Origin of the sequence: Pantoea sp. KPR_PJ (assembly GCF_041386365.1) — a bacterium.
GTDB lineage: Bacteria > Pseudomonadota > Gammaproteobacteria > Enterobacterales > Enterobacteriaceae > Pantoea.
In genome coordinates, this window is record NZ_JABMIK010000004.1 from 1 (window position 1) to 115,343 (window position 115,343).

The 115,343-nt window shown below is 56.7% G+C and carries 100 protein-coding genes and 1 riboswitch (1 of these 101 running past the window's edge); of the genes, 61 read left to right on the top strand and 39 right to left on the bottom strand.

The window, feature by feature from the left end; all coding sequences use genetic code 11:
* Window positions 1-275: 275 nt before the first annotated feature.
* From metA to aceK, 4 genes are all read left to right on the top strand, one after another.
* The gene (metA, locus tag HP564_RS10550) at window positions 276-1,205 is read left to right on the top strand and encodes a homoserine O-succinyltransferase (protein ID WP_371242763.1); all 930 of its coding nucleotides are present in this window, start codon (window positions 276-278) and stop codon (window positions 1,203-1,205) included.
* Between the two features lie 264 nt (window positions 1,206-1,469).
* A complete protein-coding gene (aceB, locus tag HP564_RS10555) occupies window positions 1,470-3,041 on the top strand; it encodes a malate synthase A (RefSeq protein ID WP_371242765.1) in 1,572 nt (523 codons plus the stop codon).
* Between the two features lie 16 nt (window positions 3,042-3,057).
* Window positions 3,058-4,359: an isocitrate lyase gene (gene aceA, locus HP564_RS10560; protein ID WP_371242767.1), complete on the top strand. Its 1,302-nt coding sequence runs from the start codon at window positions 3,058-3,060 to the stop codon at window positions 4,357-4,359.
* Window positions 4,360-4,414: 55 nt separating this feature from the next.
* Window positions 4,415-6,133, top strand: a complete 1,719-nt coding sequence (gene aceK, locus HP564_RS10565; protein WP_371242769.1) for a bifunctional isocitrate dehydrogenase kinase/phosphatase — start codon at window positions 4,415-4,417, stop codon at window positions 6,131-6,133.
* On the opposite strand, the gene iclR is transcribed toward aceK, so the two are convergent.
* Complete coding sequence (iclR, locus tag HP564_RS10570; RefSeq protein WP_371242771.1) at window positions 6,130-6,957, bottom strand: glyoxylate bypass operon transcriptional repressor IclR; 828 nt, start codon at window positions 6,955-6,957, stop codon at window positions 6,130-6,132. The two genes, aceK and iclR, sit on opposite strands and share 4 nt — an antisense overlap.
* Window positions 6,958-7,103: 146 nt before the next feature.
* Between iclR and metH the strand changes: the two genes are divergently transcribed.
* On the top strand, window positions 7,104-10,835 hold the full coding sequence (gene metH / locus HP564_RS10575; RefSeq protein ID WP_371242773.1) for a methionine synthase: 3,732 nt from the start codon (window positions 7,104-7,106) through the stop codon (window positions 10,833-10,835).
* Window positions 10,836-10,982: 147 nt separating this feature from the next.
* Here the strand turns inward: metH and HP564_RS10580 are convergent, their stop codons facing one another.
* From HP564_RS10580 to pgi, 5 genes are all read right to left on the bottom strand, one after another.
* Window positions 10,983-13,073 (bottom strand): YjbH domain-containing protein, encoded by a 2,091-nt coding sequence (locus HP564_RS10580; RefSeq protein WP_371242775.1) that lies wholly within the window; start codon window positions 13,071-13,073, stop codon window positions 10,983-10,985.
* Complete coding sequence (locus HP564_RS10585) at window positions 13,073-13,810, bottom strand: capsule biosynthesis GfcC family protein (RefSeq protein ID WP_371242777.1); 738 nt, start codon at window positions 13,808-13,810, stop codon at window positions 13,073-13,075. The genes HP564_RS10580 and HP564_RS10585 overlap by 1 nt, the downstream gene beginning before the upstream one ends.
* Window positions 13,807-14,454, bottom strand: a complete 648-nt coding sequence (locus tag HP564_RS10590) for a YjbF family lipoprotein (protein WP_371242779.1) — start codon at window positions 14,452-14,454, stop codon at window positions 13,807-13,809. The genes HP564_RS10585 and HP564_RS10590 overlap by 4 nt, the downstream gene beginning before the upstream one ends.
* A gap of 73 nt (window positions 14,455-14,527) precedes the next feature.
* Complete coding sequence (gene yjbE / locus HP564_RS10595) at window positions 14,528-14,776, bottom strand: exopolysaccharide production protein YjbE (protein WP_371242782.1); 249 nt, start codon at window positions 14,774-14,776, stop codon at window positions 14,528-14,530.
* 515 nt (window positions 14,777-15,291) lie between these two features.
* Complete coding sequence (gene pgi / locus HP564_RS10600) at window positions 15,292-16,938, bottom strand: glucose-6-phosphate isomerase (RefSeq protein ID WP_371242784.1); 1,647 nt, start codon at window positions 16,936-16,938, stop codon at window positions 15,292-15,294.
* 344 nt (window positions 16,939-17,282) lie between these two features.
* A riboswitch (Lysine riboswitch) is annotated at window positions 17,283-17,475 on the top strand.
* 110 nt (window positions 17,476-17,585) lie between these two features.
* Between pgi and lysC the strand changes: the two genes are divergently transcribed.
* Complete coding sequence (gene lysC / locus HP564_RS10605) at window positions 17,586-18,938, top strand: lysine-sensitive aspartokinase 3 (protein ID WP_371242786.1); 1,353 nt, start codon at window positions 17,586-17,588, stop codon at window positions 18,936-18,938.
* A gap of 240 nt (window positions 18,939-19,178) precedes the next feature.
* Entirely contained in the window at window positions 19,179-20,096 is a 918-nt protein-coding gene (gene panS / locus HP564_RS10610; RefSeq protein WP_371242788.1) for a ketopantoate/pantoate/pantothenate transporter PanS, read from the top strand.
* A 25-nt stretch (window positions 20,097-20,121) separates the two neighbouring features.
* Here panS and HP564_RS10615 read toward each other — a convergent pair whose 3' ends face one another.
* Window positions 20,122-21,747 carry a Na/Pi cotransporter family protein gene (locus tag HP564_RS10615; RefSeq protein WP_371243342.1) on the bottom strand — a complete coding sequence of 542 codons (1,626 nt, stop codon included), beginning with the start codon at window positions 21,745-21,747 and terminating at the stop codon, window positions 20,122-20,124.
* A gap of 296 nt (window positions 21,748-22,043) precedes the next feature.
* Between HP564_RS10615 and psiE the strand changes: the two genes are divergently transcribed.
* The 3 genes from psiE (at window position 22,044) to ubiA (ending at window position 23,933) form a co-directional block, all read left to right on the top strand.
* A complete protein-coding gene (gene psiE / locus HP564_RS10620) occupies window positions 22,044-22,454 on the top strand; it encodes a phosphate-starvation-inducible protein PsiE (RefSeq protein WP_371242790.1) in 411 nt (136 codons plus the stop codon).
* Window positions 22,455-22,523: 69 nt separating this feature from the next.
* The gene (gene ubiC, locus HP564_RS10625; protein WP_371242793.1) at window positions 22,524-23,036 is read left to right on the top strand and encodes a chorismate lyase; all 513 of its coding nucleotides are present in this window, start codon (window positions 22,524-22,526) and stop codon (window positions 23,034-23,036) included.
* A 30-nt stretch (window positions 23,037-23,066) separates the two neighbouring features.
* A complete protein-coding gene (ubiA, locus tag HP564_RS10630) occupies window positions 23,067-23,933 on the top strand; it encodes a 4-hydroxybenzoate octaprenyltransferase (protein ID WP_371242794.1) in 867 nt (288 codons plus the stop codon).
* A 52-nt stretch (window positions 23,934-23,985) separates the two neighbouring features.
* Here the strand turns inward: ubiA and plsB are convergent, their stop codons facing one another.
* Window positions 23,986-26,409, bottom strand: a complete 2,424-nt coding sequence (plsB, locus tag HP564_RS10635; protein WP_371243344.1) for a glycerol-3-phosphate 1-O-acyltransferase PlsB — start codon at window positions 26,407-26,409, stop codon at window positions 23,986-23,988.
* A gap of 128 nt (window positions 26,410-26,537) precedes the next feature.
* Between plsB and HP564_RS10640 the strand changes: the two genes are divergently transcribed.
* The 4 genes from HP564_RS10640 to HP564_RS10655 all read left to right on the top strand — a co-directional run bounded on the left by HP564_RS10640 (window position 26,538) and on the right by HP564_RS10655 (window position 29,482).
* Window positions 26,538-26,906, top strand: a complete 369-nt coding sequence (locus HP564_RS10640) for a diacylglycerol kinase (protein WP_371242796.1) — start codon at window positions 26,538-26,540, stop codon at window positions 26,904-26,906.
* 106 nt (window positions 26,907-27,012) lie between these two features.
* Window positions 27,013-27,627 carry a transcriptional repressor LexA gene (lexA, locus tag HP564_RS10645; RefSeq protein WP_371242798.1) on the top strand — a complete coding sequence of 205 codons (615 nt, stop codon included), beginning with the start codon at window positions 27,013-27,015 and terminating at the stop codon, window positions 27,625-27,627.
* Between the two features lie 129 nt (window positions 27,628-27,756).
* Window positions 27,757-29,079 carry an MATE family efflux transporter DinF gene (gene dinF / locus HP564_RS10650; RefSeq protein ID WP_371242800.1) on the top strand — a complete coding sequence of 441 codons (1,323 nt, stop codon included), beginning with the start codon at window positions 27,757-27,759 and terminating at the stop codon, window positions 29,077-29,079.
* 190 nt (window positions 29,080-29,269) lie between these two features.
* Entirely contained in the window at window positions 29,270-29,482 is a 213-nt protein-coding gene (locus HP564_RS10655; protein WP_033749146.1) for a CsbD family protein, read from the top strand.
* Window positions 29,483-29,529: 47 nt separating this feature from the next.
* Here HP564_RS10655 and zur read toward each other — a convergent pair whose 3' ends face one another.
* Window positions 29,530-30,051, bottom strand: coding sequence for a zinc uptake transcriptional repressor Zur (gene zur, locus HP564_RS10660; protein WP_371242802.1), 522 nt, complete (start codon window positions 30,049-30,051; stop codon window positions 29,530-29,532).
* 445 nt (window positions 30,052-30,496) lie between these two features.
* On the opposite strand from zur, the gene HP564_RS10665 reads away from it, so the two are divergent.
* From HP564_RS10665 to pspG, 3 genes are all read left to right on the top strand, one after another.
* A complete protein-coding gene (locus HP564_RS10665) occupies window positions 30,497-31,747 on the top strand; it encodes a conjugal transfer protein TraF (protein WP_371242804.1) in 1,251 nt (416 codons plus the stop codon).
* A gap of 108 nt (window positions 31,748-31,855) precedes the next feature.
* The gene (gene dusA / locus HP564_RS10670) at window positions 31,856-32,851 is read left to right on the top strand and encodes a tRNA dihydrouridine(20/20a) synthase DusA (RefSeq protein ID WP_371242807.1); all 996 of its coding nucleotides are present in this window, start codon (window positions 31,856-31,858) and stop codon (window positions 32,849-32,851) included.
* Window positions 32,852-33,025: 174 nt separating this feature from the next.
* Window positions 33,026-33,292, top strand: a complete 267-nt coding sequence (gene pspG, locus HP564_RS10675) for an envelope stress response protein PspG (protein ID WP_371242809.1) — start codon at window positions 33,026-33,028, stop codon at window positions 33,290-33,292.
* 189 nt (window positions 33,293-33,481) lie between these two features.
* On the opposite strand, the gene HP564_RS10680 is transcribed toward pspG, so the two are convergent.
* A complete protein-coding gene (locus HP564_RS10680) occupies window positions 33,482-34,465 on the bottom strand; it encodes a quinone oxidoreductase (protein ID WP_371242811.1) in 984 nt (327 codons plus the stop codon).
* A gap of 95 nt (window positions 34,466-34,560) precedes the next feature.
* Between HP564_RS10680 and dnaB the strand changes: the two genes are divergently transcribed.
* From dnaB to HP564_RS10710, 6 genes are all read left to right on the top strand, one after another.
* Complete coding sequence (dnaB, locus tag HP564_RS10685; RefSeq protein WP_371242813.1) at window positions 34,561-35,967, top strand: replicative DNA helicase; 1,407 nt, start codon at window positions 34,561-34,563, stop codon at window positions 35,965-35,967.
* 122 nt (window positions 35,968-36,089) lie between these two features.
* Complete coding sequence (locus HP564_RS10690) at window positions 36,090-36,581, top strand: Lrp/AsnC family transcriptional regulator (protein ID WP_371242815.1); 492 nt, start codon at window positions 36,090-36,092, stop codon at window positions 36,579-36,581.
* A gap of 242 nt (window positions 36,582-36,823) precedes the next feature.
* Window positions 36,824-37,438, top strand: a complete 615-nt coding sequence (locus HP564_RS10695) for a YitT family protein (RefSeq protein ID WP_371242817.1) — start codon at window positions 36,824-36,826, stop codon at window positions 37,436-37,438.
* A gap of 48 nt (window positions 37,439-37,486) precedes the next feature.
* Entirely contained in the window at window positions 37,487-38,680 is a 1,194-nt protein-coding gene (locus HP564_RS10700; RefSeq protein ID WP_371242819.1) for an amino acid aminotransferase, read from the top strand.
* Between the two features lie 159 nt (window positions 38,681-38,839).
* Window positions 38,840-39,262 carry a secondary thiamine-phosphate synthase enzyme YjbQ gene (locus HP564_RS10705; RefSeq protein WP_371242821.1) on the top strand — a complete coding sequence of 141 codons (423 nt, stop codon included), beginning with the start codon at window positions 38,840-38,842 and terminating at the stop codon, window positions 39,260-39,262.
* A complete protein-coding gene (locus HP564_RS10710; protein WP_371242823.1) occupies window positions 39,259-39,594 on the top strand; it encodes an MmcQ/YjbR family DNA-binding protein in 336 nt (111 codons plus the stop codon). Before HP564_RS10705 ends, HP564_RS10710 begins: the two co-directional genes overlap by 4 nt.
* Window positions 39,595-39,631: 37 nt before the next feature.
* On the opposite strand, the gene HP564_RS10715 is transcribed toward HP564_RS10710, so the two are convergent.
* Together HP564_RS10715 and uvrA are read right to left on the bottom strand one after the other, a co-directional pair.
* Window positions 39,632-40,696 carry an NAD(P)-dependent alcohol dehydrogenase gene (locus tag HP564_RS10715; RefSeq protein WP_371242825.1) on the bottom strand — a complete coding sequence of 355 codons (1,065 nt, stop codon included), beginning with the start codon at window positions 40,694-40,696 and terminating at the stop codon, window positions 39,632-39,634.
* Between the two features lie 271 nt (window positions 40,697-40,967).
* Window positions 40,968-43,796, bottom strand: coding sequence for an excinuclease ABC subunit UvrA (gene uvrA / locus HP564_RS10720; protein WP_371242827.1), 2,829 nt, complete (start codon window positions 43,794-43,796; stop codon window positions 40,968-40,970).
* 227 nt (window positions 43,797-44,023) lie between these two features.
* Here uvrA and ssb1 point away from each other — a divergent pair, with 227 nt between their 5' ends.
* The gene (gene ssb1 / locus HP564_RS10725) at window positions 44,024-44,572 is read left to right on the top strand and encodes a single-stranded DNA-binding protein SSB1 (RefSeq protein WP_371242829.1); all 549 of its coding nucleotides are present in this window, start codon (window positions 44,024-44,026) and stop codon (window positions 44,570-44,572) included.
* 64 nt (window positions 44,573-44,636) lie between these two features.
* On the opposite strand, the gene HP564_RS10730 is transcribed toward ssb1, so the two are convergent.
* Both HP564_RS10730 and HP564_RS10735 read right to left on the bottom strand, forming a co-directional pair.
* Entirely contained in the window at window positions 44,637-45,683 is a 1,047-nt protein-coding gene (locus tag HP564_RS10730) for a hypothetical protein (protein ID WP_371242831.1), read from the bottom strand.
* A gap of 54 nt (window positions 45,684-45,737) precedes the next feature.
* Window positions 45,738-46,280: an isochorismatase family protein gene (locus tag HP564_RS10735; RefSeq protein WP_371242834.1), complete on the bottom strand. Its 543-nt coding sequence runs from the start codon at window positions 46,278-46,280 to the stop codon at window positions 45,738-45,740.
* 126 nt (window positions 46,281-46,406) lie between these two features.
* On the opposite strand from HP564_RS10735, the gene HP564_RS10740 reads away from it, so the two are divergent.
* Window positions 46,407-47,234 carry an AraC family ligand binding domain-containing protein gene (locus HP564_RS10740; protein WP_371242836.1) on the top strand — a complete coding sequence of 276 codons (828 nt, stop codon included), beginning with the start codon at window positions 46,407-46,409 and terminating at the stop codon, window positions 47,232-47,234.
* Window positions 47,235-47,314: 80 nt separating this feature from the next.
* Window positions 47,315-48,274, top strand: a complete 960-nt coding sequence (locus HP564_RS10745; RefSeq protein WP_371242838.1) for a DMT family transporter — start codon at window positions 47,315-47,317, stop codon at window positions 48,272-48,274.
* Between the two features lie 924 nt (window positions 48,275-49,198).
* On the opposite strand, the gene HP564_RS10750 is transcribed toward HP564_RS10745, so the two are convergent.
* Entirely contained in the window at window positions 49,199-49,594 is a 396-nt protein-coding gene (locus HP564_RS10750; protein WP_048781395.1) for a transposase, read from the bottom strand.
* A gap of 525 nt (window positions 49,595-50,119) precedes the next feature.
* On the opposite strand from HP564_RS10750, the gene HP564_RS10755 reads away from it, so the two are divergent.
* Window positions 50,120-51,376, top strand: a complete 1,257-nt coding sequence (locus HP564_RS10755; protein WP_371242840.1) for a polysaccharide biosynthesis C-terminal domain-containing protein — start codon at window positions 50,120-50,122, stop codon at window positions 51,374-51,376.
* Window positions 51,377-51,384: 8 nt separating this feature from the next.
* Window positions 51,385-52,335, top strand: a complete 951-nt coding sequence (locus HP564_RS10760; protein ID WP_371242842.1) for an ATP-grasp fold amidoligase family protein — start codon at window positions 51,385-51,387, stop codon at window positions 52,333-52,335.
* A gap of 114 nt (window positions 52,336-52,449) precedes the next feature.
* On the opposite strand, the gene HP564_RS10765 is transcribed toward HP564_RS10760, so the two are convergent.
* Both HP564_RS10765 and soxS read right to left on the bottom strand, forming a co-directional pair.
* Complete coding sequence (locus tag HP564_RS10765) at window positions 52,450-52,731, bottom strand: YjcB family protein (protein ID WP_371242844.1); 282 nt, start codon at window positions 52,729-52,731, stop codon at window positions 52,450-52,452.
* 265 nt (window positions 52,732-52,996) lie between these two features.
* Window positions 52,997-53,422, bottom strand: a complete 426-nt coding sequence (soxS, locus tag HP564_RS10770) for a superoxide response transcriptional regulator SoxS (RefSeq protein ID WP_371242846.1) — start codon at window positions 53,420-53,422, stop codon at window positions 52,997-52,999.
* 83 nt (window positions 53,423-53,505) lie between these two features.
* On the opposite strand from soxS, the gene soxR reads away from it, so the two are divergent.
* From soxR to HP564_RS10790, 4 genes are all read left to right on the top strand, one after another.
* Window positions 53,506-53,991 (top strand): redox-sensitive transcriptional activator SoxR, encoded by a 486-nt coding sequence (gene soxR / locus HP564_RS10775; protein WP_371242848.1) that lies wholly within the window; start codon window positions 53,506-53,508, stop codon window positions 53,989-53,991.
* A 47-nt stretch (window positions 53,992-54,038) separates the two neighbouring features.
* Window positions 54,039-54,704, top strand: coding sequence for a glutathione S-transferase family protein (locus tag HP564_RS10780; protein WP_371242850.1), 666 nt, complete (start codon window positions 54,039-54,041; stop codon window positions 54,702-54,704).
* 308 nt (window positions 54,705-55,012) lie between these two features.
* Complete coding sequence (locus tag HP564_RS10785) at window positions 55,013-56,362, top strand: NCS2 family permease (protein WP_371242852.1); 1,350 nt, start codon at window positions 55,013-55,015, stop codon at window positions 56,360-56,362.
* A gap of 146 nt (window positions 56,363-56,508) precedes the next feature.
* The gene (locus HP564_RS10790; protein ID WP_371242854.1) at window positions 56,509-58,158 is read left to right on the top strand and encodes a Na+/H+ antiporter; all 1,650 of its coding nucleotides are present in this window, start codon (window positions 56,509-56,511) and stop codon (window positions 58,156-58,158) included.
* 14 nt (window positions 58,159-58,172) lie between these two features.
* Here the strand turns inward: HP564_RS10790 and HP564_RS10795 are convergent, their stop codons facing one another.
* Window positions 58,173-59,075 (bottom strand): LysR family transcriptional regulator, encoded by a 903-nt coding sequence (locus tag HP564_RS10795; RefSeq protein WP_371242855.1) that lies wholly within the window; start codon window positions 59,073-59,075, stop codon window positions 58,173-58,175.
* 102 nt (window positions 59,076-59,177) lie between these two features.
* Here HP564_RS10795 and HP564_RS10800 point away from each other — a divergent pair, with 102 nt between their 5' ends.
* The 8 genes from HP564_RS10800 to HP564_RS10835 all read left to right on the top strand — a co-directional run bounded on the left by HP564_RS10800 (window position 59,178) and on the right by HP564_RS10835 (window position 65,654).
* Complete coding sequence (locus HP564_RS10800) at window positions 59,178-59,603, top strand: CidA/LrgA family protein (RefSeq protein ID WP_371242856.1); 426 nt, start codon at window positions 59,178-59,180, stop codon at window positions 59,601-59,603.
* On the top strand, window positions 59,596-60,291 hold the full coding sequence (locus tag HP564_RS10805; protein WP_371242858.1) for an LrgB family protein: 696 nt from the start codon (window positions 59,596-59,598) through the stop codon (window positions 60,289-60,291). The genes HP564_RS10800 and HP564_RS10805 overlap by 8 nt, the downstream gene beginning before the upstream one ends.
* A 106-nt stretch (window positions 60,292-60,397) precedes the next feature.
* A complete protein-coding gene (locus tag HP564_RS10810; protein WP_371242860.1) occupies window positions 60,398-60,943 on the top strand; it encodes a YfaZ family outer membrane protein in 546 nt (181 codons plus the stop codon).
* A gap of 205 nt (window positions 60,944-61,148) precedes the next feature.
* Window positions 61,149-61,901 carry a hypothetical protein gene (locus HP564_RS10815; RefSeq protein WP_371242862.1) on the top strand — a complete coding sequence of 251 codons (753 nt, stop codon included), beginning with the start codon at window positions 61,149-61,151 and terminating at the stop codon, window positions 61,899-61,901.
* Between the two features lie 29 nt (window positions 61,902-61,930).
* The gene (locus HP564_RS10820; RefSeq protein WP_371242864.1) at window positions 61,931-62,671 is read left to right on the top strand and encodes a class I SAM-dependent methyltransferase; all 741 of its coding nucleotides are present in this window, start codon (window positions 61,931-61,933) and stop codon (window positions 62,669-62,671) included.
* Window positions 62,668-63,927, top strand: a complete 1,260-nt coding sequence (locus HP564_RS10825; protein WP_371242865.1) for an ATP-grasp domain-containing protein — start codon at window positions 62,668-62,670, stop codon at window positions 63,925-63,927. Before HP564_RS10820 ends, HP564_RS10825 begins: the two co-directional genes overlap by 4 nt.
* Before the next feature lie 7 nt (window positions 63,928-63,934).
* Window positions 63,935-64,900, top strand: coding sequence for a DMT family transporter (locus HP564_RS10830; protein ID WP_371242867.1), 966 nt, complete (start codon window positions 63,935-63,937; stop codon window positions 64,898-64,900).
* Window positions 64,863-65,654 carry an AraC family transcriptional regulator gene (locus HP564_RS10835; protein ID WP_371242869.1) on the top strand — a complete coding sequence of 264 codons (792 nt, stop codon included), beginning with the start codon at window positions 64,863-64,865 and terminating at the stop codon, window positions 65,652-65,654. Before HP564_RS10830 ends, HP564_RS10835 begins: the two co-directional genes overlap by 38 nt.
* Window positions 65,655-65,703: 49 nt before the next feature.
* Here HP564_RS10835 and HP564_RS10840 read toward each other — a convergent pair whose 3' ends face one another.
* From HP564_RS10840 to acs, 3 genes are all read right to left on the bottom strand, one after another.
* A complete protein-coding gene (locus HP564_RS10840) occupies window positions 65,704-67,353 on the bottom strand; it encodes a cation acetate symporter (RefSeq protein WP_371242871.1) in 1,650 nt (549 codons plus the stop codon).
* Window positions 67,350-67,679, bottom strand: a complete 330-nt coding sequence (locus HP564_RS10845) for a DUF485 domain-containing protein (protein WP_371242873.1) — start codon at window positions 67,677-67,679, stop codon at window positions 67,350-67,352. The genes HP564_RS10840 and HP564_RS10845 overlap by 4 nt, the downstream gene beginning before the upstream one ends.
* Window positions 67,680-67,822: 143 nt before the next feature.
* On the bottom strand, window positions 67,823-69,778 hold the full coding sequence (gene acs / locus HP564_RS10850; protein WP_371242875.1) for an acetate--CoA ligase: 1,956 nt from the start codon (window positions 69,776-69,778) through the stop codon (window positions 67,823-67,825).
* A 538-nt stretch (window positions 69,779-70,316) separates the two neighbouring features.
* Here acs and gltP point away from each other — a divergent pair.
* The 3 genes from gltP (at window position 70,317) to HP564_RS10865 (ending at window position 74,372) form a co-directional block, all read left to right on the top strand.
* Window positions 70,317-71,618 carry a glutamate/aspartate:proton symporter GltP gene (gltP, locus tag HP564_RS10855; RefSeq protein ID WP_371242877.1) on the top strand — a complete coding sequence of 434 codons (1,302 nt, stop codon included), beginning with the start codon at window positions 70,317-70,319 and terminating at the stop codon, window positions 71,616-71,618.
* Between the two features lie 128 nt (window positions 71,619-71,746).
* A complete protein-coding gene (gene murQ, locus HP564_RS10860; RefSeq protein WP_371242879.1) occupies window positions 71,747-72,646 on the top strand; it encodes an N-acetylmuramic acid 6-phosphate etherase in 900 nt (299 codons plus the stop codon).
* A gap of 181 nt (window positions 72,647-72,827) precedes the next feature.
* Complete coding sequence (locus HP564_RS10865; protein ID WP_371242881.1) at window positions 72,828-74,372, top strand: methyl-accepting chemotaxis protein; 1,545 nt, start codon at window positions 72,828-72,830, stop codon at window positions 74,370-74,372.
* On the opposite strand, the gene HP564_RS10870 is transcribed toward HP564_RS10865, so the two are convergent.
* Window positions 74,369-75,331: a cupin domain-containing protein gene (locus HP564_RS10870; protein WP_371242883.1), complete on the bottom strand. Its 963-nt coding sequence runs from the start codon at window positions 75,329-75,331 to the stop codon at window positions 74,369-74,371. The genes HP564_RS10865 and HP564_RS10870 overlap by 4 nt on opposite strands.
* Before the next feature lie 105 nt (window positions 75,332-75,436).
* Here HP564_RS10870 and HP564_RS10875 point away from each other — a divergent pair, with 105 nt between their 5' ends.
* The 4 genes from HP564_RS10875 (at window position 75,437) to HP564_RS10890 (ending at window position 80,039) form a co-directional block, all read left to right on the top strand.
* Window positions 75,437-76,624, top strand: a complete 1,188-nt coding sequence (locus HP564_RS10875) for an MFS transporter (protein WP_371242885.1) — start codon at window positions 75,437-75,439, stop codon at window positions 76,622-76,624.
* Window positions 76,625-76,839: 215 nt separating this feature from the next.
* Complete coding sequence (locus HP564_RS10880) at window positions 76,840-77,049, top strand: DUF1471 domain-containing protein (RefSeq protein ID WP_371242887.1); 210 nt, start codon at window positions 76,840-76,842, stop codon at window positions 77,047-77,049.
* 203 nt (window positions 77,050-77,252) lie between these two features.
* Window positions 77,253-78,293, top strand: a complete 1,041-nt coding sequence (locus HP564_RS10885) for a YncE family protein (RefSeq protein ID WP_371242889.1) — start codon at window positions 77,253-77,255, stop codon at window positions 78,291-78,293.
* 108 nt (window positions 78,294-78,401) lie between these two features.
* Entirely contained in the window at window positions 78,402-80,039 is a 1,638-nt protein-coding gene (locus HP564_RS10890) for a dihydroxyacetone kinase subunit DhaK (protein ID WP_371242890.1), read from the top strand.
* 41 nt (window positions 80,040-80,080) lie between these two features.
* Here HP564_RS10890 and sbmA read toward each other — a convergent pair whose 3' ends face one another.
* The gene (gene sbmA, locus HP564_RS10895) at window positions 80,081-81,322 is read right to left on the bottom strand and encodes a peptide antibiotic transporter SbmA (RefSeq protein ID WP_371242892.1); all 1,242 of its coding nucleotides are present in this window, start codon (window positions 81,320-81,322) and stop codon (window positions 80,081-80,083) included.
* A 294-nt stretch (window positions 81,323-81,616) separates the two neighbouring features.
* Between sbmA and HP564_RS10900 the strand changes: the two genes are divergently transcribed.
* Genes HP564_RS10900 through HP564_RS10910 form a run of 3 tightly spaced genes read left to right on the top strand, consistent with a single transcriptional unit; the run spans window position 81,617 to window position 85,462 of the window.
* Window positions 81,617-82,348: a gluconate 2-dehydrogenase subunit 3 family protein gene (locus tag HP564_RS10900; protein WP_371242894.1), complete on the top strand. Its 732-nt coding sequence runs from the start codon at window positions 81,617-81,619 to the stop codon at window positions 82,346-82,348.
* A 2-nt stretch (window positions 82,349-82,350) separates the two neighbouring features.
* Window positions 82,351-84,135: a GMC family oxidoreductase gene (locus HP564_RS10905; protein ID WP_371242896.1), complete on the top strand. Its 1,785-nt coding sequence runs from the start codon at window positions 82,351-82,353 to the stop codon at window positions 84,133-84,135.
* Between the two features lie 10 nt (window positions 84,136-84,145).
* Complete coding sequence (locus tag HP564_RS10910; protein ID WP_371242898.1) at window positions 84,146-85,462, top strand: cytochrome c; 1,317 nt, start codon at window positions 84,146-84,148, stop codon at window positions 85,460-85,462.
* Between the two features lie 46 nt (window positions 85,463-85,508).
* On the opposite strand, the gene HP564_RS10915 is transcribed toward HP564_RS10910, so the two are convergent.
* From HP564_RS10915 to HP564_RS10930, 4 genes are all read right to left on the bottom strand, one after another.
* A complete protein-coding gene (locus HP564_RS10915) occupies window positions 85,509-86,921 on the bottom strand; it encodes an MFS transporter (protein ID WP_371242899.1) in 1,413 nt (470 codons plus the stop codon).
* A 186-nt stretch (window positions 86,922-87,107) separates the two neighbouring features.
* Window positions 87,108-88,628, bottom strand: a complete 1,521-nt coding sequence (gene abgT, locus HP564_RS10920; protein WP_371242901.1) for a p-aminobenzoyl-glutamate transporter — start codon at window positions 88,626-88,628, stop codon at window positions 87,108-87,110.
* Between the two features lie 76 nt (window positions 88,629-88,704).
* Window positions 88,705-90,147: a M20 family metallopeptidase gene (locus HP564_RS10925; RefSeq protein WP_371242903.1), complete on the bottom strand. Its 1,443-nt coding sequence runs from the start codon at window positions 90,145-90,147 to the stop codon at window positions 88,705-88,707.
* On the bottom strand, window positions 90,144-91,457 hold the full coding sequence (locus HP564_RS10930; protein ID WP_371242904.1) for an amidohydrolase: 1,314 nt from the start codon (window positions 91,455-91,457) through the stop codon (window positions 90,144-90,146). The genes HP564_RS10925 and HP564_RS10930 overlap by 4 nt, the downstream gene beginning before the upstream one ends.
* A 104-nt stretch (window positions 91,458-91,561) precedes the next feature.
* On the opposite strand from HP564_RS10930, the gene HP564_RS10935 reads away from it, so the two are divergent.
* A complete protein-coding gene (locus tag HP564_RS10935; RefSeq protein WP_371243346.1) occupies window positions 91,562-92,458 on the top strand; it encodes a LysR family transcriptional regulator in 897 nt (298 codons plus the stop codon).
* Between the two features lie 73 nt (window positions 92,459-92,531).
* On the top strand, window positions 92,532-92,969 hold the full coding sequence (gene yjdN / locus HP564_RS10940) for a VOC family metalloprotein YjdN (RefSeq protein WP_371242906.1): 438 nt from the start codon (window positions 92,532-92,534) through the stop codon (window positions 92,967-92,969).
* 200 nt (window positions 92,970-93,169) lie between these two features.
* On the opposite strand, the gene HP564_RS10945 is transcribed toward yjdN, so the two are convergent.
* The 3 genes from HP564_RS10945 to HP564_RS10955 form a co-directional block, all read right to left on the bottom strand.
* A complete protein-coding gene (locus HP564_RS10945; RefSeq protein WP_371242908.1) occupies window positions 93,170-94,036 on the bottom strand; it encodes a nucleoside-specific channel-forming protein Tsx in 867 nt (288 codons plus the stop codon).
* A gap of 273 nt (window positions 94,037-94,309) precedes the next feature.
* On the bottom strand, window positions 94,310-95,665 hold the full coding sequence (locus HP564_RS10950) for a sensor histidine kinase (protein ID WP_371242910.1): 1,356 nt from the start codon (window positions 95,663-95,665) through the stop codon (window positions 94,310-94,312).
* On the bottom strand, window positions 95,662-96,321 hold the full coding sequence (locus HP564_RS10955; protein WP_371242911.1) for a response regulator: 660 nt from the start codon (window positions 96,319-96,321) through the stop codon (window positions 95,662-95,664). Before HP564_RS10955 ends, HP564_RS10950 begins: the two co-directional genes overlap by 4 nt.
* A gap of 185 nt (window positions 96,322-96,506) precedes the next feature.
* Between HP564_RS10955 and HP564_RS10960 the strand changes: the two genes are divergently transcribed.
* From HP564_RS10960 to HP564_RS10970, 3 genes are all read left to right on the top strand, one after another.
* Window positions 96,507-96,875 carry a helix-turn-helix domain-containing protein gene (locus HP564_RS10960; RefSeq protein WP_371242913.1) on the top strand — a complete coding sequence of 123 codons (369 nt, stop codon included), beginning with the start codon at window positions 96,507-96,509 and terminating at the stop codon, window positions 96,873-96,875.
* A gap of 68 nt (window positions 96,876-96,943) precedes the next feature.
* The gene (locus HP564_RS10965) at window positions 96,944-97,834 is read left to right on the top strand and encodes a LysR family transcriptional regulator (RefSeq protein WP_371242914.1); all 891 of its coding nucleotides are present in this window, start codon (window positions 96,944-96,946) and stop codon (window positions 97,832-97,834) included.
* Between the two features lie 108 nt (window positions 97,835-97,942).
* The gene (locus HP564_RS10970) at window positions 97,943-99,142 is read left to right on the top strand and encodes an MFS transporter (protein WP_371242915.1); all 1,200 of its coding nucleotides are present in this window, start codon (window positions 97,943-97,945) and stop codon (window positions 99,140-99,142) included.
* A 50-nt stretch (window positions 99,143-99,192) separates the two neighbouring features.
* Here HP564_RS10970 and HP564_RS10975 read toward each other — a convergent pair whose 3' ends face one another.
* Both HP564_RS10975 and HP564_RS10980 read right to left on the bottom strand, forming a co-directional pair.
* The gene (locus tag HP564_RS10975; protein ID WP_371243348.1) at window positions 99,193-101,583 is read right to left on the bottom strand and encodes a glucose/quinate/shikimate family membrane-bound PQQ-dependent dehydrogenase; all 2,391 of its coding nucleotides are present in this window, start codon (window positions 101,581-101,583) and stop codon (window positions 99,193-99,195) included.
* A gap of 280 nt (window positions 101,584-101,863) precedes the next feature.
* The gene (locus HP564_RS10980) at window positions 101,864-102,451 is read right to left on the bottom strand and encodes a hypothetical protein (RefSeq protein ID WP_371242916.1); all 588 of its coding nucleotides are present in this window, start codon (window positions 102,449-102,451) and stop codon (window positions 101,864-101,866) included.
* Between the two features lie 383 nt (window positions 102,452-102,834).
* On the opposite strand from HP564_RS10980, the gene HP564_RS10985 reads away from it, so the two are divergent.
* Both HP564_RS10985 and HP564_RS10990 read left to right on the top strand, forming a co-directional pair.
* Window positions 102,835-104,073 (top strand): MFS transporter, encoded by a 1,239-nt coding sequence (locus HP564_RS10985; protein WP_371242918.1) that lies wholly within the window; start codon window positions 102,835-102,837, stop codon window positions 104,071-104,073.
* Window positions 104,070-104,921 (top strand): BadF/BadG/BcrA/BcrD ATPase family protein, encoded by an 852-nt coding sequence (locus tag HP564_RS10990; protein WP_371242919.1) that lies wholly within the window; start codon window positions 104,070-104,072, stop codon window positions 104,919-104,921. The genes HP564_RS10985 and HP564_RS10990 overlap by 4 nt, the downstream gene beginning before the upstream one ends.
* A 9-nt stretch (window positions 104,922-104,930) precedes the next feature.
* Here HP564_RS10990 and HP564_RS10995 read toward each other — a convergent pair whose 3' ends face one another.
* Window positions 104,931-106,007, bottom strand: a complete 1,077-nt coding sequence (locus tag HP564_RS10995) for a tartrate dehydrogenase (protein ID WP_371242921.1) — start codon at window positions 106,005-106,007, stop codon at window positions 104,931-104,933.
* An 86-nt stretch (window positions 106,008-106,093) separates the two neighbouring features.
* Between HP564_RS10995 and HP564_RS11000 the strand changes: the two genes are divergently transcribed.
* The 4 genes from HP564_RS11000 (at window position 106,094) to HP564_RS11015 (ending at window position 109,127) form a co-directional block, all read left to right on the top strand.
* Complete coding sequence (locus HP564_RS11000; RefSeq protein WP_371242923.1) at window positions 106,094-107,011, top strand: LysR family transcriptional regulator; 918 nt, start codon at window positions 106,094-106,096, stop codon at window positions 107,009-107,011.
* A gap of 126 nt (window positions 107,012-107,137) precedes the next feature.
* On the top strand, window positions 107,138-108,223 hold the full coding sequence (locus HP564_RS11005) for a YncE family protein (RefSeq protein WP_371242924.1): 1,086 nt from the start codon (window positions 107,138-107,140) through the stop codon (window positions 108,221-108,223).
* A gap of 203 nt (window positions 108,224-108,426) precedes the next feature.
* The gene (locus tag HP564_RS11010) at window positions 108,427-108,726 is read left to right on the top strand and encodes a hypothetical protein (RefSeq protein ID WP_371242925.1); all 300 of its coding nucleotides are present in this window, start codon (window positions 108,427-108,429) and stop codon (window positions 108,724-108,726) included.
* An 83-nt stretch (window positions 108,727-108,809) separates the two neighbouring features.
* Window positions 108,810-109,127: a hypothetical protein gene (locus tag HP564_RS11015; protein ID WP_371242927.1), complete on the top strand. Its 318-nt coding sequence runs from the start codon at window positions 108,810-108,812 to the stop codon at window positions 109,125-109,127.
* 400 nt (window positions 109,128-109,527) lie between these two features.
* Here the strand turns inward: HP564_RS11015 and HP564_RS11020 are convergent, their stop codons facing one another.
* The 6 genes from HP564_RS11020 to HP564_RS11045 form a co-directional block, all read right to left on the bottom strand.
* Window positions 109,528-109,821, bottom strand: a complete 294-nt coding sequence (locus tag HP564_RS11020) for a DUF1330 domain-containing protein (protein ID WP_371242929.1) — start codon at window positions 109,819-109,821, stop codon at window positions 109,528-109,530.
* An 11-nt stretch (window positions 109,822-109,832) separates the two neighbouring features.
* Window positions 109,833-110,699, bottom strand: a complete 867-nt coding sequence (gene yghU / locus HP564_RS11025) for a glutathione-dependent disulfide-bond oxidoreductase (RefSeq protein WP_371242930.1) — start codon at window positions 110,697-110,699, stop codon at window positions 109,833-109,835.
* A 477-nt stretch (window positions 110,700-111,176) separates the two neighbouring features.
* Window positions 111,177-112,061 carry a sugar phosphate isomerase/epimerase family protein gene (locus HP564_RS11030; protein ID WP_371242932.1) on the bottom strand — a complete coding sequence of 295 codons (885 nt, stop codon included), beginning with the start codon at window positions 112,059-112,061 and terminating at the stop codon, window positions 111,177-111,179.
* A 728-nt stretch (window positions 112,062-112,789) separates the two neighbouring features.
* The gene (gene flhC / locus HP564_RS11035; RefSeq protein ID WP_371242934.1) at window positions 112,790-113,308 is read right to left on the bottom strand and encodes a flagellar transcriptional regulator FlhC; all 519 of its coding nucleotides are present in this window, start codon (window positions 113,306-113,308) and stop codon (window positions 112,790-112,792) included.
* Window positions 113,309-113,318: 10 nt separating this feature from the next.
* On the bottom strand, window positions 113,319-113,657 hold the full coding sequence (gene flhD / locus HP564_RS11040; protein WP_371243350.1) for a flagellar transcriptional regulator FlhD: 339 nt from the start codon (window positions 113,655-113,657) through the stop codon (window positions 113,319-113,321).
* 642 nt (window positions 113,658-114,299) lie between these two features.
* Window positions 114,300-115,343, bottom strand: partial view of a virulence factor SrfC family protein gene (locus tag HP564_RS11045; RefSeq protein WP_371242935.1) — the 3' end only. Its footprint extends 1,089 nt past the window's final position; only the last 1,044 of its 2,133 coding nucleotides appear in the window; its start codon lies beyond the right edge, outside the window; it ends in the stop codon at window positions 114,300-114,302.

A 115,343-nucleotide genomic window follows, 5' to 3' on the forward strand; every position in this document is an offset into this window, starting at 1 on the left:
CCATGCGAGAGTAGGGAACTGCCAGGCATCCACACGCGACAGCCCTGACCTCACGGTCAGGGCTTTTTGCGTTTTGCCTCCGGTAACCTTTCCAGGAATCGTCTTTCCGCCCTTATTATCTTGTCGATATTTATCGCCCGCTCACTGCTGTTTGCCAGTTTAAGCTGAAAGATTTTCATAAATCGCATGAAGACTCGACAACATGATGCTGACAGGGTAATGTTGGCTGTCTGGATGTCTAAACGTATATACGGTTGTTGAGAGGAAAGTCGCACATGCCAATCAGGGTTCCCGACGAATTACCGGCAGTAAATTTCTTACGCAATGAAAATGTTTTTGTCATGACCTCATCGCGTGCCAGTGTTCAGGAAATCCGTCCGTTAAAAGTATTGATTCTCAATTTGATGCCAAAAAAGATTGAGACAGAAAACCAGTTTCTGCGTTTGCTTTCCAACTCACCTTTGCAGATCGATATTCAGCTGTTGCGCATTGACAGTCGCGAGTCACGCAATACACCTGTAGAGCACCTGAACAACTTTTACTGCAACTTTGACGATATTCAGCACGATAACTTTGACGGCCTTATTGTCACCGGTGCACCGCTTGGCCTGGTCGATTTTAACGATGTAGCTTACTGGCCACAGATCCAGCGTGTGCTGCACTGGGCAAAAGAGCATGTTACCTCAACGCTGTTTGTCTGTTGGGCAGTGCAGGCAGCACTTAACATTCTCTATGGTATTCCTAAACAGACGCGGCAGAGCAAGCTGTCGGGCGTTTATGCGCATCAAATCCTGCACCCGCATGCGCTGCTGACGCGCGGCTTCGATGATAACTTTCTTGCGCCGCACTCACGCTATGCCGATTTTCCTGCACAGCTGATCAGGGACTATACCGATCTGGAGCTTTTCGCTGAGTCTGAACAAACCGGTGCCTATCTGATGGCGAGCAAGGACAAGCGTCTGGTATTTGTTACTGGCCATCCTGAATATGATGCGCTGACGCTGTCGGGCGAGTACCACCGTGACTACGATGCGGGTCTGGCTCCCGAGGTTCCCTTTAACTATTTTCCGCAGGACAACCCTGAACTGCCACCACGCGCTACCTGGCGCAGTCATGGCAACCTGTTGTTCTCAAACTGGTTAAACTACTACGTCTATCAGATCACGCCATTCGATCTGCGTCACATGAATCCAACGCTCGAATAAGGTCCTTTCCTCGTTTGTCCTTACCGTGTCAGCGGCAAAGCTGTCACGGTTTTTTTATGCCTGTTATTTTCCCGAAATGCTTTCCTGGTGAATGAGTAAATTTAATCTCAGGTTAATCATCTAATTAAGCGAATTATGAATCAAAAATGGAAATAGTTTTTGATTTTATAAATGGAGGGATTATGCTCTGATCCTGTAGCTCAAAAAACATCCTAAAACCGGATCGCATCCAGACGATCCGATCGGCGACAGGAGCGATCCCGCATGACTGATACCCTTATTCATAGCGATCTTACCTTTACGCAACCCCTGTCTGGCATGGACAGGCAGCTGCTCACGCCAGAAGCACAGGCTTTTCTCTGCGATCTGGTCAGGCATTTTTCCGCTGAGCGTCAAAGGCTGCTCGCTCTCCGGCAACAGCGGCAGCAGCACTATGATGCAGGCCAGCTTCCACATTTCGATGTGGAAACAGTTTCCATTCGTGAGAGCGAGTGGCGTATTGGTCGAATACCTGATGACCTGCTGGATCGACGGGTAGAAATTACCGGGCCGCCGGATCGCAAGATGGTGATTAACGCCTTAAATGCCAGCGTAAAAGTATTTATGGCGGACTTTGAAGATTCACTGACGCCACAGTGGGATAAGCTGATTGAAGGGCAGCAAACCCTGCGGGAAGCGGTGCGCGGCACGCTGAGTTTTACCAGCGAAACCGGCAAAATCTATCAGCTTCGCGCCGACCCTGCGGTGCTGATGTGTCGCGTGCGCGGTCTGCATCTCGACGAAAAACATGTGTTGTGGCAGGGCAGTGCGATTCCTGGCGGGTTATTTGATTTCGCGCTCTACTTTTTCCACAACGCCACCCCCCTGCTCAGCAAAGGAAGCGGACCTTATTTCTACCTGCCGAAAAGTGAAAGCGGGCAGGAAGTGGCATGGTGGCGTGAAATTTTCAGTTTTACCGAAGATCGCTTCGATTTGCCGCGCGGCACCATTAAAGCCACAGTGCTGATTGAAACCCTGCCCGCGGTCTTCCAGATGGATGAGATCCTGTGGAATCTGCGCGACCACATAGTCGGCCTCAACTGTGGCCGCTGGGATTATATCTTCAGCTACATCAAAACGCTGCGCCAGCATGGCGATCGCATCCTGCCCGATCGGCATGCTATCACCATGGCCCAGCCGTTCCTTGACGCCTACTCACGGCTGCTGGTGAAAACCTGCCATCGTCGTGGCGCGTTCGCTATGGGCGGTATGTCGGCGCTGATTCCGGCTAAAGACGCGGCGCGCAACGAATGGGTGTTGCAGCGCGTGCGTGAAGATAAACAACGGGAGGCTGATAACGGTCATGACGGCACCTGGATTGCCCATCCGGGCCTGGCTGAGACGGCCATGGCGGTCTTCAACGCCGCGCTGGGCGAGCGCCAGAACCAGCTCGATGTGCGGCGTGAAGACGATCCTCCCATTGAGGCTGAGCAGCTGCTGACACCCTGCCCGGGCGAGCGTACCGAAGCCGGGATGCGTGCCAATATTCGCGTCGCGCTGCGTTATCTGGAGGCCTGGCTCACGGGCAACGGCTGTGTGCCGATTGATGGCCTGATGGAGGACGCCGCCACCGCAGAAATTGCCCGTACCTCTATCTGGCAGTGGATCCACCATCAGCAAACCCTGAGCGATGGTCGCCCCGTCACCGCTGAAAGCGTCCTGCACATGCTGGATGAAGAGCGACGTCAGCTCAACGATGCGCGTTACGACGACGCGGCGCAGCTGATGGCGCATATCACCACTGAAGATGAACTGGTGTCATTCCTTACCCTGCCGGGCTATCGCCTGATCCCCTGAAACAGGAGCCGTTGCCATGACTCGTACCCAACAGATCCAGCAGCTTGAACAAACCTGGCGCACAGCGCGCTGGGAAGGCATCACGCGTCCCTACAGCGCTGAAGAGGTAATAAACCTGCGAGGCTCGGTGAATCCGGCCTGCACGCTGGCACAGCGCGGCGCAGAAAAACTCTGGTCGCTGCTTAACGGCGCGGCGCGCAAAGGCTATGTTAACAGCCTTGGCGCACTGACCGGCGGTCAGGCGCTGCAGCAGGCGAAAGCGGGCATTGAGGCGATCTATCTTTCCGGCTGGCAGGTGGCGGCAGATGCCAATCTTGCCGGGCAGATGTATCCCGATCAGTCGCTCTATCCGGTGAACTCGGTGCCTGACGTCGTACAGCGCATCAATCAGACCTTCCAGCGTGCCGATCAGATCCAGTGGGCCAATGGCGCGGAGCCAGGCGAGGAAGACTACATTGACTATTTCCTGCCAGTTGTCGCTGATGCCGAAGCGGGATTTGGCGGCGTGCTTAACGCCTTTGAGTTAATGAAGTCGATGATCAGTGCAGGGGCCGCCGCCGTGCATTTTGAAGATCAGCTGGCGGCAGTGAAGAAGTGCGGTCACATGGGCGGCAAGGTGCTGGTGCCGACACAGGAAGCGATACAGAAACTGGTTGCTGCGCGGCTGGCGGCAGACGTCATGGGGGTACCGACCATTCTTCTGGCGCGCACCGATGCCGATGCCGCCGATCTGATTACCGCCGACTGTGACGAATATGACCGGCCCTTTATCCAGGGCGATCGCACGGCGGAGGGCTTTTTCCGCACGCACGCCGGTATTGAACAGGCCATCAGCCGTGGTCTGGCCTATGCGCCTTACGCTGATGTGCTCTGGTGCGAAACGTCGACGCCGGATCTGGCACTGGCACAACGTTTTGCCACGGCTATTCACGCGCGCTATCCCGGCAAGCTGTTAGCCTATAACTGCTCGCCCTCATTCAACTGGAAAAAAAATCTCGACGACCATGCCATTGCAGGATTCCAGCAGGCGCTGAGCGAGATGGGCTATCGCTTCCAGTTCATTACGCTGGCGGGCATTCACAGCATGTGGTTCAACATGTTCGACCTGGCGCACGCCTATGCCCAGGGTGAAGGGATGCGCCACTACGTTGAGAAAGTGCAGCAGCCGGAATTTGCCGCGCGCGAGAAGGGCTATAGCTTCTCCGCGCATCAGCAGGAAGTCGGCACGGGCTATTTCGATCGTGTCACCACGCTGATTCAGGGCGGCCACTCGTCAGTAACGGCCCTGACCGGTTCGACCGAACAGCATCAGTTTTAAGCGGTGTCAGATTTGCCGCCCGACGCGATCGGGCGGGCTTGTTGAGGAGAGACCTGTGCCACCACGCGAATCCTTAATTGCCCATACCATTCTGCAAGGCTTTGACGCCCAGTATGGTCGCTTCCTTGATATTACCGCAGGCGCGCAGCAGCGCTTTGAACAGGCTGACTGGCAGGCAGTACAACAGGCGATGAAAACCCGTATCCACCTTTACGACAGCCACGTTACGCTGGTGGTGGATCAGCTGCAGATACTCAACGACGCGGCGCACTGGGATGATGCGTTCTGGCAGCAGGTCAAACAGGATTATGAAGCGCTGCTGCCGGACTATCCTCGCGCAGACATCGCTGAGAGTTTTTTTAATTCTGTCTACTGTCGTCTGCATGGCCATGCCCACCTGCAACCGCAGCGGCTGTTTATCTTCTTAACCCGACAGGGCAGCCCGCTGCCTGCACGCCCGCTGGCGCGTGGCTATCAGCCACAGCATGGCTGGCAGGCGATGCTGGAACAGGTGCTACGTGATACCACGCTGACGCTGCCCTGGCAGGATCGCGCACGCGACGCCAGCTATATCCTGCGCCATCTGCAACAGCAGTTCAGGCTGGATGACGGCTGGCTGGAAGTGGCCTGCGAACTTTTTTTCCGTAATAAAACCGCGTGGATCGTGGCCCGCCTGCATCTGCCGCACGCCATTCTTCCCTGCCTGTTACCCATTCAGCGAACCGCGCAGGGGGAGCTGTGGATCGATACCTGTCTCACCGAGGTGAACGATGCCAGCATCGTATTTGGCTTCGCCCGCGCCTACTTCATGGTTTACGCCCCCGTACCGGCCGCGCTGGTGGCATGGCTACAGCCGATTCTGCCAGGTAAAACGCTTGCCGAACGCTATATGGCAATCGGCTGCCAGAAGCACGGCAAAACCGAAAGCTATCGTGACTATCTGCATGCGCTGGCGCACAGCGACGCGCCATTCGACATCGCGCCTGGCGTGCGTGGCATGGTGATGCTGGTGTTTACGCTGCCGGGCTTCGATTGCGTCTTTAAGGTGATCCGCGATCGCTTTGCGCCGCAGAAAGAGGTGACGGAGGCGCAGGTACGTGCCTGTTATCAGCAGGTTAAAGAGCATGACCGCGTCGGACGTATGGCGGACACGCTGGAGTTTGAGCAGTTTACGCTGCCGCTGGCGCGTATTTCTCCTGCGCTGATGGCAGAGTTTCATGCCAGCATCGCTTCAAAGATAGAGATCAGGGGAGACCGCCTGATTGTGCGCCATCTGTGGCTGGAGCGGCGCATGCAGCCGCTCAATCTCTATCTGGCTCAGGCAAACGAACAGGAGCGTCGGCACGCCATTGAGGAGTATGGCAATGCGATTAAGCAGCTGGCGGCGGCCAATATTTTTCCGGGCGATATGCTGTTTAAAAACTTCGGCATGACGCGGCACGGGCGCGTAGTGTTTTATGACTATGATGAAATCCGGGCAATGGACGAGCTGCACTTTCGTGACGTACCGCGGGCGCGCTACGAGGAGGATGAACTGGGCGCCGAGCCCTGGTACAGCGTCGGCCCCGACGATGTTTTTCCTGAAACGTTTCGCTATGCGCTGTGCTGCGAAGCGGCGACCGGCGCGCTGCTACAACAGCTACACCCTGAGCTGTTCGAGCCGGGCTGGTGGCGTGCACAGCAGCAGCGCATCCGGCAGGGGCACGTGGAAGAGGTGATCGCCTGGCGTCAGTCGCAGTGCTTTAGCGTGCGCTACGCCCGCGAACTGGCTTAGCGACCACTGAAGGCCAGCGTGACCTGACGCGCCTCACGGATCACCAGCGCCCCCAGTTCGGTAATGCGGTCGTCCGTCATACGGGCGATCGGGCCAGAAATCGACAGTGCAGCAAAGGGCTCGCCGTGTTCATCATAGACTGGCGCGGCAACGCAGCGCAGTCCAAGCGCATGCTCTTCATCATCAAAGGCAAAACCGCCTTTACGCACCTGGGCCAGGTTAGCCTTCAGACTCTGTGGCGACATCAGCGTATTAGGCGTGTAGTGGTGCAGACCTTTCTGATGCAGCAGCGCGGTGACCTGCTCGTCGCTCAGGTGCGCCAGGAAAGCTTTGCCCGCGCCTGAGGCGTGCATCGGCAGCTTGCCGCCAATCGGTGCCGACATGCGCATCAGCTGGGTGCACTGCACCTGGTCAATAATTACCGCCTGGTAGTCGCTGAGATCCAGCACGGCCAGGTTCACCGTTTCACCCGAGGCCTCCATTAGCTTGCGCAGCACAGGATGCACCAGTGCCAGCAGATTTCGGCTCTGCAAAAAGCTGCTGCCGACGACAAAAGCGTGTGCGCCGATGGTCCACAGGCCCAGATCGCCGGTCTGGTGCACAAAGCCCTGCTGCTGCATGGTCGTCAGCAAACGGTGCGTAGTGGAGTTAGGCAGTCCTGCCTGCTGCGCCAGTTCGGTCAGCGCCACGCTGCCGTGGGAGTCGGCAATCAGCTCCAGCAGATGCAGGCCGCGTTGCAGAGACTGTACCTGGCCGCTGGCCGGGGCAGAGGCGGGGGTACCCCGCGGTTTCTTGCCGCGTTTAGCGGGAACGGGCGTCACCATAGAGGATCTCCTTACACAAAGTGGAAATCATTTTCAGGGTAATTGCGCAATTTGCAAACCTGCATGTTCTGGTCGGAGCTGTCAGACGCGCGGTCTGAAAATGTCTCACCTGCTGCGGCTTTTTCCCCTGGAAAAGTTGTGCCAGTATGACGAGCAGGCATCTTAGCCAGCAGACTGACGTCAACGAGGCAACAGTGAGCAACAGAATCGAAGCGCTGCATCAGCAGCTCGCGCAACGCATCATGGTGCTGGACGGTGGCATGGGCACCATGATCCAGAGCTATAAACTGGACGAGCAGGATTTTCGCGGCAGCCGTTTCAGCAACTGGCCCTGCGATCTCAAAGGCAACAACGATCTGCTGGTGTTGAGCAAGCCGGAGGTGATCCGCGCGATCCATCTCGCCTATCTGGAGGCGGGCGCAGATATTATTGAAACCAACACCTTTAACGCCACCACCATCGCGATGGCGGACTACCAGATGGAAGCGCTGTCGGCGGAGATTAACCTTGAGGCCGCCCGGCTGGCGCGCGCCTGCTGCGATGAATGGACGGCGAAAACGCCCGATCGTCCGCGCTATGTTGCAGGCGTGCTTGGTCCGACCAACCGCACCTGTTCGATTTCGCCAGACGTCAACGATCCTGCCTACCGCAACGTCACCTTTAACCAGCTGGTGGACGCGTATCGCGAATCGACGCGGGCGCTGGTGGAGGGGGGCGCAGACCTGATCATGATTGAAACGGTGTTTGATACGCTGAACGCTAAAGCCGCGATCTTCGCCGTGCAGAGCGAGATGGAGGCGATGGGCGTCAGTCTGCCGCTGATGATCTCCGGCACCATTACTGATGCCTCTGGGCGCACGCTCTCCGGCCAGACAACGGAAGCCTTCTATAACTCACTGCGCCACGCCGAACCGCTCTCGTTTGGCCTCAACTGCGCGCTTGGCCCGGATGAACTGCGCCAGTACGTGGCGGAAATGTCGCGTATTGCCGAATGCTACGTGACTGCCCACCCTAACGCCGGTTTGCCTAACGCCTTCGGTGAATACGATCTGGATGCCGACGTGATGGCAGAGCAGATTGGTGAATGGGCGCGCGCCGGTTTCCTGAATATCATCGGCGGCTGCTGTGGTACCACGCCGCAGCACATCAGAGCGATGGCGGACAGCGTTGCAGGCGTTGCGCCGCGCAAGCGGCCAGACCTGCCGGTTGCCTGCCGTCTTTCTGGCCTGGAGCCACTCAACATCAGCGGCGACACACTGTTTGTTAACGTCGGTGAGCGCACCAACGTCACCGGATCGGCAAAGTTTAAGCGGCTGATTAAAGAAGAGAAGTACAGCGACGCGCTGGAAGTGGCGCTACAGCAGGTGCAGAACGGTGCGCAGGTTATCGACATCAATATGGATGAGGGAATGCTTGACGCCGAAGCGGCGATGGTGCGGTTCCTTAACCTGATTGCCGGTGAGCCAGATATCGCCCGCGTGCCGATCATGATCGATTCCTCAAAGTGGGAGGTCATCGAGAAGGGGCTACAGTGCATTCAGGGCAAAGGCATTGTTAACTCGATTTCAATGAAAGAGGGCGAGGCGACCTTTATCCACCACGCACGGCTGGTGCGGCGTTACGGCGCAGCGATGGTGGTGATGGCATTTGATGAAGCTGGCCAGGCCGATACGCGCGCGCGCAAAATCGAAATCTGCCGCCGTGCCTATAAAATTCTTACAGAGCAGGTCGGTTTTCCGCCGGAAGATATTATCTTTGACCCGAATATCTTTGCGGTTGCCACCGGCATCGACGAGCACAACAATTACGCCATGGACTTTATCGGCGCGTGCGAGGACATCAAGCGCGAGCTGCCGTACGCGATGATCTCCGGCGGCGTCTCCAACGTTTCCTTCTCTTTCCGCGGCAACGATCCGGTACGCGAAGCGATTCATGCCGTGTTCCTCTACTATGCCATTCGTAACGGCATGGATATGGGCATCGTCAACGCCGGTCAGCTGGCGATTTATGACGATTTGCCAGCCGAACTGCGCGATGCGGTTGAAGATGTCATCCTTAATCGCCGCGCTGACGGCACTGAGCGCCTGCTGGCACTGGCGGAAAAATATCGCGCCAGCAAGGGCGACGGCACGGAAGACAGGCAGCAGGCGGAGTGGCGCAGCTGGGACGTGGTGAAGCGTCTGGAATATTCGCTGGTTAAAGGCATCACCGAATTTATTGAGCAGGATACCGAAGAGGCGCGCCAGGCGTCGGCACGCCCGATTGAGGTGATCGAAGGGCCGCTGATGGCGGGTATGAACGTGGTGGGGGATCTGTTTGGCGAAGGAAAAATGTTTCTGCCGCAGGTGGTCAAATCGGCACGCGTGATGAAGCAGGCGGTGGCCTACCTTGAACCTTACATTCAGGCCAGCAAAGAGGCAGGCCGCAGTAATGGCAAGATCGTGCTGGCGACGGTGAAAGGTGACGTTCATGATATCGGCAAGAACATTGTCGGCGTGGTATTGCAGTGCAACAACTACGAAATTATCGATCTCGGCGTGATGGTACCGAGCGACAAGATCCTGAAAACGGCCATTGAACAGCAGGCGGACATTATCGGGCTGTCGGGCCTGATTACCCCGTCACTGGATGAGATGGTCAACGTTGCCAGGGAGATGGAACGCCAGGGCTTTACGCTGCCGCTGCTGATTGGCGGTGCCACTACCTCTAAGGCACACACCGCCGTCAAGATTGAGCAGAACTACAGCGGCCCGACGGTTTATGTGCAGAATGCCTCGCGCACCGTGGGCGTAGTTTCCTCTCTGCTGTCGCCAGCGCTAAAAGAGGCATTTGTCGCGCGCACGCGCAAAGAGTATGACACCGTGCGTATCCAGCATGCACGCAAGAAACCGCGCACGCCGCCGGTCACGCTACAGGCCGCGCGCGACAACGCCGTCAGCATCGACTGGGAAAGCTATACGCCGCCGGTGGCGCATCGTCTCGGCGTCAGTGAGGTCTCCGCCAGCATCGAGACGCTGCGCAACTATATCGACTGGACGCCCTTCTTTATGACCTGGTCGCTGGCGGGCAAGTACCCGCGCATACTCCAGGATGAGGTGGTGGGTGAAGAGGCGAAGCGCCTGTTTGCCGATGCCAGCGCCATGCTGGACAGGCTCAGCGCGCAACACAGGCTGACGCCGCGCGGTGTGGTTGGCATCTTCCCGGCCAACCGCGTCGGTGACGATATTGAGGTTTACCGCGATGAGAGTCGCCGTGAAGTGATAGCCGTCAGCCATCATCTACGCCAGCAGACCGAAAAAACAGATTATCCCAACTACTGCCTGGCAGACTATGTTGCGCCGAAAGCGAGCGGTAAAGCGGACTATCTGGGAGCGTTTGCCGTTACCGGCGGGCTGGAGGAGGACGCGCTGGCCGAGGCGTATGATGCGCAGCATGATGACTACAGCAAAATCATGGTGAAGGCGGTAGCAGATCGTCTGGCTGAAGCTTTCGCTGAGTATCTGCACGAGCGGGTGCGTAAGGTGATCTGGGGCTTTGCCGCCCATGAGAATCTGAGCAATGACGAGCTGATCCGCGAAAATTACCAGGGCATTCGTCCCGCGCCGGGCTATCCGGCCTGTCCGGAACATACGGAGAAAGCGGTCATCTGGCAGCTGCTGGATGTGGAAACCCACACAGGCATGAAACTCACCGAGTCTTTCGCCATGTGGCCGGGCGCGTCGGTATCAGGCTGGTATTTTAGCCATCCCGATAGTCGCTACTTTGCCGTGGCGCAGATCCAGCGTGACCAGGTGGAGGATTACGCGGCGCGTAAAGGCATGACGGTCAGTGAAGTAGAGCGCTGGCTGGCACCCAGTCTGGGCTATGACGCAGACTAAAACGCGTGCCCGAAGCGAGTAACCAGCGCTGAGGGCAAGTCGTTCAAGGACGCTGTGTCCGGCTGGCCCGCGCCGATCCTGGCGCGGGCCGCTGCTCTCTTCGGTGCTGTCATGCGCCGCAGTGACGCTGCGGTGCCGTCTGTCTGCTTAATTAAAGCGCGCGTCGCGATCGGACGTCAGGTCGTAAAGCTGGTATTTGCGTCCCAGCATCTGCCCGCCGTCACGCGTCAGTGGCACCCAGTTCACCTGCGCACGGCCGCGCGTTGGCGTCACGGTAAAGAGATCCATTGGAATCGAAATGTAGAAACCCTTGGTAAACTCGCCTTCACCATACTCTTCTGACGATACGTCCGTCTTTGTGGCATAGACACCGACCATCACGCCGCTATCGAAGCGCTTAGACACGTCCACCGTCACGCCTTTATCCTTCGCCAGATATTGTCCAACGCTGGTTTTCACCAGCAGATCCTGCATAAACCACGGACGCCAGTAGGCGGTAACATGACCGGTCGGCGCTTTATAGCGCGTGAACTGCATCATGTTGTCCCAGTCACGCTGGCGCACATAGTTGGCATCCACCCCCAGCGCCCAGTTGCTGTCGATCGGGCGATAGAGCAGCTCGCCACCGACGCCGCCATACATGGTTTCCAGATACCCGCCGTACATCTGGCCGTAAAAGCCGTTGCCGAGGTAGCCCATGTAGTTGGCCTGCAAATCGTTAACGTAAACATTGTTCTCAACGTAGTCGCGAATATGGGTGCGCACGCGCGGCAGCGTTGAATCAGAAGGCGCGCCGTTGTAGTTAAACTTGTCGTAGTTATTGGCGAGGTTGCCGAACAAACTGCCCCCCACCAGCAGATGATCCGTTAGCCAGTAGTCCAGGTTACCCATTACCCCGACCTGATACATGTAAAAGCTTTCCGGGCCGCCAACCGACTGGTTCAGCACCGGCGACAGGCTGTAGCTAAGCCGCTCTTTACGAATAAAGAATCCTTGCTCTGTCTCACCCACATCAACCGGATTTTCTCGCGTCTGGCGCAGCGGTTGCTCATGACCAAGCGGATAGCCTGTCAGCGCATTGCGCAGGCTGCTGACGTCAGTGCTTGTGGTCACCTGCGGCATATTGAAGCGCGATTCAGTGACGTTAATCGTCTCAATACCGGCCGGCAGATTGTTCATCATTATGCGATTCGCGCGATCGACCCCTTCACGCGTGTCGCGATATTTGGTCTGCTCACCCGAAACGTAGAGCGTATGGCCGCGCGTCTGGATGCGTGGCCCGCTCAGCCCGGCGTTATATTTCAGATCGGTCAGCTGGCTGGCGACGACCGTTGGCTCCAGCATCCGCTCCTGTGGATGCGGACGATAGTCAGGTCTGGCGCTGTCGATATGCGTCTGGCGCAGATCGTTAAAGTTGGTGCGTACCGTCACGCCAAACATAAAGGTATTGCCGCGCTCGTAGCTGGCATTGATATCGGCCCAGTCGGTCACGCGATAAATTGCGCCAACGTTCACTTTGCTACGCTGCTCCAGCCTGCCGGCGAAATCATCCTGATAATCGTTACCTTCATACTCCAGCTTGAGGCGCAGCGGTTGCCACGGTGTCTGATACTCAACGCCGCCAAACAGCGCGGACGGGCCGTGGAACATTTGCGAGCCGTTAATGGAGCCAGCCTCACCGACGCCGGGACGCTGACAGTAGCTGTCGCTGTAGGAGCAGAAGGGGTTTTTAACCGTGCCGCTGTTGCCGAGATAGCCCCAGCCGAGGCCCAGCGTAAAGTCAAAAGGCCCCCAGGCTTTACTGGCTACCAGATATTCGCTGTCGAAGAGGCCAGTGCCGCCGAGATCGCGCGAGCCAAGCGCCACTTCTGGCAGCCAGTAGCTCTCTTTGAGCAGACCAATTTTCAGGTCGAATGCCTTGTCTTTATAGCTCTGATTGCCGCTGAAGCTGTCCACGGCGCTATAGCGGCGGGTGCGCACGTCGGTGTAGCGCACCGTGGTTTCCAGCCAGGGCAGCAGCTGCATGGAGGCAGAGTAGTAACGATACTGGTCGTTATCGCGGAAGTTAAGGCTGAATTCGCCCTCACGCGCCATACGTGCGGTCGGCACCTGCAACAGGCCAACCCCACCGAAGTCAGACTGCGATGGGCCCACCGGATCGGGAAAGGTCTCGGCCTGTGCCTGACAGGCAGTCGCCACGGAAACAGCCAGCAGGCTGAAAAGCAGTTGTTTATTCATTACTCTGGCACCCGGTGAGTCAGTATGGAAATCATGCGCTGGTTGAGATCGTCCTGCCCGTCAGGCAGGCTCCAGGAGGAAAAGCCCAGCCAGATAATGCTGCCGGGAACGACCTCAACGTGGCGATAGTTCCAGTAGGCCACCGGCACGCGCTGCGTCTTGCCCTCTGGCGAGATAAGCGTGACGTAGCTGTTTTCCGCACCGGAGAGAGCCGCATGGCCCGCCAGATAGCCGCGAACCGTCTCTCCAGGCTGCCAGCTCACCTTACCTGCACCGTGCAGCGCGCCCATCAGCCAGACGCTGTCAGACTGCGGCGGCAGCCAGAGGTCATAGCTGCCCTGCAGGCGGCGACTGGCGTCGGGATGCAGTCGAATCCAGTCAGGATCGAGTGAAACAAACTGGCGGCCTGTGACCTTGACGGCGCTGAGCTGGCGCGCGACTTCCGCAACGGCGGCGGCACGTTCGCCACGGCTCTGCGACTGCCAGACATGCAGATCGGCCAGGGTTTTTTGCTGTTGCTGCGCTGCTACCGCACTGGCACCCCGTTCAGCGATCGCTGCGCCGCGCCACCAGACGGTGTCGATAAGCGCCGGCTGGGTGACCAGCTGCGCCAGATCCTGCACTTCGTCGATCGTTACGCTGCCCCGAGCGGTATGAACGGTAACCTGACCCGCCGCCCACGCGGCGCTGCTGCCAGCCAGCATAAATGCGGCCAGCATTGAGAGAGTATTTTTCATGATTTCGCCGGCTTCAGAAGGGTGGTGGCAACAGGGAAGGCATCGGCAGCCAGCATCTGGTGCGCCTGCACCACATCACCGCTGCTGTTATCGATCCAGAAGGTGTTTTCCCAGGTGCGGCCGGTGGCCTCAATGCGTGCCTGCTCATGCCAGACGCGACAGGCGACGCGGCGACCTGCCAGCGTCACTACCTCATCCGTACCGCGAACAAAGCGTGAGCTTACCGTGGCGGCGCGCGTTTTGCCCTGTTCGGTCCACTGTACGATGCGCGTCCAGTCAGCACCGTCGCGCAGATGCAGCGCGTCAGCCAGCGGATCCTGTGGCAGATTGCTGACCTGCTGCAGATTGTCTGGCAGGCCAAGGGTTTTCACCAGGCGGCCGTGCTGTGTCACCAGCATGGCGTTATCCCGGGTAATCCACTTCTGCTGGCCATTTTCGTTGTAGCCGAGCACCACAAAAATCTGTGGCCCGTCGTTAATGCGGGCGTAGAGGCTGGCGTAAGGCAGATCGGCGATCTGCTGGTTTGTTTTTGTCACGTCGTCGGGGCCGGAGACCGCCATCATGACGGTCTGTTCCAGCCCTTTTTGCGTCTGCGTGCAGGCCTGCACTAGCAGACAAGCCAGCAATAAAGGAAGTTGGCGCACTGTGTGTCCCTGTAAAAAATGCCGAAGCAAAAAATAACCACACGGAAGTGTGGTTATGTTTAAAGGTGCTACATCAACGAGTGGTACTCGTTGTGGTCGTGGTTGTTGTACCGGTATTTGCACCGTCACCACCGCCAGAGGCAGCGATGCCGACACCGACTAACGCGCCCAGCGCACCGATGCCTGCCGCGGTCGAGGTGCCTGCGGAGATTGCTCCCGCCTGCGCGCCCGCTGCTGCTCCGGCTTCTTCCGGAGCGGCAAAGGCTACGGATTGTGCTGCGACGTATAGTACGGCTGCTCCGGCAACCAGGATTTTTTTCATACAGCTTGTCCTGCATTGAATGAATGAAGGATGTACCCGTTACGGGCGCGTTCAGTATAGGGCAACAAATTACCAGAGTTCAGCGCAGGAAAAAGCGCCTAAAAATAGCAGGTGATTTCGAGCAAGAAGGGAGGTAAACAGCGTTAACCCCTTTTTATTCGGGAATATGTAATGAAGGTCAGTGCATCTGTCTGGTTTAAAATTAAATGCAAAGTGTAATTAGCTTTTTTATTAATTTATGGCACGAAACAGAGATTATCAGATTTTCCGCATCAGACGAAAAGTGGATTGTGCTTACAAATCAATAGAAAAGGAAAGATGCCGAGGAGAATAAGGGCCGGTTTTAATTAGAGTGCTGCGCGTTTATTAGCCGCTTATTCAGAGCAATCGCAGCTTAATTTAAGAATTATCCCTTCAGGGTTGAGCATATTCACGCCATCAAAACCGTTATATCCAGCCTGGCAGCAATAAAAAAGACGGCCCGAGGAGGGCCGTCTCAGAGAAAAAGAGGAAAATTAACGCCAGGATTTGTAGCGGTTAATTAAGCCATTGGTGGAGCTGTCGTGGCTGGTAATTTCCGCACTGTTTTCCAGCTCGGGTAAAATGCGGTTAGCCAGCTGCTTACCTAATTCCACGCCCCACTGGTCGAAGGTGAAAATATTCAGAATGGCACCCTGAGTGAAAATCTTATGCTCGTAAAGCGCAATCAGCGCACCGAGGCTGTAAGGGGTGATTTCACGCAGCAGGATTGAGTTGGTTGGTCGGTTACCTTCAAACACCTTGAACGGGACAATATGCGCCACGTCGTCGGCAGACTTACCGGCATCGGTAAACTCTTTCTCGACCACCTCACGTGATTTGCCGAACGCCAGCGCTTCGGTCTGGGCAAAGAAATTGGAGAGCAGCTTCTGATGATGATCCGCCAGGGCGTTATGGGTAATTGCTGGCGCGATAAAGTCGCACGGCACCAGTTTGGTTCCCTGGTGGATCAGCTGATAAAACGCGTGCTGGCCGTTAGTACCCGGCTCACCCCAGATAATCGGGCCGGTCTGGTAATCCACCGGATTGCCGTCGCGATCGACATATTTACCGTTGGATTCCATGTTGCCCTGCTGGAAGTAGGCCGCAAAGCGATGCATGTACTGGTCGTAAGGCAGAATCGCTTCGGTTTCGGCACCGAAGAAGTTGTTGTACCAGATGCCGATCAGCGCCAGCAGCACCGGCAGGTTCTGCTCGGCCGGCGTGGTGGAGAAGTGCTTATCCATCGCGTGCGCGCCGCTCAGCAGCTGCTCGAAGTTGTTGAAGCCGATAGAGAGGATAATCGACAGGCCGATAGCGGACCAGAGCGAGTAGCGGCCGCCGACCCAGTCCCAGAACTCAAACATATTGGCGGTATCGATGCCGAATTCGCCCACCGCTTTCGCATTGGTCGACAGCGCAGCGAAGTGTTTCGCTACGTGCTGCTGGTCGCCAGCGGCTTTCAGGAACCAGTCGCGCGCGCTGTGGGCGTTAGTCATGGTTTCCTGCGTGGTGAAGGTTTTTGACGCCACCAGGAACAGCGTGGTTTCCGGGCTGAGATCTTTCAGGGTTTCCGCAATATGCGTGCCGTCCACGTTGGAGACGAAGTGCATATTCAGGTGGTTCTTATAGGGGCGCAGCGCTTCCGTCACCATAAACGGACCCAGATCTGAACCGCCGATGCCGATATTCACCACGTCAGTGATCGCTTTGCCGGTATAGCCTTTCCACTCGCCGCCGATAATGCGCTCAGAGAAATGCTTCATCTTCTCCAGCACCGCGTTCACTTCTGGCATCACATCTTTGCCATCAACCAGAATCGGCGTATTGCTGCGGTTACGCAATGCGACGTGCAGTACCGCGCGATCTTCAGTGCGGTTGATCTTCTCACCAGAGAACATCGACTTGATTGCGCCACTCAGATCGGTCTCTTTCGCCAGCGCCTGCAGCTTGTCCAGCGTTTCCTGGGTGATGCGGTTTTTAGAAAAATCCACCAGCATCTGGTCATCAAAGGTGGCAGAGAATTTAGCAAAACGATCGGCATCCTGAGCGAACAGCTCGGCAATCTCTACCGATTTCATCTGTTCAAAATGCTGTTGCAGCGCTTTCCAGGCTGCGGTTTGTGTCGGATTGATATTTTTCATGGCAACACTCTTGTTGATTTAAAAACGTTCATTCCATCGTGGGCAATCACACCCGCATAGCGTTTCAGTATGACAACTGTGCCCAATGAAAGGAAAAATTTTGTCGCCGTCAGACGCCCAGGCAGCAGAATCCGCGTGGTGGCGGGGCGACAGCGGCGGTGATTTTCAGATTAGGCGATCTCTATTGTGCCGCCAGTTTCGCCTTTCTGCTTTGTGCCGCATCAGAATAAAGAGGGGTGTACGCGGCCACTTAACCTTAAGGGCGCATGCACTGACCCGCAGACAGACGTAGACAGCAACCTTATGACCCGCTATTTTTATGCGGCTACTTGCGCATCCGTGCGCAAGCCAGAAGAGGCGCGTCGCCCAGGCAGTGTGTTGGAGGAACCGTATCCGGGGATAACACATCAGGGGGAGCGACGCCGAGGTGGTCAACACACGGAGTGTTGCCTGTCGGCTGCAGGGGCTGAATCCCCTGGGTTGTCACCAGAGGCGTCCACAGTCGGGCGCTTCGCAAGGTGAAGTGCTTCTGGGTGACTCGTCTCCTGAGCTTGTCTGCCCAATTCTGCTCTTCCCTTGTGCCAAGGCTGATACAATGTCTTCCGTCCCATACACGCGGGAGAAGATAACCTGACACGAGGTCGTAAATGTCTCAAACTCTGATTGTGGCGAAATTTGGCGGTACCAGCGTTGCCGATTTCGATGCTATGAACCGCAGCGCCGACGTGGTGCTCACCAACCCCCATACTCGCCTGGTTGTGCTCTCTGCTTCAGCGGGCGTCACCAACCTGCTGGTTTCGCTGGCTGAAGGCCAGGAGCAGGCGCAGCGCGCTTATCTGCTGGACGAGATCCGCCGCATCCAGTATGCCATCGTCGAGCGGCTGCAAAATCCAGCCGTGATCCGTGACGAAATCGACCGCATGCTCGAAAACATCACCATGCTGTCTGATGCCGCTTCGCTGGCAACCTCTAACGCCCTGACTGACGAGCTGGTCAGCCACGGTGAGCTGATGTCGACGCTGCTGTTTGTCGAAATCCTGCGTGAGCGCCAGGTCGATGCGGAGTGGTTTGACGTGCGTAAAGTTATGCGCACCAACGATCGTTTTGGCCGCGCCGAGCCTGAAATTGCCACGCTCGCTGAGCAGGCTGCTGCTCTGTTGCAGCCGCGTCTCGCACAGTCGCTGGTGATTACCCAGGGCTTTATCGGCAGCGAGCACAAGGGACGCACCACCACGCTGGGCCGCGGTGGCAGCGACTATACTGCTGCGCTGCTGGGCGAGGCGCTGAAGGCAGCGCGCGTGGATATCTGGACTGACGTGGCAGGTATCTATACTACCGATCCACGCGTCGTGCCCTCTGCAAAACGCATTGATGACATCACCTTTGAAGAAGCGACCGAGATGGCGATTTTCGGTGCCAAGGTGCTGCATCCGGCGACGCTGCTGCCTGCGGTGCGCAGCGACATCCCGGTGTTTGTCGGCTCCAGCAAAGATCCGGCGGCGGGCGGCACTCGTGTCCACCGTGAAACGGCTAACCCGCCGTTGTTCCGCGCACTGGCGTTGCGTCGTCGACAGACGCTGCTGACGCTGCACAGCCTGAATATGCTGCACTCGCGCGGTTTTCTCGTTGAGGTGTTCACTATCCTTGCGCGCCACAATATCTCGGTCGATCTGATTACCACCTCGGAAGTGAGCGTAGCGCTGACCCTCGACACTACCGGCTCAACCTCGACCGGCGACAGTCTGCTGACCCAGGCGCTGCTGACGGAGCTGTCGTCGCTGTGTCGCGTAGAGGTGGAAGAGAACCTCGCGCTGGTGGCGCTGATAGGCAACAACCTTTCCCGGGCGCGCGGTGTGGGCAAAGAGGTCTTCGGCACGCTTGAGCCTTTCAACCTGCGCCTGATCTGCTACGGTGCCAGCAGCTATAACCTCTGCTTCCTGGTGCCCGGTGAAGACGCGGAAGGCGTAGTGCGCGCGCTACATAAAAATCTGTTCGAGTAAAGATTTGCCCGGCCGGATCGGATCCGGCTGGTGCGATCGACCGCTTTTTAGCGTCTAAAGCAGCGTATTTCCAGTCTGTTCTGGCGGATCGGCAGCAGTCGATCCCCATTTTTCCCACTGACCTCACCTTGCGATAACGAAATGTTATGATCTCGCGCCGCTGACGCACTCGTTCCTGCGTCGCGTCTCTCTGTGGCAAAACCGCGAAAAAACACAACATACAAAGAAGGAAGTCTGGCTATGCTCGCCAAATTAACCCGGCTGTTCCCGCTCTGGGCCGTGCTGCTCTCTGTTGCCGCCTGGTACTCTCCCGGCACCTTTCTCGGCATTGGCCCGTGGGTCACCTGGCTGCTGATGCTGATTATGTTTGGCATGGGGGTAACGCTGAACATTGACGATTTCAAACGTGTACTGGTGCGGCCTGCGCCGGTCATCGCCGGAACTTTTCTGCATTATCTGGTGATGCCGCTGGCCGCCTGGGCCCTGGCGAAGCTGTTCCATATGCCGCCCGATCTCTCGGCAGGGATGATCCTGGTCGGCAGCGTGGCCAGCGGCACCGCCTCAAACGTAATGATCTATCTGGCCAAAGGTGATGTGGCGCTGTCCGTCACCATCTCCTCCGTTTCGGCGCTGGTGGGTGTCTTTGCCACGCCGCTGCTGACGCGCTTTTATGTTGATACGCATATTCAGGTCGACGTGGTCGGGATGCTGCTCAGTATTGTGAAGATCGTAGCGATCCCCATTGGCCTCGGACTGATCGTCCATCACAGCCTTAACGGTCTGGTGCGCCGCGTGGAGCCCTGGCTGCCCGCGTTTTCCATGATCTGTATTCTGCTGATCATCAGCGCGGTGGTGGCGGGCAGCCAGGGCTTTATCGGCTCGGTAGGACTGGTAGTCATTGGTGCGGTCATCCTGCACAACGCTATCGGCCTGCTGGGCGGTTACTGGGGTGGCAAGTTGTTTGGCTTTGATGAATCGACCTGCCGCACGCTGGCACTGGAAGTCGGGATGCAAAACTCCGGCCTGGCGGCTACGCTGGGTAAACTCTACTTTTCGCCGCTGGCCGCGCTGCCGGGCGCGCTCTTCTCGGTATGGCACAACCTTTCCGGTTCGCTGCTGGCGGGGTACTGGTCCGGCAAACCGATCAAGAAGAAGTAACCACTCAGGGGCTTCGGCCCCTGTTTTATTCATAATCCCGTTCGTCGTCTGGCTGCTCCAGCACCGTATACGCCACGCTGCATAAAAGGGAATTAAGGCGTTTCATATCACCCAGCAGTCCCAGATGCAGCGAACTGGTTTCAATACTCTGCACATTCTGCTGATGCAGGCGCTCAACATGCGAATGGGAGAAGCGGCGGATCAGGATGCGGAAGCGATGTTTAGCACGGCGCAGCCGTTTGGCGCTGGTGATATCGCGCGATAAAAATACCGAGAGGCTCAGGCGTAAATTCGCCAGCAGCTGTTCATGCAGCGTCTCCAGCTCTTTTAACCCTTCAGGCGAGAAGGCCCGACGCGGCGTTAACGACTTATCCGCTACGTCACCACTCATGCGTTCAATAATATCGCCGGCCTGCTCCAGGTTAAGCGACATCTCAATAATTTCGCCCCAGCGGCGCGAATCTTCCTCCGATAAATCGTCTTTGGGCATACGCGCCAGATAGAGTTTGATAGCGGTGTAGAGCACGTCCACGTCATCGTCCAGCCGCCTCACCGTGCGCTCTTCGCGCACCTCGCCATGCACCACTTTACTGAACGCTTCCAGCATCAGCTCCAGCACGTCGCCAATACGCAGTGCCTCACGCGCGGCGTTCACCAGCGCCAGCGCTGGCGTATCCAGCGCGCTGCGATCCAGATGGCGGGGTTTCAGCGTCATTTCCGCTTCGGCATCATCGCGGATCAGGCGAGTGCAAAGGCGCGCCATCGGGTCGGCGAACGGCACCATAATCAAACAGCGGATGAGGTTGTAGAAGACGTGAAAGAAGATCACCAGCTCTTCATCGTTAACTGGCAGCTTATCAAGCCAGGGGGCCAGCAGATTTATAAAGGGCAGCACCGCCAGCGATCCCAGCAGCTTGAACAGCAGGCTACCGAGCGCCACGCGCTTGCCTGCGGCATTGGAACCGCTGGCGTTCAGCATAGCCAGCAGGCCACTGCCAAGATTAGCGCCGATCACCAGGCAAAGTGCCACTTTAAAAGAGATGACGCCTGCCGCGGTCAGCGTAGCGGTAATCAGCACGGCCGCCAGGCTGGAGTAGCTGATAATGGCAAATACCGCGCCGATAAGCGCATCCAGCAGAATATCACCGGTCAGGCTGGAGAAGAGGACCTGCACGCCCGAGGCCTGGGTAATCGGCCGGGCAGCGCTGACGATCAGCTGCAACGCCAGCAGGATCAGACCAAGCCCGATGCTGGCGCGGCCCATTTGCCCGACGCGCGTCTGCTTGCGCGACAGAAAAAAGATCACGCCGAAAAAGATAAACAGCGGTGACAGCCAGGAGAGGTCAAAGGTCAGGATGCGCGCCATGATCGCGGTACCGACATCGGCACCCAGTACCACCACCAGCGCGGGAGTCAGACCCATCAAATTTTGCGCCACAAAGGAGGTGGCCAGCAGGGTGGTAGCATTGCTGCTCTGCACCAGCGTTGTTACGCCAATACCGGCCAGAAACGCCATCGGTTTTCGTTCAATACTGCGGCTGAGAACGCGGCGCAGATCGGCCCCGAAGACGCGCATAATGCCGGAGCGCACAATATGTGTTCCCCACACCAGCAGGGCAACGGCAGAAAGAAGATTAAGCAGGGTTAACACGGCATGTAGCTCCATCACCGTCAGGCCAAAAAGCCGCAGCATGCCAGCCTGACGGAGCGCGCACGCTGTAAAAGGAATAGTCGGTCAGGGCACGTTTTTTCCTGAGTTTTAAGCGACATGGCGCACTGCTGACCTGTTAACTGTAGTTCAGTCCGCTCACGGCGGTAGAAATAAAACGCGCCCGGTTTGGGCTTTTGCGTACTACTGTTGGTGGCCATCCTTAGTGCTATATTGTGATTTACGTCACATTGAAGCATGATGCAAAGTCATTTCTGTGAGTGACAAAAAGGCTAATCATGAACGCAAAATCCACCGGCGGTCAGTACATTGCAGTGGTACTACAGTGGGTGCTTAACCTGGGACTGCTGGCACTGGCCGTCATTCTGGCCGTCTTCCTCGGCAAAGAGACGCTGCATCTTGCTAACGTGTTGCTGAACACGGGCGAACAGGCCTCCTCCTATCTGCTGATCGAGGGGATTGTTATCTATTTCCTCTACTTCGAATTTATCGCGCTAATCGTGAAATATTTCCAGTCCGGCTATCATTTTCCTCTGCGCTATTTTGTCTATATCGGCATTACGGCGATTATCCGGCTGATCATCGTCGACCATAAAAACCCTTTCGATACGCTCTGCTATTCTGGCGCTATCCTGATTCTGGTGGTGACGCTGTGGCTGGCGAACAGTAACCGTCTGAAACGCGAATAGTCGCCGCCAGGTGTGCCCGCCGCGCCTCTGCGCTACACTGTTGCCCTCAAAATTGACGGGAGTGGTGAAATGTCGCAAGAGGCGCTCAGCTTATTACGCGCGCTCAACTGGCTGCCATCCACGCATGCAACGCTGACCGCGCCGCTGCTGGACTGGCTGATGGAGGAGGACTCCATGACGCGCCGCTTCGAGCAGCACTGTCGGCAGGTAACGGTGCGGCCGATGCGCGAAGAATTTATTGAGGCCGATGAGCTCACCGACGAAAGGGCGCTGCTACCGGACGATGCGCGCTTCTGGCTGCGAGAAATCGTACTGTGCGGTGACGATGAACCCTGGCTGATTGGTCGCACGCTGGTGCCAGAGAGTACGCTTAATGGCCCGGAGCAGATGCTGCAACAGCTGGGCACTCGCCCGCTTGGCCGCTACCTCTTTTCCTCTTCTACCCTGAGCCGCGATTTTATCGAGCCTGGCAGCGTTGGTGCGCTGTGGGGCCGCCGCTCGCGCCTGCGCTTATCCGGGAAACCGCTGCTGTTGACTGAACTATTTTTACCCGCCTCGCCGCTTTATCGCGACCTGGCCTGAGGACGATGAAACGTGGAAAAAAGCGTACAGATGAGCAAGTTTCAGGCCTATAGCCGCCTGATGCGTATTGATAAACCTATCGGCACGCTGTTGCTGCTCTGGCCAACGCTGTGGGCGCTGTGGCTATCCGGGATGGGGGTGCCGCCGCTATCGGTGCTGGTCGTGTTTGTGGCTGGTGTGTTTGTCATGCGTGCGGCGGGCTGTGTGATTAACGACTTTGCCGATCGCAAGGTTGACGGCTTCGTTAAGCGCACCGCAGGCCGCCCGTTGCCCAGCGGCGCAGTCAGCGAGAAAGAGGCGAAGCTCCTGTTTGCGGGGTTAGGGCTGCTGGCGTTTGCGCTGGTGTTGACCATGAACCTGATGACCATTCTCCTTTCGCTGGGCGGACTGGCACTCGCCTGGTCCTATCCCTTTATGAAGCGCTATACCCACCTGCCACAGGTGGTATTAGGCGCGGCGTTCGGCTGGGCGATTCCGATGGCCTGGGCAGCAGTTAGTGAGTCCTTACCAGTTGAATGCTGGCTGGTATTCCTGGCGAACGTTTGCTGGACCGTGGCTTATGATACGCAGTACGCCATGGTCGATCGTGATGACGACCTGAAAATAGGCATCAAATCTACCGCTATTCTCTTTGGCCGCTACGACAAGTTGATAATTGGCCTGCTGCAGCTGGCGACGCTGGGTCTGCTGGCGCTGGCGGGAGCGTTAATGCAGCTTAACGCGCTGTTTTACTGGGCGCTTCTGGCTGCCGCTGCGCTGTTTGTCTACCAGCAAAAGCTGATTGTTCAGCGTGAGCGCGCGGCCTGTTTTCAGGGTTTCCTGAACAACAATTATGTGGGGCTGGTGATTTTTGTCGGCGTACTGTTAAACACACCGCCGTTTAACCAGCTGTTTTAAACATTAAAAAGGGCGACATTTCTGTCGCCCTTTACTTTTTCACCTGCAGGAATTATTCGTGCGCCACCGCGCTCTCAATCGTCAGCCGCACATCGCTGGTAATCAGATCTGCCAGAATAAGCCAGGTGGCGTGAGTGCGCTCAACGTCGGCATCACCGGTATCGCTAATATAGCCTTCAGTACGTAGCGTCAGCACCAGCGTCGTAAACACCGCCTTATCAAAGAACTCCGGCGCGTTAATGCCGTGCAGCACCGACAGACGCTGAGCCAGCATCCGACTCTCTTTCTCCAGCGTGCCGCGGTTGATGGTCGGCCTGGCGCTTAGAATAGAGAAGGTAATGGCGAAGCGTTGCAGCGTCTCGCGAATGCCCGCAGCCAGCAGCTGTAAGGTACGGTAGCGGGCGGCAGTATGACGCAGCTGTCCATCCTGAAGAGTGATCAGGCCCTGGCGCGCCAGCTCCTGACACAGCGCATTCAGCAAGGCCGGCAGCGCGTCGCTCTCCCAGCGCAGGAAGAGCTCGCTTTTCAGCATGGGGTAGATCAGCCGGACCTGACGCAGCAGTTCGGCTTCACTCAGGTTCGGATGCTGCTGAATAATGGCGGCAATCAGCGACGGCATCACCAGCATGTGGTGAATGTTGTTGCGATAATAGGTCATCAGCACCGCCTGCTCGCGCGGCAGAATGATGATGTCGCCAATATTGTCCTGCTCGGTCTCGAACTTGTTCATGCTCATCGCATGATTCAGCAGCTCTTCCGCTGAAAGCGGCGGAACCGTCGATTCGGGCGAGTAGGGCACGTTACGCAGCAGCTCGGTATAGCACTCCAGCTGCTCAATCAGCTGTTCGCGGGTTAGTGAGCGCTGACGGGAGGCGAGCAGTGCCGTTACGCACAGGTTCATCGCGTTAGCCGCGCCCGCTTCGTTGATGCGCACCATCACACGCGCCGCAATATCGTTGACCGTGGGCGTTAGCCAGCTGGGGCGCTGCGGCTCAATGGGATCGATGGCATCACGCCATTCGGGTACCTGCTTATTCAGGTAGTTCACCAGCGGCAGCGGTTCACCGAAGTTTACGTAGCCCTGACCAAGGTTACGCAGCTTGCGCAGGCCGCGCACCATCTGCATAAAGCCTTCTTTCTCTTTTGCTGCGCCGCGCAGCTCTTTGGCGTAAGTACCCACTTCCATCACATGCTCATAGCCGATGTAAATCGGCACCAGCGTAATGGGGCGGTTACCGCCGCGCAGCATCGCCTGAAGCGTCATTGCCAGCGTGCCGGTTTTGGGGTCAAGCAGGCGACCAGTACGTGAGCGCCCACCCTCTACGAAATATTCAACGGAGTAGCCCCGGCTGAACAGCTCGCCAAGGTATTCGCGGAAAACAGTCGCGTAGAGCTTATTGCCCTTAAAGGTGCGTCGGATAAAGAATGCGCCCAGGCGACGGAAAATCGGGCCGGCTGGCCAGAAGTTCAGGTTGATGCCCGCAGCGATATGCGGCGGCACCAGCCCCTGGTGATAAAGCACATAGGAGAGCAGCAGGTAGTCCATGTGGCTGCGATGGCAGGGCACATAAACAATTTCATGGCCATCTTCCGCCAGCTGGCGCACGCGTTCGCCGCCGTTGACGTTGATGCCCTGATAGAGGCGGCTCCACAGCCAGCCCATGACGCGGTCAGTAATGCGGATCGCCTCATAGGAGAAGTCAGCCGCAATCTCTTCCATCATCTCGACGGCGTTCTGCTGCGCTTTCTCGTGAGAAACCTTCTTGCTGCGCGCTTCCTCTTCTACGGCCTTCTCAATCGCTTTGGACTGCAACAGCTTGTTGAAAAGATCCTGCCGCGCCGGCAGACGCGGGCCGATGGCGGCCAGACGCTGGCGAGCAAAGTGTATGCGTGCCACACGTGCCAGCTTCTGCGCAATAGATTTATCGGTGCCGTGCTGCGTGGCCATCCAGCGCAGTGAGACCGTGGGGGAAAAACGTACAAAGCTGTCGCGACCGTTCCAGAGCGTGGCGAAAAACTTCTCTACGCCGTTCAGTTCGCGCAGGTGCGGGGCATCGTTGCCCTGAACCTCACGGCCCGGAGCACGCCCAAACATCACCGATACCGGCAGCATCTGGATATCCAGATTTGGATTGTTGCGATGCAGATCCAGATACTCATGGAAAATTTTTACCGATTCCGTGTTTGGCACGAAATAGGGAAACACGCGTGGCCCATCGTGAATAAACACATGGCGTGGCAGCAGCGCGCCGTCAATTTCCAGCGGAACAAGCGGATCGGGCAAATTATGTTTGAGACACTGCTGGCGCAGCGTCATTAAATCCGCCTTGGAATCGTATGGCAGCACGTACATAATCGGCCGCGTGGGATCAAGTCCATGTTCGGAAACGGGATCGGCCGGAATGGCCTTACTTTTTACCAGAACAGAGAGTGGTAAATTCAACAATTTATAATAAAGTTTACGCCAACCTGACATAGACAACATGAAGCCTCTTGTTAGCAAAGCGCCGCAAGCATAACAGAAAGTGCTGCGAAGATCTGTGGCGGTGCCAAACGCACCCGGCCCACACATTGACGTTAAACAACTAAAAGGGTTCCCTCGCAATGGCAAGTAATACCACCGGCTTACTCAGGATTGTGAAAGCGGCTGGCTACTCGTGGCAAGGATTACGCGCCGCCTGGCAGCATGAGGCCGCATTTCGTCAGGAGGCGACCGCTGCTATTGTCGCTATTCTGGTAGCCTGCTGGCTGGATGTCGATACCGTTGCACGTATCCTGATGATTGGATCGGTAGTGCTGGTCATCATTGTTGAGATCCTTAACAGTGCCATTGAGGCCGTGGTTGACCGTATCGGTCAGGAGCGCCATCCCCTGGCGGGACGGGCGAAGGACATGGGCTCCGCGGCCGTTTTGCTGGCGATTATACTGGCGATGTTTGTCTGGATCGCGCTGCTCTGGTCGCATTTGCGGTAGGCTTTCCATAATTGCCCAAATGCCTGTTATTTCCCTGGGTTTCGGTTTTCATTTCGCCAATACCTGTATATACTCACAGCGACTGTATAAACAACCAGGGGGCGGGATGAAAGCATTAACCACCAGGCAGCAACAGGTTTATGACCTGATTCGCGACCATATTAACCAGACGGGCATGCCGCCAACGCGTGCGGAAATTGCCTCGCAGCTGGGGTTCCGTTCCCCGAACGCCGCTGAAGAGCATCTGAAAGCGCTGGCGCGCAAAGGCGTGATTGAGATTGTCTCTGGCGCATCGCGCGGCATTCGTCTGCTGATGGAAGAAGAAGAGTCGAATGGCCTGCCGTTGATTGGCCGCGTCGCAGCCGGTGAGCCATTGCTGGCGCAGGAACATATCGAAACGCACTATAAAGTTGACCCTGACCTGTTCAAACCTTCTGCTGATTTTCTGCTGCGCGTTGCTGGTATGTCGATGAAAGATATTGGCATTATGGATGGTGACCTGCTGGCGGTGCACAAAACTCAGGATGTCCGCAATGGCCAGGTCGTGGTGGCGCGCATCGACGATGAAGTCACGGTAAAACGCTGGAAAAAGCAGGGCACGGTGGTTCATCTGCTGCCAGAAAATAATGACTTCGAACCTATCGTGGTCGACACCCGCACGCAGTCGCTGACCGTTGAAGGTCTGGCGGTAGGCGTGGTACGCAACGGCGAGTGGCTCTGACCAGCGCGTTTCAGATGCCGGCCGATCTCTGTCGGGCGTCTGAACGCGAATCCCTGCGTATGCGGTCTGGGCTACTAACACCCCGGTAGCCCATTCATCTTTCCTGCGTTTTCAGGCATGGACCGGCTGATGCGTCTCTTTACTGCACACGATCGACACCTCTGGCGGCTGGCGCTGCCGATGATCCTTTCTAATATCACCGTGCCGCTGCTCGGTCTGGTAGACACCGCCGTTATCGGTCATCTCGATAGTCCGATTTATCTCGGCGGCGTGGCGATTGGCACCACAATAACCAGTTTCGTCTTTATGCTGCTGCTTTTTCTGCGCATGAGCACGACAGGGCTTACCGCTCAGGCCTTTGGCGCACGCGATCCGCTGGCGCTCGCTCGCGCTCTGACGCAGCCGCTGATAATGGCACTGCTGGCTGGTGTGCTGTTTATCCTGCTGCGCGATCCGCTCAGTATCCTGGCAGGACGGCTGGCGGGCGGCGATCCGCAGGTGCTGGAGCAGGCCGCACGCTTTATCCATATCCGCTGGCTCAGCGCGCCTGCAACTCTGGCAAACATGGTTATTCTCGGCTGGCTGCTGGGCGTGCAGTATGTGCGTGCGCCGGTTGTTCTGCTGGTGGTGGGCAACAGCGTGAACATTCTGCTCGACCTCTGGCTGGTGCCTGGTCTGAAGTGGGGCGTGGCAGGTGCAGCAACCGCCACGGCGGTGGCAGAATATGTCACGCTGGCCGTTGGACTGGCGATGGTATGGCGAGTGCTGAAAATACGCGGTATCACCCCGGCGATGTTGCAGAAGAGCTGGCGTGGCGACATCAGCCGCCTGCTGCGCCTGAATCGCGACATCATGCTGCGGTCGCTGCTGTTACAGCTCTGCTTCGCCTCGCTAACGCTGGTGGGAGCGCGTCTGGGGCCGGAGATCGTCGCGACTAACGCCGTATTGCTGATGTTTATTACGTTTACCGCCTATGCGCTTGACGGCTTTGCCTATGCGGTCGAAGCCGTGTCAGGCGAAGCCTACGGTGCGCGTGATGGCGAAAAGCTGCTGGCGGTGTGGCACGCGGCGTGTCGTCAGGCGGGATGTGTGGCGCTGGCGTTTGCGCTAATTTATGCGGTGAGTGGTGAATCCGTTGTGGCGCTGCTTACCTCGCTGGAGCCACTACGGCAGCAGGTCGATCGCTATCTTGTCTGGCAAATCATTCTGCCGCTGGCGGGCGTCTGGTGCTATCTGCTGGATGGTCTCTTTATTGGCGCTACGCGCGGGCGCGAAATGCGCAACAGTATGGCTGTTGCCGCGCTGGGTTACTTCCTGACGCTGCTGACGCTGCCCTGGCTGGGTAATCACGGCTTATGGCTGGCAATAACCGTTTTCCTTGCGCTACGCGGCATCTCACTGTGGTTTATCTGGCGGCGGGAGTGGCGCTTAAGCCGCTGGTTTTCCAGCTGATTAGCCAGACGGCAGCGCCAGCAGGTGCTGATTTTTAACAGATTATTCTGTAATGATCTGTAATTGTCCGGCAGTTGCCGATTCGTCTACTACAATTACCTTACAACAGCGCAACAGAGCAGCGCTTTGTATTGTCGTACCGCCGTTACGCGGTGGTATGTAAAACTAAGGATGACGTGGAGGTCTGAAAATGAATAAAGACGAAGCGAGCGGTAACTGGAAGCAGTTCAAAGGTAAATTTAAAGAAAAATGGGGCAAGCTGACCGACGATGATATGCAGGTAATCGAAGGTAAACGCGACCAGCTTGTCGGCAAAATCCAGGAACGCTACGGTTACGCGAAGGACGAGGCTGAGAAAGAAGTCTCCGACTGGGAAACCCAGAACAAAGATTACCGCTGGTAATCCCCTTCACTCAGGATGAGTGAAAGAGCAGCACAGGGATGTGCTCTTTATCCCCGCTTTCCGCGCTTTTTCCCCTCTTTTTCATGGTCGTGGTTGCAGCTATCTGGATGAACACACGCCTCAACTTCAGCACAGCTTACACAGAGCCCATGCGCTTCAATCACGCTATGCCTTAACGCAAAGCGCGCTTCGCCTGCCAGATCGCCGATAATTTTTTCTACACCTTGCGCCTGTTTTTCGGTCACTGCCGCACAGCGATCGCATACCAGCATAACTGAGGTATGGGCGGGTGCCTCGAAGTGATGACAAACCACATAGCTGTTGTTGGATTCCACCCGGTGAATAAAGCCCTGCTCAAGCAAAAAATCCAGCGCACGATAGACCGTTGGCGGCTTTGCCTGTGGCTCCGTTGCGCGGAGGCGGTCCAGCAGGTCATAAGCGCTAATCGATCCATGTTGCGCAGCCATCAGACGTAATACCTCTGCGCGCTGCGTGGTCAGGCGCACGCCGCGCTGCAGACACAGTTTTTCCGCCTGGGTCATGATTTGCTCTGGCGTCATTGTCGACATGGTGATTCTCCGCTTAAAACGAGATGTTATTTTATCACATTAAATGTGCTTCCGCTGGGGTTACCGCGACGGACATTTTTTTGACTGTTTATTTAGCAAAACCATGTTGTTACAGGAAAATGACTTCTGTTGCGCTATTTCAGGACGTTTACTCAGGGCCAACATTATCGAGACATAATGAAACAAAATGGACGTTTTGCTTTACAACTCACCAGGTTAAGCACTAATGTTCATGGGTTCTTAAGGAAGGACTGGCCTTAATATCCTTTTTTGACTACCCCGCTACATAATAAAAGCGCTGATTTGCAGAGAAATCATCCAATCAGGCGAATAACAACGCTGTTCCAACTTACTTCACAGCAATGAACGGTTAGATGCCATTCACAATAGCGCTAACCACAAATTTCGAAGATGAATGTTTCCTGATCAAGGTGATGGCAGACAAATGGCGAACAACCCCACTCTGCGCTCTGCGCTTTTATATCCTGCTGCGTTAAGTGCAATTTTTCTTTCTTCCTCCGCGATAGCCGCGGGCACCTGGTATGATGCACGCAATGACGCCATGGGTGGCACCGGCGTTGCCTCCTCTACATGGAGCTCAGCCGTGCTGGCGAACCCGGCGCTGATGACCCGCGCTCATTCAGAGGATAACGTCGGAATTATCTTTCCGTCAGCGGGTTTGCAGGTCACGGATAAAGACAAAATGGTGGATAAGGTTGACGATATCAGTGATACCGTCGATCGCTATCGTGGCGTAATCGATAACCTGACCTTTCGCGATTTCCTTAACGGCTATCCGCAGCTTAAATCGGCGTCACGGGATGTCGCCAACCAGTTGCGCGATCTGCGCGGCAATAAAGCCAATGGTACAGCAGGGGTCGCGCTGGCGGTAACCGTCCCGAATGACACCCTGCCGTTCGCCTTTATCACCAAGGCATATGGAACGGTGCACCTGCGTGCTAATGTTGCCCAGAGCGATATTACCTATCTCGACGGCGTGGCGAACGGCACCATTATTCCTCTGCCGGGCGACCAGAATAATTTGCGCTCCAGCGCAAACGGGCTGGCGGCGCTGGTGACCGACTATGGTATCGCCGTGGCGCATGAGTTCAGCGTGGCAGGACATCCGGTATCGCTGGGGGTCACACCGAAGATTCAGAAAACCTGGCTCTATAACTATTCAGCCAGCATCTACAACTACGATAAAAACGATCTGAACGGTAGCCGCTACCGCAACGACAACACCGGTTTTAACATCGACGCTGGTTTAGCCACACCCCTGGGTGAAAACTGGACGCTGGGTATTACCGGACAGAACCTGGTATCGCGCGATTTGCAGACCAAAGAGATCAATGGCTATCGCGATACCTATCAGATCCGTCCGCTGGTGACCTCAGGACTGGCATGGAAAGAGGGGCCTTTTACGGCCGCACTGGATGTAGATTTGACCGAGACGAAGCGATTTAAATCGGAAGAGAGCAGCCAGTATGCTGGCGTCGGCGGTGAGTATCGCGTGCTGGACTGGCTGGCGCTGCGCGCTGGCTATCGCGCGGATATGAAATCCAACGATGAAAATGTCTTCACTGCAGGTTTCGGTCTGTCACCGTTTAACAATGCGGTACATCTGGATCTGGCGGGCTCGGCGGGCGATAACCATACCTGGGGTGCAATGATGCAGCTCGGGTTTAATTTCTGATCGCTAGCCCTCTGACATAAACCGGGCGGCCTGTAGTCGCCCGGCACGCTGTTAGTGTGCTATCCTTGCGCAGATTATCATCACCCTTTTACGGATTTTCTGCGCTTCATGAGCAACTCTTTCTCCTCGCAACGTTTTTCCATCGCGCCGATGCTCGACTGGACGGATCGTCACTGTCGCTATTTTCATCGCCAGCTAACGGGCGATACTTTGCTCTACACCGAAATGGTGACAACGGGCGCAATCATTCACGGTAAAGGCGACTATCTGGCCTATAGCGAAGCGGAGCATCCGGTTGCGCTACAGCTGGGCGGCAGCGATCCGGCGGCGCTGGCGCAATGCGCAAAGCTGGCGGAAGCGCGCGGCTATGACGAGGTCAATCTTAACGTTGGCTGTCCGTCCGACCGCGTACAGAATGGCCGTTTCGGGGCCTGCCTGATGGCGGAGGCTGCGCTGGTGGCGGAGTGTATTGCTGCAATGCGTCAGGTGGTCTCGATCCCGGTCACGGTGAAAACCCGCATCGGCATTGATGAGCAGGACAGCTATGCCTTTCTCACTGATTTTGTTGGCACCGTGGCAGAGCGCGGCGGCTGCGACACCTTTATCATTCACGCGCGCAAAGCCTGGCTCTCCGGGCTGAGTCCGAAAGAAAACCGCGAGATCCCGCCACTCGACTATCCGCGCGTTTATCAGCTGAAACGTGATTTTCCCCAGCTGACGATGGCCATCAACGGCGGCGTAAAAACGCTGGAAGAGGCTAAAACGCATCTGCAACATCTGGATGGCGTGATGATGGGGCGCGAAGCCTATCAGAATCCGGGTCTGCTGGCGCAGGTTGACCGCGAACTGTTTGGCCGTGATACGCCGGTTGCCGATCCAGTGGCCATTGTGCGCAGCATGTATCCTTATATCGAAGCGGAGCTGGCAAAGGGAACCTACCTCGGACATATCACGCGCCATATGCTCGGCCTGTTCCAGGGAATTCCGGGAGCGCGACAGTGGCGTCGTCACCTGAGTGAGAACGCCCACAAGCCGGGCGCAGACGTGCGCGTGGTAGAAGCCGCGCTGGCTATGGTGGCGGACAAGATCCCCCAGGAAGCCTGAGGGATTGCACTTGCACAGTAAAACCAGCCTCCGGGCTGGTTTTTTTTACGCCAAAAAACAGTGAATTTCACTACAAATGAAATGACGCCGGTGATTTTTTTCAGGGATTTCAGGGTATTAAAAATGGCACGCTTCTTGTAACAGCGCTGTAGAATGATTAAGAGGAGTGACACCGTGGAAATTTTATTTGTGCTGGGCTTTTTTCTGATGCTGCTGGTGACCGGCGTCTCGCTGCTGGGCGTACTGGCGGCGCTGGTGGTGGCCACCGTCGTGATGTTTATCGGCGGACTATTTGCGCTGGTAATTAAATTGTTGCCGTGGCTGGTGCTGGCGCTGGTAGTGGCCTGGGTTTATCGCGCCTTTTGCGGCGACAGTCGCGAACGTGCACGGCGTAAGCTGCGTCGGAAAATCAGCCGGTTAGAGCGTCACCGCGGCTATTAATTGCGGGTGCGATCACAGAGTCACAGATTGCTTATGCCTGTTCTGCAATTAAACATATTTTTTACTTATGTTTTCTGCCAGGATGATCGCGTTGAGTCGACATGTATTCATCGCCGCTGTCCCTACACCAGCGCGAATGATAAAAAAGCAAAGGGGCTTCCTTCGGGAAGCCCCATTTGCATTCAGGGATCAAGGAATCAGCAGGCTTGAGCCTTGTGTCGTGCGACTTTCCAGCGTCTGGTGTGCCCGAGCCGCCTCTTTCAGCGGGAATTTCTGCTGTTCCGGCACCTCGACTTTGATCGCGCCGCTGGCCAGCAGCGAGAAGAGATCGTTACTGGCGTGTTCCAGCTCTTCGCGGTTGGTGATATAGCCGTAGAGCGAGGGACGGGTAACAAACAGCGAACCTTTCTGGTTGAGCACGCTCAGATCGATGCCGGTAACCGGCCCGGAAGCATTACCGAAGCTCACCATAAGCCCCTGACGGCGTAAGGAGTCCAGTGACGCTTCCCAGGTATCTTTACCCACCGAATCGTAAACCACCGCAACCTTTTTGCCCTGGGTCAGCTCGCTAACGCGCTCGGCAATGTTCTCTTCCCGATAGTTGATGGTGGCCCAGGCTCCGGCTGATTTGGCCAGCGTGGCTTTTTCTGCTGACCCTACCGTGCCGATCAGGTGCGCGCCGAGTGCTTTTGCCCACTGGCAGGCGATTAAACCCACGCCGCCCGCTGCTGCATGAAACAGAAAGATTTCATCTGGCTTCACCTTATAGGTCTGGCGTAGCAGATAGTGAACGGTTAAGCCTTTCAGAAAGCTGGCTGCGGCCTGTTCAAAGCTGATCGCATCGGGCAACAACATCAGGCGATCTTCAGCTACATTATGCTGTTCGCTGTAGGCACCCAGCGCGGCCTGACAGTAGACCACGCGGTCGCCTGGCTTAAAGCGCGTTACGCCGCTGCCGACCCGTGTTACCACGCCTGCTGCTTCGGTACCCAGACCGGATGGCAGGCTGGCAACGGGATAGAGTCCACTGCGCACGTAGGTGTCGATGTAGTTAATACCAATAGCCCGGTTTTCGACCTGCACTTCGCGTTCAGCAGGATCGGCAAGATCGATGTCAACCCATTGCAATACCTCAGGCCCGCCCTGCGCGGTGAACTGAATACGCTTCGCCATTTTTACTCCTGTGATTGTTCAATATGAGGCGTGAGAGGCGCGCTGCCATAAGGTATACTGGCACGTCCCCTCAGAAGATCGGTATTGCATTCACTATGGCAGGAAATAAACCCACCAACAAATCGAACGACACGCCCGACCGGCAGCTGGAAGGTATTAAAATGCCGCCGCATTCGATTGAAGCGGAGCAGTCGGTGCTGGGTGGGTTGATGCTGGATAACGAGCGCTGGGACAACGTTTCCGAGCGCGTCGTGGCTGATGATTTCTTTAACCGTTCACACCGCCTGATTTTTTCGGAGATGCAGCGCCTGCTGGAGATGGGGCAGCCCATTGACCTGATTACGCTGTCGGAGTCGCTGGAGACGCGCGGCGAGCTGGAGATGGCGGGTGGATTCGCCTACCTGGCCGAGCTGGCAAAGAACACGCCGAGTGCAGCCAACATCGGGGCCTATGCCGATATCGTGCGCGAGCGCGCGGTGGTGCGTGAGATGATCTCCGTTGCCAATCAGATCGCCGACGCCGGTTACGATCCTCAGGGCCGCAACAGCGATGAGCTGCTCGATTTTGCAGAATCGAACGTCTTTAAAATCGCTGAAACGCGCGCCAACAAAGATGAAGGGCCGAAGAACATTCAGGAAGTGCTGGAAGCCACGGTTTCGCGCATTGAATCGCTGGTATCGACGCCGCACGACGGCGTAACCGGCGTGGACACCGGCTATCAGGATCTGAATAAAAAGACCGCCGGCCTGCAGCCGTCAGATCTGATTATTGTCGCAGCGCGTCCGTCAATGGGTAAAACCACTTTCGCCATGAACCTGTGTGAAAATGCCGCCATGCTGAACGATAAGCCCGTGCTGATTTTCAGCCTGGAGATGCCCAGCGAGCAGCTGATGATGCGTATGCTGGCGTCGCTGTCGCGCGTTGATCAGACACGCATTCGTACCGGTCAGCTTGATGATGAAGACTGGGCGCGTATCTCCGGCACCATGGGTATCCTGCTGGAGAAGAAGAATATGTACATTGATGATTCTTCAGGTCTGACGCCGACCGAGGTCCGCTCGCGTGCGCGCCGCGTATTTCGCGAAAATGGCGGGCTGAGCATGATCATGATTGACTACCTGCAGCTGATGCGCGTACCGGCCCTTTCTGACAACCGTACGCTGGAGATTGCCGAGATCTCCCGCTCGCTCAAGGCGCTGGCGAAGGAACTCAACGTGCCGGTTGTGGCGCTATCGCAGCTCAACCGCTCGCTGGAGCAGCGCGCTGATAAACGTCCGGTTAACTCTGACCTGCGTGAGTCAGGCTCTATCGAGCAGGATGCTGACCTGATCATGTTTATCTACCGCGACGAGGTGTATCACGAGAACAGCGACCTGAAAGGGATCGCCGAAATTATTCTTGGTAAACAACGTAACGGTCCTATCGGGACGGTGCGCCTGACGTTTAACGGTCAGTGGTCACGCTTTGACAACTATGCCGGTCCGGCATACGACGACGAATAAGCCCGCTTCCCGGCATGCACAATCTGTGCATGCCGCCTCGCATCATCAGAAAATAGTGTTGGACAACCCCGTCGTTAATCAGGTTATCTGTACCACAGCGAACGTTAAGCACTGGAAGCAGCATGACTCACGTAGATGATTACGACCTGAAAATTCTGACGTTATTACAATCGAATGGCCGCCTGACCAATCAGGAGCTGAGCGATCTGGTGGGTCTCTCCGCATCTCAGTGTTCGCGCCGACGTATCAATCTTGAACAGGCCAATCTCATTCTTGGCTATCACGCTCGCCTGTCGCCGGATGCTATCGGTCTGGGCATGGTGGGACTGATTGAAGTGCGGCTGATTAATCATACCGCCGAATATGTCGAGAGCTTTCACCGCATGGTTGAGCAGGAAGAGGCGATTGTCGATGCCTATAAAACCACAGGCGACGCCGACTACCTGCTAAAAGTCGCGGTGGCCGATCTCGCCTCGCTGAGCGCGCTGATCAGCCAGTTGGTCGCCGGCCATCAGAGCGTGTCGCATGTTAAAACCTCTGTAGTGCTGGGGCGGTTAAAAGAAAATGGCCTGATGATGGTGCCCGAGCACAGAATGCGCCAAAAAAGTGCATGATGTGCTTGTTTGGTGCAATCCAGCGGGGTTTGATGCAAGAAATATGCACCAGAAACTGAATTTGTGCATGGCTTGACGATTTAACGTTAAGGCGTGTACAAAAACAGGCAATAAAAGCGCTTTAGTTATCAACTGGATAATCACTGGCACCTGCCGAACGCTCCTGAAAGCCAACGGCATGGTGCGTTTTTTGCATCTTACCGGCATCTGCCCACCGGCTTTGACTGCAATGAGATGCTCCCATGGATAACGTCGTAACACCCTCCCGCATACCCCATTCCCGCGTTGAAGACGCACTGGCCATCGTGCTTGGCACGCTGATGGTCTCCTTTGGGGTGATTATGCTCAAGCAGGCAGGCGCACTGACCGGCAGTACAGCGGGTATCGCCTTTCTCATTAGCTATCTCTCTCCGCTCTCTTTTGGTAGCGCCTTTTTCTTCATCAACCTGCCGTTTTACTGGCTGGCGGTGCGCCGTATGGGCTGGGAATTTACCCTGAAAACCTTCTGCGCAGTAGGGCTGGTCTCGCTATTTACCCATCTCCATCCCCTGTTTGTACACTTTTCCACGCTGAATCCCTTTTATGCGACACTGTTCGGTAACGTGATCATGGGCATTGGGTTTATAGTGTTGTTTCGCCATAAAGCCAGCCTGGGTGGGATCAACATTCTGGCGCTGTGGCTACAGGATCGCACGGGACTGCGCGCCGGGAAACTGCAAATGGCCGTGGATACCTGTGTCGTGCTGGCATCGCTGTTTGTCGTGAACGGAACGATGCTGCTGGCATCGATTGCGGGCGCTGTGATCCTTAACCTGATTATTGCCATGAACCATCGTCCCGGACGGTACATGGTTTAATGCTGCATATACCTCTGATTTTTACGACCACTCATGGAGATCTGCACCGTGTTTCAAAACGTTGATGCCTATGCTGGCGATCCAATCCTGTCGCTGATGGAAACTTTTAAACAGGACCCGCGCACAAATAAAGTGAATCTCAGCATCGGCCTCTATTACGATCAGGAGGGCATCATCCCTCAGCTCCAGGCGGTCGCCGCCGCAGAAGAGCAGCTGAAAGCCGAGCCGCAGCAGGCATCGCTCTACCTGCCGATGGAAGGCCTCAACGCATACCGCAGCGCCATTGCGCCGCTGCTGTTTGGTGCCGAACATCCGATGCTGACGGCGGGCCGTATTGCGTCCATTCAGACGCTGGGCGGCTCCGGCGCGCTGAAAGTGGGAGCAGATTTCCTGAAGCGCTACTTTCCGAACTCGGGTGTCTGGGTCAGCGATCCGACCTGGGATAACCATATAGCGATCTTTAACGGTGCCGGCTTTGAGGTAAACACCTATCCGTGGTACGACGCAGAGAGCAATGGCGTGAAGTTTGACGCCTTCCTTGCTACGCTGAAAACCCTGCCGAAGCAGAGCATTGTGCTGCTGCACCCCTGCTGCCACAACCCGACCGGTGCAGACCTGACAGACGCGCAGTGGGATCAGACCGTTGACGTGCTGAAGGCGCAGGAGCTGATTCCGTTCCTGGACATCGCCTATCAGGGCTTTGGTGCTGGCATGGAAGCGGATGCCTATGCGATCCGCGCCATTGCGGCGGCAGGCCTGCCAGCCCTGGTCAGCAACTCTTTCTCAAAAATCTTCTCGCTGTATGGTGAGCGCGTTGGCGGTCTCTCTATTGTCTGCGACAGCGCCGAGGAAGCAAGCCGCGTGCTGGGCCAGCTGAAAGCCACGGTGCGCCGCAACTACTCCAGCCCGCCGAACTTTGGCGCGCAGGTGGTGGCGCGCGTACTGAACGACGACGCGCTGAAAGCGAACTGGCTGGCAGAAGTTGAAGCGATGCGCCTGCGTATCATCGCGATGCGTAAAACGCTGGTCGACGTGCTGAGCACTGAACTGCCTGGCCGTAACTTTAACTATCTGCTCAACCAGCGGGGAATGTTTAGCTACACCGGCCTCAGCGCGCAGCAGGTAGATCGCCTGCGTGAAGAGTTTGGTATTTATCTGGTTGGCAGCGGCCGTATCTGCGTTGCTGGTCTTAACGACGGCAACGTGCATCAGGTGGCGCAGGCAATTGCAGCTGTGATGTAAGCATCAGGCCGCTGAAGGGTCGGATCGCCGCACACGCCGCCACCCACGCTTTCCCTCTGTAAACCGTCAGTTCAGGCTGACGGTTTTTTTTCGCCTTCAGGTTTACCTTTCTACGACTTATTGCACACTTAAACGGTGTAACTCACTCAGGAAAAGGGCATGTGGCATCAACAAACGATCAGGCTCGCCGAGAAATCGCGCGGGTTTCATCTGGTGACGGACGAGATTATCCGTCAAATTCCAGCGCTGGCACAGGTGGAAACCGGTTTATTGCACCTGCTGTTGCAGCACACCTCAGCCTCGCTGACGCTGAATGAAAACTGCGATCCTACGGTGCGCAGCGACATGGAAAATCATTTTATGCGCCATGTCCCGGAAAATGCGCCTTACCAGCATGATTATGAGGGACGTGATGATATGCCTGCCCATATCAAATCCTCTACGCTGGGCGTCTCGCTGTTACTGCCTGTACAGCGCGGCAAGGTACTGCTGGGCACCTGGCAGGGTATCTGGTTAGGGGAACATCGCATTCACGGCGGTGCACGGCGCATCGTGGCTACTTTACAAGGGGAGTCGAAATGAACACGTCAGATCTGCTGACCTACTGCATGAGCAAGCCGGGCGCGGAGCAGAGCGTCCACAGCGACTGGAAGGCAACACAGATAAAAAGTAACGGTGTGCTTTTTGCAATGGTGCATGAGGTCAGGGGGCGTCCGGCCGTCTCGCTCAAGAGTACGCCTGCGCTGGCCGAGCTGCTGCGTGAAGAACACAGCGATGTGTTTCCCAGCGAACACCTGAATAAAACGCACTGGAGCACGCTTCTGCTCGACGGCTCGCTGAAGGATTCACAGATCTACTATCTGGTGGACGCCTCCTGCCAGCAGGCAGACGCCACCCGCGCAGCAGGACAGTGATACTGGCGCGCGACACCGTGCCGCGCGCGTGCCTGGGTTACGCGGCGGCTTCGTCGCGCAGCGTGTTGATATCAATAACGAAGCGATATTTTACGTCGCTTTTCAGCATACGCTCGTAAGCGTCGTTGATCTGATTCATCGCAATCAGTTCGATATCAGAGGTGATGCCGTGCTTGCCACAGAAATCGAGCATCTCCTGCGTCTCGGCGATGCCGCCAATCAGCGAGCCAGCGATGCTGCGGCGTTTGAGGATCAGGTTAAACACCTGCGGTGCCGGATGATCGTGTTCTGGCGCGCCGACCAGCGTCATATTACCGTCGCGCTTCAGCAGGCTGATAAAGGGATTGAGATCGTGCTGCGCCGCCACGGTATTAAGAATGAAATCGAAGCTGTTGGCATGCTGCGCCATCTGATCGGCCTCTTTAGAGATCACCACTTCATCGGCACCCAGGCGCTTACCATCTTCAATTTTTGACGGGGAGGTGGTGAACAACACAACGTGTGCGCCCATCGCGTGAGCGATTTTCACGCCCATATGTCCCAGTCCGCCAAGACCTACGATCCCCACTTTTTTGCCGGGGCCAACGTTCCAGTGGCGCAGCGGCGAGTAGGTGGTGATGCCCGCACAAAGCAGGGGAGCAACGCCTGCCAGATCGAGATTTTCCGGCACGCGCAGCACGAAGTTCTCATCCACGACAACGGCCGTAGAGTAACCGCCGTAGGTAATGGCGCCGGTTTCGCGATCCTGGCCGTTATAGGTGCCCACAAAACCCACTTCACAGTACTGCTCCAGCCCTTCCTGACAGCTCGGACAACTACGACAGGAGTCGACCATACAGCCGACGCCTACCAGATCGCCCACCTGATACTTGCTGGCATGATCGCCAACGGCCGTCACGCGGCCCACGATCTCATGTCCCGGCACGACCGGAAAAAGGGTATTTTTCCACTCGTTGCGGGCCTGATGCAGGTCAGAGTGGCAAACGCCACAGAACAACACGTCAATCTTTACATCATGCGCGCGCAGTTCACGCGGTGTGTAATCAAACGGCGCCAGGCGGGATTTCGCGTCCTGAGCGGCATAGGCGTGCGTAATGTTCATGGTTTCTCCTGGTTCGGTATGTCGTGATGATAAGGACAGGTGCGGCGCAACAGGCGCAGCAATGAAGAGGGCGTGCTCAACGGGCGCGCCAGTGCGGAACGTTTAAAAGAATAGTCACAGAATGCAGGCCTGACTATGCCTGTATATGCATGAATCTTGCCTGATTCTGTTTTTATTACGTGGATTGGGCAGAAAAAAGACCCGCACGAAGCGGGTCTTTCAGAGAGAGCAACGAACCGATGCGCAGGGCGATCGCCGGCGTCAGGCAGGTTTACTTTTGCAGTAACGGCTTCAGGAAGCGCGCGGTATGGGATCTCTCACACTCGGCAACCGTCTCCGGCGTACCGGCAATCAGGATTTCACCGCCGCCGCTGCCGCCTTCCGGGCCGAGATCAACAATCCAGTCGGCGGTCTTGACCACGTCAAGGTTGTGCTCAATCACCACAATGGTGTTGCCCTGATCGCGCAGCTGATGCAGCACTTGCAGCAGCTGGGCAATATCGGCAAAGTGCAGGCCGGTGGTCGGCTCATCAAGGATATAGAGCGTCTGACCGGTACCGCGCTTCGACAGCTCACGCGCCAGCTTCACGCGCTGTGCTTCTCCTCCGGAGAGCGTGGTTGCTGACTGGCCAAGGCGAATATAGGAGAGGCCGACATCGATCAGCGTTTGCAGCTTACGCGCCAGCGCAGGCACCGCGTCGAAGAACTCGCGCGCCTCTTCAATGGTCATCTCCAGCACTTCGTGAATGCTTTTTCCTTTGTATTTGATCTCCAGCGTTTCACGGTTGTAGCGCTTGCCTTTGCACTGATCGCAGGGCACATAGATGTCCGGCAGGAAGTGCATCTCCACCTTCAGTACACCGTCGCCCTGGCACGCCTCGCAGCGGCCACCGCGCACGTTAAAGCTGAAGCGGCCGGGGTTATAGCCGCGTGAACGCGCCTCCGGCACACCGGCAAATAGCTCACGTACCGGCGTAAAGATACCGGTATAGGTTGCCGGGTTAGAGCGCGGTGTACGGCCAATCGGGCTCTGGTCGATGTCGATGACCTTGTCAAAGTGCTCAAGCCCGTTGATTTCACGATAGGGTGCCGCTTCGCCCGTGGTTGCTCCGTTCAGGTGGCGCTGGGCGATAGGGAACAGCGTATCGTTAATCAGCGTCGATTTACCTGATCCGGAGACGCCGGTGATACAGGTGAACAGGCCAACCGGCAGCGTCAGCGTAACATCCTTCAGGTTATTGCCGCGCGCGCCGCTCAGCTTCAGCGTCTTTGTCGGATCGCCTTTGACGCGCTCTTGCGGCACCGCAATTTCACGCTTGCCGCTGAGGAACTGGCCGGTCAGCGACTCTTCCACCGCCATGATTTCATGAACTGTGCCTTCGGCCACAACCTGGCCACCGTGCACGCCGGCGCCGGGACCGATGTCGATTACATGGTCCGCCGCCCGGATAGCGTCCTCATCATGTTCAACCACGATCACCGTGTTACCGAGATCGCGCAGGTGGATAAGGGTGCTCAGCAGACGTTCGTTGTCGCGCTGGTGCAGGCCGATGGAGGGTTCGTCCAGTACGTACATCACGCCCACCAGACCCGCACCGATCTGGCTTGCCAGGCGAATACGCTGCGCTTCACCACCGGAAAGTGTCTCTGCGGAGCGCGACATCGACAGATAGTTCAGGCCAACATTGACGAGGAAGCTCAGGCGATCGCCGATCTCTTTCAGTACCTTCTCGGCGATTTTCGCGCGCTGGCCGCTCAGTTTGAGATTGCGGAAGAAATCCATCGCGTGGCCAATGCTCATATCTGAGATGGTAGGCAGATTGGTATTCTCTACAAACACATGGCGCGCTTCGCGACGCAGGCGCGTGCCGTCACAGCTGGCGCAGGCGCGGTTGCTGATAAATTTCGCCAGATCTTCGCGAACGGCTGTGGATTCCGTCTCTTTGTAGCGACGCTCCATATTATGCAGCACACCTTCAAACGGATGGCGACGCACCGAAGTATCGCCACGATCGTTGATGTACTTAAACTCAATGCTCTCTTTACCTGAGCCGTACAGAATGACCTGTTGCGCTTTGTCGCTCAGGGTGTTGAACGGTGCTTCGACGTCGAAGTTAAGATGTTCTGCCAGCGAGCGCAGCATCTGAAAATAGTAGAAGTTGCGGCGATCCCAGCCGCGTATCGCACCGCCAGCCAGCGACAGTTCACCGTTCTGCACAACGCGCTCGGGATCAAAATATTGTTGTACACCGAGCCCGTCACAGGTCGGACAGGCACCGGCCGGGTTGTTGAAGGAGAAAAGACGTGGTTCAAGCTCGCGCATGCTATAGCCGCAGACAGGGCAGGCGAAGTTTGCAGAGAAGAGCAGCTCTTCTGCGCTGGCGTCATCCATATCGGCGACGATCGCCGTGCCACCGGAGAGATCCAGCGCAGTTTCAAATGATTCGGCGAGACGCGTCGACAGATCCTCGCGCACCTTAAAGCGATCGATAACGACCTCAATGGTGTGCTTTTTATGCAGCTCCAGCTTCGGCGGATCGGAAAGATCGCACACTTCGCCGTCAATACGGGCACGGATATAGCCCTGCGCCGCCAGGTTCTCCAGCGTTTTGGTATGCTCGCCTTTACGATCTTTCACGATCGGAGCCAGTAACATCAGGCGGCGGCCTTCCTCCTGCGCCAGCACATTGTCTACCATCTGGCTAACGGTCTGCGCCGCCAGCGGCACGTCGTGATCCGGGCAGCGTGGCTCGCCGACGCGAGCAAACAGCAGACGCAGATAGTCATGGATCTCCGTGATGGTACCAACGGTCGAGCGGGGGTTGTGTGAAGTGGACTTCTGCTCAATAGAGATAGCGGGCGACAAACCTTCAATGTGGTCTACGTCCGGCTTCTCCATTAAAGAGAGAAACTGGCGCGCATAGGCAGAGAGCGACTCTACATAGCGACGCTGACCTTCCGCATAGAGCGTATCAAACGCCAGAGAGGACTTGCCGGAGCCAGACAGGCCGGTGACCACTATGAGTTTGTCGCGAGGGATGATCAGGTTGATGTTTTTCAAATTATGGGTGCGGGCACCACGAACTTCGATCTTATCCATTCACCTTTCCCGGATTAAGCAGCACGCTTGTGTCTTGCTGACACGAATTAGCGTAAACACGGTATTATGGCACAAAAAATAGACTGATTAAATATCCAGTACTTTTTTGCTTTTTGGGTGTAAAATGTACGCATCTGCGAGCCGGCTCGAAAGTGGGATCGGTGGGCAGGACGTGATAGAATTGATCGTTTAGACTTATCAGCATTAACCCATCGGGAGACAGCAACATGGCCAGTCGTGGCGTAAATAAAGTGATTCTTGTCGGGAATCTGGGTCAGGATCCGGAAGTGCGCTACATGCCAAATGGTGGCGCGGTTGCCAACATTACGCTGGCCACGTCGGAGAGCTGGCGTGACAAGCAGACCGGTGAAAACAAAGAGATTACTGAGTGGCATCGCGTGGTGCTGTTCGGCAAGCTGGCGGAAGTTGCTGGCGAGTATCTGCGTAAAGGTTCACAGGTTTACATCGAAGGTCAGCTGCGCACCCGTAAATGGCAGGATCAGGGCGGTCAGGATCGCTACACTACTGAAGTCGTGGTAAACGTCGGCGGCACCATGCAGATGCTGGGCGGCCGTCAGCAGGGCGCGAGCGCAGGCGGCGCACCGATGGGCGGTGGTCAGAGCAGCGGCAACAATAACGGCTGGGGCCAGCCGCAGCAGCCGCAGGGCGGAAACCAGTTCAGCGGTGGCGCGCAGTCACGTCCTCAGCCGCAGAGCGCACCGGCGAGCAACAATAATGAACCGCCGATGGATTTCGACGACGATATCCCGTTTTGATAACGCGATATCCCCCAAAAAAGCCGCGCCTTGTCGCGGCTTTTTTTATGAGGGCACCCGGTTGTTATAGCCGCGGTAACAGCGTGTTCTGCATCGCCTGCGCTTCTCTGCCCATTCTCTTAAGCTTTTCCGTTACCAGCTCTTCCCGGTTGTTTATTTCGCTCAGCCGGTAGCCGGGCTTTTTTTCCTGACACTCAAGTCGACGTACTTCCCATTTCCCATCGTGCTGCTCAAATACACGGTAATTACCTTTTCCTGCATCAAGATAATAGCGCGTCACGGCGTCGGGTATATAGCGCTGCTGGTTATGGCAGGTAAAGGTATCGCGCGTTTCAAGCGGAACGATAACATTAAACGCAAAATTGAGGACGGGGGACGTATGAGTTGAGAAAATACTCCACGTCATTACCGTGGTGGCGATAACGGGAATAATAATAGGTGTCGCATCTCTTTTCATCGTTAGCCGCTTATTGCCGTGGTAAACCGGCGTGTTTTCAAAAAACAGGACTATCCAGAAAATGGCGACTAACGAAGCCGAAATGAACAGGGCTGTCATCAGCCCTGCATAGCCAATCACCGTAAGCCGCGATGAAGTCTGCTCGTAGGTCAGGTCAGCCAGCGTCATAAAGGTATGGCGGGCAAATGCATAGCAGTAAAACGTCACGCCCAGCCAGGCAAGCCTGATGAGCCAGGAGATACCATTTTTGTAATATTTTTCAAAATACTCGTTCTCAGCCAGAAAAATCGTGACTGAGAAAAAAAGCGCGATAAGGGACGAAATGTATAAGGTAGCCGACCATTCAATCTGCTGGGAAAGATGAAAGGCAATGATGCTCAATGCGAAAAGAATAGTCGAGCAGCAGGCTAATCCCACGCAGTGCTCGTACTGGGTGCGCAGGTGGCGATATTTAAATTTCTTCTTTTTTTTGAAAGAAAAGTTTTGACACAGCAGGACAAAAAATATCGCTATGCTAATGATTGAAACCAGCAGAAATGCTATCCATTTAAAACGATCGTGGCTGCTTAACAGCATAACCGTCAGGCACAGGTAATAGGCAAATAAATAGAAATAATAAACCGATGGCGTAAAGGAGATATGAAATGTGCGCACGATGCTTTCCTGGCGGAGAAGATAAATGAGGCAGGCGATATATCCGGCCTGACGTTATCGATCACGGCACAAGCTGCGTGACCAGTCTGCGATGATTTCTGCCGTACGCTTGACCTGCGGAACGTTTCCCGGCAGGGACAGGCCTGCCCAGACCTCATTATGTTGCCCAATCAACTGCTCTGCGCTGGCCCAGGTGCGATTCGCCGTGGTATGCGCATCAGCCGCAACGGTAACGCAATAACCCAACCCTGCACCCACTTTGATCGTGGTGTCGACGCAATAATCTGTCGCACAGCCGCAAATCACAAACGCATTGACCTCCAGCTGCGCCAGCGTCGCAGCCAGCCCGGTGTGCCAGAAACTGTCGCAGGCGGTTTTAGTGACAAACAGGCTGTCAGCGGGCTGATGCAGCTCCGCCAGCAGCGCAAAAGCATGACTCCCTTCCTGCATGTCGCCTTCGCAGTGCGTAACAAAGATGGTGCGATCGGCGGCGTTGATCAGCTGGTTAATCCGCGCGGTTCGCCCGGCGCGATCAAAGCGGGGTGTGGCAAATACACCGTTTTGCATATCGACAACAATCACTGTTTTCAGGGACATTGCTCTTTCTCCTTTGCTCTGGTGACGCTTAGTCTCACTCTGCCACGGCGAAATGGCAAAACTGTTTTGCAATCCGCCAGGCATCGCTGGCATGCTTAAGCTCTTCAGGCTAACGAGGAGATAAAGGTGGGCGTCGTTCCGGCTATTTTTCCCTGCGAAAAAGATCGTGCGCAGTTTCGGCAGTATGACGAACTGCCCGGCGTTGAGCTTTACCAGGCGCATATCTCTCGCTATGCCTTTGAACCCCATACGCATGAAGCCTTCGGCATCGGCACGATAGAGTCGGGCGTGCAGCGTTTCCGCTATCGCGGCGCACAGTATACTGCGCCAGCCCACTCGCTGATCATGATGAACCCTGATGAACTGCATACCGGTGAATCGGCCTGCGAAGAGGGCTGGCGCTATCAGATGATCTATATTCATCCGGATGAGATGGCGCAGCTTACGGGCGATAGCGGCTGGTGGTTTAACGATGCGTTACGCACCGATGCGCGGCTGGCGCAGCCGCTGTCGCAGATGCTCTCTATGCTGTGGCAGGCAGAAAATGCGCTGGCGCGGCAAAGCGTGCTGGTTGAGCTGCTATCGCAACTGCGGCCGCTGGCGCGCGTGGCGCGAAAACAGAGAGGAGAGGCTCGCCACCGTTTTGATCAGGTGCGTGACTACCTGCGGGAGCATCTGGCCGAGCCAGTCAGGCTGGAAGAGCTGGCGACGCTGGCCGCACTCTCCCCGTGGCATTTTCTGCGTGCCTTCCGCGCGCACTTTCATGTCACCCCCCATCAGATGCTGATGGCCTATCGACTCTATGAAGCCAAGCTGCTGCTGGCGCGTGGCATGGCAGCGGCGGACGTGGCGGCAAGCGTGGGCCTGAGCGATCAGGCGCACCTGACGCGTGCTTTCGCGCAGCGCTATGGCATTACGCCGGTGCGCTACCAGAAGCAGGTGAACGGCGCGTAAGATAAACCGCAATCTGCTACAAGATTTTTGCCCGCTTATTTCGCCACACTGCGCTCTTCACCTTTATAAAGGAAGAGACGATGTTAGCTGGCGTGCTGTTTGCCCTTGCCGCAGGGCTGATGTGGGGACTGATTTTTGTGGGGCCGCTGCTGGTGCCGGACTATCCCGGCGCGCTACAGTCCGCTGGCCGCTACCTTGCCTTTGGTTTGATTGCTCTGCCGCTGGCCTGGCACGATCGCCATCGCCTGCGTAAGCTGCTGCCTGCCGACTGGTGGGAAGCGTTAAAACTGTCACTGGTAGGCAACCTCCTTTATTACACCTTTCTTGCCAGTGCGATTCAGCGCACCGGCGCACCGGTTTCAACCATGATTATCGGCACGCTGCCGGTCGTGATGGCGATCGCCGCCAACCTCTGCTATGGCCATCTTGAAGGGCGTCTGGCATGGCGAAAACTGCTTCCTGCGCTGCTGGCGATTGGCGCAGGACTGCTCTGCGTCAATATTGCTGAACTGCATGGGCAGGAGAGAGAGTGGGATCTGATGCGTTACCTGAGTGGTATTGCGCTGGCGGTGCTGGCTGTTGCGTGCTGGACCTGGTATCCGCTGCGTAATGCGCGTTGGTTACGCACTCACCCGCAGCATAAGCCCGGCACCTGGGCGACGGCGCAGGGCATCGTGACGCTGCCGCTGGCGCTAATTATGTATGCACTGGTCTGTGTGCAGCTGGCCTGGCAACACCCGACGTTTGCCCTGCCTTTCGGACCACAGCCGCAGTGTTTTTTGCCGCTGATGCTGATGATTGGTCTGCTCTGTTCCTGGCTGGGTACGCTGTGCTGGAATGTGGCCAGTCAGCGGCTGCCAACGGTTTTCATGGGGCCGCTTATTGTATTTGAAACGCTGTCAGGCTTGTTCTGGACCTTCCTGTGGCGGCAACACTGGCCGCCTCTGCTAACGCTGGGGGGGATTGTCTGCCTGATAGCTGGCGTACTGTGGGCAATGCGAATCAAACCTGAGCCGGTTATTACTTCTGTCGATCGTTAACGGCGTTGTTAGCGACTTTTTAATCTGTACTGAGTCGCTGATTTCACTGAGTTTTAAGAATTATACGCAGCGGAGAACGGCGCATTTTGCCGTTCTTTTGCTGTTTATTATCCAAAGAAAAGCGGTTTAGCGTTTAAAAGGCGATCTGGATCTCATTTTTTTCCTGCCTCAATGCGGCATCAGACGCTCCTGGATAGCGATATTGCGTTCGCCAGACCCCCTCTCACCAGGCTGGTTAGCCCGGCATACCCATTTTGATGGCGAGGAATTCGCCGGTTTAATGCATATTTATTGGCTGCCGGTGCGTTTTTATTGCTGTCTGGCACTGAGAAAGCGGGTGAATAAACCATCTTTTTTTCCAAAACCAGCCAGTCGGGTAAGAAAAAGCCCGGACGCGAACAATTATGAAACGTTAGCCATTGCTATCTTTTGGCTGATTAATCCTATATGCCATCAATGTTCATTAATGAAAGCAATTAGCAATCGTAAACCATTGTGGTGAGAAAAATCCTGGTTTCTTTTTGCCGTCTCGTTTACCAGTGGCAGAGCAAATAATCTTCGCCAGGTGCAAAGTTAGTGCCAGGTTAATCTGTGGTAAACGAAGCGTTAATTTGAGGTGTTGTTCACTGCTGCTTAATGAAAGACGGACGTTTTAACGCCGGGCATTAACAGTGTTAAAGTTAAAGGAGAAGCACCAATCTCATCGAAATGAGATTGGGCAAGTAGAGAAGTAGCGAGAATTGCGAGACTTTTGCTGGTGCTTATCAATATTACCGCAAAAAATGAAAGTCGACCTTGCAGGCAAACTCATCAGGAATGCGTGGAACGAAAATTAAAGCCGCGAATGGTAAGTTAAAGTGTCATCATCTCTTCTGGTAAGAACAATCTCAGCGCTAAGTCATCATTAGGGCACTATTATTGGTTTTATCGGTTTTCTGAGCCTGACGGATAGTGATAAACGCTACGGCTAATATCCAGCAAACGGCAGCTGCGGCGCGTGCCGATGTCGAAAGTGCTCTGTAGAAAGTTAACCGCCTGGCGCTTTTCGTTGGTGGTGAAGAAGTTTTTCAATACGCTCTGTAGCATCTCCTTGTCTGAGTTGAGGGTTTGCAGTTCCCGGGTAAGTGTTTGTAGCTTATCTTCTAACTCTTTGATTTTTCTACCTTCCTCTGATGACAGCCCAGAGAATTTCTTCTTCCAGCTGTAGAACGTTGCCTCAGAGATCCCTAGCTCGTCACAAATCTCCCTGACTTTAACCCCTGATTCAGAAGCTTTAATGGCATTTGTGATTTGCTCTTCGCTATATCGTGACTTTCTCATAAATGCTCTTACCTTTCTTATCGATTAATGGATGAGATGTACTGTATTAATATCTGGCACTGTAAATAAACTATTAATGCAGTATTAAAGTGCGCGATTAGAATTGCGTGGGTTAAATTAAGTTATTTGGAATAAATATCATCATGGGATAAATCTTATTTTATTCTTATCCCATAACCGCACCTTCCTGGTCAGGGATTTTTGTTATAGATTCTCTCCATCCCAAATACGAAAAATTTCTACATACATTTGATATTTAGCATTACGTGCTTGCTAAATTTGCAGGGAAATGGCCTGCGGATGAGTCATGTTTTCACCGTGAAATCGATTCCAAATCCGCCATTCTGAGCCAAATTTAATCAGAATTATCCTGAAAATATTCACCGAATCGTGTTCTGATTCTCATTTTTCGGACCAGCCTGGTTTGAAATCTTTAAATAACGCCAGGCCCACTGCGCGCTTGTTAATTCGTTACAGGGACGTTGTACCGAAGCGGTTGAAGTAAGTAATGCAAAGGATGAGTCAATGAAATTAAGCGTAATGTCTAATGCCGCCTGGATGATGTCTGAAAAGATTGTCTCGGTTTTTGGCGTCATATTTGTGACCTCCTACGTGGCAAAGTCATTTGGGCCAACGGTATTTGGTCAAATGGCATTTTCGACCTCTCTGTTTTCAATGGTCCAGACCGTTGCCATCTTTGGCACCGAAACCATTTTGTTTAAGCGGATCAGCAAAAGCGCCCCAAAAGGGCTCCGTCTGATGAACGTGGCGCGCACGCTGCGTATGATTTTACTGCTGCTGACCGCCGCGCCGGTACTGGCCTGGGTGTGGTTTACCATGCCGCAAAACTTTCTCGCGTTTACGCTGGCCTCCTTTGTCGCCTCGGTGTTTGTTACCCAGGATACGTTCAGCGTGTACAACAATGCGCGACTCGCTTCCCGGCTCAATACCGTTGCTAACTCGCTCGGGATGCTGCTCAGCTTTGCCATCAGCTTCGCGATTGCCTGGCTGCGTCTGAATCCTGCATGGCTCACGCTTTCCATCGTGGCCGTGACGCTCGTGCCCTACGTTATCAAACGCTACAACTTCTACCGTGAAACCCAGGATATTGCTCCGCCGCAAGAGAAACGCAGCGCCTATTTGCGCTACCTGATGTATGCCGGTTTGCCGCTGGCGATCTCCAGCATCTTTATCTCCGTACAGGTCAAAGCTGCACAAATGTTTTTGGCCGGTATTGCATCGGCAAGCGATCTGGGGCTGTTTGCGGCGGCCAACACCATTGCGGCTTCGTGGATTTTTATCCCCGTGGCACTCATAACTTCTTGCTTCACTGAAATTTTCAGAGAACGCGGTGAAGTGGCCATCAAGCTGGCAGCACGGCTGAATGGTTATGTCATGGGAGTTTCACTGATGATGTTGCTGGTCATCGCGCTGTTTGGCGAGAAAATCATCATCGCTTTGTACGGGTCAGAATACACACAGTCAGGAAGTCTCATTACGCTGTTGTCCATGGCGACCTGCTTTTCCGCCATGGGCACCGTAGCCTATCGCTACATGGTCAAAGAGGGTGGTTTCAACTATCTGTTGAAGAAAATCATCTGCCTGATGGTCATCAGCCTGCCGCTTTCGTGGTGGCTGATCCAGGGCTACGGCATTATGGGCGCTGCATGGAGCGTCTTCGTGTCGGAACTCTTGTCCCTCACCGTAATGAATTACTTCTTCAAAAACGGCGTCATTCAAAGAATTCAAGTTTCCTCGCTCAACTACAAAACCTACAAATGAGGTCCGATATGTTTAAGTTGAAAGATGAACTCAGAAGAAGTGTGCAGTACTTCATCAAGAAGATGCCCTGGGCATACCAGGACCGCATTTACTACTTCCACAAGTTCAGAAAGCTACCTAACCTGCGTCAGCCCAAGGTATTCAATGAAAAGGTGCTGTACCGCAAATTTGTCTATGGTGACTACCAGATTTACGGTCGCCTGTCAGACAAGTATTCGGTGCGCGACTACATTGCCGAGAAGATCGGCAGCGAGTACCTGATCCCTCTGGTGCACGAGTCCACCGATCCGGCCTCGCTCAACACTCTGCCCAGCTGGAAGGGAACGGTGATCAAGCCGAACCACGCTTCCAACATGGTAGAAATTCTGCTGGAAGAGCCCGATACGCTGCGTAAACAGCAGATTATCAACAGCTGCTACCAGTGGTTGAAAACCGACTTTGCTAATGAGGCGCGCGAGATCCACTATCGCTACATCAAGCCGCGTATTCTGGTTGAGCAGTACATTGGCGACGGTAAAACAGCGCCGATTGATTATAAGTTCCACATGTTCAATAAGCGCGATGGCCGCTTTGAGTATGTGTTGCAGGTCATCTACAACCGCTGCCAGCCGCAGCTGTCGATGAACTTCTACGTCAATAACCTGACTGAAGCGTTCCATAAAATTCGCGATACCGGGCTGGATGTCACCCGCATTGCCGAGTCGCTGCAGCACGCGCTGGATCTCAGCAAGAAGCTGGCGAGCGAGTTCGACTATGTGCGTGTCGACTGGTATATCCATGAGGGACGCATCTACTTTGGTGAGCTGACCTTTACGCCGGGGGCGGGACTTGTCACTGGACTGGATCGCGGACTTAACCAGATGATGGGAGATATGTGGATTCAGGACCGTCGCGGCACGCAGAGACCGGGCGTTTCAGTGCAGGATGTCAACATCCCTGCGCTGTTGAAAAAAGTTTAAGTCACACAGCAAAATAAAAAACCCCGCTCTGCGGGGTTTTTTATTGGCTGCACGAAGCAGCGCGTCACGTATCAGCGCTGGGGGCTGGAACAGAAGTTCTCAGGTGACCCGCGATCAGGGCATTGGCAGGTCGGGTGGCGTCTGACTCATGACCTGTATGAAGGCATCTTTGGTGACTGTCATAAAGTGATGCACGTTTTCCATGCTCAGCGTAATGCCCATCAGACCCATCACAAACCAGCAGGTCATGCCCAGACCGATGCTGCCGCACATAAACGCCATTACATGATGGCTGTTCTGACGAAAACGAATTTTAAGGGTGCTGGCAAAAAACATCATAATTGCGCTGAGCAGTTCCCAACGCATAACAATCAAGCTGGTAGTAATCGTCGCCATCGACTTAAGCCTCTGAATCTGAGTGATTATCCCTGACGGTTACTGGACATCACCGGCGACGAAAAGACGCGTCAGGGAAGGGCTTTTCGTCGTCAAAAAGGGGTGTAATGTGTGACCTGTGTCACATTATATCACTGGATTTGAAATTATGAACAAAATTTGTACCGGGTAAGAAGCAAAAGTTCTCACGCGTGTCAGGCCGAGGGGGAAACGGGCGGTGTGAGGCAGAGAGCAGAAAAGAGGCGCCCGTTATGGGCGCAGAGTCTTAGCGAATCGGGCAGCATTCGCCAGTGGTACGCTGGGTAAAACTGGCCATGGATTCGCTACAGTCGAAGCTGACCAGGCGTGGACGCTGCATCGCCTGGCGGCGCATAGCGTGACGATAGGCGGTAGGCGTTTGAGAAAACTGGCGGCGAAATACGCGTGAAAAAGTCTGCTGCGAGTCATAGCCATACTGCATCGCAATATCAAAAACCGGACGCTGCGTCTGGCGCAGTGCTTCCGCCGCCAGCGTCAGGCGACGTTCGCGAATATAGCCACCCAGCGTCTGTTTCGTCACGGTACGGAACATACGCTGCAGATGCCATTTTGAATAGCCCGATTTCGCCGCCACTTCATCAATCGACAGCGTCTTATCCAGGTTCTGATCGATCCAGTGCGTCAGGGAGTGAATGATCTCTTCTTGCATCATATTCTCGTCCTTTAGTCCTGAGGGATTCGTTATTTGACGCAGGCGAGTATAATTCCTCAAGTTAACTTGAGGTAAAGAGCCAAATGAAAAAAGATCGCAACTACCCGAAGCCGGTGTTAACGCCGGGAGAAGTGGCGCAGCGTAGTGGTGTCGCGGTCTCCGCGCTGCATTTCTACGAGAGCAAAGGGTTGATCTCCAGCACGCGCAACGGGGGCAATCAGCGTCGCTACAGCCGTGACGTGCTGCGCCGCGTCGCCATCATTAAGATTGCCCAGCGCATCGGTATTCCGCTCGCCACCGTAAGCGACAGCCTGATGCATATTCCTGCCAATAAGCGTATGTCGGCACAGGAGTGGGATGCGCTAACGCAGCACTGGCGCGAAGAGCTGGACAAGCGTATCGAAACCCTGACGCGCCTGCGCAACGATCTCGATGGCTGCATCGGCTGCGGCTGTTTATCCATGCGCGACTGTCCCTTGCGCAACCCGGGAGATCGGCTGGGGCAGCAGGGATCGGGAGCGGTGCTGCTCGATCCTGAACAGGGTGACAAGGGGAAGCCGCCGCGCTAACGAGGAGGGGGGCTATACTTGCCTGAGGCTCATAACAGGGATTCAACATGATTACTGTCCACCACCTTGAGCAGTCGCGCTCGCACCGTGTGTTATGGCTGCTGGAAGAGCTGGAGGTGCCTTATCAAATCAAGCGCTACCAGCGTGAGGCTTCAATGCTGGCACCTGAAGCGCTAAAAAAGGTGCATCCACTCGGTAAGTCACCGGTGATTACGGATGAGAATCAGGTTGTCGCGGAGTCGGGTGCCATCCTCTCTTATCTGGAAAACAAGTACGACACCGAGCATCGTCTGAAACCGGCAGATGATGCTGCGCGCCTGCAAACCACTTACTGGCTGCATTACGCGGAGGGATCGCTGATGCCGCTGTTGCTGATGAAGCTGGTATTTGGTCGCTTGGGCCAGGCACCGGTTCCCTGGCTATTGCGTCCGGCCGGGGCTGCGCTGGGCAAAGGGATCCAGAAAGCCTGGCTGGATAAGCAGCTGGTGCCGCACCGCCAGATGATTGAGCAGCACCTCTCTGCCCATCCCTGGTTCAGCGGAAAGCGCTTCAGTATTGCCGATATCCAGATGAGTTTTCCGCTGCTGGCGATGCAGTCGCGCGGTGGTCTGGCTGAGATGCCCGCCACGGCGCAGTGGCTTAAAACGATCCAGCAGCGTGCCGCCTGGCAGCGCGCCGTTGAGCAGGGGGGTGAAGTACTGCCGGGAAGCTGACCGGGAAAAGGCCCAAAGAATCAAATGATAACATCGCGGCGCTGCGCACATGACCGCCGCACAACGCTGCAAAAATCGTCCCGAACCGTCCCCTGTCTCCTGAATTTAGTCAAGGAAGCAGTTGAAAACAGGCGGCTAAACGCCGGATAATCCCCTGCCTTTTAACGGCCCGCTTAACAGGCCGTTATCCGCTGCGAAGTAAACGTTTGCCTGCCGCCTGATGCACGCCTGCATCAGGCCGTTATCCAGGGAAATTAGCAGGCAGCGACGCAGGGCATTTCACACAACAAAATTCTTGAGGCTCAACTATGTCATACGAATCACGCTCGTCCGCTGGCAAGCTGGACGCCTGGTTCTCTGTTTCTGCACGCGGCAGTTCTGTCCGGCAGGAAATTCTGGCGGGACTGACCACCTTCCTGGCGATGGTCTACTCGGTCATCGTGGTGCCCGGCATGCTGGGCAAAGCCGGTTTTTCGCCTGCCGCCGTTTTTGTCGCCACCTGCTTAGTCGCCAGTTTCGGCTCCATTCTCATGGGCCTGTGGGCCAATTTGCCGATGGCGGTTGGCTGTGCCATTTCGCTGACCGCCTTTACCGCGTTCAGCCTGGTACTGGGCCAGCAGATCAGCGTTCCGGTCGCACTTGGCGCGGTGTTCCTGATGGGACTGCTGTTTACGCTCATCTCTGTTACCGGCATTCGTGCCTGGATTTTGCGCAATCTGCCGATGGGCGTGGCACATGGTACAGGCGTTGGAATTGGTCTGTTTCTGCTGCTGATTGCCGCCAACGGTATCGGGCTGGTGGTGAAAAATCCTGCACCCGGTATGCCGGTGGCGCTGGGCCAGTTCGCCTCCTTTCCGGTGATCATGTCACTGCTGGGGCTGGCCGCGATTTTTGGCCTGGAGAAGCGCCGTGTACCGGGCGGCATTTTGCTGACCATTATCGCTATCTCAGTGCTCGGACTGATATTCGATCCGGCGGTGAAATATCAGGGCCTCTTCGCCTGGCCAAGCCTGCGTGACAGTCAGGGGGCGTCGCTGCTGTTTAGCCTGGATATCATGGGCGCGCTACAGCCGGTGGTACTGCCAAGCGTGCTGGCGCTGGTCATGACGGCGGTGTTTGACGCCACCGGCACCATCCGTGCAGTGGCGGGGCAGGCGAGCCTGCTGGATAAAGAGGGCCAGATTATTAATGGTGGGCGCGCGCTGACCACCGACTCTGTCAGCAGTCTGTTTGCCGGACTGGTAGGCGCGTCTCCGGCGGCGGTCTATATCGAATCGGCGGCGGGCACCGCGGCGGGCGGTAAAACTGGCCTGACAGCGATCGTTGTTGGCTTACTGTTTTTGCTGATCCTGTTTATGTCGCCGCTGGCTTATCTGGTGCCAGCCTATGCGACCGCACCTGCGCTGATGTATGTCGGCCTGCTGATGCTCAGCAACGTAGCAAAAATCGACTTTGGCGATTTCGTTGATGCGATGTCAGGTCTGGTGACGGCAGTATTTATCGTGCTGACCTGCAATATTGTCACCGGTATTATGCTCGGTTTCGCCACGCTGGTGGTCGGCAGACTCTTTGCCGGTGAGTGGCGTAAGCTTAACGTCGGCACCGTCGTTATTGCCGCCGCGCTGGTGGTGTTTTACGCCGGCGGCTGGGCAATCTAGTGGTAAACGCGGACGGGCCAGTCTCGTCCGTTACATTCTCCTAATTTTTGCCCCGCCGCACGCGTAACTTGCCCTTATCTGCGCACTTTGCTTTACACTTTAGCGCTTACGACCTTCACTGACTTTACGATTCGTCTAAGGAAAGCATGGAAATCTTTTTTACCATTCTCATTATGACGCTGGTGGTGTCGCTGTCCGGGGTTGCCGCACGCATTCTCCCGTTCCAGATCCCACTGCCGCTGGTGCAGATTGTGGCTGGCGCACTGCTCGCCTGGCCGACATTTGGTCTGCACGTTGATTTTGACCCTGACCTGTTCCTCGTCCTGTTTATCCCGCCGCTGCTGTTTGCCGACGGCTGGAAAACCCCCATTAGCGAGTTTCTGCACCACGGCCGCGAGATTATTGGCCTTGCGCTGGTGCTGGTACTGATAACCGTGGTCGGCATTGGCTACCTGATTTACTGGATGGTACCGGGCATTCCGTTGATTCCCGCCTTTGCGCTCGCTGCGGTGCTGTCACCGACCGATGCCGTCGCGCTCTCCGGCATTGTTGGTGAAGGACGCATTCCCAAGAAAATTATGTCGATCGTGCAGGGCGAAGCCCTGATGAACGATGCCTCTGGCCTGGTCTCGCTGAAGTTTGCCGTCGCGGTAGCGATGGGCACCATGGTGTTCACCTGGGGCGGGGCGAGCATCGAGTTTCTTAAAGTCGCCATTGGCGGCCTGGTCGCGGGTGTGGCAGTTTGCTGGCTCTATGGTAAATCGCTGCGTCTGCTGAGCCGCTGGAGCGGTGATGACCCGGCGACGCAGACCGTGCTGCTGCTGCTGCTGCCGTTCGCTTCTTACCTGATCGCCGAACATCTGGGCGTCTCCGGCATCCTGGCGGCAGTTGCTGCGGGGATGACGATTACCCGCTCTGGCATTATCCGTCGTGCACCGCTGGCGATGCGTCTGCGTGCCAACAGCGTCTGGCAGATGCTGGAATTTGTCTTTAACGGCATGGTATTCCTGATGCTGGGCCTGCAGCTGCCGGATATCATTAACAACTCTATTGATGCCGCCAACGCCGATCCCAATGTTGAGCTCTGGATGCTGTTTACCGACATTATTCTGGTCTATGTCGCCCTGATGGTGGTGCGCTTCGGCTGGCTGTGGATCATGCAGCGCCTCAGCAAGCGCGTGCTGAAGAAAAAGCCGATGGAGTTCGCCAACTACTCGCTGCGCGAGCTGCTGGTTGCGACGTTTGCGGGCGTGCGCGGAGCCATCACCCTGGCGGGTGTGCTCTCCATTCCGCTGTTCCTGACCAGCGGCGAGCCTTTCCCGGCGCGCTATGAACTGGTGTTTATCGCCACCGGCGTTATCCTGTTTTCGCTGCTGGTAGGCGTAGTGATCCTGCCTCTGCTGCTGCGCGGCGTCGACGGCATCGACAAAGTGGGTCACCGTCGCGAACTGCAACATGCTCGTGCGGTCATGGCCAGTGTGGCCATCGAAAGCCTGCATAAAATGGAAGAGCGGCTGGAGAACGACACCGAAGAGAATATTGACCCTGAGCTGCTGAAAGAGGTCAGCCTGCGCGTCATCGGTAACCTGCGTCGCCGGGCCGACGGCAAGAGCGATCTGGAACAGGCGCTGTTTGCCGAGAACCTTGAGCGTCGCTTCCGCCTGACCGCACTGCGTGCCGAGCGTGCCGAGGTCTATCACCTGCGTGCCACGCAGCAGATCTCTGATGAAACCATGCAGCGCCTGCTGCGCGATCTCGACCTGCTGGAAGCCTTGCTGATCGAGAAAGAAGAGTAAGCCGTGCGCCGCGCCTAAACCGACAGGCGCGGCGCTTCATCCGGCCAGTGTTCGCGGCAGCAGGCGATCCATGCCTGTGCGCTGCGCGACAGATAATTGCCCTCGCGCCAGATCAATCCCAGACTCCATTTCAGCTCTGATTCCAGCGGCAGCCACAGCAGCGACTGCTTATCCAGCCGCTGGCAAATTGGCTCCGGCAGAATCGCCAGTCCCATTCCCGCCTGCACCATCGCCGCCAGAAAATCCCATTGCCCGCTGCGCACCGCGACAGCAGGCGTGACGCTAAGGCGCTGAAATGCCTTCATCAGCTGACGATTAAGCGAGAACTCTTCGTTAAAAATCAGCAGGGGATGCGCGGCCAGCTCGGCCAGCGACATGTGGCTGCGGTTAAGCCACGCCGGCTGGCGCGGCACCAGCACGCAGAGCGGATGGTGCATCAGCGGCAGCGTATTGAGTGGCAGATCGGGATCGACCGGCAGCGCAGTCAGGGCGATATCGAGGCTGCCCGCCAGCACCGCCTGCTGCACCGTCAGGCCGCCAAACTCAGAAATTTTCAGCTCCACCCCGGGGTAGCGGCGGCGAAACGCTGAAATCGATCCGGCAATCTGCATACCGACCATCGGTGGAATGCCGAGGCGTAGCTCACCGGTTTTCAACTGGTTAATATCACCAATCTCAGCCTCCAGCTGATGAAATTCCTGCAAAATGGCCAGCCCGCGCTGATAGACCGCCTGGCCGCTGTCGGTGAGATGCAGCTTACGGCCGTCGCGCAGCAGCAGCGTGCAGCCCAGTTCCTCTTCAAGCTGACGCAGCATTTTGCTGATGGTGGGCTGGGTCACATAGAGCTTTTGCGCCGCACGGGTAAAACTTTGCTGGCGCACCACTTCGGTAAAGTAGCGCAGCGCACGAACGTCCATAACTATTCCTTTCTGGCATGATTAGAATAATTTTAATTCATTTTTTTCACCTTCTGTTGCGGATTTATACTGGGCACCAGACATGGTGATGAGGAAAAGAAAATGGCATTAGCGCTCAGCCCGCAACGATCGGCCAGGCTGCAACGGCTCTGGCTGCCGTTACAGTTATTGCTCTATATCGGAATGTTTATCGCCAGCGATCAACTGGTGAGCTGGCTACATCTGCCGCTGCCCGCCAATATTGTCGGGATGCTGCTGCTGCTGGCGCTAATTGTGACGCGCGTGCTGCCGCTGCGCTGGGTAAAAGCGGGGTCGCGCTGGCTGCTGGCCGAAATGCTGCTGTTTTTTATTCCGGCGGTGGTGGCGGTGGTTAACTATGGCGATCTGCTGCGCGTCGACGGCTGGCGGATCTGCGTGGTGATTGCGCTGAGCACCCTGCTGGTACTGGCGTCTACCGCGCTGGTGGTCGATCGCCTCTACAAATATGAAGTGGCGCGCGCGGCGCGCAGGCAGCAGCGCGATGCGTGATGCTATCCTCAGCCTGCTCTGTCTGGTGGTGACCTTGCTGGTCTATTTCCTTAATAAACGCCTCTATCGCCGCTGGCGCACGCTGCTACTGATGCCGCTGGTGGCGACGCCTGTGCTGCTGGTTGGCTTGCTGCTTATCACCCATGTCTCCTGGCAGGACTATATTGCTGAAAGCCACTGGCTGCTGTGGCTACTCGGCCCGGCGACGCTGGCCTTTGCCGTACCGGTGTATGAAAACATGGCGATTATTCGTCGCCACTGGCTGTCGCTCAGTGCGGGCGTGCTGACTGCGACGCTGGTCGCAGTATGCAGTTCCGTGTGGCTGGCGCGGCTGCTGTCGCTGCCTGACACGATACAGCGCAGCCTGGCAGTGCGCTCGGTCACCACCCCCTTTGCGCTGGCGGCCGCGAAACCTGTCGGCGGACAGCCCGATCTGGTGGCGCTGTTTGTGGTGATCACCGGCGTGTTTGGCATGGCCGTTGGCGACCTGCTGTTTCTGCGCATAGCCATCCGCCAGGGAGTCGCAAAAGGGGCGGGCTTTGGCGCAGCGTCGCACGGGGCGGGCACGGCGCGCGCCTATCAGCTGGGCGAGCAGGAGGGCGTGGTTTCAAGCCTGGTAATGATGCTTTCTGGCGTGGTGACGGTGGTGCTGGCGCCGCTTATTGGTCATCTGATGTGGACCACCTGAAAAAAAAAGATGTCTGTTTACGTAAAGGTTGCCAAATAAAGTTGTCAGACGATTTCAGGCTGCTAACCTTTGCGCCGAAATTATTGTCCTTTCATGGAGTGGAATCATGTTTAAGCAACTTGCTACCGCAAGCGCATTGGGTCTGGTGCTGCTGAGCGGCGCAGCCCAGGCGATTGAAGGCAGCGTGGATGTCGGCGAGCACAACACCAACCTTAACCTTGGCCTCGGCACCACCTCACCGGGCCTGTTCCTCAAAGGTAACTGGCTGCGCAGCGACCATGACGGTAGCACCTACGGCCTGGGTCTGGGCTACAACGTCGATATTGGCGATCTGCGTCTGGCTCCGACTGCCAAGACCATTTTCACCCATCCGGAAGATGGTAAAGATGGCTTTGCCGTGGCGCTGGGTGGCAGTGCACAGTACAGCTTTAACAGCATGTGGGGCCTGTATGGCGAATACTACTATGCGCCAGAGGGCCTGACGGATCACCTGGACAGCTATCAGGAAGCGGCTGGTGGCCTGAGCTTCACGCCGATTTCTCTGCTGAACCTGCGCGTGGGTTATCAGTACATCGAGCTGAACAACAAAGGCGGTCGCAAAGACAACGTGCTGGTTGACGGCCCGTACGTCGGCGCTTCGCTGCGCTTCTAATCCCTGCTGCTCGCCAGAGCAGCCTGCGTTTTATCCTAAAGCCTGTCCTCTCTCCAGAGGACAGGCTTTTTATTTTCAGTAACTTATTTACGCCTGCTTTTGGTTGGCTAAAAAGTGAGCAAAGCCTGAAATCACATACAAGACCCCGCAACGCAAAAAAGGAGAATGGAGACCGCAAACACATTTTTACTATGGACAGGAAAATATGAACGGCATTGAACAGCAAATCGAAAAGCACATTGATAGCTTCCCCGTATCACTGATCAACTATTTGAAAAGCGATTATCAAAGCGATCTGATGGTCGTCATTGATGATCTGCTGCCGCAAAATATTAAAGTAGAAATGGAAAATGAAGCACGGATGTTACTGACAGAGCAGTCGCTGCGCAGAGAGGTGGTGATTGCCGAAAGCGGCCATACGCCGCGCGCCTATGACAGCGTTGGCAGAAACGTGATCCGTGAAAAAGGGAAGTATATTCCAGCCTTTTTTGACAGCCCCGCCATTCTCAATTTCTTTATGCAGATCACCGGTGAAAGGCTCTATCCGGTGCCATACGAGCCGGAAGAATTCATTATTAACTCGCAAAACAGGAGCGGGGATACCCACGGCTGGCACTGGGATGACTACTCCTATGCGCTGGTCTGGGTGATAGATGAGCCTGATGTGTTATCCGGCGGTCGCGTTGAGTTTGTTCCGCGTATTCCGTGGCGCAAAACCGACACGCGTGACTGGATCAAAAACGTGTTGAAAGAACACACGGTTTTTAGCCGCCATGTTTCGCAAGGGCAGTGCTATTTGCTGCGCGCACGGGATGCGTTGCACCGGATTTCCCCGCTGACCTCCGAGTCCAGACGCACGGTGATTGTGTTCACCTATGCCAACGATCTCGATCTGAACGATGAAAACCTCACCCATGACTCAATGGAAGCGATCTATCCGCAAGACACCTCAGCCTGAAGCCCAGTGAACAGAAAAGGAGAAAAAGAATGCTGAATAAAAAAAGTGCAGGTGGCATGAATGACGAGCAGGGATTTCCGGTGTTTTTTACTGAAATTTCTGATGCGCTGGGACGCTATGAAAATTATCAGCGTGCTGCCCAGGCGATTGCCAGCCATTTTCCGCCGGAAGAGTACCCCACGCTGCTGGATATTGGCTGTGGCGTGGGAAAAATGAGTACGGCGCTGTTTAAACAGGGCTATCGGGTAACCGGACTGGATCTCTCTGCCGAACAGCTGAATATCGCCCAGGCGATCTCACCCGGGCCGCACTATACCGAACGCGATATGGCTAATCCGCCTTCTGGCCTGTTCGATATTCTGGTTAACGTCTACACCAGCTTTGGCTACTGCAACAGCGAGCAGGAGGATCTCTCTCTGCTGCCGATCTGGTTTGAGGCGCTGCGTCCAGGAGGCGTACTGATCATGGAGCTGGCGGATATGGAGAGGGCGCGCAACCGCATTGATGCACAGGGTGAGCTTACGCGTATCAACAACGGCGTCACCGAATTGCTTTCCATGGACTGGGAGAAGCGGCTACTGAAAGTGGAATACAGCAAATCGGGGCAATCCTGGTCTTGCCTCACCCGCCTGTATGAGAAGGAAACCCTTCAGGCCGCGCTGCGCGACGCGGGGTTTGCTGAGGTGGCGATCTATGGCGATTTTGACCTGCGGCCAAAAGGCAGCGATGACAATGTGGTGCTGGTTGCACGTAAAGGAAATGCGTCATGAAAAACGTTATCTGTATTGTTGATGCCTATTCTACCGGGGCGGCGCTGGCTCCCTTTTTTAAGCAGGCTGGCTGGTTCTGTATTCACGTGCAGTCCTCGCCTGACATCACGGAGGAGTACCTGCCAACGTTTGCGCCGGAAAACTTTGATCTGCTGCTGGCACCCGCGTCCAGTCAGCTAAGCGGCTTTGCGGCGATCCTGGAGCAGCTGAAAAATTTGCAGCCGCGCTACATTATTCCCGGCACGGAAACGGGCGTGGAGATTGCTGACTATCTGTCATCGCTGCTGGCGACGCCGGGTAACAGCTGGAAGAGCAGCCGCCTGCGCAGGGATAAATTCGCCATGCAGGAGGCGCTGCGACAGGGTGGGCTGGCCGCTATTCCACAATGCATTACTTCCCATCTGGAGGAGGCGCTGGCGTGGGCTGACGCCGGACAGGAGTGGCCGGTGGTGGTAAAACCGGTTGACAGCGCGGGCGCGGACAGCGTCAGGTTTTGCAGCAATAGCGAGGAGCTGACTCAGGCGTTTAACCACATCATCGGCAAAAAAAACAAGCTTGGCCTGACCAACACGCATGTGCTGCTCCAGGAGCGACTGCACGGCCAGCAATTTATCGTCAACGCGGTGAGCATGAACGGCGAGCACCTCATCACGGAGATCTGGTCTGACGATAAAATTCAGGTATCGGAAGCCTCTTTAATCTGTGAAAAAGAGATCCTGCTGCCCTACCGCGGCGAGGTGCAGCAGCAGCTAATCGCCTATATCAAACAGGCGCTGACCCTGCTGGGCATTCATGAAGGGCCTTCACACAGTGAGATTATGTGGACGAAGGCGGGGCCGGTTCTGATTGAAACCGCGGCCAGAATGCAGGGCACTATTATGCATGATGCGGTGATTAGCGCACTGGGCTACAGCCACGTCACCCTGACCGTTGAACGCTATCTTGAACCGGAAAAGTTCGCGCAACGGCTGCATCAGGAGTATGAGCGCAAAGAGCACCTCTTCTGTGTCACCCTGGCGTCTAAATCTGATGGTGTCGTGGTGGAAAACCGATGTGAAGCGTTAATCAACCATCTTCCTTCCTACTTCGGCATGATGCACACGCCGGAGAAAGGGGAAAAAATTTACCGCACCCGCGATCTCTTCACCAATCCCGGCATCATCTATCTCTGTCACAACAGTGAAGAGCAGATTATTCAGGATTATAAAATTATTCGTCAGCTGGAAAATGACGGCTTACTGTTTGAGTTAGCATGAGATGACAATGACTGGAAGAAATGGTGCATTTTTCGGACTGACAATGGTGCTGCTGTATAACTTCCTTGATGCCGGAAAGGAGGTCTACTCAGGCTATTTGATACAGACGGCACATCCGATGTCGGTCACCTTCATAGTTTTTACCATCGTGCTCCTTTTCTTTCAGCTTCTGTGCATGACGCGTATGCGCGAGCAGTACAGCATGCCGCTCAGGCAGGGCGTCACGCTGCTGACGCTCAATATGAGCACGGCAGGGGCATGGATTACCTTTTTCTATTCCCTGCGCTTTCTTGAGCCTGCCGTGGCGTCGGCCATTATTACCGGCCTGGCGCCGCTGCTGATTGTGCTGATTTACCCGCTGTTTGCCCGCGCGGAAAAGAGGGAATACCGCCTGGTTTTTCTGATGGGTATTGCGCTCTGTTCAATCTGGCTCGGCTGGCTCAGCATCCAGGAGGGAGGGGCGAAAAATGGCTATAGCTTTCAGCAGGTGGCAACAGGTATTGGTTTTGCCATTGCCTGCGCGCTCTTTAGCCTGTTCTCCAGCATCTTCAGCAAAAAGCTGAGCAATCACGGCTGTCCGCCGGAAACCATTATGGCGCACCGTTTCTATTTGACGGTTGCCATTACCTTTGCTTACAGCTCCGGCGTCAGCGAGCTGTCGCGCAGCATGGAGAGTGCCTTTACCGGCGTGGTGCTACTGGCGCTGCTGGGCGTTATCGTGCCGCTGTGGTGTTTACAGTATGCTATTAAAGTGCTGACTCCAGTCAAAGTGATGGTATTTATGGCTGTCAGTCCGGCCTTCACCTTCGTCTTCCAACTGTTTGATCCCCGGTTATCGCCCTCGCCATTCTCATTTGTAGCTATTTTGTTACTATGCTTTTTCTCTGTAGCGACGGAAATCTGGCGCGTCAGTACTATAAAAGGCGATATTGACGATGGCTATCACGGCATACCGGAAAATCGGCGGAGTTGAAATAACCTTCTCTGACAGCACGGCACACGTTTTTCCGCGGCATTCTCACGACGAGTTTTATATCGGTGCCAATCTCTCGGGGCGTGAAAAGATCTGGCTGGATGGCCACAGCACGGAAGCGAGTATTGATGACATCACCGTCTATAACCCCGGGCAGGTTCAGGCCGCGACGCCAACGCCCTACAACTGGCTCTACTACAGTTTTTATCTGCAACCCACGCTGGTCTGCGAGTTGACGGGCTTGCCCGCCGACGAGCAGTTCCGGCGCAGCGTATTCAGCGCGCCCGATATGGCCGGGCATATCCGGGAGACCGCCGCCTTCTCCCTGCACCTCGCGCACAGCGACAATGACGTCATGGAACGCATCGCCGGTCTGCTGGCTGAGGTGGCCCGCCATGCCGGCACCTATACCCGTTGCCTTTTTGGCCATAAAGATGTCGTGCTGGCGGCCAGCGTTGCTTCGCAGCTGATGGACGAAATGGCATCGCCGCCTGCGCTGGAAACGCTGGCGCAGCGCTATGGTCTGACGCCTGTTCAACTGGTGCGCGTTTTCTCCAGCGCCTACGGGATGCCGCCCTATACCTGGCTGCGCGGTGAAAAACTCAAAATCGCCAAACAGCGCATTCTCAACGGCCAGCCGATCTCCTCGCTGGCGGCCGACCTCGGCTTTAGCGACCAGGCGCACTTTACACGCAATTTTAAAAACATGTTCGGTATTACGCCGGGCGTGTTGTCCCGCTTAGTTAAACCGTAAAAAAAAACACCGCAGCGCCAGGGCTGCGGTGTTTTCTGGCCGAACGCAATCAGTGCGACTTGCCCTGTGAGATCCCGATACCGGTCTGTGAGCGAATAAACTGCGCCCGGAAGCGACCCCGCTCCTGCGCGCCCTGCGGCGAGTGGTCGGTGATGGAGAAGAACCAGGTGCCAACAAACGCCACAATCATGGAGAACAGCGCCGGATACTCATAGGGATAGACCGGCGTGGCGTGGCCGAGCACCTGCACCCAGATCGTCGGGCCGAGGATCATCAGCACCACCGCAGTGATCAGGCCAAGCCAGCCGCCAGTCATCGCGCCGCGCGTGGTCAGCTTCGACCAGTACATCGACAGCAGGATAATCGGGAAGTTACAGCTGGCAGCGATAGAGAAGGCAAGGCCCACCATGAATGCAATATTCTGCTTCTCAAACAGAATGCCCAGCGCAATGGCCACCACACCCAGCACCAGCACGGTAATCTTCGAGACGCGTAGCTCTTCGCGCTCGGTCGCCTGGCCTTTACGGATCACGCTGGCGTAGAGGTCATGCGACACCGCTGACGCACCCGCCAGCGTCAGGCCGGCCACCACCGCCAGAATTGTGGCAAAGGCAACCGCGGAGATAAAGCCGAGGAAGGTGCTGCCGCCGACGGCGTTTGCCAGATGCACCGCCGCCATATTGGTGCCGCCAATCAGCGCACCGCTGGCATCTTTAAAGGCAGGATTAGCCCCTACCAGCAAAATGGCGCCGAAGCCGATGATAAAGGTCAGGAAGTAAAAATAGCCCATAAACCCGGTGGCCCAGAAGACGCTTTTACGTGCTTCGCGCGCGTCTGCAACGGTGAAGAAACGCATCAGGATATGTGGCAGTCCGGCGGTGCCGAACATCAGCCCCAGCCCGAGCGACAGCGCCGAGATTGGATCTTTCACCAGCCCGCCGGGCTGCATAATAGCGGCGCCTTTGGGATGCACTGCCATCGCCTGGGTAAAGAGGTTATTGAAGCTAAAGCCGGTGGCCTTCATCACCATAATCGCCATAAAGCTGGCACCAAACAGCAGCAGCACCGCTTTAATGATCTGCACCCAGGTGGTTGCCAGCATGCCGCCGAACAGCACGTAGAGCACCATCAGAATCCCCACCAGCACCACGGCGATATGGTAATCGAGGCCGAACAGCAGCTGGATCAGCTTGCCTGCGCCAACCATCTGCGCAATCAGGTAGAGCGCCACCACGACCAGCGATCCGCAGGCGGAAAGGGTGCGGATCGGCTTCTGCTGCAGACGATAAGAGGCGACGTCAGCAAAGGTATAGCGACCCAGGTTACGCAGGCGCTCGGCGATCAGGAACAGGATCATCGGCCAGCCGACGAGAAAGCCCAGCGAGTAGATCAGCCCGTCGTAGCCGGAGGTGTATACCAGGGCAGAAATCCCGAGGAACGAGGCGGCAGACATAAAATCGCCCGCCATCGCCAGCCCGTTCTGGAAGCCGGTAATGTTACCGCCCGCGGTGTAGTAGTCATTGCGCGATCGCGTGCGCTTCGACGCCCAGTAGGTGATGCCCAGCGTGGCAGCGACAAACACCACAAACATGATGATTGCCTGGTAGTTGGTGGCCTGCTTCTGTACCGCACCGGTCAGGGCATCCGCCAGCGCGCTGCCAGGCAGCAGCGCCAGCAGCCAGAGAGAAAGACGCTTCATGGTTTCACCTCGGTAATGATCTGCCGGGTCAGGCGATCGAATTCGCCGTTAGCGCGCCAGACGTACACGCCGGTCAGCAGGAATGAAATTACGATCAATCCCACGCCAACAGGGATCCCTCGCGTGACGCTGGTACCGGCATGGAGCGGGGTACCGAGCCAGCCGGGTGCAAACGCGATCAGCAGAATAAAGCCGACGTAAAGCACCAGCATAATCAGCGACAGCACCGTGGCGAACCGCTGACGTTTATGTACCAGCTCCTGAAAGCGAGGATGGCGTTCAATCCGTTGATTTACTGCCTCCTGAGTGGAAAGGGCGTCGGTCATCACAGTTTCTCCAGAGGTTATGCAGGCGGTAGCCTCACGCCGCTGCGCGAGATACGCCTGATTAGATCGTGTTATGTGACTTCAGAAATACACTGCGTAAGGAAAAAGGGGCGGGAGGAAGAGTGCTCCCGCCGGTAAGGTACTCAGGGCATGCGGATAGCCTGCTTCTCCTCCAGCAGCTTATCCACCACGCCCGGATCGGCCAGCGTCGAGGTATCACCCAGGTTGCTGGTATCGCCAGCGGCGATCTTGCGCAGGATGCGGCGCATGATCTTGCCGGAGCGGGTTTTCGGCAGCGAGTCGGTCCAGTGCAGGATATCGGGCGTGGCGATAGGGCCGATCTCTTTCCGCACCCAGCTACGCACCTCGCTGTAGAGCTCAGGTGACGGCTCTTCGCCGTGGTTCAGCGTGATATAGGCATAGATGGCCTGGCCCTTGATGCTGTGCGGGATGCCGACCACCGCGGCTTCAGCGATTTTGGGGTGGGAAACCAGCGCCGATTCGATCTCGGCGGTGCCGAGACGGTGGCCAGAGACGTTCAGCACGTCATCAACGCGGCCGGTGATCCAGTAGTAGCCATCTTCGTCACGTCGTGCGCCGTCGCCGCTGAAATAGCAGTTTCTGAAGGTAGAAAAGTAGGTCTGTTCAAAGCGATCGTGGTCGCCAAACAGGGTGCGCGCCTGGCCCGGCCAGGAGTCGGTGATCACCAGATTACCCTCGGCTGCGCCCTCCTGAGGATGACCTTCGTTATCCACCAGCGCAGGCTGCACGCCAAAGAAGGGTTTGGTGGCCGACCCGGCTTTTAGCTCAGTCGCGCCCGGCAGCGGCGTAATCATAAAGCCGCCGGTTTCGGTCTGCCACCAGGTATCGACAATCGGACAGCGGCCGTCACCAATCTTGTGGTAGTACCACTCCCAGGCTTCCGGGTTGATCGGCTCACCAACCGACCCCATGATGCGCAGGCTCTGGCGGCTGGTACCCGCAATCGCCTTGTCGCCTTCCGCCATCAGCGCGCGAATCGCCGTCGGCGCGGTATAGAGCAGCGTCACCTTGTGCTTATCCACCACTTCCGCCATGCGGCTCGGTTTCGGCCAGTTTGGCACGCCTTCAAACATCAGCGTAGTCGCACCGCACGCCAGCGGACCGTAGAGCAGATAGCTGTGACCGGTGACCCAGCCAACGTCGGCGGTGCACCAGTAGACATCCTCGGGATGGTAGTCAAAGACATACTTAAAGGTCGTGGCGGCGTAGACCAGATAGCCACCGGTGGTGTGCAGCACGCCTTTCGGCTTGCCGGTAGAGCCAGAGGTATAAAGGATAAACAGTGGATCTTCCGCCTGCATTTCGGCGGGAGCGTGCTGCTCGCTGGCTTTATCCATAAGCTCGGACCACCAGAGGTCGCGGCCGTCCTGCCAGTCTACCGACTGGCCGGTGCGCTTCAGCACGACCACATTTTTCACGCTGTTGACGCTGGGGTTTTTCAGCGCATCATCGACATTTTTCTTCAGCGGAATAGCGCGTCCGGCGCGCACTCCTTCATCGGCGGTGATCACCAGCTTCGCGCTGGAGTCCACCACGCGGCCCGCCACTGCGTCCGGCGAGAAACCGCCGAAAATCACCGAATGCACCGCGCCAATACGTGCGCAGGCGAGCATCGCGACCGCCGCCTCCGGCACCATTGGCATATAGATGGCCACCACGTCGCCTTTTTTCACGCCCAGCGACAGCAGCACATTGGCGAAGCGGCACACCTGATTGTGTAGCTGGCTGTAGGTCAGGGTCTTGCTTTCGCTGGCGTCATCGCCTTCCCAGATAATCGCCGGATGCTCGCCGCGCGTCGCCAGATGGCGATCGAGGCAGTTAGCCGCAAGGTTGAGCGTGCCATCTTCATACCAGCGAATGGAAATATTGCCCGGCGCGAAAGAGGTATTTTTCACCTTATTGTAAGGCTTGATCCAGTCGAGGATTTTGCCCTGCTCGCCCCAGAACGCATCCGGGTCGCTGACGGACTGCTGATACATCGTCTGATACTGCTCGGCAGTGATCAGGGCGTTTGCGGCAAGACTGGCAGGAATCGGATGTTTATGTATTTGGCTCATGGCGGATCTCCTTGAAGATGTTAATGATATGTCAATCAAAGGTTAAGTGAAGCCTCCGCCATCGCTTTGTTTCTTTTTTGCGCCTCAGATCACGGGAGTCTGCGCGGGCTGGTTACCCCCTTACAGAATGGCGTTAGTCGGCAACAGGGGTGGCGAAAAAGTGTGCAAACGGACCCTGTGCCTTTTGGCGCTTTTTTGCATAGCTATGCGTATCAGGGGAAAACTATTACTTTTTAGAACAGCAGGTTAGAGTTTTGATAACTAAACAGCATTTTATCCTGCCGGAGTGGCTAATCTTTAATCGAACGCGCCGGGGGTTGCATTTACCACAGTGAAAATGGTACTTATCTCGCCCCTGCTCAGCAGGACTCAACCAGACAGCGTCTGAAAAGGGTACGAGAATCATCGCATTTTCGTGCGGGGCGCTGTCCTCAATAACCCTCTAATTTACCGGGCTTTTGCTCACTTCCCTGTGTGTATCCTTCTCTGCACCTTCGCAGCGTAGCAATAGGGGTTTTGACTGAGGAATTAACGCGTTATGAAAGGTTTTAAAATAAGCCTGGCCTGGCAGATTCTGATTGCACTGGTGCTCGGCATCATTGTTGGTTCAGTGTTGCATAATCAGCCAGACAATCGTGAATGGCTAATCACCAATATTCTCAGCCCGGCGGGCGACATCTTTATTCATCTGATCAAGATGATTGTCGTGCCTATCGTGATTTCATCGTTAATTGTCGGCATCGCTGGCGTGGGCGATGCAAAGAAACTGGGACGTATTGGCGTAAAAACCATTGTCTATTTTGAAGTGATCACCACCCTTGCCATTGTGGTCGGCATTACGCTGGCTAACGTGTTTCAACCCGGCACCGGCATTGATATGTCAACGCTGGCAACGGTGGACATCTCTAAGTATGAAGCCACAACCGAGGCCGTGCAGAACGGTCCGCACAGCCTGGTCGCGACTATTCTGTCGCTAATCCCGCAGAATATCTTCGCCTCGCTGGTGAAGGGTGACATGCTGCCGATTATCTTCTTCTCGGTGCTGTTCGGTATGGGCCTGTCGGCGCTGCCGTCGGAGCAGCGCGATCCGCTGGTGAATATTTTCCGCAGCGTATCGGAAACCATGTTTAAGGTAACGCACATGATCATGCGTTACGCGCCAGTGGGCGTGTTCGCGCTGATCGCCGTTACCATTGCCAACTTCGGCTTTGCCTCACTCTGGCCGCTGGCGAAGCTGGTGCTGCTGGTGTATGCCGCTATCCTGTTCTTTGCCTTTGTCATCCTCGGCGGCGTGGCGCGCTTCTGTCAGCTACGCATCACAACCCTGATGCGCATCCTGAAAGATGAGCTGATCCTGGCCTACTCGACCTCCAGCTCGGAAACCGTGCTGCCGCGCATTATGCAAAAAATGGAAGCCTACGGTGCGCCAAAAGCGATCACCAGCTTCGTGGTGCCGACTGGCTACTCGTTTAATCTGGATGGCTCGACGCTCTATCAGAGCATTGCGGCTATCTTTATCGCGCAGCTTTACGGTATTGATCTGTCGCTGACCGACGAGATCATCCTGGTGCTGACGCTGATGGTGACGTCAAAAGGGATCGCGGGCGTGCCGGGCGTGTCGTTTGTGGTACTGCTGGCCACGCTGGGCAGCGTCGGCATTCCCCTGGAAGGCCTGGCCTTTATCGCGGGTGTGGACCGTATCATGGATATGGCGCGCACCGCGCTGAACGTGATTGGTAACGCGCTGGCGGTGCTGGTCATCGCCCGCTGGGAAAACCAGTTCGACGCCGAGCAGGCGAAAGCCTACGAGCTGAAGCTGCGCACGCAAACCGCGAGCTAACCGCTCTGCTGGCCTCACGCAGGTCGCGCTACGCCTGATAACAGGGTTCAGACATGGTCTGAACCCTTTTTTTATCCCGCAAATATGATAAAACCGGGCCTGCATTCACTCTTCCTGGAACACCGCTGATGACTATCGACCTGAGCACGCTGATCACCGAAGGCCGCAACCCGGCCAGCCAGAATATTGACGAACTGCCTACCGACGCCATGCTGCGCGTCATTAACAACGAAGACAAGAAGGTGGCGCTGGCAGTAGAGGCGATTGTGCCGCAGATTGCGCAGGTGGTGGACGCCATTGTTGCCGCCTTTGCGCAGGGTGGCCGCCTTATCTACAGCGGCGCGGGCACCTCCGGACGGCTTGGCATCCTTGACGCCAGCGAATGCCCACCAACCTTCGGCACGCCCCGCGGTCAGGTGGTGGGACTGATTGCCGGTGGCCATCAGGCGATATTGCAGGCGGTAGAAAATGCGGAAGATAACCGCGAGCAGGGCGCGCAGGATCTGCGAGATATCCAGTTCAGTGCAAGAGATATTCTGGTGGGCATCGCCGCCAGCGGCCGCACGCCCTACGTGCTGGGCGCGCTGGAGTATGCCCGCGCGCTCGGCGCAACCACCGCCGCGCTCACCTGCAATCCTGGCAGCGCCATGGCGCAGGCGGCCGATATTGCGCTGACGCCGGTTGTTGGACCGGAGGTGGTCACGGGCTCTTCACGCATGAAAGCGGGCACGGCGCAAAAGCTGGTACTGAATATGCTTACCACTGGCGCGATGATCCGCAGCGGCAAAGTGTACGGCAACCTGATGGTGGATGTGGAGGCGACAAACCAGAAGCTGGTGCAGCGCCAGATCAATATCGTTATGCAGGCCACCGAGTGTGATGAATCCTGTGCCAGTGCAGCGCTTGCCGCATGCGGAGGCCACTGCAAAACGGCGATTCTGATGGTTCTGACCGGCATGGACGCTGCGGATGCCCGCGCCCGGCTCAGCGATCACCAGGGCTTTATCCGCCGTGCGCTGAAAGCATAATTATTAAAAATAGCTAATTTATTCCCCTCGCGGGGCGGGTTGGTCGGCGCATCACCAGCCCGCTTTTTTAGCGGTAAAAATTTAGATGCCGCTCTAAAGCCAGAGTCTTTCGCTGCCGAAAATATAAAAAAACATAATTGATATTTTCCCTGCATCCCGCAGCTGCTTCAAGGACTCCCCCATGCGCAACAATCAGGCTGTCTCGCAGCGCGAATACGTCTTTGACGATCGCGCCACCCTGATGTCGACCACCGACATCAACAGTTATATTACCTACGCCAATGATGCCTTTATTGAGGTCAGCGGTTTCTCCCCGGAAGAGGTCAACGGTCAGCCGCATAATATGGTGCGTCACCCCGATATGCCGCCGGAAGCCTTTGCGGATATGTGGGCCACGCTCAGGCAGGGGGAGCCCTGGTCGGCGCTGGTGAAAAATCGCCGCAAAAACGGCGATCACTACTGGGTACGCGCCAATGCGGTGCCGGTGGTACGTGACGGCAAGGTGCAGGGCTTTATGTCGGTCCGGACGAAACCGGGTGAGGCAGAGGTGCGCGCCACCGAAACCCTTTATCGCGACTTTCGCGAAGGCCGGGCAAAGGGGCGACGCTTCCACAAGGGGCTGATTGTACGCACCGGCTGGCGACGCATCGGCTCGGTGTTAAAAACGCTGCCGCTACGCTGGCGCCTTCGTCTGCCGCTGATCGCGCTGCTGCCGCTGGTGGCGCTCAGCGCCGCACTGCTCGGCATGACCCCAGCGGCACTGAGCGGCTTTAGCGGCGGCCTGGCGCTGCTGCTGCTGCTGACCAGCTTCTGGCTGGAGCAGCAGGTCTCCCGACCGATTGAGCGTATGTGCAGGCAGGCGCTGAGCGTCGCCACCGGAGCCAGCCATAAAGTTGAGCAGATGGATCGCGTAGATGAGGTGGGCATGACGTTGCGCGCGATCGGTCAGCTTGGCCTGATGTTCCGCTGGCTGGTGGATGACGTCAGCGGCCAGGCCATCAACGTTCTCAGCGCCAGCGACGCCATTGCCAGCAGTAATAATGAGCTAAGCCGCCGCACCGAGCAGGCCGCTGCGAACGTGCAGCAGACCGCGGCCACCATGAATGAAATGACCGCCACGGTCAAAAGCAATACCGAAACGGCAGGTGAAGTGAACGCGCTCTCCGCCCATACCAGCCAGGCGGCAAGTAAAGGCGGCGAAGTGATCGAGGAGATGGTGAGCATGATGGCAGAGATTGCCGAAAGCTCGCAGCGCATCGCTAACATCACCAGCGTGATTGACGGTATCGCTTTCCAGACCAACATCCTGGCGCTCAACGCGGCGGTGGAGGCTGCGCGCGCGGGCGAGCAGGGCAAGGGCTTTGCCGTGGTGGCCGGAGAGGTGCGCAGCCTGGCACAGCGCAGCGCAAAAGCCGCCAGCGAAATCAAAATTCTGGTGGAAGCCAGCGCCAGCCGCGTCCAGCTTGGCAGCAACCACGCCGACGCAGCGGGCCGCACCATGCAGGATATTGTGGCGCAGGTAAAAAACGTCTCGTCGCTGATTGCGCAGATCAGCGCGGCCACCGCTGAACAGTCGGTTGCGCTTGGCGAGGTCTCGACGGCGGTAGAGGATCTTGACGATATTACCCACCGCAATGCAGCGCGCGTGCAGGAGAGCGCCGAAGCCTCTGGTCGCATGACCCACCAGGCTAACCGGCTGGTAGAAGCAATCAGCGTGTTCCGCTAAGAGGCGATACGCGCCTCTTCCCGTCCGGCGCGCAGCGCGCCGGGCGGCTGACCGACAATGCGCTTAAAGGCGCGGCTAAAGGCTGCCAGCGAGCCATAACCGAGCTGAAAGGCTACCGCCTCTACCGCTTCGCCGTTATTAACAATGCGCTCCACCGCCAGCCGCATCCGTAGCTCAGTCAGGTAGCGCAGCGGCGTCATGGTGGTGGCATTCTGAAACCGTTCGGCAAACACCGAGCGCGAGCAGCCCGCCACGCCCGCCAGCTGTTGCACCGTCCAGTTCTCTCCGGGTTCACGATGCATGGCGGCAATTGCCTTGCTCAGACGCGGGTCGCGCATCGCCTGCACCAGCCCGCTGCCCTGACCACAACCGTTCTCCACCCAGCCACGCACGATCAGTGCTGCCACCACATCGGCCAGCCGCGACAAAATACCGGCAAACCCGGCGTGCCGGGTGCGCGACTCACGCTCCATCGCATCGAGAATGGGCTGAATCTCCGGGTACTGCGACAGCAGCGTACTGACCAGCATAATGTCCGGCATGGTATTAATCAGCGGCTGCATGCCGCCCAGCTCAAACTTCATGCAGGCGCTGAACAGGATCACACTCTTTTCGTCGTCGCAGGCGTCGGCAGGCGCGCCAATGGCGCAGACGCTGTCGCAGATTGGCTTGCTGACAAAAGTCGCGATGTCCTCACTGACTGCCTCAGCCGAGGAGAGCAGGCTGTGCGGCTTACCGTGCGGGATCAGCAGCGCATCGCCACTGTTCAGCGTATGCAGCGTGCCCGACGCACCGCGCACCAGCAGCGGGCCGCGCCCGACAAAATGAAACTGCGCGCGGCCAGGCGCGTGGTCATAGCGCAGGCCAAAGGGCGCAGCGAGCTGAATACGCTGGTATTTTACGCCGTGCAGCCGCATGCCCATCAGCAGCTCGCTGGTCAGATCTTCATAATGGCTCATACCAGTCCAGACGAATTATCAATAATGAAGGTGTTACCATCATAGATCGTCTTGCCTCTGCGCTCTATGCTCCCGCCTTATTAAATTTATCTATGGAGAAGCTGCATGAGTCTGAGTACCGAAGTGGCTGATGAGGTTTCCGTTCCCGCGCGTCCCGCCTGGGGCGCGGTGTTTTCGATGGCGTTTGGCGTGTTTGGCCTGATCACCGCTGAGTTTCTGCCCGTCAGCCTGCTGACGCCTATTGCGGCCTCGCTACAGGTGTCGGAAGGGCAGGCAGGACAAACGGTCACGGTGACGGCGCTGGTGGCCCTGCTTACCAGCCTGATGGTCGGCAACGTTACGCGGCGGCTCGATCGCCGTGTGGTAATGCTGGCCTTTACCCTGCTACTGGTCGCCTCTGCGCTGCTGGTGGCGCTGGCGAGTAACCTGACGCTGATCCTGCTGGCACGCGTGCTGCTCGGGATGGCGATTGGTGGATTCTGGACGCTCTCCACCGCCATAACCATGCGGCTGGTTCCCGGCGATCAGGTTCCACGTGCGCTGTCGATTGTCTTCAGCGGCATTTCACTGGCGACCATTATCGCCGCACCGCTCGGCAGCTATCTGGGGGGAATAATCGGCTGGCGTAACATTTTTCTGCTGACTGCCGGTTTAGGCGTGCTGGCGCTGATCTGGCAGAGCGTGACGCTGCCAGCGATGCCGCCAGAGAACAAGGCGCGCAGCGGTGGCGTGCTCGATCTGCTGCGCAACGGCCTGATGCGCTGGGGGATGCTGGCGGTGATGATGATGTTCACCGGCCACTTCGCCTTCTTTACCTACCTGCGGCCGTTCCTGGAGAGCAGCGCGCAGCTTAACCTTAATCAGCTGTCGCTGGTGCTGCTGGCGTTTGGCGTAGCGAACTTTTTTGGGACCTCGCTGGCGGGCTATCTGGTCACGCGCAGCGTGTCGCTGACGCTGAGCGGCATGGCGCTGGTGATGAGCGCCACCGCGCTGCTGCTGGTGATCTTTGCGCATCTCCCCTGGCTGGTGGCGGCGGGCGTGGCGCTGTGGGGCCTGGCCTTTGGCTCAATGCCGACTGGCTGGTCCACCTGGATTTCGCGCGCGGTGCCGGATGATGCTGAATCGGGCGGTGGCCTGCTGGTGGCAACTATTCAGCTGGCGATTACCACTGGCGCGGCGGCGGGCGGCTGGATGTTTGACCTGCGCGGAGCTGGCGGTGTCTTTCTTGTCAGCAGCGTGCTGATGCTGCTGGCTGCGATAACGCTTTTTACTCGCGTACGTCATCACGGCTAAACAGCGAAAGGGTAGCGCATTATGCTGCCCTTTTTTCTGGGTCTGGCAGGTTAACCTGTAGTGCTATCGCTACACCCTCTGTGCGCTTTCATCATCAGTTATTTTGATAAACTTCGGCAATTATCTCCGCTATCCGCTTAAGCCTCCTCGGTCTATCATTCATTTCAACAAGGCAACACGCCTTATCTTACTTAATATCTGAAAAGGAAATGACCATGAACACTATCAAAACTTTTGCTGCTGCTATCGCACTTACCGTTCTGCCGCTGACCAGCTTCGCTCAAAGCGTCACCGCTATTGACTCGACGCTGGACGGTGCAGAAGCCAAAATCGCTGCGCAGGCAAAAGAAGCGGGTGCCTCTTATAAAGTGACCGAAGCCTACAACAACAACGGCGTACATATGACGGCTGAACTGCTGAAATAAGCGTGACCGTTGCTGACAGGACGCCTGCGGGCGTCCTGGCGGCGTTTCAGCGGCAAAAACACTTTCCTTTCGGCAATAAATCCTTATGATTTTCCCAAAAATAGCGCTCCTCTGACCTTCAGGTCGTTTCTTTCTTTTGTACGGTTTGCAATGTGAGCTTTCCAGCACTGCCTGACGGCGGTGAACTTTGCTATGGAGAGATCATGAAAGCCTTATCCTTTGCGCTGCGCACCACGCTGCTTGCGACCGCACTCTTTTCCACTTCCGGCATGCTGGCGCATGCAGACGAACAAAACCAGCCGATCGCCAAAGGCGCGTATGAACTCGCCTTCAGCCCCAGCGCTAATGCGCTGTTCCTCGCCACGACGCAGGGAAATGAGGGGGAAGGGGGAACGGTATTCCGCCTCGATCCACAAACGCTCGCCGTTAAGCAGACGATTCCCACCGCGCTGAAAAGCTTTGGGGCAGCGATTAATCCGCAAACCAATGTGCTCTATATCGGCAATACGGTCAGCGGTGCGCTGACCGCTATTGACGCCACCCGCGGTACGCCTCTGAAAACGCTGGTGCTTGATGGCCGCAAGCGCAGCGAGACGTTGCGTCCGCTACAGCCGCGCGAAATTGCGGTGGATGTAAAAACCAACCGCGTCTATGTGACGGGCCTCGGCCCGCAGAGCGTTGTCTGGGTGGTTGACGGCAAAACGCTTCAGCCAGTCAGCGTGGTGCCCAACACCGGCAACATGGGTACCGGGCTGGCAGTGGACAGCGACAGGCAGAAACTCTATGTGACCAACGGCGACGGCGAGCTGGTCACCATCAGTACCCGTACCAACGCCGTGGAACAGCGTCAGAAAATTGACGGCGATAAAGCGCACTTTTTTTTGAATATTGCGCTGGATACAGTCGGTCAGCGTGCTTTTCTCAGCGATGCAAAACAGCCGCAGGTGCTGGTGGTTGATCTGCGCGATGGTCAGGTGATCAAGGCGATCGACGTGCCTGAATCGCTGGCGGTGCTGTTCAATCCCGGCAGCAACGAGTTGTATGTCACGCACCGCAATGCGGGTGAGGTCAGCATCATTGACGCCGACAGCTATAAAGTAAAACGCCGCGTTAAAACTCCCGGCCTGCCTAACAGCCTGGCGCTCTCTGCCGACGGCAAGACGCTGTTTGTCAGCGTCAAGCAGCCTGGCTCGCGTAAAGCGCCGCCTAAAAATCCAGACAGCGTGATGCGCATCGCGCTTTAATTTCCCCCCACGCTTCAGGGGCGGCCGCTGCGCCGCCCTTTGTCTTTCTTCGGCTACCTTTATAGCGTGCCGCTGCCTGGCGGCCTTAACACCAACGGAGAGGATGCAATGAGCCAGTTCCTGATGAATGAGAAAAATAATCTGGTCAACGAAGCGATTGAAGGCGTGCTGCTGAGTACGCCATGGCATAACCTCAGTCGCCTGGATTTAGGCGACGATATCCGCGTTGTGGTGCGCAATGACTGGGACAAAAGCAAGGTGGCGCTGATTTCAGGCGGCGGTTCTGGGCATGAGCCAGCTCATGCCGGATTTGTTGGCAAAGGGATGCTGACGGCGGCCGTGTGTGGCGATATTTTTGCCTCACCGAGCGTCGATGCAGTGCTGAGCGCCATTATTAACGTCACCGGCGAAGCGGGCTGCCTGCTGATTGTAAAAAACTACACCGGCGATCGTCTCAACTTTGGGCTGGCGGCAGAGAAGGCGCGGGGGCTCGGCTATCAGGTCGATATGGTCATGGTGCAGGACGATATTGCGCTGCCGGAAAATTCGCAGCCGCGTGGCATTGCAGGCACCGCGCTGATCCACAAAATCGCTGGTTTTGCCGCGGAGCAAGGGCAACCGCTGGCGCAGGTAAAGGCGCTGGCGCAGCGTGCGATTAAGGGAACGGCCAGTATCGGCATCGCCTTTTCTACCTGCCATATTCCGGGCGAAAGGCGTGAGAATCGCGTGAAAGAGGGAGAGAGCGAGCTGGGGATGGGCATCCACGGCGAGCCGGGCGTTATCACGCTTGATACGCAAAACAGTGCGCAGCTCATCACGCTCATGACGGAGAAGCTGGCTAACCGTCTCTCTTCCGGCACCAAAGCGGTGCTGCTGATCAACAACCTCGGCGGCTTTTCCATGCTGGAGCTGGCGCTGGTAACACGCGACGTGCTGAAAAGCCCGCTGGCGGCGCAGATCAGCCATCTGATTGGCCCGGCCACGCTGGTAAGCGCGCTGGATATGAAAGGCTTTTCCCTGACGGTGTTGCAGGTCGAGGCGGCGTTTCTGGAGGCGTTAAAAGCGCCTGTTGAAGTGCTGGGCTGGGCACCGATCCACGCGGTTGAAGCGGTCCCCACCCTGACCAGCGAGCGGGTGGTCAGCCAGCTCACCGTTACGCCGTCGCAGGATGAGCAGACGGCACAGGTGGTGAGGCGCGTTACGCAGACGCTGATCGATCTGGAAGCGGAGCTGAATGCGCTGGATGCCAGAGTTGGCGACGGGGATACCGGCTCCACCTTCGCGGCGGGGGCGCGTAAGGTGAAGAGCGCGCTGGAGGCGCAGCAGCTGCCACTGGCCGATCAGCCCTCACTGTTTGCGCTGGTGGGCGAGCAGTTGGCGACGGTGATGGGCGGATCGAGCGGGGTGCTGATGTCAATTCTCTTTACCGCTGCGGGCCAGCGGCTGGCGCAGGGCAGCTCGCTGCCAGAGGCGCTGAAGCAGGGACTGGAACAGATGAAGCACTACGGCGGTGCGCAGGTGGGGCACCGCACGCTAATTGACGCGCTGGAACCGGCGCTTGATGCCCTGGTGGCGGGCAAAACGCTGGCAGAGGCTGCACAGGCCGCCGCGCAGGGGGCAGAGGCAACGGCGCAGATGCAGAGCGCCAGAGCGGGGCGCGCCTCTTATCTGAATCAGCAGACGCTGCAAGGGGTCAAAGATCCAGGCGCGTACGCCGTTGAGAAGGTGTTTGCCGCGCTGCGCTAAGTGCGTTAACGCTGTCCCCACGACGGGGACAGCGTCGCGAATTACTCGTTTTCTGCCGCTTCGCGCATCATCTCCTGATGCGGGATATCCTGCAAAATCTGCTCAAAGCTGCGCAGACGTTTATAGATCGACATCAGCTCCACCAGCGTTGACCATGAGGTGATCAGGTACTGGAACGAGGAGCGCACCTGGTCAAACACGTTGGTGATCTGGTTCAGCAGGCCGAGCGTAATGGTCCCCGCCACAATTGACGGAAAAAGGACGAACAGACCAAAGACGTTATCGACCTGCAGATAGAGAATGCGGGTGATATTGAAATAGAGATAGTGAAAGTAGAGGCGGAAATAGTTTCGACGCACGCCGCTGAACAGCGCATGCACCGTCGGCGGCGTGGCGCGCTCGGGATTATCCTCGCCATAGACCAGCTCTTTACGGTAGGCCGCCTCAACCCGCTGATTGCGGAACTCCAGCCCTGGCAGTTTAATCCCCACCAGCGCCAGCAGCGCGGTACCAAACAGCGACCAGAGCAGCGCGGCAATGACCAGCGCATAAGGGATATTGCCAAGAATCGGCACATCTTTTACGTGGTGCGACAGGCTGATCAGCACCGGCAGAAACGCCACCAGCGTCATGATAGCCTGAATAAAGCTGACGCCCCAGCTCTCCAGCGTGCTGGCGAAACGCATGGTATCTTCCTGCACACGCTGAGCCGCCCCTTCGACATGACGCAGGCGCTGCCAGTTGTGCATGTAGTAGTTGTTCATCGCGGTTCGCCAGCGAAATACCCAGTGGCTGATAAAAAACGAGTTCATCACGCCGATAACTACCGCAATCAGGGCGATGCCGAGAAAGGCCAGTACCTCAGCATAGAACTGCGCTATCTGCACCGAGCCCGCTTTTGTCAGCGCCTGCTGGATCAGATCGTAAAACGGACCATACCAGGCGTTGATGGCAACACCCACCTGCACGCCAAACCAGGTCACAAAAATAATCAGCGCAGAGCCCCACACCGACCAGCGCTGCCAGGGATGGTCATCTATTACCCGCCAGGCCAGCGCGAAAATCGCCACCATTATCCAGTAGTAGCTGTAGAACCAGAGCTGGCTCGGAGCAATAAAGCGCGCGGCCGAGGTTGGCAACGGCTGGTGCATGGCCGCCTGTAGGGCGGTCCAGCGTGACGGTAAATCATCGGCAAAGCCAAACCAGGCGAAAATAGCGATCAGGCTCCAGATCGCTGCCGAGCTGAAAAACAGCCCCGGTCGGGGAAAAAAGGACTTAAACATAAACTCTCCGCGGTAATGAGCACCTTTTATAACGCTTTTTGTCGTTATCTGTCTGTTCTGGGTTTGTATCAGGTCGCAGTCATCCACTGCCCCAGGTAACGCTTCGTGATGAGATGTTAATGAATTTGTGCGTATTTGTTTCTGCGATCTAAATGTTTCACCGCAATGGTGTTACACTTGACCCCACTGTTACCGGTAACAGTACTGCTGTATCCCTTAATCCGCATAAAAAAATCATTACAACGCAACTGTTTAACTTTCATGCCGCATTATAAGCGGTACTGAGGCAATGTCATGTCAGAACAAAAACGTGGGCAGACACGCAGGGATTTTCTGTTAAAAACCATCGCGCTGGCACCTGCTATGGCGGCAGGAAGCGCCGTTATTGGCGGTTTTAGCGTCGCACCAGCGGTGCAGGCGGCGGATCCCGCCGCCGCGCAGACGGCTCGCGATTACCAGCCGAGCTGGTTTACCGCCGAAGAGTTCGCTTTTATCAAGGCTGCCGTTGCGCGTCTGATCCCCAACGACGAACGCGGACCTGGCGCACTGGAAGCGGGCGTGCCGGAGTTTATCGATCGCCAGATGAACACGCCTTATGCAACCGGGGCGAACTGGTATATGCAGGGGCCATTTAACCCCGACCTGCCGAAAGAGCTGGGCTACCAGCTGCCGCTGGTGCCGCAGCAAATCTACCGCCTCGGCCTCGCCGAGGCGGATGACTACAGTAAACGTGAGTATGGCAAGGTGTTTGCCGACCTTGGCGGTGAGCAGCAGGATGCGCTGCTGACGGCGATGGAGAGTGGCCAGGCCGATTTTCGCCAGCTTCCGGCAAAAACCTTTTTTGCCTTTCTGATCCAGAACACCCGCGAAGGCTTCTTTAGCGACCCGATCCACGGTGGCAACCAGAATATGGTGGGCTGGACGCTGATCGGTTTCCCTGGCGCACGCGCCGACTTTATGGACTGGGTAGAGCGCGGTGAACGCTATCCGTTGCCGTCAGTATCTATCCGCGGAGAGCGTGCGTAACCATGGCAAACGAAATGAAAAAAGCAGATGCGGTGATCGTGGGCTTCGGCTGGGCCGGCGCGATCATGGCGAAAGAATTGACCGAAGCTGGTCTGAACGTAGTCGCGCTGGAGCGCGGACCGCATCGTGACACCTATCCAGATGGTTCCTATCCGCAGTCGATTGATGAGCTGACCTATAACATCCGCAAGAAGCTGTTCCAGGATCTGTCGAAAAGCACCGTGACGATTCGCCACGACGCCTCACAGACGGCGGTTCCTTATCGTCAGCTGGCTGCCTTCCTGCCGGGAACCGGCACGGGCGGCGCGGGCCTGCACTGGTCCGGCGTACACTTCCGCGTCGATCCGACCGAGCTGCGCCAGCGCAGCCACTACGAAGAGCGCTACGGTAAGAACTTTATCCCGGAAGGAATGACGATTCAGGACTTCGGCGTGACCTATGACGAGCTGGAACCGTTCTTCGACAAGGCGGAAAAAGTGTTCGGCACCTCCGGCACGCCGTGGAGTATCAAAGGGCAGGTGGTTGGCAAAGATAGCGGTGGTAACCCGTTCGCGCCGGATCGCTCTGATAAATTCCCGCTGCCTGCGCAGAAGCGCACCTACTCGGCACAGCTGTTTGCCGAAGCTGCAAAATCGGTAGGCTATCACCCTTACGATCTGCCGTCGGCCAATACCTCTGGCCCCTATACCAACACCTACGGCGCGCAGATGGGCCCCTGCAACTTTTGCGGCTACTGCAGCGGTTACGCCTGCTATATGTATTCCAAAGCGTCGCCTAACGTGAATATCCTGCCTGCGCTGCGCCAGGAGCCGAAGTTCGAGCTGCGCAACAATGCCTATGTGCTGCGCGTTAACCTGACCGAGGATAAAAAGCGCGCGACCGGCGTGACCTACGTTGACGCTCAGGGGCGTGAAGTGGTGCAGCCAGCGGATCTGGTGATCCTGTCGGCGTTCCAGTTCCACAACGTGCATCTGATGCTGCTCTCTGGCATCGGCAAGCCCTACAACCCCATTACCAATGAGGGCACCGTTGGCCGCAACTTTGCCTACCAGAACCTGTCGACGCTGAAGGCGTTGTTCGACAAGAACACCACTACTAACCCCTTTATCGGCGCGGGCGGGGCGGGGGTTGGCGTGGATGACTTCAACGCTGATAACTTCGACCATGGGCCGCACGGCTTTGTCGGTGGCTCGCCGTTCTGGGTCAACCAGGCGGGCACCAAGCCGATCTCCGGTCTGCCGACACCCACCGGCACGCCAAACTGGGGCAGCAAGTGGAAAGCGGCGGTTGCGGATACCTATACGCACCACGTTTCCATGGACGCCCACGGCGCGCACCAGTCCTATCGCGTGAACTATCTGGATCTCGATCCTAACTACAAAGACGCCTACGGTCAGCCGCTGCTGCGTATGACCTTTGACTGGCAGGATAACGACATCAGGATGGCGCAGTTTATGGTCGGCAAGATGCATAAGATTGCCGAAGCGATGAGCCCGAAAATGATTATGGGCGGCGCGAAGAAACCGGGCACCCATTTCGACACCACGGTTTATCAGACCACGCACATCAGCGGGGGCGCGATTATGGGTGAAGATCCCCGCACCAGCGCGGTTAACCGTTATCTGCAAAGCTGGGACGTGCCGAACGTCTTTGTCCCGGGCGCGTCTGCTTTCCCGCAGGGGCTGGGCTATAACCCGACGGGCATGGTGGCCGCACTGACCTACTGGTCGGCAAAAGCGATCCGCGAGCAGTATCTGAAAAACCCTGGTCCACTGGTGCAGGCATAAGGAAATGGCGATGAAAAATGGCTTACTGGCCCTGATGCTGGGCACGATGACCTTTGCTGCGCTGGCGGACGACAGCAGCGGCGATCGGGTTAAACGCGGAGAGTACCTGGCGCGCGCGGGCGACTGTGTTGCCTGCCACACCAGTAAAGAGGGCAAGCCTTTTGCGGGCGGTTTGCCGATGGCAACGCCTATTGGCACCATCTACTCGACCAATATTACGCCCGACAAGCAGACCGGCATTGGCGACTACAGCTACGACGACTTCCAGAAGGCTGTCCGTCACGGCGTGGCCAAAAATGGCGATACGCTCTATCCGGCGATGCCTTACCCCTCTTACGCGGTAGTCAGCGATGAGGATATGCAGGCGCTCTATGCCTACTTTATGCACGGCGTTGCGCCGGTCGAGCAGGCTAACCAAAAGAGCGACATTCCGTGGCCGCTGTCCATGCGCTGGCCGCTGGCTATCTGGCGCACGATGTTTGCGCCGGACGTGAAGGCGTTTCAGCCTGCGGCGCAGGAAGATCCTGCGCTGGCGCGCGGTCGCTATCTGGTCGAAGGGCTGGGTCACTGTGGGGCTTGCCACACGCCACGCAGCATCACCATGCAGGAAAAAGCGCTTAACAACGGGGAAGGCAGTGACTATCTGGCGGGCAGCAGCGCGCCGATTGACGGCTGGACCGCCAGCAACCTGCGCGGCGATAACCGCGACGGACTGGGACGCTGGAGCGAAGAGGATTTGCGTCAGTTTCTGCGCTACGGCCGCAACGATCACACCGCCGTATTTGGCGGCATGACCGACGTGGTGGAGCACAGCCTGCAGCACCTGAGCGACGAGGATATTGCGGCAATCGCCCACTACCTGAAATCACTCGGCGCGAAGGACCCGAACCAGGCGGCGTTTAGCGTGGATGACGCCACGGCGAAAGCGCTGTGGAAAGGCGACGACAGCGCGACCGGGGCATCGGTCTATGTCGACAGCTGTGCGGCCTGTCATAAAACGGACGGCAGCGGCTACGCGCGCTTCTTCCCGGCGCTGCGCGGCAATCCGGTGGTGATGGCGGACGATCCAACCTCGCTGATCCATATCGTGCTGGCAGGCGGCACGTTGCCGGGCGTGAAAGGTGCGCCGTCCTCCATCACGATGCCTGCGTTCGGCTGGCGGCTGAACGACCAGCAGGTGGCGGATGTGGTTAACTTTATCCGCACCAGTTGGGGGCATGGCGGCAAGTCTGACGTCACGGCAAAAGAGGTGGCGAAACTGCGCGAAGACAAGACGATTCAGCCTTATCAGGGCAGCGCGGATATTCATCAGCTCGAAAATCAGTAACAGGGTATCAGGGCGCTCCGGTTCAGGCTGGCGCGCCTTTTTTCCGTCAGATATTCTCCAGATCGATACCGCGCGTTTTCGGACCATACACCCCCACCGACAGCATCACCATCAGCATACTCATTACGATAAAGGCGATCACGCCCTGGCTGCCCGCATACTGCAAAATCAGGCCGATCAGGATACTGCTGAATACCGTCGACAGGCGGCTGAAGGAGTAGCAAAAGCCGACCGCGCGAGCGCGAATATGGGTCGGGAAGATCTCCGTCTGATAGGCGTGGTAGCTGAAGGTCAGCCAGGCGTTAGACCAGGTGATCAGGAAGCCGCAGATAATCAGCAGCGCCGGGTGAGTCTGAAAGGCAAACAGCGTGCCAAAGATCACCGTCATCAGGCAGGAGAGAACGATCTGCCACTTGTTCTCCATGCTGTCGGCGTAGCGACTGCAAATCAGCGAGCCGAGCGGATAGGCGAGCGTGATAAAAAATGCGTAGAGCAGGCTATGCGTCACGGTCGCGCCTTTGCCTGACAGCAGCGCCGGCAGCCAGTTACCAAAGCCGAAAAAGCCGATCGCCTGAAAGACGTTCATCACGATAAGCATCAGAGTGCGCTTGCGATAGGCGGGCGCCCAGATCTCTTTGAAACGGCCGCGCGTTGGCAACTGCGCCGCGGCGTCATCCGGCGGAAATGCTGCGCCTGGCGCGATGCCGCAGCGCGTTTCCATTGCGCTCAGTACCTGATGCGCCGCCTGATGCTGGCCCTGCTGCGCCAGCCAGCGCGCCGACTCTGGCAAATCTTTACGGATAAACCAGATCGCCAGCGAGCAGAGCGCGCCGGCGATCACCACCCAGCGCCAGCCTTCAAGGCCGAGCAGCGTTTGCGGCACCAGCCACCATGACATCAGCGCCACCGCCGGTACCGAGAGGAACTGCACGAAAAAGGAGAAGGCAAAGGCGCGGCTGCGCAGACGGGCCGGTACCCACTCGGAGAGATAGGTGTCGATCGTCACCAGCTCGATGCCGAGCCCCATGCCGACCAGAAAACGAAACAGAATGATTGTTTCTGCACTCTGCTGAAACGCCATCAGCAGCGAGAAGATGCCGTACCACGCCAGTGCGCACATAAAGGTCAGGCGACGGCCAAAGCGATCGGCGTAGGGCGCAAGCAGGCTGGCTCCGACAAACAGGCCAAGGAAGGTCGCGGAGGCAAAAGCGGCCTGGTCCGCGATGCCGAACACGCCTGCGCTGCCGGTATGGAAAACGCCTGCGGCGATCAGCCCGGCGCTGATATAGCCGGTTTCAAACAGATCGTAGAGTTCAAAAAAGCCGCCGAGGGCGAGCAGAGTAATAAAGCGCCATAAACCGCGGGATGAAGGCAGGGCGTCAATGCGCCCCGCCAGGCTGTTTCCCGGCGACGGCGCAGCGAGCCCTGGCGCCATCCCTGAAGTGCAGGTGGTGGTCATGATGTTATGAACCTCAGTGTGACGATGTTTGCCTGTCTCGCTAACGGTGTAGTGATGTTGTAAAAATAGTGACCGTTAGCAAGCGAAGAGATAGCAGAATAATCAATTCGGCGATCCTTGCCGAGAGGGTCGGTGGTGAGTTTTTAGCAACGCACGTTGCAGGTTTCGCCCTCCCTGGCGCAACCGCTACGGCATCTGCGGATATACACCCGGCCCGATCGGCAGCCCCAGCGCATACCAGGCGAGCAGCAGCGCGATCCAGGTAATAAAGAACACCACCGGGTAGGGGAAGATCAGCACGTAATAGGTGCCGAGCTGTGCGTCCTTCTGATAGCGCTGCAAAAAGGCGAGAAACAGCGGCAGAAAGGGCGACATGGGGGCCAGCGGCAGCACCGCCGAGTCGGCAATACGGAAAATCATCTGGGCAAAAGCAGGATGAAAGCCGAGCAGCATAAACATCGGCACAAAGACCGGAGCGAGGATTGACCAGATGGCTGAGCCGCTGGCGATAAACATACAGAGAAACGCCGACAGGAACATCAGGCCGAGAAAGGCGGGCGCGCCGCTAATACCGGCGCTCTCCAGCACATCCGTCAGCCCGATGGCCATGAATTTCCCCATATTGCTCCAGTTAAAGAACGCCACGAACTGCGACAGCGGAAACACCATCACAATGAAGCCCGCCATGCTCTTCATCGGATCCACCAGCAGCTGCGGAATATCATCGGGACGGCGGATCTGTTTCGTCACCACACCGTAGACAATGGCGACGACAAAGAAGAAAAGGATGATGAGCGGCACGATGCCTTTGATAAAGGGCGACGGCACAATGCTACCGGTGGCCGGATCGCGCAGCGGCGCCTGTTCGGGCACCACCAGCAGCGCTATCACGCCAATAAACAGCAGCGCCGCAATACCCGCTGCGCGCAGGCCGCGATTTTCCAGCGGGGTTAACGCGGCCAGCCGCTCGCTGCTACCTTCATTCCACTGCGGCAGGCGCGGCTCCACAAACCGGTCGGTCAGGATGGCACCCGCCACGGTCAGGACAATCACCGATGAGGCCATAAAGAACCAGTTATCAATGACGCTGACGTGCACCGTATCGCTGACCGCCTTTGCCGCCTCGGTGCTGATGCCGGAAAGCAGCACATCGGTGGTAACGATCAGCAGATTTGCGGTAAAGCCGGACGCGACCCCCGCAATCGCCGCCAGCAGGCCCGCCACTGGATGGCGGCCTACGGCGAGGAAGATCAGTGCGCCAAGCGGCGGCATCACCACCAGCGCCGCATCGGACGAGATGTGGCTGAAAAAGGCGATAAACAGCACCATGTAGCTGGCATAGCGGCGGCTGACGCGCGAAGCCATCTTGACCATCAGCGACTGCAACAGGCCCACTTTTTCCGCCAGCCCTGCGCCGATCACCAGCGCCAGAATAGAGCCGAGCGGGGTAAAGCTGCTGAAGTTTTTGATGATGTTGGGCAGGATCCACTGCAGGCCGGCGACGCTCAGCAGGTTATTGACGCGTACCATTTCGCCGCTGGCGGGATTTTTTACCGCCATATCCAGGCTGCTGATCACGGCGGTCGCCACCATCAGGGCCACAATTAAATAGACAAACAGCAGGAAAGGGTTAGGGACTTTGTTGCCGACCCGTTCGATCCAGCCAAATACTCTCCCTGGGCTGCGATTCTCTGACATTACGGTCATGATATTCCTCGTCTTGTATCGTCGTGTTTGCATTTTTTATTGTGTTATCGGTCCACGCCGGTGGCGCGGCCGCGGCTCAATTGGCCAGTTTTGAAGGCGTGACGCCTTCGGGTATCGGGCACTGATAGGGCTGCGCGTGGCGTACCCGTTCAAACTCGGCGCGGCAGCGCGCCAGCGTCTGCGCATCATTGAGCAGATCGAGCACGGTGGCGGCCATGACTTTGCCTGCCAGCAGCATGCCTTTATGCGCGATGCTGGTGCGACCCTGCGCCACCAGCTGCCAGGTGTGTAGCGGCGTGCCGAAGGTAAAGCAGGGCGCAAAGCACTGGGCAACGGGCGTTACCCAGCTGACATCACCGACGTCGGTTGAGCCATAGAGCAGCTCACGCGTGGCCGTACAGGGGGCAACCTCATCCATCAGCAGCTTGTCGCCGTGCGTCTCGATCCACGCCGCGCCCGCCTCACCGCCGGTACGTGCCACATTCAGCCGGGCGTTACGCAGGTCATCCTCGCTCAGCGTGGCGCGGATTTCAGCGGCAAATGCGCGCTCGCCATCGCTGTAGTCCGGCAGACCAAAATGATGCAAATATCGCTCCATTACGGCTTCCAGCGCGCGGTTCGGCACGTAATTAGAACAGGCTTTGTCGAAGCGTACCCTGACCTGCGTATCGGTCATCAGCGCTGCGCCTCTGGCGATATTGATCACCCGCTGGTAAATCTCCTGCGCCTGCGGAAGCGTCGGGGCGCGGATCAGGTAGAGGACTTCCGCGTCGGCCTGGACCACGTTGGGCGAGACGCCACCGCTGTTGGTCACCGCATAGTGCAGCCGCGCCTCCTGCACAATATGTTCGCGCAGGAAATTCGCGCCGGTGTTCATCAGCGTCACTGCATCCAGCGCGCTGCGTCCAAGGTGTGGTGAGTTAGCCGCATGTGCCGCGACGCCCTTAAAGTGAAAAGCAGCCTGGATATTGGCGAGAGTACTGAGATTGAACAGGCCGCTGAAGCCTTCCGGATGCCAGGTGACCGCAGCATCCACGTCGTCGAACAGACCTTCACGCACCATAAAGGTTTTGCCAGAGCCGCCCTCTTCGCCGGGGCAGCCGTAGAAGCGCACCGTGCCGCGTCCGTCATGCTGCGTCATCCAGGCCTTCAGCGCGCAGGCCGCCGCCACGCCGGCGGTGCCAAGCAGGTTATGGCCGCAGCCGTGACCGTTGCCGTTCTCCTCCAGCGGGTCAGGCTGCGCGCAGCCGGCGCGCTGGCTTAGCCCGGCCAGCGCGTCGAACTCGCCAAGAATGGCGATAACCGGCTGGCCTGCGCCAAAGCTGGCGACAAAGGCCGTCTCAATATTACCGACACCGCGCGTCACGCTGAAACCTTCCTGCTCCAGCGCCGTGGCCAGCAGGGCGCTGGAGCGGGTTTCGGCAAAGCGGGTTTCCGGCGTGTCCCAGATGGCGTCGCTGAGGGCGGTAAAGCGCGCCTGGTGTGCCTCAATGTAGTCGGCGAGAAAATCGACGTTCATTGCGCACCGCCGAACTGCGCCTGGTTCAGCGCCAGCGTTGCCAGCATCTGCACCGCCTTGCCCATTACCCCTTCGTCGAAGTCGAATTTTGCGTTGTGGTGGCCCGCCGCCAGATCGCAGCCAAAAATGGCGTAGGTCGCCTGACCGCCGCGCTGTTTGACGCGCTCCATCATGTAGGTCGCATCTTCGGAACCGGCGGCCTGCGCCTTGCGATCCACCACCGAGTCAAAGATGCCCAACGCCTCCGCCTGCTGGTGGAGGAAATCGACCCACGGCTGCGTCGGCGTGCAGCTGCGCGCCGCTCCCATCAGTCTGACCTCATACTCCACGCCATACATCGCTGCGGCACCCGCGATAATACGCTGCGCCTGCTGGCAGATATCGTCGTTGACCGCATTACTGACGCCGCGCGTCTCAATCTTCATCAATGCGGTGTCAGCCACCACGTTGCGGCCGGTGCCCGCCTGCAGTACGCCAACGTTAACGCGCGCGACGCCACCGCTGTGCTGCGGCAGGCCGTGCAGCCCCAGAGTGGCCTGTGCCGCTGCCAGTAAGGCGTTGCGCCCCTCTTCAGGCTTGCCGCCAGCGTGCGCGCCGACACCGGTGAAGTGTACATCCAGCTTGGTCGTGGCGAGAAAGCTGTCGCTGCCGCAGACCAGTTCGCCAGCGGGCACGCCGGTGCCGATATGGATAGCCGTAAAGAGATCAACATCGTCGACCACGCCCGCCTCCACCATCGCTTTCGCCCCGCGCACGCCCTCTTCGGCAGGCTGAAAAATCAGCTTGATGGTGCCGCTCAGCTGCGACTTCATTGCCATCAGCACGCTGGCAAGGCCAAGGCCAATGGTGGTGTGGCCGTCGTGACCGCAGGCGTGCATCATGCCGGGATTACAGGAGGCGAAGCCTTCGCGCTGGGGTAAATGCTCGGCGAGCTGGCTTTCGTTAAGGTCCAGCGCGTCCATATCAACGCGAAAACCCATCACCGGGCCAGGACGGCCCGTTTCCAGCGTGGCCACGATGCCGCAAAATCCGCCGGAAAAGTAGGGCAGCCACTGCGGCAGCGCGCCCTGCTGTCGCGCGCGCGCTTCCTGCTCTCTGAGGATGTCGTCAGCAGGCAATCCCATACGCGCTTCGGCGTTGATCACCTCGCGACCGAGCTGCAGGTGGTAACCCAGCTTGTGCAGCACGTCGGCGACGCGCGTTGCGGTACGAAACTCCAGCCAGCCAGATTCAGCAAACTGGTGGAGGTCGCGCCGCCAGTTTTGCATCTCCGGCTCCAGCGCCTGAACCTGCTCAGAAAGGGTTGTCATAGCGATTCCTTATTGTTGGTTTTTTATGCACTTCCCCGAATTTACACAAGCCGCCCAGCGCGCATAAGATGCAAATATCTTTCTCCTGATAAACAATGGTTATCATGCCGTCACAGCTAAAACTGCATCAGCTACGCGCGTTCGTTGAGGTTGCCCGCCAGGGAAGTATTCGCGCTGCAAGCCGTCTTTCCGGGCTTTCCCAGCCTGCGCTCACTAAAGCTATTCAGGAACTTGAGCAGGTTTTGGGCGCAAAACTCTTTATCCGCCGCCAGCAGGGTGTGGTGCTGACCGACGTTGGTGATAACTTTTTTCGCCATGCCAGTCTTGTTTTGGAAGAATTACGTGTGGCGCAGGAGGATATCCAGCAGCGGCTTGGGCTGGCGGGGGGACAGGTCAATATTGGCGTCGGCGGCAGCGTGGCGCGAACCATCATGCCGCAGGTGATCACTCAGTTTCATCGCGAATATCCGCTGGTGAGGGTGCGCATCGTGGAGGGGCAGTTGGTTTCTATGATCCCCGAACTGCGTCAGGGCGAGCTCGATTTCACCATCAATACCTACGATCAAAGCCATCTCGATCAGGAGCTGAGCTATGAAAAAATGATGCAGCGCGATTACAAAGTGGTGGTGCGCAAAGGGCATCCGATGGAGAAGGCGCGTTCGCTGGCGGAACTGCAACAGTGCGACTGGACCATGCCGACGCCAAAGGGCAGCTACTACCGCCTGCTGCACGATCTGTTTGCCGAGCGCGGCATGGCGCCCAAAATCGTGGTCTCCTGCGAGACCTTTATGGCCTGTACCAGCCTGATCGCCCAGAGTGACTTCGTCAGCGTTCTGTCGGTGGATGTGATCAACGATGCGATACTGGGACAGCATCTGGTGGCGCTGGATCTTGACGATCCGCTGCCGAAAGCCACCTTCTACCTGATCCAGCGCAGGGAGACGGCACTGACGCCGATGAGCGCCTACATGGCGCAGCTTTTTCGCCGACAATGTCAGTAAAAACAACTGGATAATTTCATCGTCTACACTGTAGAGGTGCTGTAAGAAATCCAACCGACAAATGGAGGTGAAGATGCAAGTCAGTCCTTATCTGTTTCTCTATGGCCGCTGTGAAGAGGCTATCAACTTTTACCTTGAGGCTACCGAGGGCGAGCTGCTCTATAAGATGACGTTTGGCGATATGCCAGACCAGGGCGAACAGGTGGGCGACCAGTCTGCGCCACCGTTGCCGCCAGAGAAGATCATGCATGCTCACCTGCGCATCGGACAGGGCGAGCTGATGCTGAGCGACGGTAACACCGACAAGCCACCGGCTTCGGAACATGCGGGCTATGCGGTCAGCCTGTCGACCACCGATGTGGATCAGGGTAAAGCCTGGTTTGAGAAACTGTCGGCTGGCGGGAAGGTGACGACGCCGTGGCAGGAGACCTTCTGGTCAAACGGCTTCGCCATGTTTATTGATAAGTTCGGTATTCCATGGCGTATCAACGTGACGAAACCGCAGCATTAAGCCCGTCGCGGCTCAGCCTTTTTTCAACGGCTGAGCCGTCTGGCGAGCGGGTCCGGCAGGCAAACTGGCCGGCGCCGGGACCCTTACGCGCGACGCGTTGTGGATCCCTCCTGAGGTACCTGTCTGTTCGGGCTGTCGCTTCTGCTATTGGACCAGCGCAGAGCAACAGCGCTGGTCGGTCACACGAAGCAACGCGGTGATCAGAAGTTATAACCCGCCACCAGGTAGTAACCCCAGCCGGTAGATTTCACTTCAAAGGGGCCGCGACCGAAGTTTAGCTCTTGCCCGTCTGCCCACTGGCCGCCGTTATGGAAATAACGCGCCACGGCAGCGATATGCCAGTGATCGTAACCCAGCGACAGAATATGGCTGGAGGCGACAGAGTTGCTGGTACGCGAGTTGTCAGACTTGTCGCGTAAATCTGAACCCCAGTCGAAGTTGGTAAAGCCGATATAGCTCAGATTGCCGCCCCACAGCGTGGTGATCGGCACCATGTATTTCACCTTGAAGCGGTAGCCATCCCAGCTGTTCTCGTTCGCCGCGCCGTAGTTTTCCCACTGATATTTGGCGTAAACGTTAAGCGACAGACCGACATCGCTGTGCGTGTCAATGTCTGTACCCAGACCCATATACCAGGTGTTCTGGCGATTATCGCTGTTGCGGCCCATATCGTAGATATAGTTGTTGGCGAAGTACCACTCCTTAAACGGACCAAAGGCGAGGCTGGTGCCGGTCAGCTTATCGATAGAGAAACGTGGTTCAATCTCCATAAACATCGGCGAACCGTGGTCAAAAATACCGTTGGCGTTGCTGTTACCCATGCCGAAAAAGTTGGTCAGATCGAGATAGCCGTAAAAATCGAACCAGTCTTTCTTCGCAAAGGCTTCATACTCCAGGTAGACGTCATTATTGAACTGCGGTCCAAAACGGGTGTGATAACTACCGACAACGTTCACACTCTGATGCCACCAGTCGGAAAGATACTGCGGATCGCTTTCCGCAGCCTGCGCGCTACCCGCCAGAGATGTCGCCAGCAAGGCACCTGCTACCAAGGTCTTAAATGTCATTATCGTTAACCACATGCTTTCGACCGCGCAACAACGCAGTCAAGGTGAAATCAATCCCAGAGTGGGCGGCGAAGGTGTAACTGTTTTTTACTATCGGAATAAAGCCTGCGTAGCCTGACCGTTACAGGTCGATAGAAAATAGATTTTGCTCACGTTTGTCAAAATGTGTTGCATTGCATTTACGTGAAAATGTGAAGTGCGTCACGAAATTAAGCGGAAGCGAACGGAACGCCGCAACCGTTTACGTTGTCGTTAACGGTCGCGAACGTGAAATCAGGGCAGCGTGACGCGAACCTGTAGTCCGCAAACTGCGCCCTGTGGATTCAGGCAGTTGGAAAGGGAAACCTGGATGTGATGCTTTTGCGCCACGCTGCGCACGATTGATAATCCTAAACCGCTGCCCTGTGCCTTCACCGTCGGAGAGCGGGTAAAGCGGTCGAAGGCGCGGTCGATAAACGATGCGGGCATGCCTGGCCCGTTATCGACGATATCCACTACCGTGCGATCCCCAACCCGATGCAGCAGTACATCCACCAGGCTGCCTTCCGGCGTATGCAGCATGGCATTGCCAATCAGGTTATCAAACAGGCTGCGCAGCTCAGAGCGGCTGGCCTTCAGGCAATAGTGCGTCGAGCCGTTAAAGCCGATGTCGATGCCGCGTTTATCAGCCACCACCATGAGCTGTTCAATGCTCTCTTTCAGCAAATCCTCCAGCTCAATCGGCTCTACCGACGCCACCACAGTTTTATCTTCCTGGTGCGAAATATTGAGCAACTGCGTTACCAGATGGCGCGTTCGCGTCACGCCCGCCTCCAGCTGATCAAACTGGCGGCTCGCTTCACCCGGCTGAATATGCTGGCGCAGATTCTCCAGCTGAAGGGTCACGGCGGTGACCGGCGTGCGCAGCTCGTGCGCGGCATCTTCCAGAAACTGACGCTGCGATGACCAGGCGGCGCGCAGCTTATTCAGCACGGAGTTGTAAGCTTCCACCAGCGGCAGGATCTCGTCCGGTAACCCCTCTGGCGAAACGAGATGGGGATGCAGCGTCTCCTGCGCAGCAATCTCGCGTGACGCGACGCGCAGGTCGCGCGTGATTTTGCGCACCACCAGCCAGATCACCAGCAGAGAGAGCGGCATCATCAGGATCAAGGGGATAATGGCCGACAGCGCGCGCCTGACCATTTCGGCACGCATATGGCTGAGGTTATGCATCACCTGAATGGTTTTGATCTCGCTGCCCGGCTGGCCCGGGCGGGTATAGATACGCCACGCGCACTCGTCGCAGTCGCCGACCTCAATGTCGTGCCAGCCTTTCTCGGCCTGGAGTGGTGCATGCAGCGCCGGCCAGGAGCTGGCACGCAGTTTGCCGTTGCGGTCCCACAGCTGCACGACATAGGCGCTCTTCATTTTGTCGGCGTGCAGCATCAGCGGCATCAGCGCCGGGATCTCTTTGTTGGTCGCCCAGGCGTCGGCGATTTTCGACAGCTGGTCATCCTTCATGGTGCCGATCATGTCGCCGTAGCAGCTGAAGAAATACCAGGTGACGCCGCCGATCATCAACAGGTGAATAATCAGCAGCGTGCTCAGTAGCTTATTGCGCAGGGAGCGCATAAAGGTAAAAGGTTTCACAGGGCAGGAACACGCCAGCCAAGCCCGCGCACGTTGCGGATGGCGTCATTATCGAGCTTGCGGCGCATGCCGTGGATCAGCACGTCAACCGCGTTGCTGGTCACCTCTTCGCCCCAGCCGTAGATACGATTCTCCAGCTGCTCACGCGACAGTATTGCGCCGGGGCGCTCCAGCAGGGCATAGAGCAGCGCATACTCGCGCGCCGTCAGCTGTTCGCGCTGCCCCTTGTAGAGCACTTCGCGCGTCATCATATCCAGCTGTACATCACCGCTGCCGAGCAGGGAGTCCGCTGCCCCGTGGCGACGTCGGGTGATGGCCCGCATGCGCGCCAGTACCTCTTGCAGATCGAAGGGTTTAAGCAGGTAGTCGTCGGCACCGCAGTCGAGCCCCTGCACCCGCTGCGCCACCGTATCGCGAGCGGTTAATATCAGCACTGGCGTGGTATCGCCGCGTCCGCGCGCACGCTTCAGCACCTGCAATCCGTCATCGCGCGGCAGGCCGAGATCGAGCAGTACGCAGGTGTAGTCACCTTCGCACCAGGCATTATGGGCGAAGATGCCATCGCGCACCCAGTCAACTGACCAGCCTGCCGCTTCCAGTGCCTGCTGCAGGTTGGCACCGATCATTTCATCATCTTCAACCAGGAGTACACGCATTGACCGATCCCCGTAAACGAATAGCGGTAGCTTACGCCAGGATTATTAGCACAGAATTAACAGCGCCGCACCTTGCTCCCGGCGGGGTGCGATGCTAATTCTGCGCTAATTTTCCGCTAATTAAGGGATAAATTTTCCGCGCTAAAGTGGGTTCACTGAACATCATGCCGTATCAGGAGGAACTCATGAATCAGCGCGAATTTATACGTAGTTTGCTGGAGTGGATTGAGAGCAACTTAGGCCAGGATCTGCATCTGGATGAGGTATCGCGTCGTTCGGGCTATTCCCGCTGGCACCTGCAACGCCTGTTTCGCCAGCATACCGGTTTTTCGCTGGCGGAATATATCCGGCAGCGCCGTCTCACCGAGTCGGCCTTGCTGCTGTTGAACAGCAACGAAGCGATTTTGCAGGTGGCCATGAACTATGGTTTTGACACCCAGCAGGCCTATACCCGCACCTTCAAAAATTATTTTCGCGTGACGCCGGGTCAGTTGCGCCGTCAGCGGCGCGTCGAGCCCGACCGACTGCTGTTTCCGCTGGCGATGGCGCGCTAAGACAACAAACAGGTGTCACGGCTGGCTGAATTGTTTAGTCTGCTTTTTTGCGGTGGACAACAACAATCATGGATAACAGCGAAAACTTAACGGCGATGATGATATTCGCCCGGGTAGTGGAGTGCCAGAGCTTCAGCGAAGCCGCTCGGGCACTGGGTCTGTCGAAGTCTCACGTCAGTCGGGAAATTGCCCGACTTGAGGTGCGACTGGGCTTCAGGCTGTTGCAGCGCACTACACGCAAGATGGCGCTGACCGAGCTGGGCCAGGCCTATTATCCTTTTTGCACGCGTATGCTGGCTGAGATGCACCGCGCTGACGCCTTTGTTCAGCAGCTTCATCATCACGCGGCGGGCAACGTGCGGTTGCAGGCGCCTGTGACCTACGGCTGCCAGTGCGTCGCCCCCGCGCTCAATCCTTTTCTACGCCGCCATATCCATATCAACGTCGATCTTGACCTGACCGATCGCGCCAGCGATACGCTGGATGAGCAGGTCGATCTCGCCATTGTGATCCGGGCTCGCGCGCCGCAGGGCAGCCCTGTCCGGGTGCTGGGCGATATCGACTGGGGGCTCTACGCCGCGCCAGACTATCTGGCACAGCGTGCCCCGATCGCCCATCCCGATATGCTACCGCGCCACGATTTGCTTATGTTTCACGGCCCGGCGCACACCGCCGCGCTGCCGTTCCGGCGTGACAAGCAGCGGCTGGTGGTCGACGTGCGCAGCCGCTTTCGCGCCAATAACAGCATGGCGCTGCTTAACGCCGCGCAGGCGGGCAACGGTATTGCCTACCTTCCTTCCTATATGGCGCAGACGGCACTGGCGGGGGGCCAGATTGTTCAGCTACTGGCCGACTGGCAAATGGATCGCCTGCAAAGTTATCTGTTGCTGAAGGAGGCGCAGCCTGCTGCGCCGGTGAGTCTGCTGAGTGATGCGTTAGTGAGCGCGCTGGGGCGCTGATTGTTGCTGTCACGCAACAAAAGGCGGCAGCAGGCAAATGTCATGCCGGGACTGTTGTTCCTCTGTCAACGCCGTTAGCCTGTAAAGAGGCAAACAACGGGGATCGGTATGGAGCAGAGTATTGAGGCAGACGCGCAGGTCTGGAAACGCAATTTAGGGGTGTGCGTGCTGGGATCGTTCAGCACCCTTGTCGCAATGACGCTGCTGCTGCCGTTTTTGCCGCTTTATGTGCAGCAGCTTGGCGTCACGGAACCGGCGGCCATCGCGCGCTGGTCCGGGCTGGCCTACGGTGCCACCTTCTTCAGCGCGGCACTGACCGCGCCGCTCTGGGGATGGCTGGCCGATCGCTATGGCCGCAAGCTGATGCTGATCCGCGCCAGCCTCGGCATGGCGATTGCGATGGCGCTTATCGGCATGGCCACGGCGCCCTGGCAGCTGGTGGCGCTGCGCCTGCTGGCCGGTTTACTCGGCGGCTACGCTTCCGGCTCGACGATTCTGGTCGCCGCGCAGACGCCAAAGGCGCAGACCGGCTGGGCGCTCGGTGTACTCTCCTCCGGGATTATGGCGGGTAACGTGGTTGGCCCGTTACTGGGCGGCGTGCTGCCGCCGCTGATCGGTATTCGCCATACCTTCTGGCTGACCGGCGGCATCATCTTTATCGCTTTCCTGGCCTCTACCTTTCTGCTGAAAGAGCTGCCGCGCTCTCCGACGGTGAAGGCGCACACGTCCGGCGAGACAACAGGCGCGATTAACCACCGCGTGGTCAGGCTGATGTGGCTGTCAGGGATGCTGCTGATTTTTGCCAACATGTCGATCGAGCCGATTATCACGCTCTACATTGGGCAGTTTGTACAGGGGAACCCGGCGATAACCATGACGGCAGGTGTGGTGATGGCTGCTACCGCTCTGGGCAGCATTCTCTCTGCGCCACGTCTTGGCAAGCTGGCTGACCATATTGGTCACTGGCGCGTGCTGAGCTACGGGCTACTGACGTGCGGTGTACTGCTGATCCCGCAGGCGTTTATTACCGCTGCCTGGCAACTGGTGGCGCTGCGTTTTCTGATGGGCATGGCGCTGGGGGGATTGCTGCCCTGCATTACGGCAATTATCCGCCACAACGTGCCGCAAGGGCAGGTAGGCAGGATGCTGGGCTATGCCACATCGGCACAGTATATCGGCCAGGTCAGCGGCCCCCTGTTTGGGGGGATTGTGGGCGGGGCAGTGGGCATGCGGCCGGTGTTCTTGCTGACGGCAGGGGTGATGCTGCTGTGCGGAATAGTGAACAGGCAGAAAAGCCGAAAGGCGTAGCGCAAAAAAAAGCGGACCGGAGTCCGCTTTTTTATTATTGCCAGAGAGGCTTATTTCTCGTCAGGCAGCGCATAGGCAACCACGTAGTCGCCCAGTTTGGTGCCAAACGAACCGTGACCCCCAGCGGCGATAACAACATACTGCTTGCCATTCGCTTCGTAGGTCATCGGTGTTGCCTGGCCGCCAGCAGGCAGACGCGCCTGCCACAGCTGCTCACCGGTTTCCGTGCTGAACGCACGCAGATAGTTATCTGCGGTTGCACCGATGAAGAAGACTTTGCCTGCGGTCGCGATCGGGCCGCCCAGCATTGGCATACCCATTTTAAACGGCAGCGGAACCGGCGCGCTGTCGCGCGTGGTGCCGATGCGTTTCTTCCAGACCACTTCGTTGGTTTTCAGGTCAACGGCAGAGACATAGCCCCATGCCGGTTGCTTACACGGCAGACCAAAGGGTGACAGGAACGGGTTCAGCTCAACGCCGAACGGTACGCCGTACTGCGGCTGGATACCGGTTTCGGTGCCTGAACCACCGCTTGCGCCTTCTGGTGGCTCAATCGGGTTGCCCGGACCGCGCGGAACCAGTTTAGAAACAAACGGCAGCGCCATCGGGTTAGCAATCGCGATCTGACGATGTGGATCGACCGCAATACCGCCCCATTCGAACATGCCCAGGTTACCCGGGAATACCAGGGTGCCCTGCTCGGACGGCGGCGTGAACGGACCTTCATAGCGCAGACGCTTGAAGATAACGCGGCACACCAGCTGGTCATACAGGGTTGCACCCCACATGTCTTTGTCGGTCAGGTTCTGCTTCGGACGGAAGGTCAGCTCAGAGTAAGGTTGGGTAGCGGTAACATGGTCACCTTTCGCCGCGCCTTGTGGAACCGGCGTTTCCGGGGCAGGAACAACCGGTTTACCGGTACGACGGTCCAGCACAAAGATGTTACCGGTTTTCGCCGGTGCATAGATCACCGGAACGGTGTTGCCGTCTTTGTCGGTGATGTCGGCCAGCGTCGGCTGGGACGGCAGGTCCATATCCCACAGGTCGTGGTGAACGGTCTGATAGGACCATACCAGCTTACCGGTGGTCGCGTTCAGAGCCAGTACGCTGCTCGCATAGCGCTCCTGTTCTGGCGTGCGGTTACCGCCCCAGATGTCCGGGGTAGAGACGCCCATTGGCAGGTAAACGATATCCAGTTTCGGATCGTAAACTGCCGGAGCCCAGGAGTTCGGCGAGTTCATGGTAAAGGTGTGTTCATCAGCCGGAATCGCGTTAGGATCTTTCGCGCCCGGATCGAAGACCCACAGCAGTTTACCGGTATTAACATCAAAGCCACGGATAGCGCCTGACGGCTCGCGGGTTGAGTAGTTATCGGTAACGGCACCTGCCATCACGATAGTGGTATCGGTAATCACCGGCGGTGAAGTCGGCTCATACTGACCCGGCGTGGTCACCGGCTGTTTGTGCTGCAGATCCAGCTCACCGTTGTTGCCAAATGACGGACAACGCTCGCCGGTTTCGGCATCCAGTGCGAACAGGCGGCCATCATTTACCGGCAGGTAGATGCGACGTGAGCAGAGAGCAGGCTGGCTGTTGGCCGCATCGGCCGCAGCAGGCACCTCATGGTAAGAGACACCACGACAGGTAATATGCTGGAAGGTCGGGTTCGGCTTCAGACCTGGATCAAATTTCCATTTTTGCTTACCGGTGGTGGCATCCAGCGCAAACAGGATCTGGTGCGGCGAGCAGAGATAGAGCGTGTCGCGGATCTTAATCGGGGTCACTTCGTCAGTGATTTCACCCGGATCGTTCGGGGTTTTGAGATCGCCAGTCTGGAACTGCCAGGCAACCTGCAGGTTCTTGACGTTCTCTTCATTGATCTGCTTCAGCGGTGAGAAGCGGGTGCCCTGCTGGTCACGCGCGTAGGCGGGCCAGTCGGCATCATCAATGTTGCTCAGCGGCTGAGCCTGCGGCGCATTCTGCGCACTTTCCGGCAGCTTGCCGTCCAGCGTTTGCGGGTCGTTAAAGACCGCATAGGCCAGTACGATAGCGCTGGCGATCAGCGCAACAGCCATGGTTCCCAGTGCCGCTTTGCTGCCTGCGTTTACGCTACGGTAAACAAAAGGCAGGATCAGCCAGACACCGAAGATCACCAGCACATCAGTACGTGGCGCAAGCGCCCAGAAGTCAGTACCAACTTCCCATACGCCCCAGATCAGGGTGCCAATCAGCAGCAGAGCGTAAAGGACCAGCGCGGTGCTTTTGCGACGGGAAAGCAGATAGGCGGTGATAAGCATAACCACACCACCGATAACGTAGTACCAGGAACCTCCAATGGCGGCTAACCAACCACCGCCAATCAGCATAAACGCGCCCGTCAGGAATGCGAACAGCACCGTCAGGAAACGAATTACGCCATAAGATGAGGAACTTTTCCCCATAATGTCGACCTCGTTTTTTGCCATAAAAACACAGAAAACAACGTGTTAGGTTGTTTTCACTTCATAAAGTACGTTAGAAAGCAGGTGTTCAATAGTGCTCTTCCGGTAAGCATCGCCATCCATGTGAGTTAAATTTTATAGCAAAAACGTTAAGAGGTTTGTTTTTTTTGGCGCTTTGCTCTTAACCGTGTAAATAACTCGACATTTTATGAGGGTTACGCTGCGCTACGACGCAAAGGCTGCGCTCATAACGTCAGCGTATGGGTTTTTCATCGGTGCTTCAGCTAAAGAGGCTGCTGACGTGGGGTTGCTGCCAGCCGGCAATATTTAACGCTTTCATGACGTCACCGGGCGGGGCAGGCTGGCGGCTGCGGACAATAACCTTTATTTCTTTTTCAGCAAACGAAGATAATAAAAAGGGGAACGTGAATTTTTGATAATTAGCCTTAAAGAAATCTTCGTTCAGCACGATGCCGGTGAAGGGAAAGGCGTCAATTAGCCGCCAGTCTGCGCCAGGCGGGGCAAAATCATCCAGCCAGAAGCTGAAACGGTTTGTTAACTCAGCCAGGGCATGGCGACATTCCTTGAAAATCTCATAGTTAATCGCCAGGCGCACCTGCGACCGCTGCCAGAATGGATATTGATCGGGTGCGGCAATGATTTGTTTAATCTGTTGCCGCTGAAGGGGAATAATGATTAGTGCTGCTTCATTGGCATAGTAATTTGTCCATGCAACTATATCAGCCTTATTATTAATTTCCTCTGTTGTATCCGGCCGGTGTGGCTTTGAATAGCAAAAGCCAAGCAGCGAACCTGCCGGACAAAAAATTTTTTCAGTAACATATGGATTGTACAAGCTATTTTCCATGCATCTCTGGTTAAAAGACAAGTCGAACAAAATTAAAAGGGTTTGTTAAGGTAACGCTAAGGTTACGGCTGGACTCAATATAAAACGGAATTAATAAAGTCGTCACCTTTTTTGTGTGCCGTACGAGCGCATATTAATGTGTATTGGTAATGAATCTTTTAATAATGTACTGGTACTAATTCTGCCTGTCTGGAAATAAAGCCTCAGCAAAATGAGAGGAATAAACCCGCTATTCTCACTGGCTTTTGCATCCCGGGTAAAGCACATGCCGACATTGCCAGACGATGAGAAATCAAGCAGGCTGTGCTGCCTGTTCGCCTTTGCGAACAAAAAAAGGTCCACGCTATGACGTGGATCAGCACACAGACTCAACGGGATACAATATGGATTCTACGGCACCGGCAGCGGATGAGTCGCTGTTAAAACATCGGGCGTTTGTCGCGTTCTGGCTGGCACGCACCTGTTCATCTTTTGGGTTTCAGATGTTCTCCGTCGCCATCAGCTGGCAGATTTACGCGCTGACCAACAGTGCCATGGCGCTGGGCATGATTGGGCTGATGCAGTTCCTGCCGTCGGTGCTGCTGGCACTGCCCGCCGGACATCTGGCCGATCAGTTTGACCGTCGTCGCATTGTCCTGCTGGGACAGCTAATCGAATGTGCCGCGCTGGTGGCGCTGGTGATATTAACGCTGTTCCACTGGGCGGGAAGAGTTGAAATCTGGGGACTGGTGTTTCTGATTTCCGTGGCGAAAGCGCTGGAGTGGCCCGCCATTACCTCAATGCTGCCCTCGCTGGTGCCGCCCACTATTCTTGCGCGCGCCATGGCTTCAACTTCAGTCGGCAGCCAGGCGGCGGTGATTGTTGGCCCAACGCTGGGCGGTCTGCTCTACGTGGCAGGGCCCGACATCGTTTATGGCGTTTCCGCTGCCTTCTATCTGCTGTCGATCTGCCTGGTGGCCCGTTTACGCTATGAACGCCCACCCCAGACGCGCCTGCCCATGAATCTGCCTAACCTGTTCGCCGGGGTGCGCTTTATCCGCGAGCGAAAAGACGTGCTGGGCGTCATCTCGCTCGATCTGTTTGCCGTGCTGCTCGGCGGGGCGACGGCGCTGCTGCCTATTTTTGCTCAGGACATTCTTCATACCGGCCCCTGGGGGCTCGGCCTGCTGCGCGGCGCGCCATCGGTAGGTGCCCTGCTGGTCGGTCTCTGGCTCAGCCGTCACAAGCTGGAAAAACATGTTGGTATGATCATGTTTGGCTCGGTAGCGGGCTTTGGCATCGCCACGCTGGTGTTTGCGCTTTCTACTCAGCTCTGGCTGTCGCTGCTGGCGCTGGCCGCGCTCGGCGGATTCGATATGGTGAGTATGGTGATCCGCGGCTCGCTGGTACAGCTTGATACGCCTGACGACATGCGCGGCCGGGTCAATGCGGTGAACGCCATCTTTATCAATACCTCTAATCAGCTCGGTGAGTTTGAGTCTGGCATGCTGGCCGCCTGGTTTGGCGCGGTGCCCGCTGCGGCGATTGGCGGGGTTGGCACTCTGGTAGTAGTGGGATTGTGGATGGTGCTGTTTCCGCATCTCCGCAAGCGTCAGAAACTGGAAAATGAGCCTCAGCTATGACGATTTATTATCTCGGCATTGACGGTGGCGGCACGCGCTGCCGTGCACGACTGGCTGATGCCCAGGGCACGACGCTGCTTCAAATTGAAGGCGGGCCGGCGAATGTCTTTGCCGCCTGGGATGCGGCTATCGGCGAACTTAACCGGCTTATTGCCCGGGTGGCAAGCGAGGCACAGATCGCGGCAGCGCAGATCCATATTGTTGCCGGGCTGGCGGGAGCAAATGTGCCTTCGGTACAGCAACGTCTTACCCGCTGGCAGCCCGAATGCGCCTCACTGCGCGTGGTGACTGACGTTGAGATCGCCTGTGTCGGCGCACACGGCGGCGCGCCGGGCGCGGTCTTTATCGTGGGCACCGGCAGCCAGGGGGCCTGCTGGGATGGCGATACCTTTACGCTGCTTGGCGGCTGGGGGTTTGCCCTCTCCGATTCAGGATCGGGCGCGATTCTGGGGCGACATGCGCTGCGGCTGGCGCTGCTGGCGCACGAGGGGGTGCTGGCGGCCTCGCCCTTAACGCAGCGGCTGATGAGCCGGTTCGCCTGCGACGCTGAAACACTGCTGCTCTGGTCACAGCGGGCGACGACGGCGGAGTGGGGCAGCGTGGTACCCGAGGTCTTTGCCGCAGCCCGGCAGGGCGATCTGCATGGCCTCGCGCTGGTGCAACAGACCGCCGAAGAGATTGCACTGATGGTACAGCCGCTGCTGGCGCGTCAGCCTGGCAAGCTGGCCCTGATGGGCGGCCTGGCACAGCCCATCGCGCCTTATCTGCCGGAACGCTTGCAGCAGGCGCTGACGCCTCCGCAGGGCGATGCGCTGAGCGGTGCGCTGACGCTGGCTCGCCGCACCTGATACGGTAATCTAGGCGCTGAGCGCGGCCGCAATCGCCGCGCCCAGCGCGGCCGTTGACGCCTGGCCGCCCAGATCGCGCGTCAGGCACGTGCCCTGCGCCAGCGTGCGTTCAATGGCGTCGAGCACCGCGTCACCCGCCGCTTTATACCCTAAATGCTCCAGCATCATTGCGCCGCACCAGATCTGGCCGACAGGATTAGCCACCCCTTTTCCGGCGATGTCGGGCGCAGAGCCATGCACCGGTTCGAACAGGCTGGGAAAGGTACGGTCCGGGTTGATATTCGCGGAGGGCGCGATGCCAATAGTACCAGTACAGGCTGGACCCAAATCGGAAAGAATGTCACCAAACAGGTTGCTGGCGACCACCACGTCAAACCAGTCGGGATGCAGCACAAAGTGAGCGGTCAGAATATCGATATGGTACTTGTCGACCCGGACGTCGGGATAGTGCTCACCCATCGCCTCCACCCGCTGGTCCCAGTAAGGCATTGTGATAGCAATGCCGTTTGATTTCGTCGCAGAGGTAAGATGTTTTTTCGGGCGGCGGCTGGCCAGCTCGTAGGCAAATTTCAGGATGCGATCGACGCCGGTGCGCGTCATCACCGTCTCCTGGATCACCACTTCGCGCTCGGTGCCGGGGAACATCGTGCCGCCGACGCTGGAATATTCACCCTCGGTATTTTCCCGCACGACGTAAAAGTCGATATCACCCGGCTGACGGTTTGCCAGCGGCGCTTTGACGCCGGGCATCAGGCGCACCGGGCGCAGGTTAACATACTGGTCAAACTCGCGGCGGAACTGTAGCAACGATCCCCACAGCGAGACGTGATCCGGCACCACCTCCGGCCAGCCCACCGCGCCAAAATAGATTGCATCAAACGTTTTAAGCAGCGCAAACCAGCCATCGGGCAGCATTTTGCCGTGCTGCTGCCAGTATTCCGCGCTGGCAAAGTCAAACCATTCCCAGTGCAGCGCAAGACCAAATTTTTCCGCCGCCGCGTTCATCACGCGAATGCCTTCCGGCATCACCTCTTTACCAATACCGTCGCCGGGGATAACCGCAATACGATGAATGTTGTCTGCCACAGGGCGCCTCACAGGGTTGATGTCTGAATGGTTCGCGCAGTATAACCTTGCCTCTCCGGGAGATAATTAGCCTGAAACGCAAGCCAATGTTGAATCAAAGTAGAGAATCACGCACCTCCACCGACGATCTCGCCTTTTTTGTACGTATTGCCACGCTCGGCAGCCTGACGGCGGCGGCACGCGATCTCGGGCTGTCGCTGGCGGCAGTGAGTAAGCGGCTCAGCCAGCTGGAGCGGCGGCTGGGGGTACAGCTGCTCAGGCGCACCACGCGGCGGCTGGAGTTGACGGCTGAAGGGCGGCGCTATTTTGAGGGCGCACGTCCGCTGCTCGATCAGCTGGCGGCGCTGGAGGAGGCGGTCAGCAGCCAGACCGAGGTGCTGCGTGGCACGCTCAATATCAATGCCTCTTTTGGCTTTGGCCGTCGCCACGTTGCGCCCTGCGTATCGGCGTTTGCCGCATTGCATCCTGAACTGGCGATTTCGCTCCAGCTCAGCAGCCAGCCGCTCAATTTTCTGGATGCCCGTATCGACATCGACGTGCGCGTCGGCGAACCCCCTGATTCCCGGCTGGTGGCGCGTCGGTTGCGCGCCAATCCACGCATTCTTTGCTGTTCACCGGGCTATGCGGCGCGCTGTGGCTTGCCTGCCACTATCTCCGCGCTGGCCCAGCATAACTGCATCTTGCTGCGTCAGCACGAAGGGGACTTTACCCTGTGGCGCTTTGTGAAAAATGGCGAGAGCGCCAGCCAGAAGGTGCGCGGTAGTCTGCTGACCAACGACGGTGAAGTGGCGATGCGCATGGCACTGGATGGGCACGGTATGCTGCTGCGCTCCTGGTGGGATGCGGAGCATGCCATTGAACGCGGTGACCTGTTGCATGTCCTGCCCGAATGGCAGGCACCTGACGGCGATATCTACGCTGTATGGCAGGCGCAGCGTCAGCTGCCAGCACGCATTATGGCCTTTGTCGATTTTTTACAGGCGTGGCTGCAGCAGGCGGCCTGAACAGCGCTGCGGCAAGGCGAACATTTACACTCTGACTGTTAATGCTTATTATTCTCATTCTTTTTCATTGCTGAGCGCTGCGGCGAGGCCGGGCGTTGGCGATCGTTTTCTTAAAGGGAGTCATGCATGAAGTCTTTTTTCCGTTCGCGTAACGCCGCGCTTGCCCTGGCGGTGGTCGCTGCTTTTGGCCTGACGGCCTGTCAGACTCCGGCAAAGAACGCCACCGCGCCGGCCGCCGCCGCCCAGCCTGCCGCAACTCAGCTCAAGCAGCGTGAAATCGGCTTTGGCCTGTATGAGATGGCCTATGTGCCGGGAGCCAAAGCGCTCTATGTTGCCAGCGCCGACGCCTTTAAAGATGTCAGCGGCGGCGTGATCTATCGCCTCGATCCCGACACGCTGGAGACGACCGGCAAAGGCTACACCGATCTGAAAAACTTCGGCATGACCATGAACCGCGACGGCAGCGTGCTCTACGTCACCAACTCGCTGGACGGCGGCGTGTCGAAGATCGATCCGGTGAAAGGTAAGGTGCTGGCCCGTACGCTGTTCAGCGAGCGTAATAAAGAGGGGTATCCCTATGGCGCACGCGAGATCTTCCTGCATGACGATCGGCTCTATATCGGCGGTGTGGGCGATCCCGGCGTGATCTGGGTGGTGGACGCGCAGAGCATGAAGCTGAAAACGCGCATCAAAAATGCCGGCAAATGGGTGACAGGTATTATCTATTCACCGGTGACCGATCGCCTCTACGCCGCGAACGGCGGAGGGGAGATCCTGGTGATCAACCCGCGCAGCCATAAGATCGAAAAGCGGTTAACCCCTGGCGATGACAAAACCTATCTGCTGTTGAACATGGCAGAAGATCCCGCCACAGGCCGTCTGTTTGTGACGGATAACTCGAAGGCAAAAACCACACTGGTGTTTGACGAGCGCAGCGGCAAGGTCATCAGGCGCATTGACGGTGATGCACTGGGCATTAAGTTCAACGCCAAACGCAATGAGATTTATATCAGCCAGCGCGAATCGCAGAAGGTGTTGCAGCTTGATGCCACGACCTGTGCGGTAAAAAACAGTTGGTCATTTGACGGGCATCCCAATAGCCTGCTGGTCACGCCAGATGGGCAGACGCTCTATGTCACCATCAAACAGGGATTCAACAAGGATCACAGCAGCAAGGGGCCAGACAGCGTAGCGCGCATTAACCTCAATTAAACAGCAGTAAGCTCTGTTGATCACAGGACGCCATCGGGCGTCCTTTTTTATGCTGCATCAGCGATTAAAAAAACAGGGTGATTACCTGCGCCACCCATGAAAAATGGATGTTTTTATAATTCTTTTATAAAAGCTGGAAGGTAATATTTCCGTCACCAACAGGTGAATTAAAACTTTTTATTCCAGAGTGACGGGAATAACTAATGAGGGCATTAAAAAAACGTGAAGTTGCCTGCGTCAGTGGAGCCGCGCCTGCAACCGCCGATCAAGTAAATGCTTTTTTTGAAGGTATTGTCTGGGGCGCACTGGATGGCTTATTGACAGGCGTAACCGTAGGTGGATGCGGGAGCCGTAGCGCAGTACTTGGCATTCTCTCTCAAGGCGCAGGAGCCATTGTAGGCGGGATTATCGGTCCAGTCGCCGGCGCTATCATGGGTGCACTGGTCGGCAGGGATGCTGTTGCAGCATATGCAGCCAATGTCAGAAAACAATATTCCAGTTAACTGGAGTTATTGTACACATACTCTTCATTATCATTGTTTTAATGAAGATTTTATAACGGTAGTTATTTAAATTAAGGAAATAAATGATGCGTGAGTTATCTAAAATCGAAATGGAAACAGTAAGCGGTGGAGCAATAGTTAGCTCTCTGGGTGATGCCGCAGAAGGTGCAGTCTGGGGTTTCATTGAAGGCCTGGCAACAGGTGCAGCAGTAGGTGGCAGCGCCAGCCGTAGTGCGGTCTTTGGTCCGATTGCGCAGGTTGTCGGTCTGGTATTCGGTAGTATTGTTGGCCCGATTGTTGGAACTGTCATGGGCGCACTGTGGGGCAAAGACACTGTTGCTGCTTACGGAGCCGATTTCCGCCAGAATTACGGCACAAGCGGTAGCGTTACACTCGTATAACAGAAAGCATAAATAAAATAACCCCTGCATTCAGGCGCGATTATTATATTTGTCGATAAAATTAACCTGATGGATATGATAAGTCAGTGCTGACCCGCTTGCAGAACTACCTCCTGGAAAATTAAGGGGTCATCTTAACGTTTCGTTACCTGAATAATAAAGGGTTTTCTTAAAACTCCACAGTGAGAATAGCTGTGGAGTTTTATTTATATCGCTATATTAAGAGAGCGGCAGGCGCATTTTTTGAGGGGAGGAAGAATAAGAGAAGGCGAAAAATAGAGGGTGGCTGAATAGCCATATTAACGGCTGCACCCGGGGTAAACGTAAACTGCGATCGTGCTTTTGGCAGAAAACCGCCGCTTAACAGCGACGGCATTCTCTTTTATATCGCCCGTCTCTTTTACTTATCGACGCCCTGCACCAGCACTACGCGGTACTCTGCGCCTTTCAGGCGGTGCTGTTTGGCTTCCTGATATTCCGGGCTGTCATACCAGCCGTGTGCAGCTTCAACAGAGGGGAATTCCAGTACGACAACGCCGTCCGCTTCTGGCCCTTCCAGCGTCTCCAGCTGGCCATAAAACGCCAGAGGGTTGACAGGATGGTCGCCGCGCGCCTTTCCCGCCTTTTCGCCGTAGATAGCGAACTCTTCAGGGTTGGTGATTTTATCGCGAATAAAAATGACGTATGCGCTCATTATCGGTTCCTTTATGCCTGGCGTTTGTCTTCAGTGTTGGTGTCAAAATCGGATGCGTCGTGGCGTTCATGTAGCTGTTCGGCCGGTTCGCCCATTACGCGGTTTACCTTGCGACCCCGGATCACCGCCGGACGCTCTGCAATTTCCTGCGCCCAGCGCACCACGTTTTTGTAAGATTTGGCGTCGAGAAATTCTGACGCGCCGTACTGGTTGTTCAGCACCAGACCGCCAAACCACGGCCAGGTTGCGATGTCGGCAATGGTATAAGCGTCACCACCGAGGAAACGGCTCTCTGCCAGACGACGATCCAGCACGTCGAGCAGGCGCTTGGTCTCCAGCGTATAGCGGTTAATCGCGTACTCAATCTTTTCCGGGGCATAGTGATAGAAGTGGCCAAAGCCACCGCCCACGAAGGGAGCCGCGCCCTGCAGCCAGAACAGCCAGTTCAGCGCTTCAGTGCGGCCCGCGCGATCGTCCGGCAGGAAGTGTCCAAACTTCTCCGCCAGATAAAGCAGAATATTACCCGACTCAAACACGCGCTGCGGCGGCGTAACCGAATGGTCACTCAGCGCCGGGATTTTGCTGTTAGGGTTAATATCAACAAAGCCGCTGCCGAACTGATCGCCGTCGCCAATGCGAATCAGCCAAGCGTCATACTCAGCCTCTTTTACGCCTACCGCCAGCAGCTCCTCCAGCAGGATCGTGACTTTCTGACCGTTCGGCGTGCCGAGCGAGTAGAGCTGGAGCGGATGCTTGCCAACCGGCAGCGTTTTCTCATGCGTTGCACCTGACACCGGACGATTGGTTGCGGCACCGTTGCCTTTGGCGTTCGGCTCCCATTTCCAGACTGTTGCGGGCTGATAGCTATTTTCCGACATAGTGAAGGTTCGCCTTGTTGATGTGAGTGGATCTCGACGCTTTTGAGTGTAGCAGGGCGAAAAATTGCGGTTTAACCCTGCTGGCGTTAATCGACGCTCTGATAGCGATTGAGGATAAAAGCAACGCGCCCATCTTCATAAGTGGAAAAATCACTGCCCTTTTCCAGCCGTTGCAAAAGCCGGTTCAGACCCGTCGGGCGGGGGGCTGGTGGTTCTGGTCGTGAAGGCGCGTCAGGGGGCGCTGCTGCGCGGGCAGCACTCGGGTGAGAAAGATTCGGTCTGGTTCAGCAGGGGCAAGGCTGATGCCGTGCAAGGTATCCGTCCCCGGCGATGTACGGGCGCAGTATGCTGCCGCCTGTTGCACCGCCTGCGATTGGCATACCCCCCTCTGCCTGGCTTCCAGGCGCAGGCGATTACCGATGCCGCCTGCCTGTCGCGCACCCAGGCGTGCGTCGTCAGGAAGCCCCGCCGGGAGCGTTAGCGGCTCAGCAGCTCGCGCTCGATCAGTTCGCGCGTTTCGACCGCCTGCACCTTCATCTTTTCGGGATAGCCAAACAGTGCGGAGGCAATAATCGACTCGCCGCCTACTTTAAACGTGCGGTTGGCAAAGTCCATTTCGCGCAGCGTCTGGAACAGGGTGTCGAAGTCGACTTCGCCTTCGCCGACGCCGACATGCTGGTGGATAGTCGCATCCACGCCCGGCGGGTTAACGATGTAGCGGCAGTGCTTGGTGTGGTTCATGGTATCGGCAATCAGCACGTGTGACAGATCGTCACCGGCATACTCCAGCATTGGCCTGACGTCGCCTTTGCCATTATCGTAGAAGAAGGTGTGTGGCACGCTGTATATATACTTCACGTTGTCGCTGCGGAACGACTTCACCATATCCGCGGTTTCGTTGCTGTTTTCGCAGAAGTCCCACGGGTGCGACTGGATTTCGACGCGGATATGCTCGCGTTCAAAAATGGGCAGCAGCTCTTCCATTGAGCGGTAAAACATCTCTTCACAGATCTCCGGCTCGTTCGGGTTACCGGAAAGCTCGGTATTAATCACCTGTACGCCCATCTCAACCGCAATCTCAATCATGCGCTTCCAGTTCTTCACCGCCGCCTGGCGGCGCAGCTCATCCGGGCCAGACCAGCGATAGACCGTAATAAAAGAGGAGATCTCCAGACCCGTGGCGTTCAGCGCATTCTTGTATTCGCGCATAATTTCGCGGCTGGCTTTAGGATGCTTATAGAAGGGGTTAATCTGCGGATGGGGCGACTGTTCAATATATTTGTATCCCCATTCCGCCACCTGATGCACCATGCGCGTAATGCCCATGTCCCTGATGACATCCACATCAAAAGCAATTTTCATCTCTCTACTCCAGGCTCAACGTTAGCGTTTTCGTTAAACAGCCCGTCAGGCTGCCGATGCTTCCTGTGCCCTGTGCCCTGTGCGCGGTGTGAACCGCGACCGCTTTAGCAGGCAGTGAGAGCGCAAAATGGCTGTCGACAGCACAACGGATAAAAGAGGCATTTCATGGCTCAGCGGCTGGCGCAGCGCGCAGGCAACACGATCGGCGATCCTGCCTGATTGCACACTCGCAGGGCAGGTCAGATCGAGACGAATATACCCCCTTGTTTTTTCAGTGAGTTAACGGCCGTATCGGCCCCGCCTCGCTTTCACGCTGGCAGGGATAAAGCCGCCCTCTGTAACGGTTTACGGATGGCATGTCATCCTGCTTCAACCGCGGGTCTGCTGCATGTGTATCAAATGTTTATTTCGACTGAAAGGTTTGAAGAAATAAATATTCCGATTTGCGAAGAGGATCAAATTCACAGCCTACGCTGAGCACGCGTTTTGCTCTGCCAGGCCGATCAGCCTCGGCAGGAGGTTGCGCAAGCGTTGGTCCTGAAACGTCTGTGTGACAAAGGGTCAGTGCAATAAGCAAGTGCCTGCTCTGTGCGTGAGAAGAGCAGACCTTTCTTGCCCGCCAGCGTTTGACGCACGCGATACCGCCAGGATGCCTGCTCTGCAGGAGGGGAACAGCAAATTAAAGTAAAGCGCAAGATGCCTCGCACTTCACGCTGCGGCTTTATGCTTCAGCGCGCTTTCTTGCTGGCCCGGGAAGGGGGATGGCACAAACTGCAGGTAAACAGCGCGCTGGTATAGCGTGAAGTAGAAATAAAGTTTCCGCCACAGTTGGCGCACGTCACCTGTTCCAGCATATTACAGTCGACAAAGCGCAGCAGCGTCCAGGCACGCGTAAATTCCAGCACGGGTTTTTCATCTGGCTCGCATGGGCACTGTTCACGATAAAGCCGGTAGGCTTTTAGCAGTGTTTCTATTGGGCGCTTCTTTTCTGTTCTTTGCAGATAAAGATAAATATTATAAAAAAGCGAAGAGTGGATATTTTGCTCCCATGACATAAACCAGTCAGGTGAGAAAGGTAACATCCCCTTGGCTGGCGAGCAGCCGTTTATCTCTTTATACAGCCGTAGCAGTTTTCTGCGGCTGAGTGCAGTTTCGCTTTCTAAAACCTGCATACGCGCCCCGGCGCGAATAAGCGCCATGGCGATATGGATATCGTTAATTTCATCGAGAATGTTTTGGTCGCTCATCACATGGCCACTACTCTGAACCGTCGGAATCGGTAAGGGTATGAAGCAGATCCGTTGACAGTATGATGCCGGTATGAACGCGCTGTAGCGCATCAATACGTGAATCTTTCGTCAAAAAATCGATCACGGCTTCACTGTTAATACGCAGCTGGCAAATAAGCTGATTTGTTGAGGCCAGCTTAATCAACTGCGATACAGAAAGGTTTTTTAATTTATTCATTAAAGGATCGGTCAGACCTAAACGAAAGCGGGCCGCATCTTTATCCTCTTTAATCAGAGATTGCGCCAGCAAAAGATAAGAGAGGTTGAGGTCGTTAATATTTTGAACCTGATCGTGTTGAGCGTGCATTGACTGCATTTTTTTTACCTGAATGTAGTGAGTTTTTTTTTACAAACATACGTTATGCTTCATGCAAATGAAGCTGTTTGCTAATAATGCAAATGGAAAAAGGGCCTGTTTAATAACGCAGGGAAAGTAACACCTGAAATCTTAATGGAAGATAAACGGAAAGTGCATGAAATAGTGAATACCCGGCAAGAGTTATCGTTATTACGCCGCTTTCGCGAGGCATTAAACAGCGAATAACGTTCGCTTACCTGCCATTGAGTATTTTTTTATAGATAAATCAGTGGATTAAATATCCGTTCTGGATAAGGATGTCAGCGGCTGTTTCAGGCGGTATTTCCACTGATGGCCTGAGGCCTTAGAAATAATCTTGTTGTTAATCATGCTGATATCAGATATGCAGCCTGCTTGCTTATAATAGAGAGCTTTTGCAAAGGCATGTTAAATAAAAACGCCTGGTATTTTTTTTCTGTGGCTGAATGTTATCAGGTATCAGAGCAGAATATGTGCAGATGCCGCTCACGGGTATTAAACGGCGTGGGATAAAAATAAAAGCGAGAGCAATCGAGTCTCTGGCATAAAACCTGTGAGGGAGGCTGAGCAGGGCCTCTGTTTGCGGTATCCCTGCTTTGCTGAGTCAGCTTTTCAGCCTCTGTTTACCGGAGTGGCGTCAGCATCCTTGCTTGCCAGTGTGGCCTGTGCAGGGAGATACCGTTCAGCGCGTAAGGTGTCAGTGTCGCTGTCTGTTTCCTGTGTCAGACTATAAAGCGCAACCAGCCAGTCGTAAGCCCAGCGCAGGCCCTGGCTCAGCGGCTGCGGCTCCAGCTGGGTTAATCGATCGGCATGCCTCGCACAGGCAGCTGAAGCGGTAAAGATGGCGTCTGAAAGCACAACTTTGCTTCGCGGGCGCCGCTCTGCTGGCGTATCGGCATACCCCAGCCAGGTGACAAATTCATTGACTGTGACAGCCGCACAGGCGATCTGGGCTTCGTCGCACCCGGCGCCAGCCGCCAGTCGCTCACGCAAACGGGCGCATAAGTCCCGCTGCACGCTTCTCTTAATCAGCAGATCGACCATCAGTTGCAGCCTTGATGAGGAGAGGCTTAGTCTCTTCAGACGCGGATGGGCTGGCGTAAGCTGTCGCAGGTGTGCTATCCAGGCGCGGTAGATCGCTGATGCCAGGTCAGGCTGTTTATCCCCGATCGGGTTTACCGCCTCAAGGGGCTCGGCAAAAAGATCGATAACGGGCACGCTGACTTTCTGTGAGAGAGGCGATTTCTGTCGGAAGAGGGCATAAGTCTGCGCCAGTAATCCCGGCGGCAGATCCAGAGCCGTCAGCAAATCGCCGTGGCGATCGATATGCTGCTGCAGATGCTGAACCAGGTGCTTTATCTGCTGCGCGCGTGCGGCGCGCTGCGCCGCCGTTGGGGGAAGAAAGGGAGCAAACAGGGCCTCGGTATCTTGCTCGCAGGTTTCCAGTAGCGCACGGTAGCGCTGATGGCGGTTTGTCTGGTTAACCGTCTCTTTTAGCCAGGCGCGGGTTTGCTGAAGTGCGTCGCCGTCAGCAAGCTGAAGCACTCCCCAGGCAATCTCCGTGCGCATAAGAACGCGCTGTACGCTTTCGTCACTCTGACGCTGTGCAGCGCCGCGCCTGTCCTCGGCGGTAAGCGCCCAGACCAGGCGCGGCGT

What these genes read in the sequence shown, in the direction of transcription:
- metA (WP_371242763.1), top strand. Translation starts at nt 276, where the DNA reads ATGCCAATCAGGGTTCCCGACGAATTACCGGCAGTAAATTTCTTACGC.
- aceB (WP_371242765.1), top strand. Translation starts at nt 1,470, where the DNA reads ATGACTGATACCCTTATTCATAGCGATCTTACCTTTACGCAACCCCTG.
- aceA (WP_371242767.1), top strand. Translation starts at nt 3,058, where the DNA reads ATGACTCGTACCCAACAGATCCAGCAGCTTGAACAAACCTGGCGCACA.
- iclR (WP_371242771.1), bottom strand. Translation starts at nt 6,957, where the DNA reads ATGGTGACGCCCGTTCCCGCTAAACGCGGCAAGAAACCGCGGGGTACC.
- metH (WP_371242773.1), top strand. Translation starts at nt 7,104, where the DNA reads ATGACGAGCAGGCATCTTAGCCAGCAGACTGACGTCAACGAGGCAACA.
- HP564_RS10580 (WP_371242775.1), bottom strand. Translation starts at nt 13,073, where the DNA reads ATGAATAAACAACTGCTTTTCAGCCTGCTGGCTGTTTCCGTGGCGACT.
- HP564_RS10585 (WP_371242777.1), bottom strand. Translation starts at nt 13,810, where the DNA reads ATGAAAAATACTCTCTCAATGCTGGCCGCATTTATGCTGGCTGGCAGC.
- yjbE (WP_371242782.1), bottom strand. Translation starts at nt 14,776, where the DNA reads ATGAAAAAAATCCTGGTTGCCGGAGCAGCCGTACTATACGTCGCAGCA.
- pgi (WP_371242784.1), bottom strand. Translation starts at nt 16,938, where the DNA reads ATGAAAAATATCAATCCGACACAAACCGCAGCCTGGAAAGCGCTGCAA.
- lysC (WP_371242786.1), top strand. Translation starts at nt 17,586, where the DNA reads ATGTCTCAAACTCTGATTGTGGCGAAATTTGGCGGTACCAGCGTTGCC.
- panS (WP_371242788.1), top strand. Translation starts at nt 19,179, where the DNA reads ATGCTCGCCAAATTAACCCGGCTGTTCCCGCTCTGGGCCGTGCTGCTC.
- psiE (WP_371242790.1), top strand. Translation starts at nt 22,044, where the DNA reads ATGAACGCAAAATCCACCGGCGGTCAGTACATTGCAGTGGTACTACAG.
- ubiC (WP_371242793.1), top strand. Translation starts at nt 22,524, where the DNA reads ATGTCGCAAGAGGCGCTCAGCTTATTACGCGCGCTCAACTGGCTGCCA.
- ubiA (WP_371242794.1), top strand. Translation starts at nt 23,067, where the DNA reads ATGAGCAAGTTTCAGGCCTATAGCCGCCTGATGCGTATTGATAAACCT.
- plsB (WP_371243344.1), bottom strand. Translation starts at nt 26,409, where the DNA reads ATGTCAGGTTGGCGTAAACTTTATTATAAATTGTTGAATTTACCACTC.
- HP564_RS10640 (WP_371242796.1), top strand. Translation starts at nt 26,538, where the DNA reads ATGGCAAGTAATACCACCGGCTTACTCAGGATTGTGAAAGCGGCTGGC.
- lexA (WP_371242798.1), top strand. Translation starts at nt 27,013, where the DNA reads ATGAAAGCATTAACCACCAGGCAGCAACAGGTTTATGACCTGATTCGC.
- dinF (WP_371242800.1), top strand. Translation starts at nt 27,757, where the DNA reads ATGCGTCTCTTTACTGCACACGATCGACACCTCTGGCGGCTGGCGCTG.
- HP564_RS10655 (WP_033749146.1), top strand. Translation starts at nt 29,270, where the DNA reads ATGAATAAAGACGAAGCGAGCGGTAACTGGAAGCAGTTCAAAGGTAAA.
- zur (WP_371242802.1), bottom strand. Translation starts at nt 30,051, where the DNA reads ATGTCGACAATGACGCCAGAGCAAATCATGACCCAGGCGGAAAAACTG.
- HP564_RS10665 (WP_371242804.1), top strand. Translation starts at nt 30,497, where the DNA reads ATGGCGAACAACCCCACTCTGCGCTCTGCGCTTTTATATCCTGCTGCG.
- dusA (WP_371242807.1), top strand. Translation starts at nt 31,856, where the DNA reads ATGAGCAACTCTTTCTCCTCGCAACGTTTTTCCATCGCGCCGATGCTC.
- HP564_RS10680 (WP_371242811.1), bottom strand. Translation starts at nt 34,465, where the DNA reads ATGGCGAAGCGTATTCAGTTCACCGCGCAGGGCGGGCCTGAGGTATTG.
- dnaB (WP_371242813.1), top strand. Translation starts at nt 34,561, where the DNA reads ATGGCAGGAAATAAACCCACCAACAAATCGAACGACACGCCCGACCGG.
- HP564_RS10690 (WP_371242815.1), top strand. Translation starts at nt 36,090, where the DNA reads ATGACTCACGTAGATGATTACGACCTGAAAATTCTGACGTTATTACAA.
- HP564_RS10695 (WP_371242817.1), top strand. Translation starts at nt 36,824, where the DNA reads ATGGATAACGTCGTAACACCCTCCCGCATACCCCATTCCCGCGTTGAA.
- HP564_RS10705 (WP_371242821.1), top strand. Translation starts at nt 38,840, where the DNA reads ATGTGGCATCAACAAACGATCAGGCTCGCCGAGAAATCGCGCGGGTTT.
- HP564_RS10710 (WP_371242823.1), top strand. Translation starts at nt 39,259, where the DNA reads ATGAACACGTCAGATCTGCTGACCTACTGCATGAGCAAGCCGGGCGCG.
- HP564_RS10715 (WP_371242825.1), bottom strand. Translation starts at nt 40,696, where the DNA reads ATGAACATTACGCACGCCTATGCCGCTCAGGACGCGAAATCCCGCCTG.
- uvrA (WP_371242827.1), bottom strand. Translation starts at nt 43,796, where the DNA reads ATGGATAAGATCGAAGTTCGTGGTGCCCGCACCCATAATTTGAAAAAC.
- ssb1 (WP_371242829.1), top strand. Translation starts at nt 44,024, where the DNA reads ATGGCCAGTCGTGGCGTAAATAAAGTGATTCTTGTCGGGAATCTGGGT.
- HP564_RS10735 (WP_371242834.1), bottom strand. Translation starts at nt 46,280, where the DNA reads ATGTCCCTGAAAACAGTGATTGTTGTCGATATGCAAAACGGTGTATTT.
- HP564_RS10745 (WP_371242838.1), top strand. Translation starts at nt 47,315, where the DNA reads ATGTTAGCTGGCGTGCTGTTTGCCCTTGCCGCAGGGCTGATGTGGGGA.
- HP564_RS10750 (WP_048781395.1), bottom strand. Translation starts at nt 49,594, where the DNA reads ATGAGAAAGTCACGATATAGCGAAGAGCAAATCACAAATGCCATTAAA.
- HP564_RS10755 (WP_371242840.1), top strand. Translation starts at nt 50,120, where the DNA reads ATGAAATTAAGCGTAATGTCTAATGCCGCCTGGATGATGTCTGAAAAG.
- HP564_RS10760 (WP_371242842.1), top strand. Translation starts at nt 51,385, where the DNA reads ATGTTTAAGTTGAAAGATGAACTCAGAAGAAGTGTGCAGTACTTCATC.
- HP564_RS10765 (WP_371242844.1), bottom strand. Translation starts at nt 52,731, where the DNA reads ATGGCGACGATTACTACCAGCTTGATTGTTATGCGTTGGGAACTGCTC.
- soxS (WP_371242846.1), bottom strand. Translation starts at nt 53,422, where the DNA reads ATGATGCAAGAAGAGATCATTCACTCCCTGACGCACTGGATCGATCAG.
- soxR (WP_371242848.1), top strand. Translation starts at nt 53,506, where the DNA reads ATGAAAAAAGATCGCAACTACCCGAAGCCGGTGTTAACGCCGGGAGAA.
- HP564_RS10780 (WP_371242850.1), top strand. Translation starts at nt 54,039, where the DNA reads ATGATTACTGTCCACCACCTTGAGCAGTCGCGCTCGCACCGTGTGTTA.
- HP564_RS10785 (WP_371242852.1), top strand. Translation starts at nt 55,013, where the DNA reads ATGTCATACGAATCACGCTCGTCCGCTGGCAAGCTGGACGCCTGGTTC.
- HP564_RS10790 (WP_371242854.1), top strand. Translation starts at nt 56,509, where the DNA reads ATGGAAATCTTTTTTACCATTCTCATTATGACGCTGGTGGTGTCGCTG.
- HP564_RS10795 (WP_371242855.1), bottom strand. Translation starts at nt 59,075, where the DNA reads ATGGACGTTCGTGCGCTGCGCTACTTTACCGAAGTGGTGCGCCAGCAA.
- HP564_RS10800 (WP_371242856.1), top strand. Translation starts at nt 59,178, where the DNA reads ATGGCATTAGCGCTCAGCCCGCAACGATCGGCCAGGCTGCAACGGCTC.
- HP564_RS10805 (WP_371242858.1), top strand. Translation starts at nt 59,596, where the DNA reads ATGCGTGATGCTATCCTCAGCCTGCTCTGTCTGGTGGTGACCTTGCTG.
- HP564_RS10810 (WP_371242860.1), top strand. Translation starts at nt 60,398, where the DNA reads ATGTTTAAGCAACTTGCTACCGCAAGCGCATTGGGTCTGGTGCTGCTG.
- HP564_RS10815 (WP_371242862.1), top strand. Translation starts at nt 61,149, where the DNA reads ATGAACGGCATTGAACAGCAAATCGAAAAGCACATTGATAGCTTCCCC.
- HP564_RS10820 (WP_371242864.1), top strand. Translation starts at nt 61,931, where the DNA reads ATGCTGAATAAAAAAAGTGCAGGTGGCATGAATGACGAGCAGGGATTT.
- HP564_RS10825 (WP_371242865.1), top strand. Translation starts at nt 62,668, where the DNA reads ATGAAAAACGTTATCTGTATTGTTGATGCCTATTCTACCGGGGCGGCG.
- HP564_RS10830 (WP_371242867.1), top strand. Translation starts at nt 63,935, where the DNA reads ATGACTGGAAGAAATGGTGCATTTTTCGGACTGACAATGGTGCTGCTG.
- HP564_RS10835 (WP_371242869.1), top strand. Translation starts at nt 64,863, where the DNA reads ATGGCTATCACGGCATACCGGAAAATCGGCGGAGTTGAAATAACCTTC.
- HP564_RS10840 (WP_371242871.1), bottom strand. Translation starts at nt 67,353, where the DNA reads ATGAAGCGTCTTTCTCTCTGGCTGCTGGCGCTGCTGCCTGGCAGCGCG.
- HP564_RS10845 (WP_371242873.1), bottom strand. Translation starts at nt 67,679, where the DNA reads ATGACCGACGCCCTTTCCACTCAGGAGGCAGTAAATCAACGGATTGAA.
- acs (WP_371242875.1), bottom strand. Translation starts at nt 69,778, where the DNA reads ATGAGCCAAATACATAAACATCCGATTCCTGCCAGTCTTGCCGCAAAC.
- gltP (WP_371242877.1), top strand. Translation starts at nt 70,317, where the DNA reads ATGAAAGGTTTTAAAATAAGCCTGGCCTGGCAGATTCTGATTGCACTG.
- murQ (WP_371242879.1), top strand. Translation starts at nt 71,747, where the DNA reads ATGACTATCGACCTGAGCACGCTGATCACCGAAGGCCGCAACCCGGCC.
- HP564_RS10865 (WP_371242881.1), top strand. Translation starts at nt 72,828, where the DNA reads ATGCGCAACAATCAGGCTGTCTCGCAGCGCGAATACGTCTTTGACGAT.
- HP564_RS10870 (WP_371242883.1), bottom strand. Translation starts at nt 75,331, where the DNA reads ATGAGCCATTATGAAGATCTGACCAGCGAGCTGCTGATGGGCATGCGG.
- HP564_RS10875 (WP_371242885.1), top strand. Translation starts at nt 75,437, where the DNA reads ATGAGTCTGAGTACCGAAGTGGCTGATGAGGTTTCCGTTCCCGCGCGT.
- HP564_RS10880 (WP_371242887.1), top strand. Translation starts at nt 76,840, where the DNA reads ATGAACACTATCAAAACTTTTGCTGCTGCTATCGCACTTACCGTTCTG.
- HP564_RS10885 (WP_371242889.1), top strand. Translation starts at nt 77,253, where the DNA reads ATGAAAGCCTTATCCTTTGCGCTGCGCACCACGCTGCTTGCGACCGCA.
- HP564_RS10890 (WP_371242890.1), top strand. Translation starts at nt 78,402, where the DNA reads ATGAGCCAGTTCCTGATGAATGAGAAAAATAATCTGGTCAACGAAGCG.
- sbmA (WP_371242892.1), bottom strand. Translation starts at nt 81,322, where the DNA reads ATGTTTAAGTCCTTTTTTCCCCGACCGGGGCTGTTTTTCAGCTCGGCA.
- HP564_RS10900 (WP_371242894.1), top strand. Translation starts at nt 81,617, where the DNA reads ATGTCAGAACAAAAACGTGGGCAGACACGCAGGGATTTTCTGTTAAAA.
- HP564_RS10905 (WP_371242896.1), top strand. Translation starts at nt 82,351, where the DNA reads ATGGCAAACGAAATGAAAAAAGCAGATGCGGTGATCGTGGGCTTCGGC.
- HP564_RS10910 (WP_371242898.1), top strand. Translation starts at nt 84,146, where the DNA reads ATGAAAAATGGCTTACTGGCCCTGATGCTGGGCACGATGACCTTTGCT.
- HP564_RS10915 (WP_371242899.1), bottom strand. Translation starts at nt 86,921, where the DNA reads ATGACCACCACCTGCACTTCAGGGATGGCGCCAGGGCTCGCTGCGCCG.
- abgT (WP_371242901.1), bottom strand. Translation starts at nt 88,628, where the DNA reads ATGACCGTAATGTCAGAGAATCGCAGCCCAGGGAGAGTATTTGGCTGG.
- HP564_RS10925 (WP_371242903.1), bottom strand. Translation starts at nt 90,147, where the DNA reads ATGAACGTCGATTTTCTCGCCGACTACATTGAGGCACACCAGGCGCGC.
- HP564_RS10930 (WP_371242904.1), bottom strand. Translation starts at nt 91,457, where the DNA reads ATGACAACCCTTTCTGAGCAGGTTCAGGCGCTGGAGCCGGAGATGCAA.
- HP564_RS10935 (WP_371243346.1), top strand. Translation starts at nt 91,562, where the DNA reads ATGCCGTCACAGCTAAAACTGCATCAGCTACGCGCGTTCGTTGAGGTT.
- yjdN (WP_371242906.1), top strand. Translation starts at nt 92,532, where the DNA reads ATGCAAGTCAGTCCTTATCTGTTTCTCTATGGCCGCTGTGAAGAGGCT.
- HP564_RS10945 (WP_371242908.1), bottom strand. Translation starts at nt 94,036, where the DNA reads ATGACATTTAAGACCTTGGTAGCAGGTGCCTTGCTGGCGACATCTCTG.
- HP564_RS10955 (WP_371242911.1), bottom strand. Translation starts at nt 96,321, where the DNA reads ATGCGTGTACTCCTGGTTGAAGATGATGAAATGATCGGTGCCAACCTG.
- HP564_RS10960 (WP_371242913.1), top strand. Translation starts at nt 96,507, where the DNA reads ATGAATCAGCGCGAATTTATACGTAGTTTGCTGGAGTGGATTGAGAGC.
- HP564_RS10965 (WP_371242914.1), top strand. Translation starts at nt 96,944, where the DNA reads ATGGATAACAGCGAAAACTTAACGGCGATGATGATATTCGCCCGGGTA.
- HP564_RS10970 (WP_371242915.1), top strand. Translation starts at nt 97,943, where the DNA reads ATGGAGCAGAGTATTGAGGCAGACGCGCAGGTCTGGAAACGCAATTTA.
- HP564_RS10975 (WP_371243348.1), bottom strand. Translation starts at nt 101,583, where the DNA reads ATGGGGAAAAGTTCCTCATCTTATGGCGTAATTCGTTTCCTGACGGTG.
- HP564_RS10980 (WP_371242916.1), bottom strand. Translation starts at nt 102,451, where the DNA reads ATGGAAAATAGCTTGTACAATCCATATGTTACTGAAAAAATTTTTTGT.
- HP564_RS10985 (WP_371242918.1), top strand. Translation starts at nt 102,835, where the DNA reads ATGGATTCTACGGCACCGGCAGCGGATGAGTCGCTGTTAAAACATCGG.
- HP564_RS10990 (WP_371242919.1), top strand. Translation starts at nt 104,070, where the DNA reads ATGACGATTTATTATCTCGGCATTGACGGTGGCGGCACGCGCTGCCGT.
- HP564_RS11000 (WP_371242923.1), top strand. Translation starts at nt 106,094, where the DNA reads ATGTTGAATCAAAGTAGAGAATCACGCACCTCCACCGACGATCTCGCC.
- HP564_RS11005 (WP_371242924.1), top strand. Translation starts at nt 107,138, where the DNA reads ATGAAGTCTTTTTTCCGTTCGCGTAACGCCGCGCTTGCCCTGGCGGTG.
- HP564_RS11010 (WP_371242925.1), top strand. Translation starts at nt 108,427, where the DNA reads ATGAGGGCATTAAAAAAACGTGAAGTTGCCTGCGTCAGTGGAGCCGCG.
- HP564_RS11015 (WP_371242927.1), top strand. Translation starts at nt 108,810, where the DNA reads ATGATGCGTGAGTTATCTAAAATCGAAATGGAAACAGTAAGCGGTGGA.
- HP564_RS11020 (WP_371242929.1), bottom strand. Translation starts at nt 109,821, where the DNA reads ATGAGCGCATACGTCATTTTTATTCGCGATAAAATCACCAACCCTGAA.
- yghU (WP_371242930.1), bottom strand. Translation starts at nt 110,699, where the DNA reads ATGTCGGAAAATAGCTATCAGCCCGCAACAGTCTGGAAATGGGAGCCG.
- HP564_RS11030 (WP_371242932.1), bottom strand. Translation starts at nt 112,061, where the DNA reads ATGAAAATTGCTTTTGATGTGGATGTCATCAGGGACATGGGCATTACG.
- flhC (WP_371242934.1), bottom strand. Translation starts at nt 113,308, where the DNA reads ATGAGCGACCAAAACATTCTCGATGAAATTAACGATATCCATATCGCC.
- flhD (WP_371243350.1), bottom strand. Translation starts at nt 113,657, where the DNA reads ATGCACGCTCAACACGATCAGGTTCAAAATATTAACGACCTCAACCTC.